Origin of the sequence: Nocardioides humilatus, from assembly GCF_008373755.1 — a bacterium.
GTDB lineage: Bacteria > Actinomycetota > Actinomycetes > Propionibacteriales > Nocardioidaceae > Nocardioides > Nocardioides humilatus.
In genome coordinates this window covers 56,306-171,648 of record NZ_VUJV01000002.1, presented here as the reverse complement: position 1 = coordinate 171,648, position 115,343 = coordinate 56,306, and the positions used below count along the sequence as shown (strand labels likewise).

Below are 115,343 nucleotides of genomic sequence, written 5' to 3'. Positions count from 1 at the left end.
GCCGAGGTGCACCAGGTCGCGCCGGGCGACGTCCGGTGCAAACGTGATCGCGAGCTTGTTGGTCCACTGCCACGGGTGCACCGGCAGGTAGAGGTAGTCGGCCGGGTCCAGCCCGAGTGCGCGCAGCCGCCCCGCGAATCGGTCGCGTGTGAGCGGCGCCAGCTCGCCGGCGTACAGGCTCTGTTCCGTCAGGCCTTCCCCCAGCGTCAACCGCGACAGGTCCCGGCGGGCACCGACCCAGTGCAGCCGCACCGTCGCGCCGGCCTCCGGGGCGAACGCCGTGTAGTCGTCGAGGCCGAAGCCGATCCGGCCGTTGTTGGCGACGAACGCGGGATGTCCCTCGGTCATCGCGGCCTCGATCTCCTGGTAGCTCGCGTCGACGAGGTCCGTGACGGGGACCCGGCGGTGGCGCAGCTTCCACGCGGCGGCGGCCAGGGTCGAGGCGATCTCCTCCAGGTAGACGGGCAGCAGCGAGTCGGGGATCCCCAGCACCGGAGCGAGCTCCGCCACGAAGACCTGCGCATCCGGCATCGGTGCGATCGAGGCGGGGTCGACGACCCAGTGCTCGAGAGCGTGCCGCCGCGCACTGAAGGAGTACGACGACGGGCCGGCCGTCACCGTCCACCACCCCGGCCGCTCGGGGTCGGCCACGGGAGCGAGGAGGCGCTCGTGGCTGTATTCGGCGATCGCCTTCGCGACCAGGTGCCGATGCGCACGCTCCATCAGCGCGGGCGTCAGGTGCGCGACCGCGCCGAGGCCGGCCGCGGCCTCGTAGGCCTCGCGGGTGCAGGCCGACAGCATCGCGGTCTTGCCGGGGAGCGGGACTTCGAGGAGCTCGACGAAGCCCGCATCGACGTTCTTGCGCCGGATCGCGGCGTTGCCGGCGTCGGGCTCGACGACGACGCGCCGCACTGACGGATCGGCGAAGCAGTGCTCCATGACGGCCGCGAACACCTGGGGGGTGAACCCGGCCACCGGAGCCCCGTCGGGAGGTGCCACCAGCACGTGCATCCCGAGGTCGCCGGCGGCGAGCTCCGGGCGCCCGGCCAGGACCGAGTGGGCCGGGTCGTAGGTCTCGACGAGGAAGGCCGGTCGCCCGTCGGCCCGTCCCAGGAAGGCGTCGTGGTGGGGGTTGGCGAGGATGTCGCCGTACTCCTTGCGGACGTCGGCGAGGGACGCGCCCTGCATCATCCAGAAGACCGAGCGCGGGTGCGTCACCCAGCCGTGCAGCAGGTCGAGATCGCGTTGGAGGTCGAGGGGTTCGATCGTCAGTCTCATCGCGCGACCTCCTCGACCAGCGGGGACCGCCGCAGATGGTCGGGCACGCCGAAGGTCTGTACGGCGATCCGCTTCTCCACCGGGTAGGCCTCGCGACCGAGCATCGCGGCGATGATCACCGAGTTGCGGAAGGCGCCCATCCCCAGGTCGGGGGCGAGGAGGGAGTGGGTGTGCTCCTCGGCGTTCTGGACGAACACCTCCCCTCCGGCGACGTCGACCGAGTAGTCGCCGGCGACGTCGTAGCGGCCGCGCTCGTCGAAGCGCAGCCGGTCACGGATCCCGTCGAGGAAGGCGGGCGGGGTCGGGGCGTAGCCCGTGGCGAGCACGAGTCCCCCGGTGGTGAGTCCGAAGGACTCACCTGTCTCCACGTGGAGGAGGTCGAGCTCGTGGCCGGCCTCGGTCGTGCTGGCGCCGCGGACCTCGGTGTTGGTGAGCAGCGTCGTGCGCGGGCCCTCGCCCGTCACCCGCTGTTGGTAGTGGAGGTCGAAGATCGCGTCGACGAGGTCAGCACTGATGCCCTTGAAGAGGTGGCGCTGGTCGCGGGCGAGCCGGTCGCGGGTGTCGAGGGGGAGCGCGCGGTGGTAGGCGCCGTACTCCGGCGAGGTCATCTCCAACGTGAGCTTGGTGTATTCCATCGGGAAGAACCGCGGGCTTCGCGTCAGCCACACCAGGTCGTAGCCGTGGACCGGCGCCTCGGTAAGGAGGTCGTAGTAGATCTCCGCCGCGCTCTGCCCGCTGCCGACGATCGTGATCGTCTCCTGCCGTTGGAGCTCGGGCTTGTGGGCGAGGTAGTCGGCCGAGTGGGTTACCGAGGCGTGGTCGACCAGCGGTTGGAGGGCGGCGGGGATGCAAACCGACGTACCAATCCCCACCACGAGCCGCTTGCTCAGGCGGGACTCGCCGTTCGCCGTGGTGGTTTGGTACGTCCGTCCGTCGTGCTCGACCGCGACGACCTGCTGGCCGAACCGCACGGAGTCGAGCCGCTCGGCGGCCCAGCGGCAGTAGTCGTCGTACTCCCGGCGCAGCGGGTAGAAGCTCTCTCGGATGTAGAACGGGTAGAGGTGGCCGCTCTGCTTGAGGTAGTTGAGGAACGACCAGCGCGAGGTGGGGTCGGCCATCGTCACGAGGTCGGCGAGGAAGGGCACCTGGAGGGTCGCGTCGTCCAGGAGCATCCCGGGGTGCCAGTCGAAGCGGTCGCGCGCCTCGAGGAACACGCCGTCGAGACCGTCGCTCTCGCGCAGCGGGTCGGTCAGGCAGGCGAGCCCGAGGTTGAACGGGCCGAGCCCGATCGCGACGAAGTCGTGGACCCTGCGGTCGGAGGAGCTCATCGCGCGGCCTCGAGCGCCGGGCGGGGGCCCGCGAGCCGTGCGCCGGTCTCGCGGACCAGGTCGACGACGCCCACGATGTCGCGCACCGTCGCGAGCGGGTTGAGCAGGGTGAGCTTGAGGTACTGCCGACCGTCGACCTTCGTGGCCGCGACCATCGCCCGCCCCGACGCGTAGAGGTCGGCGCGGATGCTGCGGTTGAGGTCCGCGAGCGCTGCCTCGTCGAGGTCCGCTCCCGGAGGCACGTAGCGGAAGACCAGCGTGCTGAGCTCGGGTCGCGCGGCGACCTCGACATCGGGCTCGTCGCTGATCGCGAAGAACGTCTCGCGGGCGAGGTCGATCACCGCGTCGACGTAGGCGCCGATCGTGTCGGGACCCATCGTCCGGAGGGTCAGCCACAGCTTGAGGGCGTCGAAGCGGCGCGTGGTCTGGAGGCTCTTGTCGACTTGGTTGGGGCTGCCCGCATCCTTCGGGTTGAGGTAGTCGGCGTGCCAGGTGACCGGCGCGAGGAGGGCGCGGTCGCGGACGACCAGGGCGCTGGAGGAGACCGGCTGGAAGAACGTCTTGTGATAGTCGACCGTCACCGAGTCGGCGCGGTCGATGCCGTCGAGACGGTGCCGGTAGCGCGGGGAGACGAGCAGCCCACCGCCGTAGGCGGCGTCGACGTGGAACCAGGTGTCGTAGGCACGCGCCAGGTCCGCGATCTCGGGCAGCGGGTCGATGGCGCCGAAGTCGGTGGTGCCGGCCGTCGCGACGATCGCCATCGGGCGCAGGCCGAGGTCGGTGCACGCAGCGAGCGACCGAGCAAGGGCGGCCGGGTCGAGCCGGTGCCGCTCGTCGGTCGGCACGCAGACGACGCTGTCCTCGCCGAGACCGAGCATCCGCGCGGACTTCTGCACCGAGAAGTGGCTGTCCGCCGATGCGAAGATCCGCAGCCGGCCGAGCTGTTCGCGCTCGAGGTGGCCGCGCGCCAGCATCAGCGCCTGCAGGTTGGACTGGCTGCCGCCGCTCGTGAAGACACCGTCGGCGGTGTCGCCGAAGCCGATCCGCCCAGCGGTCCAGTCGATGAGGTGCCGCTCGACGAACGTCCCCCCGACGCTCTGGTCGAAGGTGTCCATCGAGCTGTTGACCGCGGCGATGAAGAGCTCCGCGAGGAGCGCCGGTACGACGACCGGGCAGTTCAGGTGCGCGGCATACGCCGGCTCGTGGAACCACACGGCGTCGTCGAGCCAGACCCGCGACAGCTCGGCGAGCGCGGCGGCGGTGTCGCCGAGCGGGGCGTCGAGGTCGACCGCGGTGACCCGGGCTGCCGCGTCCGCGACGCTGCGGCCCGTCGCCGGGCCAGCGACCGCACCCAGGGCTGCAACCAGGTGCTCGAGCCCCTCACCGATCGTCGCTGCGTAGTGTTCGGCGTTCGCGGGATGGAAGACGTGGTGCAGCGGGGGCGGGTACACGGCAGGCTCCTTCGAGAAATTAGGTAAGCCTTACCTTAGCCATGCGCCCGATCTTGTCACGAGGGGACCGGCGTGCGCTCGGTCACACGGTCGCGCCCGGGTCGCAACGCACCCGCAACCCGTGACCACGCAGACTCCCGGTCCTAATGTGGTCCCCGCCCACCCGCGACCCCCAGGAGTAGACCCCGTGACCGACAGCTCGTCGTCCGAAGAGACCCTCGCCAACCTGCTCAAGGAGGAGCGTCGGTTCGAGCCGCCGGCGGATCTCGCGGCCAACGCCAACGTCACGGCGGACGCCTATGCGCGGGCTGCGCAGGACCGGCCGGCGTTCTGGGCCGAGCAGGCCGAGCGGCTCACCTGGGCCGAGCGTTGGGACACGGTGCTGGATGACTCCAACGCCCCGTTCTTCAAGTGGTTCACCGGCGGCAAGCTCAATGCGTCGTACAACTGCGTCGACCGGCACGTCGAGGCCGGCCGTGGCGACAAGGTCGCGATCCACTGGGTCGGTGAGCCCGTGGGCGACACCCGCGACATCACCTACGCCCAGCTCAAGGACGAGGTCTGCCAGGCGGCCAACGCGCTGACCGCGCTCGGCGTCAATGCCGGCGATCGGGTCGCGATCTACATGCCGATGATCCCCGAGGCGATCGTCGCGATGCTGGCCTGCGCGCGCATCGGCGCCCCGCACACAGTCGTCTTCGGTGGCTTCTCCGCCGACGCGCTCGCATCGCGCATCGACGACTGCCAGGCCAAGCTGGTCATCACCTCCGACGGCGGCTACCGCCGCGGCGCCCCGGCGGCGCTCAAGCCGGCGGTCGACGAGGCCAGGACCAAGACCGACCTGGTGGAGAAGGTGCTGGTGGTCCGTCGTACAGGCCAGGACGTCGCCTGGGACGACGCCGTCGACGTCTGGTGGGACGACGTCGTCGGTGGCGCCTCGACCGAGCACGCCCCCGAGGCGTTCGACGCCGAGCACCCGCTCTACGTCATGTACACCTCCGGCTCGACGGGCAAGCCGAAGGGCATCCTGCACACCACGGGCGGCTACCTGACCGGCGCGTCCTACACCCACCACGCGGTCTTCGACCTCAAGCCGGAGACCGACGTCTACTGGTGCACCGCCGACATCGGCTGGGTCACCGGCCACTCCTACATCGTCTACGGGCCGCTCGCCAACGGCGTGACCCAGGTGGTCTACGAGGGCACCCCCGACGCCCCCGAGCGGGGCCGGTGGTGGCAGATCATCGAGCAGTACGGCGTCACGATCTTCTACACCGCCCCCACCGCGATCCGCTCGTTCATGAAGCAGGGCCGCGAGATCCCCGACCGCTCCGACATGTCCTCGATCCGGATCCTCGGATCGGTCGGTGAGCCGATCAACCCGGAGGCCTACATCTGGTACCGCACCGTCATCGGTGGCGACCGTGCTCCCGTGGTCGACACCTGGTGGCAGACCGAGACCGGCGCGATCATGATCAGCCCGCTGCCCGGCGTGACCGCCGGCAAGCCGGGCTCGGCGATGACTGCGATCCCCGGCATCGCCGCCGACGTGGTCGACGACAAGGGCCGGTCCGTGCCCAACGGCTCGGGCGGCTACCTCGTCGTCACCGAGCCGTGGCCCTCGATGCTGCGCACCCTGTGGGGCGATGACGACCGCTACGTCGAGACCTACTGGAAGACCTACGGCGACCTCGGCTACTACTTCGCCGGCGACGGCGCGAAGAAGGACATCGACGGCGACATCTGGGTCCTCGGTCGGGTCGACGACGTGATGAACGTGTCGGGCCACCGGCTCTCCACCACCGAGATCGAGTCCGCACTCGTGTCGCACCCCAAGGTCGCCGAGGCCGCGGTCGTGGGCGCCAAGGACGAGGACACCGGCCAGGCCGTGTGTGCGTTCGTCATCCTCCGCGAGTCCGCCGGCGACGGTGGGTCCGAGATCGTCCAGGAGCTCCGCGCCCACGTCCGCAAGGAGATCGGCCCGATCGCGACCCCCCGTCAGATCATGATCGTCGCCGAGCTCCCCAAGACCCGCTCGGGCAAGATCATGCGCCGCCTGCTGCGCGACGTCGCCGAGCACCGCGAGGTCGGCGACGTGACGACGCTGGCCGACAGCTCGGTGATGAGTCTGATCTCCGACGGGCTCAACAAGGGGGCTGGCGAGGACTGACCCGGGCGAGCAACGCGAGGCCGGCTGCTGCCGCGAGGACGGAGCCGGCCAGCACGCCCACCTTGGCGGCTTCGGTGAGCGCGGGCGCGTCCGGGAAGGACAGGCCCGCGATGAAGAGCGAGACGGTGAAGCCGATGCCGGCGACGGCTCCGATGCCGGTGAGCTGAGCCCAGCCGACGCCGTCGGGCAGGCGGGCCAGCCGCACCCGCACTGCAACGAAGCACGCCAGCAGGATCCCGAGCGGCTTGCCGAGCACCAGGCCGGCGCCGACCCCGAGCGCCACGGCCGCCGACCCATCGCCGTCGAGCACCCCGGATCCGAGCGCGACCCCGGCGTTGGCGAGGGCGAAGACCGGCAGGACGACGTACGCCGACAGCGGGTGCACCCGCTGCTGCAACCCTGCCGCGGTCGCCGCGGGAGTGAGCAGGCCGAGGGCGACCCCGGCGAGGGTTGCGTGCACCCCGGACTGCAGCAGCGCGAGCCACACGAGCACCCCGACGGCCAGGTAGGGCAGCCACCACCGCACGCCCGCGACCCGCAACCCGACGACCACCAGCAGCCCACCGACCGCGGCGGCGAGCCAGCCCAGCGCCAGGTCGTCGGTGTAGAAGACCGCGATCACCACGATCGCGCCGATGTCGTCGACGATCGCGAGCGTCAGCAGGAAGAGCCGGGCCGCGCTCGGGAGGCGCGAGCCCAGCAGGCCGAGCACCCCGACCGCGAAGGCGATGTCGGTCGCCATCGGGATGCCCCAGCCGGCGGCGGCGTCCCGGCCGGCGACCGCCAGGTAGAGCAGGGCCGGCACCACCATGCCGCCGATTGCCGCCACCACGGGCAGCGCGGCCGTGCGCGGATCGCGCAGGTCGCCCTCGACCAGCTCGTACTTGATCTCCAGCCCGACGACGAAGAAGAAGACGACCATCAGGCCGTCGTTGACCCAGTGCTGGAGGTGCGGGTGCCAGAAGTCGCCGTAGGACGCCATCGACACGTTGGCCCACACCAGCGCCGCGGCGGCCGCCGCCAGGAGGACCACCGAGCTCGCGGACTCCACCTGCAGGAAACGGCGGAGGAAGGACGTCACCCGGCAGACTGAACCACAGACCGCGCCGCTCCGTGTCAGTGGTGGGAGGTGCCCATGTCCGACAACCCGGGGAGCCCGGCCGCAGTGATGCGCCAGCTGCACGACGAGCACGCCCCCGCGCTCTGGGCCTTCTGCCTCCACCTGACCGGCAACGACCACGCCCGTGCCGAGGACGTCGCCCAGGAGACGTTGCTCCGCGCGTGGCGCAACGCCACGGTGCTCGAGGACTCGCGCGGATCGGTCCGCTCCTGGCTCTTCACGGTCGCCCGCAACATCGTCATCGACGAGTGGCGCTCGAAACGGTCGCGCCGGGAGTTCCCGACCGACGAGCTGCCCGACACCACGCCCACGCAGGACCGCACCGACGAGCTGCTCCAGTCGTGGGTCGTCGCCGAGGCGCTGACCCGGTTGTCGCAGGAGCACCGCGACGTCCTGCTCGAGTGCTACTACCGCGGGCGCTCGGTCGCCGAGGCGGCCCGCCGTCTCGACATCCCCGAGGGCACCGTGAAATCGCGCACCCACTACGCGCTCCGCGCCCTGCGGCTCGCGCTCGAGGAGCTGGGGGTGACCCAATGACCTGCGACTTCCACGAGTGGGACGCCGCCTACGTGCTGGGCTCGCTCTCCCCGGCCGAGCGCACCGACTACGAGCGGCACCTGGCCGGCTGCGCGGACTGCACGGCCGCCGTACGCGAGCTGGCGGGGTTGCCCGGCCTCCTCGCCCGGGTGCCCGCCGACGTCCTCGAGGCGCCACCCGAGGCGGTCAGCGTGCCCGAGACCCTGCTCCCTGCTCTCGTCGCGCACGCCCGACGCGACCAGCGCCGCCGGCAGACGCGCACCCTGCTCGCCGCTGCTGCCGCAGTCGTGGTCGTGGGCGCCGGGTCGGCAGGACTCGCGGCGAGCCTGGCCGACGACGACCGGCCCGTGCCGCAGGTGGCGCCCACGGCCGAACGGCTGCGGATGATGCCGGTCGGATCGGGTTCCTCAAGCGGCTGGGTCTCGCTGACGGAGGTCGCCTGGGGCACGCGGCTCGAGCTCGACTGCGAGTACGACAGCCCCTACGGCGGCCACGCCGCCTACGCCTACACGCTGGTCGTGACGACCAACGACCTGGTGGAGCAGCAGGTCGCCACCTGGCGGGCGATCCCGGGCAAGGAGCTGCACGTCATCGGGTCGGCGGCAGCGTCCCCCGACGACATCGCGACCATCGAGGTCCGTGACGCGCGCGGCGAAGCGGTGCTCCGACTGACCCGCTGACCGCGGTCAGCCGCGCGGGCCGAAGGTGGTGAGGATCCGGTCGCGCAGGTCCGACATCGGCCAGACGGGGGCGTCCTGCGACGGGGAGAGGCCCGGTTCCCACTGCCACGAGGCGATCCGGCGCGCGACCGCCGGGTCCTGGGTGATCACCGAGATCGGCACGTCGTGGCCGCCGGGGTAGTCCGCATCGCCACTGACGTAGGAGTGCGGCTCGTGGTCGCCGAGGACGATGAGCACCCGGTCGGGGTCGGGATCGACGGTGAGCCAGGAGACCAGGGTCTGCCAGGAGTACTGGATCGAACGGCCGTAGAGCTCCTTCACCAGGTCGGGGTCCTGCGCCTCGTCGACGGCGGAGACGTCCTCGGTGGTGCCGTCGAAGACCGACCCGTCGCCGACCTCGTCCCACGGGACCAGGGGCGGGGGCGGCGTCCAGGGGTGGTGGCTGGAGATCAGGTCGATCTCCGCGAAGACCGGCTTCCGGTCCTGGGCCGCGAGCTCGGTGTTGCGGAAGTGGGCGAGCGTGTACTGGTCCGGCACCGGCGCGTAGCCGAACTCCGGCCCGCGGTAGTCGACGTTGCGGGAGTCGTAGATCTCGTCGTAGCCGTAGAACGCCGCACCCTCGGGCCAGTCGCGGGTGTTGGCCGGTACGTCGAAGACGGTCCGCCAGCCAGCCCGCTCGAACGCGCTCGTGAGGGTCAGCCGGTCGCTGTCCTGGAGCTGCCCGTAGCGGCGTTCGCTGTCGACCCACAGCCCCGACTGGGTCGTGGAGTGGGCGAGCCAGCTGGCCGCGCCGAAGGTGGGCGAGGTGAGGAAGCCGGTCCGCATCCGGTAGCCCGCCGCGTCGAGCTGCCGGGTGCTCTGGCGCAGCACGTCCACAACGCCCGGTGAGTACGACGACCCGTGGGTCGCCGTCCGTCCGTAGCTCTCGATGAAGACGAGCAGCACGTCCTTGCCGCGCAGTCCCGTCAGCAACTCGTCGGCAGGGGTGTCGGCGAATGCGTCCTGCTCGATCTCGTCGGCGAACTCGCCCTTGTCGGCGAAGCCGGCGCGCACCTGGTCGACCGTGTCGACGGCGAGGCCGGCCGCGCTGAGGGACGCGGCGTGGCTGCCGGTCACCGCGAGGACCGCCCAGACCGCGGCGAGCGCGACCACGCCTCGCGCCGACTCGCGCCGGTGCTCGGCCGCCGAACGGGCCACGCGCACGGCCGCGAGGGCGAGGCCGACGACCACGACGACGACCAGCACCACGGCCCCGACGGCCACGAGTCGTGCTGCGAGGTCACCGATCGAGTCGCCGAGGACGCCGACGCCCGAGCCGAAGTAGGACCAGTCCCCCAGCAGGTCGAACGGCCGGTCGAGCACCCGGTCGAATCCGACGTTGGTGATGCGGAGGACCACCAGCACGCCCGCCAGCGCACCGAAGCCGGCCGCGGCCCAGCGCCGGATCGCGGGCGGCAGCACCAGCGCAGCGGCGACCAGCACCAGGCCCTCGACGGGGATCCGGAACGGGTCGCCGACGAGCGCGACCCAGAGCGCCACGGCCGCCGCAGCCGTCACCGCACCGGCGGGCACGAGCGGGCCGCCGAGCGCCCCCTCGGTGACGGGCAGGGGCTCCTCGCGCTGCCGCCACAGCACCCGGACGTCGTGACCGAAGGAGTGGACGAGGAGGGCGAGGGCGACCGCCAGGGTGACCTGCGTCAGAACGGCCGGCAACAGCTCGCTGGCAGCCACCACCAGCACCACGGCCTGGACGACCGCGACCACCTTCGCCGAGTAGCGCGGCGGCAACGGACGGAGTAGCCAGGTGAGCCGCCAGCCGGCGGCGACGTAGAGGTAGCGCATCGCACCGATGGCCAACACCCACCAGCCGGCCGTCGGGGCGACGTAGAGGCTGAGGACCGCGATCAGGAAGGCATCGACCTCCATGTCGAAGCGCGCACCCAGCGCGGTCTCGGTGCCGGTGCGCCGCGCGACGTGGCCGTCCACGCCGTCGAGCACGAGGCCGACGGTCGCGATGCTCACGACCAGCACGGCGTGGTCGCTGCCGAGGTAGGACGCAGCCGTCAGCCCCGCGACGGAGCAGGCGAGCGCCGCTCGCACGGAGGTGATCCGGCCGGCGGGGCCGAGCGCGACCTGGTGCCGGGCCAACGCGCCGGCGAGGAGGGCTGCGGCAGCGGCTCCGCACAGCAGCGCGACGGTCCAACCGACCGCCCCCGCGTGAACCAGGTCCACATCGCCTCCGTGTGTAGGTGCAACGGGGATACGGTGCCCGAACCGTGATGGTTCAGGAAGATGCGGGAGAGGAGTTGAGGCGGTGCAGGCGCGTGCGTACTGGCTGGCCGAGCCCGGCCGCGGCGAGGTCCGCGACGTCCGCGTGCCCGAGCCCGGTCCCGACGAGGTGCTGGTGCGGACGATCCGCTCGGGCATCAGCCGCGGCACCGAGACGCTCGTCTTCCGCGGCGGCGTGCCCGTCGACCAGCACCAGGCGATGCGCGCGCCCTTTCAGGACGGCGACTTCCCGGGCCCGGTGAAGTACGGCTACCTCAACGTCGGCCTGGTCGAACAGGGCCCCGAGGAGCTCGTCGGCCGCCGGGTCTTCTGCCTCTACCCCCACCAGACCGCCTACGTCGTCCCGGCCGCCGCCGTCATGCCGGTGCCCGACGCCGTGCCAACCACGCGGGCTGTCCTGGCAGGCACGGTCGAGACCGCGCTCAACGCCGTCTGGGACGCCGACGGGCTGATCGGCGACCGGGTCGCGGTCGTCGGCGGCGGCATGGTGGGGTGCGCGGTGGCACGCCTCCTGGTGACGGTCGGCGGTGCTCCGGTGGTGCTGGTCGACACCGACCCGGCGCGCGCTTCGGTGGCCGCGGCTCTCGGCGTCGACTACGCCGCTCCGGGCGACGCCATCGGCGACCTCGGGCTGGTCGTCCACGCATCCGCCACGTCAGCCGGCCTCCAACGCTCGCTCGAGCTCTGCGCGACGGAGGGCACCGTCCTCGACGTCAGCTGGTACGGCGACCACCCCGTCACCCTCGACCTCGGCGGAGCCTTCCACTCCCGACGACTGACGATCCGCGCGAGCCAGGTGGGCATGGTCGCGCCGGGGATGCGCGGTCGTCGTACGCATGCCGACCGGCTGCGGCTCGCCCTCGAGCTCCTCGAGGACCCGGCGTTCGACGCCCTGCTGACGGGCTGCTCGCCCTTCGAGCAACTGCCCCAGGTGATGGCCGCACTCGCCGACGGCGCGCCCGCTCTCTGCCACGCCATCGACTACGAGGAGCCTTTGCTGTGACCTACCGCGTCACCGTCCGCGACCACATGATGATCGCCCACAGCCTGCGAGGAGAGGTCTTCGGACCGGCGCAGCAGCTGCACGGAGCGACGTACGTCGTCGATGCGACGTTCCGCGCCACCGACGTCGACGCCGCCGGCATCGTCGTCGACATCGGGTGCGCGATGGACCAGCTCAAGGCCGTGCTCGCCGACCTCACCTACCGCAACCTCGACGACCACGCGGAGCTCACCGGCGTCATCACGACGACCGAGGTCTTGGCCAAGCTGGTCGCCGACCGGCTCGCTGACCGGGCACACGCGGGGCTGCTCGGCCGACCCGCCGCCGAGCTCGACGGGATCGAGGTGACCCTGCGGGAGTCCCACATCGCGTGGGCGAGCTACGAGCGTGGCCTATGAGCCCTGGGGGAACCGTCCACTTCGTGGTGCCGGAGGGCATCGACGACCCGCACCGGCCGAGCGGTGGCAACCGCTATGACCGGCGGGTGATCGATGCGCTCCGTGACCGTGGGTGGACCGTGGCCGAGCATCACGAGCCGGTCCGCGCCGAGCGCGTGATCGTCGATGGCCTGTTGGCTGTGCGCGACCCCGATGCGTGGGGCGGCGCGATCGTGCTGCTCCACATGCCGTTCGCAGAGGCGTATCCGGAGCTGGAGGATGCCGAGCGCCGGCTGCTGCGGGCTGCTCGCACGATCGTCACCACGAGCGAGTGGTCGCGCGGCTGGGTCATCACCCACCACGACCTCGATCCGCCCCGGGTGATCGTCGCCCCGCCCGGTGTCGACCCGGCTCCTCGGGCCACCCCCTCGGTGGGCGGCGGTCGCCTGTTGTCCGTCGGACCGGTGAGCCGACTCAAGGGACACGACGTCCTCGTGGCCGCCCTCGGGCAGCTGGACGACCTCGAGTGGACCTGCACCTGGGTGGGCGCACGTGACGTCGACGACAAGGGCGCCGACCGGATCACCTACACCGGTCCACTTCCCGCGCCGCCATACTCCGACGCCGACCTCCTGGTCTCGGCGTCGCGGCACGAGGCCTACGGGATGGCAGTCACCGAAGCGCTCGCCCAGGGTGTCCCCGCGGTCGTCACCGACGTGGGCGGGCATCCCGAGGCCCTGGGCGGCGGTGGGCTCCTGCTCCCCGCCGACGATCCCGACACGCTCGCCAAGGAGCTGCGGCGCTGGCTGACCGACCCCGACGCCCGCGCCGACCTGCGCGCAGCCGCCGCACGCCGGCGCGCCTCGCTGCGCTCGTGGGACGACACCGCCCGCGATCTCGAGGCGGTGCTGCGGTGAGCGAACGGGCACGGCGATGGCTCCGGCTCGGCGGCGGAGCAGCGATTCTCGCCTTCCTCCTCGTCCAGGTCGGCGGAGATCCGTTCCTCGACGGGCTGCGCGCCACGACGCCGACGACGATCGGCGTCGCCCTCGTCATCACTGCAGGGACGACCGCGTGCTGCGCGTGGCGCTGGAGCCTGCTGTCCGAGCGACTCGGCATCGAGCTGCCGTTCCGGACGGCTTTCCGCAACTACTACCGCTCCCAGCTCATCAACGCGACGCTGCCGGGCGGCGTCGTAGGCGACGTGCACCGCGGCATCGACCACGGGCGGAAGGCGGGCGCTCCGGCCCGCGGCCTCGGGTCGGTGGTGTGGGACCGGGTCTCCGGGCAGGCGGTCCAGGCGACGATGGCGCTCGCGGCGCTGCCCTGGCTGCCGGTCGGCCTGGGCGACGACGCACGCTGGGCCCTCCCCGTCGCGGCCGTCGCGGCCGCTGCGCTGCTGGTCTGGCTCGGCGGACGGGTCGTGCTCGCTTCGACGCTGGCCGCGGCCGGGCACGCCGTGGTGCTGGTGGTCGCTGCCCGGTCCGTCGGCGTCGACCTCGATCTCGCGGCGCTCGTCGCCCTGGCGCTGATGGTGCTGCTGGCCTCCGCCGTCCCCCTGTCCCTCGCCGGGTGGGGACCGCGGGAGGGTGCCGCGGCGTGGCTCTTCGCGGAGGCCGGGCTCGGTGCGGCGACCGGGGTCAGCGTGGCCGTGGTCGTCGGCGTGGTGTCGCTGCTCGCTACCCTCCCCGGGCTGGTCACCTTGGTGGGACCGTGGACCAGGACAGCTGTCGGAGAGGAGGTGGGCGTCAGTGCCTGATCGTCCCTACACGCTGCTGAGCTGCAGCATGTCGCTCGACGGCTACCTCGGCGGCGCCACCGACGAGCGGCTGTTGCTCTCCAACGAGGCCGACTTCGACCGGGTCGACGAAGTCCGCGCCGGCTGCGACGCGATCCTCGTCGGCGCCGAGACGGTCCGGAAGGACGACCCGCGGCTCCTCGTGCGCGCGGCCCAGCGGCGGGCAGCACGGATGGCGGCCGGGCTCCCCGACTCCCCGATGAAGGTCACCGTCACCGCGCGGGGCGACCTCGACCCCCGACAGCGCTTCTTCACCGCGGGCGCCAACGAGAAGCTCGTCTACGCCGACACCGACGTGCTGCCCCAGACCCGCGCCCGGCTCGACGGCCTCGCCACCGTGATCGACGCCGGTCACGCACCTCGGCGGCTCGGTCGGATCGGCGAGGACCTCGCCGACCGCGGCGTCCGCCGACTGATGGTGGAGGGCGGCGGCACGATGCACACGCAGTACCTCACCGCCGGGCTGGCCGACGAGCTGCAGCTGGTCGTCGCGCCCTTCTTCGTGGGCGACTCCCGCGCCCGCCGGTTCGTCGACGACGGCCGCTTCCCCTGGCACCCGGACCACCGCGCACGGCTCGTGGAGACGCGGCAGATCGGCGACGTCGTACTCCTGCGCTACGCGCTGTCGGAGCGGTTCGAGGCCGAAGCAGGCTGAGCCCGTCCGGGGGCGGGCCCGGGTCAGGTCTGAGAGGGAGCGGCGCGGGCGGGCGCTCTTCTGTAAGGTCGGCCAGAGAGGCCGCCTCGCTCCTGGGGCGACCTCGACCCGTGACCGACTCTCCTCCAGAGGAACTCTTCGTCAACATGGCCATCGAGACCGCCCGCAACGACGAGCCCACGATCGGGCGCCTGATCAAGGACGCCCAGACCGACTTCTCCACGCTGATGCGCAAGGAGATCCAGCTCGCGAAGTCCGAGCTCAAGGTCAGCGTGACGGCCGGCGGCATCGGCACGGTGTTCCTGCTCGCAGCCGGCTTCTTCCTGGTGCTCTTCGTGATCATCTTGTCGGTCGCCGCGGGCTACTTCATCAACTGGAACGGCGACGGCCTCGCGCTGCACTGGTCCTTCCTGATCGTTGCGCTCTTCTGGCTCCTGGTCTCGGTGCTCTTGGTCGTCTTCGGCATCAAGAAGCTCAAGCAGGTCAAGGCGCCCGAGCGCGCGATCGAGCAGGGCCGCGAGATCCCGCGCGCCCTCAAGGGCCAGTCGTAGGCAGGTAGTCCAGGGGGATGTGACGTGACGCGGCAACCGGCGGTCGCCGGACGGGCGGAGCAACTGCTCGGCTCGTCGGTGATCTCGACTGCCCCGGTGGCCGGCGGCGACGTCTGCAGTGCGGTCAAGCTGCGGCTCTCCAACGGGCGCACGGCGTTTCTCAAGACACTCACCCAGGCGCCGCCCGCGTTCTTCGAGCGCGAGGCTGCGGGCCTGCGCTGGCTGGCCGAGGTCGACGACGGTGTCGCGACCCCCGAGGTGCTCGCGGTCGACTCCGACTGCCTGATCCTCGGGTGGGTCGAGACCACGCGACCCGGCCAGGAGGCCGCCGCGGCCTTCGGGCGGGCGCTCGCCCGCCTGCACCAGGGCGGGGCGACGGCGTGGGGCGCTGAGGCCGACGGCTACATCGGCCGCCTCCCGCTCCAGAACCAGCCGCTGCCGACGTGGGCCGAGTTCTACGCCGAGCGGCGCATCGCGCCCTACGTCCGGGTCGCCCGCGACAAGGGCCTCATCGAGGCGACCGACGCCGACCTGATCGAGCGGGCTGCCGCTCGGGTCGCGGAGATCGTGCCCGACGAGCCGGCCGCGCGTCTGCACGGCGACCTGTGGAACGGCAACGTCCTCTGGGGCCAGGACGACCGTGTGGTGGTGATCGACCCGGCGGCCTACGGCGGGCACCGCGAGGTCGACCTCGCCATGCTCACCCTCTTCGGCCTCCCCCAGCTCCCCCACGTGCTCGCCGCCTACGACGAGGTCGCCCCGCTGGCCGACGACTGGCAGGACCGCCTCGGCATCCACCAGCTCTTCCCGCTCGTCGTCCACGCCTGCCTCTTCGGCGGCGGCTACGGCGCCCGGGCCGCCAAGATCGCCCAGCGGTTCCTCTGAGCCTCCGCTCGCCTCACCGCGTCTCGATACGCGCGTCACAGCCTCGCAAGCTCGGCCGGGGCGCTACTCGACGTGCACGCCTCATCCCTGACCGTCCTCGTGCCTCGGACGGGCAGGGGCCGCTTCTCAGGCGGCGCTCAGCCGAGTTGGGCATCATGGGGGCGTGTCTCAGCGTCCTCCGCACCCGCCCCGCGTCCTCGTCGTCGACGACGACCGGTCCGTGCGGGAGTCGTTGCGGCGCTCGCTGGAGTTCAACGGCTACGACGTGCACCTCGCGGGCGACGGCGCGGAGGCGCTCGCCGGCATCGGTTCGGTGGTCCCCGACGTCGTCGTGATGGACGTGATGATGCCGCGGCTCGATGGGCTCGAGGCGACCCGTGCGCTGCGCGCGGCGGGCAACGACGTACCGATCCTGGTGCTGACCGCGCGTGACGCGGTGGGCGACCGGGTCGAGGGCCTCGACGCTGGTGCCGACGACTACCTGACCAAGCCCTTCGCACTCCAGGAGCTGCTCGCGCGGCTGCGCGCACTGCTGCGTCGGGTCGCCCCCGCGGCGGAGGGCGACGAGGAGGAGGTGCTCTCCTTCTCGGACCTCACGATGAACATCACCACCCGCGAGGTCACCCGCGCCGATCGTTCGATCGAGCTGACCCGCACCGAGTTCACCCTGCTGGAGATGTTCCTGCGGCGGCCCCGCCGCGTGCTCGAGCGCAGCTTCATCCTCGAGGAGGTGTGGGGCTACGACTTCCCCACGACCGCCAACTCGCTCGAGGTCTACGTCGGCTACCTCCGTCGCAAGACCGAGCTGGCCGAGGAGTCCCGGCTCATCCACACCGTGCGCGGTGTGGGCTATGTCTTGAAGGAATCGTGACGTTCTGGGCCGGCCAGGGGCTCGCGGTCGGACCCGGCCCTGACGGCCGATGGCACTACCGACGATCACTCGCCAGCCGGGTCATTCTGCTGACCACGATGACCGTGGGTCTCGCCGTCGCGCTGGTCGCCGTCGGCGCCTACGTCACCACGCGCATCCAGATGCAGAACAGCCTCGACCACTCGCTGATGAAGCGGGCCAACGCCGCCGCGGAGTCCAACGCCCTCCTGGAGACGGGCATCGGAGGCAACGTCCCGTCGTGGCAGCTGGGTGCGGCCGACGTACGCATCGCCTTCCTGCCGGCCGAGGGGCACGGCCGCGTGCTCGACCAGGGGCCCGACATCCAGCTCGGCACCCCGGAGCGTGACGTCGCCACCGGCGAGACCGAATCCAGCATCCGCACGATCCTCATCGAGGGCGACCGCTACCGCGTCGTGACGGTGCAGACGACCCAGCCCGGCCTCGCCCTAGTGATGGCGCAGTCGCTCGACGACCAGGACCGGATCCTGCGTCGCCTCGGCTGGGTGACGATCGCGTTCGGTGGCTTCGGCGTGTTGATCGCCGGCATGGCCGGCTGGTTGATCGCGAGCAACGGCCTGCGCCCCGTACGGCGCCTCACCGCCTCGGTCGAGCACATCGCGCGCACCGAGGACCTCACTCCCCTGCCCGTCGAGGGCGACGACGAGGTCGCCCGCCTGGCGACCGCCTTCAACCAGATGCTGACAGCGCTGGACGCGTCACGGGTCCGCCAGCGGCAGCTGGTCGCCGACGCGAGCCATGAGCTGCGCACGCCGCTGACCTCTCTCCGCACCAACATCGACCTGCTCACGATGTCCGGCGACCTGTCCTCGATCCCACAGCAGGCCCGCGACGAGCTCATGGAGGACATCCGCGCCCAGATCGAAGAGCTGACGACCCTCATCGGCGACCTCACCGAGCTCGCCCGCGACGAACCCGTGGCCCCGACGGTCGAGGCGGTCGACCTCGCCGACGTCGTCGACCACGCGGTCCAGCGCGTACGACGGCGGGCCCCCACCGTGACCTTCGAGGTGTTCACGCGCCCCTGGTGGGTCGTCGGCGAGGCGCCGGCGTTGGAGCGCGCGGTGACCAACCTCCTCGACAACGCGGCGAAGTGGAGCCCCGACGGCGGCCAGGTGACCGTGCGGCTGTCCGACGGCGTGCTCACCGTCGACGACCAGGGCCCCGGCATCCCCGAGGAGGAGCGGTCCCGCATCTTCGATAGGTTCTGGCGGTCCGCGACGTCGCGGACACTGCCCGGATCCGGCCTCGGTCTCGCGATCGTGCGCAAGGTGGCCGAACGGCACTCGGGATCGATCCAGGCGACGGAGAACGTGGGGGGCGGGGCGCGGCTCGTGCTCAAGCTGCCCGGGACGGAGAAGGTGGATGCGTAGGTCGATCGCGGGGCTCGCGGTGGGTGCGGTCGCCGTACTCCTGCTGGCCGGGTGTGGCGACGACGACAAGGTGGGCGCGAAGCCGGACCTGCCCTCGGAGACGCCGCCGCTGTGGAACCCCTGCGACGTCCTCGACGCTCGGCTCATCGAGCAGACCTTCGGCTCGACGACGGTCGAGGAGCACGGCACGGCGACCGAGCCGGAGTGCCGCTTCAAGCCGAAGGAGAAGTCCGGCGAGGCGGTCGTGACGTCGAGCTACACGCTCTTCGAGGGCACCCTCGCCGAGGCGTGGGACACCATGGGCCAGCCCGACACGGCGTCCGTCACCGAGCCCGACATCAAGGGCGCCGACGCCGCTCGGGTGGTGGCCAGCGTGGTGAAGAAGCAGCTCTACGTCACCGGCTTCGTCGAGAACGGTGACCTGATCCAGAACGTCAACGTCGTCGACCCGGCGCCCTACGACGAGGCACAGGTCCTCGCCGGGGTGAGCACCGTGCTGACGGCGCTGTCGCAGCACGCCGACGACAAGGGCCTCACGAAGTAGCGAGCGCCTGGAGTAGCCGGTCGGCCTTCCACTGGGTCTCGGCGTACTCGTCGGCCACGTCGGAGTCGACCGTGATGCCGCCGCCGGTGCCGACCAGGTAGTCGTCGCCGGCGGTGAGAAGTGTGCGGATGATGACGCCGAGGTCGGCCCGGCCGTCGCCCGACACCCAGCCGAACGCGCCTGCGTAGGCGCCGCGCGGCGTCGCCTCGACCGCGTCGATGATCTCCATCGTCCGCAGCTTCGGCGCACCGGTCATCGAGCCGGCCGGGAAGAGCGCGCGCAGGGCGGCCACGGTCGTGACGTCGTCACGCAGCCGGCCGCGGACCGTCGAGACGAGCTGGTGCACCGAGGCGTAGGACTCGACCTCCATCAGCGTCGGTACGTCGACCGTCCCCACCTCGCACACCTGCGAGAGGTCGTTGCGCAGCAGGTCGACGATCATCAGGTTCTCGGCGCGGTACTTCGGGTCGGTCGCCAACCTCTCCCGCGCCGCCTCGTCCTCCGCGCGGGACTCAGCACGCGCCGTGGTGCCCTTGATCGGCTTGGCCTCGAGCGTCCGGTCGGCGGTGACCAAGGCATAGCGCTCGGGCGACGAGCTCAGCAGCCAGCCGGTCGCGTCCGGGCGGTCGGGCACTGAGTGCTGCAGGAAGCCGGCGTAGGGGGCCGGGTTGAGGCTGCGGAGACGGAGGTACGCCGACGCGGGGTCGATCTCGCTCGCCACCCGGAGCCGGTGGGTGAGGTTGACCTCGTAGGAGTTGCCCGCGTGCAGGTGTTCTTGGACCGCGGCGAAGGCGGCGTCGTAGTCCGCCGGTGGTTTCGAGGCTCGCTGCGCTCGCACCTCAACCAACGGCGGCTCACCCTCGCCGCTGGTTGAGGTGTGAGGCGCGCCAGCGCCGAGCCTCGAAACCAACGGCCCATGGTCGAACATCCGGATGTGGCTCGGCCGCATCCAGATGGCGTCGGGCAGATCCGGGTCGGGCCGTGCGGACAGGTCGGGGCGGGCCGCGTAGCCGAAGTAGCCGAACCACTGGTCGCTCGGGCTCCCCGCAGCCAGCTCGGCCTCGAGCACGACGAACGGGTCGTCGCCGACCACCTCGCTGCGACCGCCCGCGTGGCGGGTCACCTCGCGCGCGGCCGCGTCATAGGTCAGGGAGACGTCGTCGTCGTCGAGCCAGCCGATGATCGACCGCTGGCGCGACCACTCGCGCGCACCGCCGCCGTCAAGCCACACGCACCGGGAGTACGACGCCGCGATCTCGGTGAACGCCGCAGCTGCGTCACCGTGCGTGGTCATGCCCGCTCCAGGAAGTTGGCCACCAGGCGGGCGCCGTGCTCGGTGAGGATCGACTCAGGGTGGAATTGCACACCGCTGATCGACAGGTCCCGGTGCGCGACAGCCATGACGACGTCGCCGGCCGGATCGGCACACGTCGCGGTCACCTCGAGCACGTCGGGCACCTCGTGCGCCCGGAGCGAGTGGTAGCGGACCGCGGCGAAGTCCTGCGGCACCCCCTCGAACAGTCCCGTTCCGCTGTGCCGGACCGACGCCACCACCCCGTGCGCGGGCCGCCCGCGATCGACGCTGCCGCCGAAGTGCGTCACGATCCCCTGCAGCCCGAGGCACACGCCGAGCACGGGTCGACCGAGGTCGAGCAGCGACCAGTCGTGCTCGTCGGGGTGACCGGGACCGGGCGACAGCACGATGGCGTCGTGCGTGGCGAGCTCGGCCGGCGTACAGGCGTCGTGCTGGACCAGCGCCGGCAGCACCCCCGTCACTCCGGCGATGAGGTGCACGAGGTTGTGGGTGTAGGAGTCGTGGTGGTCGACCACGACGACATCAGGCGGCCTCACCACCGGGCCACCTCAGCCCTCAGGGAGCAGCACCGCGGAGACGAGGTCGTGGACGATGTCCCAGCCGCGCTCGGTCAGGATCGACTCGGCATGGAACTGGACGCCTCGGTAGTGCGGGCCGGCCAGCGCGTTGACGTCGCCGCCCACCGGGTCGGTCTCGACCGTGACCCCGACTGGCAGCACGTCGCCCTCGGCCACCCGGCCGACGAAGGTGTTGTAGAAGCCCACCCGCTCACGCCGACCGTGCACGGTGACCTCGGCCTGCGTGCCCTGGAAGACGATGTCCTTGTAGCCGAGCGGGATGCCGAGCTGGTGGCACAGCGCCTGGTGGCCGAGGCACACCGCGAGGAACGGCCGCTCGGCCTCGAGCAGCGACCCGACGGCGCTGCGCAGGTTGACCATCTTCTGGTCGGCGTCGTCGCGCGGGTCGCCCGGACCGGGGCCGACGATGACGAGGTCGTAGCCGTCGAGGCAGCCGGGGGTGTAGTCCTCGTGCCGCACGACCGCCGACGACATGCCCATCACCGCGAGCAGGTGCCGCAGCATGTTCACGAAGTCGTCCTCGCCGTCGAGGATCACGACGCTCTTGCCGGCAAGCCGCGGGTCGGCCGGGGTGCCGGCCTGGTCGGTCAGCCAGAAGCCGGAGAGGCGGCGGTTGCGGGCGTTGAGCGAGATCAACACGTCCTCGTCGGCGGCCAGCGCGGCCAGGTCGACGCCGTGCTCGGGCGCGGGCGGCACCAGGCCGAAGGCCGACAGGATGCCGCCGGCCTTGGCGTGGGTCTCGGCGACCTCGTAGGCCGGGTCGGAGTCGCGCACCAGCGTCGCGCCAGCAGTCACCTTGAGGCGACCGTCGAGGTCGACGTCGGCGGTACGGATCACGATCGGGCTGTCGATGACGGGCAGCCCGTCGAGGTCGCGTCCGATCACGGCGAGAGCAGCGCCGTAGTAGCCGCGGCCCTCCGGTTCGTAGGCCTTGATCAGCCGGCAGGCGTTCTCGACGGGCGAACCGGTGACCGTGGCGGCGTACATCGTGTCGCGCAGGATCTCGCGGACGTCGCGCTTGCTGCGGCCGGCCAAGAGGTATTCGGTGTGGATCAGGTGCGTCATCGGCTTGAGGAACGGGCCGAGGACCTGGCCGCCCTCGTGGCAGATGTCGCACATCATCTTGAGCTCTTCGTCGACGACCATGAAGAGCTCGTAGATCTCCTTCTCGTCCTTCAAGAACTCGAGGAGGCGGGTCTCGATCCGACGGTCGTCGCCCTCGGGCGGCCGGACGCGGAAGGTCCCGGAGATCGGGTTCATCCGGACGTCGCCGCCGTGCACGCTGACGTGGCGCTCGGGGCTCGCGCCGACGAGGTAGCGGTCGCCGGTGAAGAACAGGAAGGTCCAGTAGGCGCCGCGCTCGCGCTCGAGCAGGCGGCGGAAGACGGTCAGCGCCTTGTCGGCGCCCCAGTCGGCGACGACCGCGCGGTAGTGGCGCCCGACGACCAGGTTGGCGCCCTCGCCCTGCCCGATCTCGTCCTTGATGATCGCCTCGACGACCTTGGCGTAGTCGTCGTCATCGACGTCGAAGCCGCCGCGGTCGGAGAAGTCGACGTCGACCGGGTCGATGGCGTCGATGATGTCGGCGACGGAGAACTCGCGCTCCATCTCGACGTCGACCACCACCAGCGGGGTGCCGTCGTCGTGGGCCTCAAAGCCGCGCTCCGCGACCTGGCGGAACGGTACGGCGACCAGCCGGTCGCACTGCCGACCCTCGGCCGGCGGCCCCTCTTCGAGCGGGATGTCCATGATCGAGTCGGCGACCCAGCGGCGGCCACCGAGGACGCCGACGGTGTCGTTGTCGCCCGACCGGGTGGAGCGTCGGATGATCGCCCACGCCTCGTGCCCCTGGATGGCCGTGATGGCTTCCCTGGGCGTGAGAGTCGGCTGAGTCATGGGAGGAGCCTAAGGGTCTAGAGATCAGCGGATCGGGGCACCTGTCGGTCATGGGACCCGGTTCTGACCACACCCGCCCCGATGGGGTCGACGACCTGACCGTGGAAGCACTCGGCAACATCTCCGAGGCGCTGGAGGCCGTGGAGATCGCGCGCGGCCACCTCTACAACTTCCACCGGCTCTCCGGGACCGCCGACCTCACACTGGGGAAGGGCGTCGAGCAGCTCCGGGAAGCGGGCCACACCGAGCTCGCCGACCGGTTCGAGCGGGAGCTCGTCGGGCGCAACGTGCTCGAGGGGCGCTGGACCTTCCAAGTCGTCGAGGAGTACGACGATGGCTACTACGCCCTCTTCCGCACCCTCGAGCGCGACGCCCGGGACGCGCTGGTGGAGGGCAGGCGGCATCTCTTCGAGGCGGAGATGAAGGAGGACCGTCGTACTCATGGCCGGGACGGGCACGAGGCCACTCCTGCCGACTGAGGTCAGACCTCGATGATCGTGAGCGACGGGTCCACGGCCCGGATGTCGTCGGGGTCGGAGGTCATGACGATGTGGCCGTGCTGGCGGGCGTCCAAGGCAACGTGGACATCGATGATGTCGGCATGACCGGAAGCCGCGACCATCTCGCCGAGGATCTTGGCAGTGTCGGAGGTCAGGTCCAGCAGGGTGACGCCTGGGCTGTCCAACAACCGCGCGACGACGGCCTGACGCGCTCCGTCGCGCCACACCTGCGCGACGACCCCCGGCGTGACATGGATCCGTCGACGTGACGACAACGCGTCCTCGATGGCCTGCCGCACGCCGCGGTTCCCGCGCTCGACCGCGATGAGCGCGCCCGCGTCCAGGCTCAGGCCCGGCTTCCTCACTGCCGCCTCGCCGCCTTCGCGGCATCCCGTGCTGCTTCCTTCGCCGCCATCTCCGCGTCAGCGCGGGCGAGCTCGGCCCGCGCCCATGCCTTGTCCTCAACGCTCGGCGGACCGAACTCCTTGTCGAACTCCTCGAAGAAGTCCCCGAGAGGTTCCCGGGCTGCCTTCTCCTGCATCGCCCGGGCCACGAAGTCGGAGACCGACGCGGCCTCGCCTTCCTCCACCGCCCTCTTGGCGTGGGCGACCAGGTGGTCGGCCAGGCTCACGGTGATCCGGGTCGTCATACTTTGATCATACGCCCGTGCAGTCATCCCACGAGGGTGCGCGACGGAGCCCAGATCGCCAAAGGAGACCGGTCGACCTGTGGAGAACCCGTTCAGACGCCCAGCGCGAGGAAGGCGGCGGCGGTGCCGGCGGCGACGGGATCGGCGGCCGCCGCGCGCCGCACCTCGAGGAGGGCGTGCGCCGGGTCCTCGCCCCGCGCCAGTGCGTCGTGGAGCCCGACCATCAGTTCCGCCGTCGCGCGGTCGTTGACCTCGGCGACGCTGCTCACCAGGCCCGCGGTGCCGAGGGAGAAGAGCGCGGCGGCCAAGCCGAGCAGTTCCTCGGCGCCGACCGGAGCAAGCACGCCGGACTCGCACGCGGAGAGCACCACTCGGTAAGGAGCGCTCTTGAGGCGCTCGAGGTCGTGCACGGTGAGCGGCCCGTCGGCGAGATCGAGGGCCGAGAAGAGCGGGCTGTCCGCCCGGAACCGCCCGTGGGTCGCCAGGTGCGCGAGGTCCGCCCCGTCGAGCTGGTCAAGGACAGCAGCCAGGGTGGCGTCGCGCCCGTCGAGGAGTACCGCGTCGGGGTGCCTCTTGGCGAGGACCGGAACCTCCGCCCCACCGGACTCGAGGTCGGGGCCGGCGACGAGAAGCGTGCGCCGTGGCGTCGGTCGCTTCCTCTCGTTGGCGCGGAGCCACTGGCCGGCGGACGGCACGATGCCGAAGGCGCGGTCGTGCAACGTCGGCAGCAACGACCAGGCGAGCCCGTGGAGCCGCGCGGTCGGTGCAAGCGTCACGGGACCGTCCGGGATCAGGCGGACGGCATCGCCGAGGATCGCGTCCTGCAGGCGTCGACCGATGTCGGCCGTGTTGGCCGGGCGGCCGCGAGCGGCCCGGCGCAGCAGCATGCTGGTCGGACCGAGCAGGTCGGCGACCTCCTGGGTGGAGCCGGCCACCTTGCGCCGTACTCGTCCGTTGTGTACGACCAGCACGTGGAGCACCCCGTCGACGTCGACGAGCTCCACCAGGCATCCGTCGCCCACGCCAGTGACGATCTCCTCGACCGACGCCGACCGCTGGGAGTCGCCCGCCGCGGAAATCGTGTGGCTCTCGGCGCGCACCGCCCGCTCGAGCCGGAGCTGCTCCTTCTCGAGGTCCTCGGTCGGCACACCATCTTGCCGAGCCTCGACGAGGCGACGCCCGTTGTCGCGGAGGGCAGCCAAGGACGCAGGGATGGAAGCGGCGTCGGAGGTCGCCGGTGGCTGGGCGAGCGACGTGGCACGAGTGCGCTCGCTCCACCGGAGCAATGTGCGCGGGTGGTGGACGGCGTGCCGGACGGCGATCTCGGTGAGCTGACGACCATGCGTCGAGGCCAGCGCGCGCAGCTCGGAGGAGCCCATCGAGCGACGGTGCTCGTCGATGGCGGCCACACCCGCGGCGCAGGCTCGCAGGACTCCCGTCCGATCGTCGAGCTCGTCGCGTGCCAAGGCGGAGCCGAGGTAGGCGCTCGCGCGGACGAGCGGGTTGGCTCGCTGGTGGTAGGCAGCGGCCCGTTCGTAGAACTCGACGCGCGCGGCACCTCGGCTCAACCTGCCGGCCAGGACCAGCGCGACCGGAGCTTCGTCGGCTCGGTCGCGATCGAGCTCGGCCGCGATCGCGACGGCATCCGTCCGCGGCCGCTTGCCGAGACCGACGCCGGCTTCGACCGCGGCAAGCCGTGCGCGGGTCGCGAACCAATCGCGGCGTTGGCGTCGGAAGAGGTCCGCCGCGAGCCGCGCCGCCGCGTACGCGCCCTCGGCGTCCCCCGCCGCTGAGAGTGCGATGGATCGGCGAAGGTGCATCTCCGCTTCCTCGAGCGCGGAAAGGGCGGGTGTCTGCCGGAGGTACCGGTCGAGCAGCTCGACGGCCTCGTCGGCAAGACCCGCTGCCAGGTAGGCCGTCGCCCAGTGCCCGACCACGTCGGGCTTCGCTGACCTGCCCGACAGCTCGTACGCCGCCCAGGCCCGCGCGTAGAGGTCCAGGCTTCTCGCCAGGTCACCCCGAGCGAGCGCGATCTCTGCCAGGTTCTCCTCAGCCGTGATCCGTTCGAGGCCGGCGCCGACCTCCTCGAACAGCCCGGCAGCTCGTCGGACCTGGTCCTCGGCCCGATCCAGGTTTCCCAGCCGCAGCTCGATGTGAGCGAGCCACACGCGCCCACGCGCCTCCCACTCGCGATCACCCTGGGCGGCGATGCCCTCCAGCGCCGCTCGCATCACCGCGCCTGCTTCGGCATGGCGGCCGAGCATCGCGAGCACCGCGGCGCGACGCACCCGCACGCGGGCGGCGCCTGGTTCCACCGCACCGTTCTCGGCGAGCACGAGCTGGCGCAGTCCGGCGCGGGTCATGCCGGCGACGACGAGAGTGCCGCCGTACGTCGCTCGCACATCGCGCAGGCGGTCGTCCGATCCGCTGGACCGGGCCGAGCGGAGCGCCATCCGCAGGCGGCGGACTGCCTCGTCCACGTCGCCCGACTCACGCAGGACGATGCCCAGGGCCTGGTGCGCGAAGGAGTGCTGCAGGGGATCTGCGGCGGCGGCCAGGAGCCCCTCGGCGACCTCGACGGCCGCAACGGGATCGTCGAAAGCGAGGTCCAGCAGATCCTGCATCGAAGCCTCGCACGAAGTTTCAGGGCTAGCCCTGTTTACGGACGTCTCGGAGCGGCACTACGTTAGCGCCGCTCGGGGGACACTGCCCGCGAGCAGCCCCCCACCACGCTCCCCGAGGTGCGCCATGAGCGAGTCCCCCCGATCGAGCTTCTCCCTCAGCGTCGTGATCGCACGGGTGAGGCGCCTCTTCCCGTGGTGGCACCCGGTCCAGCCCCCGGTGGTGGTGGAAGACCCGGATCGCCACGGTGCGGAGCGCCTGCGCGACCAGGTCGGCGTCATCCGCCGGGCCTTCGCCGAGGCGTGGGGCGACGACGGAGAGGTCGCCGTCGCCGGGCCGAAGGGCTCCCGCGGCCGCGACGAGGAAGCGACCTTCCTCTACCACCCCCGCCGGGTGCTCGTGCGCGACGGAGACGACTTCGCGCTGCTCACCGAGTTCTTCGGCGACCCCGTTCGCCGCGACGACTTCGAGGGCGAGCTCCGGCGCGAGGGTGAGCCCGTCCCCGGATCGATGGTGACGGTCGAGGTCCCGCTGCGTCGCGACGGCGGCGACGCTGTGCTCGTGACGCTCGCCGAGCTCGACCGGGCACACCCCGACCGGGCGGCGCAGCGCAAGCCGGTCGCGCAGCCCGACCACGTCCTCTACGTCACGAGCTATGGCCGGCTGTGCCCCTTCACCGAGCCCGAGGAACCGCCCTGCGCCGAACCCGTCCCTGGCATGACCACCGACGGGAGCGCTGGTGACGGCGTCCGGATCTCGGTCGTCGACACCGGCTTGTGGGCGCAGGCGACCACGAGCTCCGACACCGACTGGCTCGCGGGAGTGACGCCGGCCGACCCGCTGGACGTCGAGACGGTCGACCCCAACGCGATCCACGAGTACGCCGGCCACGGCACCTTCGTCGCGGGCATCGTCCGCTGCCTGGCACCTCGTGCCGCGGTCGAGGTCGAGGGCGCGCTGCCCAACGGCGGCGCGGTCTTCGAGTCGAAGATCTGCGAGCAGCTGCACCAGGCGCTGACCGACCGTTCGGATCCGCAGCTCATCAGCATCTCGGCCGGCACCCACACCCGCGAGAACATGGGCCTGCTCGGCTTCGAGATCCTGGCCGAGAACCACGGCCTGACCGACGGAACGAAGGGCCTGGTCGTCGCCGCTGCGGGCAACGACAACTCGCGCGACGAGTTCTATCCTGCGGCGTTCCCGTGGGTCGTCGCCGTGGGAGCGCTCGACGAGCAGGGCAACGTGGCGTCGTACTCCAACTACGGCCCGTGGGTCGACGTCTGGGCGCGGGGCAGCAACCTGGTCAACGCGTTCCCCGAGGGCACCTACACCTGCTACGAGGCGCCGAACAAGGGCCAGGTGCGCAACTTCAAGTTCCTTGCCCAGTGGAGCGGCACGTCGTTCGCGACTCCGATCGTGACGGGTGCCATCGCCGCGCAGATGAGTGCCTCCGGCAACACGACCGATCCGAGGAAGGCCTTCGACGAGCTCGACAAGGCCGCGTCGGTGGTCAAGGACGGCAAGGCCGGCGGCAAGAAGCACCTCGGCCCGCTCTGACGCTTGAGTTGGGGGGCTGAGAGTGACCTATAGGTCACTCTCAGCCCCCCAACTGCGTCTACAGCGTCGCCCAGGGGGTGGTGAGGCTCCACCCACCCCGCACCACGACGAACCGCACCGGTCCAGGAGCGACGTCGTCGAAGCGGAAGAAGCCAGAGGCGTCGGTCTCGGTGACGCGGTCCTCGGCGCCGGGACGCTGCAGCGACACCGCAGCGGGCTCGTCGGAGGCGTCGTCGTCGATGACCTCGCCGAGCAGGGAGCTGCCGGTCACCTCGATCTCGATCGTGACCGCTCCGCGAATGAAGGAGAGCGACCGCGGCGAATCCCCGGAGGAGCGAACAGCCGCACCAGCGTCGAGCGCGGAGTCGTGGAGCAGCTCGGCGAGCTCCTCGTCCACGGTGCGCCACGTGAACGCGGCACTCGCAGCGAGCCGCCGGCGCTCCGTGACCTCGGGGTCATCGACCGTCTCGGCCACGGCCTCAGCCAGCTCGGCCATCAGCTCGTCGTCGCCGAGCTCATCCCACCTGGACATCAGTTGCCACCTCCCACCGGGTCGGGACCGATGCCGCGCAGGGCAGTGATCTTGCGGAGCTGGTCGAGCGCGCGAGCGCGGGTCGGACCGATGCTGCCGATGGGGATGCCGAGACGAGCACTGATCTCCTCGTAGGGGACGGGCGGGTCGTCGAGGAGCAGGAGCAGGAGGTCGCGGCGTGCGGCCGGCAGCTCGAGGAGCGCGTCGCGGAGCACCTGACGGCGCTCGGCCGCGAGCAGGTCCTCGTGGGCGATGTCGTCGACGACGGCATCCAGGCCGACCTCGGATTGCGGGTCCACCGGGCGCATGCGCCCCCGGGCGTTGATGACGCGGAGGCACTCGTTGCGGGTCGTCGTGCGGATCCAGCCGGGGAGGGCGTCGGGTTCGCGGAGGGCGCCGAGGTGCTCGACGAGGCGCAGCCAGACCGTCTGGCTGACGTCATCGCCATCAGCCTCGGAGAGTCGGTGCTGCCGGATGACTGATCCCACCAGCGGCAGGAATCTGTCGACGATCGCGTCCCAGGCATGTTGGTCCCCCTCCCGCGCCGCGGGGACGAGAGTCGCGAGCGGTTCCGTCGTGTCCATCAGGTGCATCGTCCCGCAAAGAGGAGCCGTGACGCAGCCCACTTGATACATCAAAAGAATCTCGTATCAAGCGGGCCGGCCCGCTCCTCCTTCCTCCGTAAAGCAGCGGTGACTCCCCACCGCTCACCCGGAAGGACAACAGCAATGACTTGGAACGAGACCCACGCACGTACCGCCATCTTCCGCGAGGTCGAGGCGGCGGCGGCCGCCGACATGTCGGGGGCGCTCCCCTGGCGCGAGGAGTGGGCGCAGTACTTCGGCTGCCCCGAGAACCTCGTGAAGGCGCTCCGCGCCCGCTGGAACCACATGGTCGAGGCCCAGCTCGACATCCGCACGGGCGAGGACGCCCTGCAGGACGCCTACCAGCAGCTGCGCCGCAGCCAGGCCGGCATCCTCGCGATCCTGAAGAAGGCCAGCGAGACCCCGATCGAGGCCGGCGCCAAGGTCTACGCGCTGACCGGCGCCTCCCGGGTCATCACCCCGGCCAAGGGCCGCGTCCACCGCTTCTGGGTCGGCCCGGTCCTCCGGTGACGCTCACCCTCGTCGAGCCGGTCCAGTCGTCCACCGGGGGACGACTGGACCGCCTCTCGTGCCGAGAGCTCGAGGTGCTCCGACTGATGGCCGAAGGCCGCTCCAACCTGGCCATCGCCACCGAGCTCTACCTCGCGGGCAAGACCGTCGAGACGGTCTGCTCCAACATCTTCCGCAAGCTCGAGCTCCACCTCTCCGACGACGTCAACCGTCGGGTGCTCGCGGTGCTCACGCTCCTCCGCGAGGACGGCGCGATCAGCTGAGCGCGTCGCCGGACACCACTTGTCCGGGCCGGCTTTTGCTTAAAGGGTGCGCTCAGCATCGCGCGGGCCTACGTTGGCGAGATAGCGACTCGAATCCGTCGGGCCAGCTGCCGCTCCCGTTAGGCACGCCATGTCCCGATCGCTTCGTCTTGTCCTCGCCTCCCCTCTCGCCGCTCTAGCCCTGACCGCGGTGGCCCAGAGCCCCGCGGCCGCGGCGCCACCCTCCAACGACGACTTCGCCAACGCCACGCAGATCACGGTCACGACGTTCATTGCGGGGACCACGGTCGATGCGACGGTCGAGTCGGAACCCGATGCGACGTGTGACGGAGACGGGACGCCCAACCGCACCGTCTGGTATCACCTGCCGTCAGGCGACAGCCAGGTCACCCTGACGACGTCGGGCCCGGCCGGAGGCGACACCGTGATGGCCATCTACACCGGCACCACCCTCGCCGGACTGAGCCAGCGCAAGTGCAACGACGACGGGTTCGGGACCGGCTACGCCGACATGGTCGTGAACATCACGCCGGCGCTCGACTACTACGTCCAGGTCGGGGCATCGAACCGCACGGGAGCCGCCGCCACCACGACGTTCAACCTCGCGGCGTCCATCGGCCCCGTCACGCGCTGTGAAGGACAGCCGGCGACGGTGAACCTGACCTTCGGCGACGACCCGACCCCGGGGGACGACGTCATCGTCGGTACGCCGAACGCCGACGTCGTCGACGGCCTCGGTGGCGACGACATCATCTGCGGCCTCGGCGGCAACGACAGCATGAACGGCGGCCTGGGCACTGACCACGTGTTCGGCGGCGCTGACGACGACTACGTGAGCGGCAACGGCGGCAGCGACCTGGTCAACGGCGGCTCCGGCAACGACACCGTCGTCGGCAACGAGATGGACGACACGCTCACCGGCGGTGTGGGCAACGACGGTCTGTACGGCGGCGACGGCAACGACGTCCTGACCGGAGAGGCCGGCGACGACACTCTCGACGGCCAGGTCGGCGACGACAATCTCAACGGCCGCGACGGCGCCGACACGTTGTACGGCGGTGACGGCAACGACGTCCTCAAGGGCGGCGCGGGTGCCAACTACATCTTCGGAGACGCCGGTGCCGACCGGTTGGTCGGCGGCGGCGAGGGCGACCTGCTGTCCGGCGACGATGGCGCCGACAGCATCTACGCCGGCGACGGCAACGACGTCATCTACGGCGAGGCGGACAACGACCTTCTTGTCGGCCAAGGGGGCGTCGACCTGTTCTTCGCCGGTACCGGCAACGACACCCTGTACGGCGGGACCGGCGACGACATCCTCAAGGGCGAGGACGACGACGACACGATCTACGGCCAGGCCGGCAACGACACCCTCGAGGGCGGCCCCGGCACCGACGTCCTGACCGGCGGCCCGGGGACCGACATCGAGACCCAGTGACCGGCGGGTGAGGCTCAGCCGATCGTCGTCAACAGCTGCGTGGCTCGGGTGAGCACGACGTAGAGCGTCGCGCGTCCGGTCGCCGACTCGGCCTCGATCTCCTGAGGGCGTACGACGACGATCCCGTCGAACTCCAAGCCCTTCGTGTCCAGACCCGTCAGCACCACGACGCGGTCGTCACCCGACGGGGCGACCGACGAGTCGACCGCGGCGCGGGCTCCGGCCGCGTCGGCGGCCAGCTCGGGCCAGGACGCGAGCCAGGCGTTGACCTCGGAGCGCCGGGCGACGGGCACCACGATGCCGACGGTGCCGGCGACCTCACCGGCAGTGCGGATGACCGCCTCGCGGGTGGCCGCCTCCAGGTCGTCGGCGACGATCTCCGTGGGCGGCACGCCCGTGCGGCGTACGGCGTCGGGCAGGTCGGCGTGCAGCCCGACCCGCTCGGCATAGGCCGCGGCGAAGTCGTAGATCTCGGCACTGTTGCGGTAGTTGGTCGACAGGTGGAACTCGTGGGACTGCTTGCCCTCGAGCGCCGCGGCGCGGGCCGCGGCGGCCTCGGCGGGCGCCGGCCACGAGGACTGGGCGAGGTCGCCGACGATGGTCCAGGACGCCGTACGGCCGCGGCGGCCGACCATGCGCCACTGCATCGGGGTGAGGTCCTGCGCCTCGTCGATGAGCACGTGGGCGAAGCCGTCGTCCTCGATGCTGTGGGTGGGCGGTGCCCAGGCCCGCCCGGAGGGGGCGTACTCACGATCGGAGGCCGTCATCAGCTCCTGGATGTTGACGGCGCCGTCGATGAGCGCGACCGGGTCGTCGCGGTCGTCGTCGGCCTTCTGCGGCACGTCGCCCAACGCGTAGCGCAGCTCGTCGAGCAGCGGGATGTCGGCGATCGACAGGTCGCGCTCGGCGCGGCCACTCCACGACTTGAGCAGGAGACGCTGCTCCTCGGTGGAGAGGAGGCCCTCGGCCACGCGGGCCAGGAAGTCGGGGTCGCGCAGCCAGCCGAGGACGGTCGGCGCGTCGAGCGGCGGCCACCAGTTGAGCGCGAACTCGAGGAAGTCGTCGCGCGACAACATGTCGTCGTCGAACCGCTCGCGACCCTGCTCCCGACCCCGCTCGCCGCGCACCTGGCGCCACATGGCGTTGAGCAGCTCGGAGGAGACGCGGGGCAGCTGCTTGTTACGACGGCCCTGCGACATCAGGTTGCGACGCACACGACCCAGGACGCCCCGGTCGAGCAGGATCCGGTCGTCGCGCCAGAAGACGCGGTATTCGCTCGGGCTGCCGGGCGCCTGCTGGCGCGCTGCGCGGCGGAGGACCTCGGCCATCCGGTCGGAGCCCTTCACGTCGGCGACGGCCGGCTCGTCGTGGCGGGACGCCTTGTGGCCGTCGACGACCTCGCCGAGCGACCGCAGCGCGACGGCGGTCTCGCCGAGGGACGGCAGCACCCGCTCGATGTAACGCATGAAGACGCCGGACGGGCCGACGATCAGGACGCCGCCGGACTCATAGCGCCGGCGGTCGTTGTAGAGGAGGAAGGCCGCGCGGTGGAGGGCGACGACGGTCTTGCCGGTGCCCGGGCCTCCGGAGATCGACACGACCCCCTTGCCGGGCGCGCGGATCGCCTTGTCCTGCTCGGCCTGGATCGTCGCGACGATCGAGTGCATGGACCGGTCGCGGGCGCGGGACAGCTGCGCCATCAGCGCGCCCTCGCCGACGATCGGCAGCTCGCGACCCTCGGCCTCGGCAACGGTCATCGCCTCGGCGTCGAGCAGCTCGTCCTCGACCCCGAGGATCCTGGCGCCCGTCGCCCGCAGCACCCGGCGCCGGATGACGTCGTGCGGCTCGGCGGCCGTGGCCTGGTAGAACACCGCGGCGGCGGGTGCACGCCAGTCGATGACCAACGAGTCGTGGTTACTGTCGCGCAGACCGATCCGGCCGACGTAGCGCGGCTGCGCGTCGACCTCCGCCGTCATGTCGAGACGTCCGAAGACCAATCCCTCGTGAGCAGCGTCGAGCTGAGCGATCCGCTTGGCCGCCTGGAAGACCATCGCGTCGCGCTCGACGAGACCACCCTCATGGCCGAGCCGCCCGCGGTCATGACCTTCCTTGGCCAGCTGCTGCGCGGCCTGACCGGCACGCTCCAGCTGCTGGTAGACCCGGTCAACGAATGCCTGCTCCGCCGCAACCTCGCGGTCGACGAGCTGATCTGCCACCGATGCCCCTGCTGAGTTGTGAAATCCGGGTGTTGCTGACTGCTCCTGAGGAGCAGCAAGGTTCCAACTTTACAGACAAACTGGGCTCAGACCCCCAAGGAGGCCCGATGAGGTACCTGCGACTTCTCTCCATCGCCGTGGCGCTGCTCCTGGTGGGCTTCGCTGCGCCGCCGTCCAAGGCTGAGAGCCAGACGGTGAAGGACCCTGCCCAGGACGTCTACAAGGAGGCCGACGGCCCGCCCGCGCTCTCTCCCGGCGACAAGGCGCGCGACATCGTGAAGTCAAGGGCGTCCTACGGCAACCGGAAGCTCGTGCTGTGGGTCGAGGTACGCAGCCTCGCGAGCGACGACTACGCGGCGTGGTTCAGCGTCAAGACCAGCAACGGGCACTGGACAACGGGCTTCGACAAGGAGTCGGGGCCTGCCTACACGTCGCTGTTCGACGGTTCCCAGGAGGTCCTTGACTGCGAGGGGCTGCGCGGCGACGCCAACAGACGCAGGGACCGCATCACGATCACCGTGCCGCGGTCGTGCATGGACGCCCCGACCTGGATCAAGTTCGGCGTCTGGATGCGGCACGACACCAACAACGTCAACGTCATCGACGACGGCCGCATCAACGCCGGATACAGCTCGGTCGAGCCGAAGCTCGGATCGCGCGTCACCTACAACTGACGCGCTACGACCGCAGGGAGTCGTCGATCCGGTCGAGCAGTCGGTTGAGGTCGGCATCGCGCTCGCGGCGCGGGGTGTCCTGCAACGGGCCGGTGCTGTAGAGCATCGCGAAGCCGTGGACGCCGGCCCAGCACGGCAACTCGGCCCCCTCGCGCTTGGCCGGGCTGAGGAAGCCCGCCGCGACGCACTCGTCGAGCGCGTCGCTCAGGTGCTCGTAGGGACCGATCAGGTCGGGGAGGCTGACCCCGCTAAAGGCGACGGCGAAGAGCCCCGGCTCGGCAAGGGAGTATTCGACGTAGGCCTTCCCGACCTCCCGCAGTCGACGCCGGGCCCGCTCGACAGGGTCCTTCACCCGCACCCGGCGCATCCGCGTCAGCATCAGGTCGGCCAGTCCCAGCTGGCCGGCCCGCGCCACCTCGCGCACCAGGTCGTCACGGTCGGCGAAGTGCCGGTAGGCGGCGTTGTGGGAGACGCCCGTACGGCGGGCGACCTCGCGGATGACGATGCCGTCCGGGCCCTTCTCGCGGCCGAGCTCCACCGCGGTCTGCACGAGGGCCTCGCGCAGGTTGCCGTGGTGGTAGCTGCTCACGGCCGCATCGTAACGGTCGTCACTGGTCTTGATGTTGACATTGTCCACATCGGGAACCACCATGGTGGATGTTGACACCGTCCACATCTTTCAAAGGAGCCAGGATGAGCCGGAAGGCAGGGATCCTGACCGCCGTCTACGTCGCGGCGCTCGCCATCAACCTCGACATCACGATCGTCAACGTCGCCCTCCCGAGCATCGCGAGCGAGCTCGGCGCCGGCACGCGCGGCCTGCAATGGGTGGTCGACGGCTACAACCTCGCGTTCACCGCGCTGGTGCTCGCGGCCGGCAGCCTGTCCGACCGCTACGGTCGCCGACCCGCGCTGCTGATCGGCCTGCTCGGGTTTGCGGCGACCAGCGTGATCGGTGCGCTCGTGACCAGCACCGGCGCCCTGATCGCAGCGCGCTTCGGGATGGGCGCCTTCGCCGCCCTGATCTTCCCGACGACGCTCTCGATCATCTCCAACACCTTCACCGACCGCCGCCAGCGCGCTGCCGCCCTCGGCGGCTGGGGCGCCATCGTCGGCGTCGGCGTCGCGTCCGGTCCCGTGACCGGAGGACTGCTGCTCGAGCACTTCTACTGGGGCAGCATCTTCTTGGCCCTCACTCCGCTCGCAATCGTCGCCGCCGGACTGGCCTACGCCCTCGTCCCGGAGTCACGCGACCCGTCGGTGCCCTCGATCGACAAGCGCGGCCTGGTGGTCTCGATCGCGATGCTCGGCGCTCTCACCTACACCGTGATCGAGGCCCCCGAGCACGGCTGGGGCAGCGCCTTCACGGTCCTCGGCTTCACCGCAGCGGCCGCTCTCGTGGTGGTCTTCGTGCTCGTGGAGCGCGCGGCGGAGCACCCGATGCTCGACGTACGCCTCTTCGCCGACCGGCGCTTCAGCGCCGCCAGCGGCGCGGTGACCGTCACCTTCTTCGCGCTGTCGGGCTTCATCTTCCTGATCACGCAGTACTTCCAGGTCGTGCGCGACTTCGGCCCCCTCTCGACCGGCGCCCGGATCCTCCCCGTCGCGATCTCGATCGCAGTGGCCTCCGTCATCGGCGGCATCCTGGCGCCGCGGATCGGCACCCGCGCGGTGGTCGTGACCGGGCTCGTGTCCTTCGGCTCGGCGATGGCGTGGATCGCGTCGTCTGTCGAGATCGACACGTCCTACGCCAACACGATCGTGCCGCAGATGGTGCTGATGGGCCTGGGCATGGGCCTGATCTCCACGCCGGCGACCGAGTCGATCATGCTCGTGCTGCCGCCGTCCCGTGCCGGCGTCGGTTCGGCCGTCAACGACGCGACCCGCGAGCTCGGTGCCACCCTCGGCGTCGCCGTGATCGGGTCGGTCTTCTCCTCGGTGTTCGGCGCGCGGCTCATCGACAGCGCCATGGCCGCCACCGGCCAGGCCGAGGCAGCGGGAGACTCCATCCCCGTCGCCTTCGGGATCGCCGGCGGCGACCCGGCCTTGGTGCAGGCCGTGCAGGACGCGTTCCTGTCCGGGCTGACCACGGGCTGCGCCGTACTGGCTGCGCTCTGCTTCACCGCAGCCGCTGCCGGGCTCGTCGCCCTCCCCGGGCGCCGCTTCCACGCCGCGAAGGCCGCCGAAGCCGAGGAGCTGGAGCTCGTCTCGGCCTGACGGCCGCCGTCGTACCTGACGTAGATGTCGTGAATTCGGGAAATCACGACACGTGCGTCAGGTACGACGCGCTCCCGAGCGCAGCGAGCTACTTGCCGCGGCTGAGGAAGGCGGTCATCGCCTCGCGAGCCTCGTCGGAGCCGAAGAGGCGGGCGCTGAGGGCGACCATCGCGTCGGCGCCGGCGTCGATGTTGGCCAGCAGCGGGGCGTTGAGGACCTGCTTCGTCTCCCGGAGACCCTGGAGGGCGCCGGTCGTCAGCTGGGCGAGCATCTCGGCGACCGCAGCGTCGAGCTGGTCGGCGGGGACGGCCTTCGTGGCGAGTCCGTAGTCGGCGGCCTGAGCGCCGGTGAAGACCTCGCCGCCCAGGGCGGTCAGGGACGCAGCGCGCGGGGTGAGGCGGGGGAAGACCGTTAGGGAGATGACGGCGGGCGCAAGGCCGAGCTTGACCTCCGTGAGCGCGAACGTGGCGTCATCGGCGACGATCACGATGTCGGACGAGGCGACCAGCCCGATCCCGCCGGCGCGGGCGGCGCCGAGGACGACCGTCACGACGGGCTTGCTCAAAGCGGCGACCGACCGTTGCATCCGCACCATCGCCCGCGCACCCTCCTCCATCGGCGTCGTCGACGCCTCGGAGAGGTCGGCACCCGAGCAGAAGACGCGTCCGGACGACTTGAGCAGCACCACGAGCGCGTCGGGGTCCTGGTCGGCCCGCTCGAGGCAGGCGAGGAGCTCGGTGACCAGCTGGCGCGAGAGCGCGTTGCGGTTGTGCGGCGAGTCCAAGGTGATGGTCGCGACCTGGTCGGCGACCTCGTAGTGGACCAGCTCGGCGGGGGTGTCAGCCATGCGCCCCATCTTCGCGGAGCCCTTCCAAAATAACAATCAGGTCTGACTGTTTCTTTGTCACACCCATCCGTCCGGGCGACGGCGACGAAGAACGACCATGAGGACTCGACTGACGTGGGCTGCCTACGGCGTCCTGGCGACCCTTGCGGGACTCGGCGTCGCGCACCTGGTAGCTGCCCTGACCGTCGCCGACACCTCTCCGGTCCTCGCGGTCGGCTCGACGGTCATCGACCTGACGCCGACCCCGATGAAGGACTGGGCGATCGAGAGGTTCGGCACCAAGGACAAGACGGTGCTGGTCGGATCGGTCATGGCGGGGGTACTCGTCCTCGCCGGCGTCGCGGGCCTGCTGGCCCGACGGCGCACTCGGTACGGCGCCGGTCTGCTCGTCGTCCTGGTCGCGATCGCCGCAGGCGCGGTACTGACTCGCCCGAAGGCATCAGTACTGGACCTGGGCCCGAGTGCGGTCGCAGCCGTCGTCGCGGTGCTCGCCCTGGTGTGGCTGGCACGCGAGCAGACCGGCGCTCCGGAGTCTGACGCGGCGGGGGGCGGGCGCCGCGGCGTGCTGCTCGCGATCGGGGCGCTCAGCGCCATCGCCGTCGTCGGCGGCCTCGGCGGTCGACTGGTCAACAAGCTGCGGCTTCGCCCCGAGGACATCGACCTCCCCGACGCCGCCGACCCCGCGCCGGCCCTCCCGAAGGGCCTCGACGACCAGGTCCCCGGCATCACCGAGTTCCGCACCTCCAATGACGACTTCTACCGGGTCGACACCCGACTCGACGTACCGATCATCGACTCGGGCGACTGGACCCTGACCATCGATGGCGACGTCGACCGCAAGGTGACGCTCAGCTTCGACGACCTGCTCGCGATGCCGCTCATCGAGCGCGACATCACCCTGACCTGCGTCTCCAACAGCGTCGGCGGCCCCTACGTCGGGGGCGCCCGCTGGCTGGGCGTCCGGCTCACCGACGTGCTCGCTCTTGCGGGCGTCGGCAGCACCGCCGACCAGATCCTGTCCACCGACGTGGACGGCATGACGATCAGCACCCCGCTCGCCCTGGCGACCGATGGCCGCGACGCCATGCTCGCCGTCGGCATGAACGGCGAGGCGCTCCCCCGCGAGCACGGCTTCCCCGTGCGGATGATCGTTCCTGGCCTCTACGGGTTCATCAGTGCGACGAAGTGGGTCACCCGCCTGACGCTGACGACCTACGACGACAAGAAGGCGTACTGGACCGACCGCGGCTGGGCCACCGACGCTCCCATCAAGATCTCCACCCGCATCGACACGCCCAAGGCCCTGGCCACCGTCGACAAGGGCGACGTCGTCGTCGGCGGAGTCGCGTGGGCGCAGGAGCGCGGCGGCATCCAGGGGGTCCAGGTCAGCATCGACGGTGGGGCCTGGCAGGACGCCAACCTCGGTCCCGACGGCGGCAACGACTACTGGCGGCAGTGGTTCTACCGCTGGGACGCGCCCTCCGGCTCGCACCGGATCTCCGCGCGCGCCGTCGCCGGCAACGGCGAGCCCCAGACCGCCGTACGGGCCGAGCCGTTCCCCAACGGCGCCAGCGGCCTGCACGAGCTCATCGTCGACGTCGCCTGACCAACTTTTCGAGATCCGACCAATCCGGATCCCGCACCGCTCCGAAGAACTCACATCACCACATCCTCACGGAAGGCACCACCATGAAGCGCAACCACTTCGTCCGCAACACCGCCCTCGCAGCCGGCGCGCTGGCCCTCTCGGTCTCCCTCGCCGCCTGTGGCGACGACGGCGACGACAAGGACTCGAGCTCCAAGGGCGACTCCTCGTCCGACGCGGGCGCCCAGACCTTCGGCAAGGGCTGCGCTGCAGTCCCGACCGACGGCGCCGGCTCGTTCGACGGCATGGTCAAGGACCCGGTCGCCACCGCCGCGAGCAACAACCCGCTGCTCACCACGCTCGTCACCGCCGTCGGCGCGATCGACGGTCTCGGCGACACGCTCAACGGCGCCGAGGCGCTCACGGTCTTCGCGCCCTACAACGACGCGTTCGCCGAGATCCCGGCCGATGACCTGAACGCGCTGGTCATGGGCGGCCAGAAGGACGGCCAGGAGAGCACCCTCTACAAGATCCTCGCGCACCACGTGCTGGGCGCCAACGAGGACGAGGACGCCGTCGGCGGCAAGCACGACACGCTCGCCGGCGACAGCCTCACCATCGAGGGCAACCCCGAGGACGGCATGACCGTTTCCGACGGCACCGTCACCGCCAACGTGCTCTGCGGCAACATCCCGACCGCCAACGCGACGGTCTATGTCATCGACAAGGTGCTCACCGGGGTCAAGTGACCCTCGCACGATCGCGCCTGACGCGGAAGGATCAGCTCATGGACCTCGGCGCCGACGCGCAGGCCGGCACTCCCCTTGCGGGGGTGCCGGCCGGCGCCAGCCCCGACCCGGCCGCCCTGCTGCAGCTCTCTGCACGCGGCGACCGGGCCGCCTTCGCGGCGTTGTACGACGCCACGGCGGCTCGGGTGCACGGGCTGGTCCTCCGCGTCGTGCGCGACCGGGCCCAGGCCGAGGAGGTCACCCAAGAGGCCTTCCTCGAGATCTGGCGCACCGCCAGCCGCTACGACCCCGAACGGGGCAGTGCACTGGCTTGGCTCATGACGATCGCCCACCGCAAGGCGGTGGACCGGGTCCGCAGCGCGGAGGCATCGAGCCGCCGCGACGTGACCTATCACCAGCAGAACCAGACGATCGACCACGACACCACGGCCGACACGGCGCACGCGTCGTTGGAGGCCCGGCGTGTCCGGGTCGCGCTCGAGCAGCTGACCGCAGTGCAGCGGGAGGCGATCGAGCTGGCGTACTTCGGTGGCTACACGCACACCGAGGTCGCCGCCCTGCTCGACCTACCGGTCGGCACTGCAAAGACAAGGATTCGCGACGGCCTCATCCGGCTCCGCGACACGATCGGAGTAGGACGATGACCGATCAGGAATGGACCGAGGTCCACGCTCTCTCCGGCGCATACGCCGTGGACGCGCTCGACGATCTCGAGAAGGCTCGCTTCGAGCAGCACCTCCACCGGTGCGCCGAGTGCCGCGCCGAGGTCGACAGCCTGCGCGAGGCCGCCGCGGTGATGTCCGTCGACGACGTCGCGCCGCCCAGCAGCCTCCGCGCCGACGTGCTCGCCGGCATCGAGCAGATCCGCCCACTCCCGCCGCTGACCACGCCCGAGCCGACGCAGGTCGGCACGGGACGCCGCGTCGAGCTCAAGCGCCGCTGGTCCTCCGCCCCGCTGCTGGTCGCCGCCGCCCTCGTGCTGGTCGCGCTCGCAGCAACGGCGTGGATCCGCCCCTGGCAGGGCGGCTCGTCCGACGAGCTCACCGCTGCCGAACGGGTGATCCAGGCCGACGACGTGCAGCGGGCCGCGCAGCGGTTCGCCGACGGTTCGAAGGCCACGGTCTACCTCTCCCGCTCGGAGGGGCGCGCCGTCGTCAAGACCGACGACATGGCGCTCGCGCCCGCCGGCAAGGTCTACGAGCTCTGGCTGCAGACGCCCGAGGGCGTCATGGAACGGGCCGGCCTGATGCCGGACGAGTCCGACACCACCTACCTCCTCGAGGGCGACGCGAGCGACGCGACCGGGGTCGGCATCACCGTCGAGCCCGACGGCGGCTCCGACCAGCCCACGACGACCCCCATCCTGCTCGTCGACCTCTCCGCCTAAGGACACACACCGATGTCTCCACGACGACTCGCGGTCGTCGGTTCCGGCGTTGCCGGAATGACGGCCGCCTACGTCGCCTCGCGCACCGCCGAGGTGACGCTCTACGAGGCCGACGACCGGCTCGGCGGCCACGCCGACACCCACCTGGTCGACGACCCGGCGACGAGCTCGACCCTGGCGATCGACACCGGCTTCATCGTGCACAACCGGCACACCTACCCGGTGCTGCTGCGCCTCTTCGCCGAGCTCGGCGTCGCGACGCAGGAATCGGAGATGTCCATGTCGACCAGCGACGAGGGCAGCGGGCTGGAGTGGGCCGGCGCCCTCGGTGCGAGCGGTCTCTTCCCGACCGGCGCCCACCTCCGCGACCGCGCCTACCTGCGCATGCTGGCCGAGATCCCGCGCTTCCACCGCCGGGCCCGCCGGCTGCTCGACCGCGACCCGGCGTCGCCGATGACCCTCGCCGCATTCCTCGACGAGGGCGGCTTCTCGGCCTACTTCCGGCGCCACTTCGCCGAACCGCTCGTCGCCGCGGTCTGGTCCTGCGACCCCGCTGTCGCCACGGACTACCCGGCCGCCTACCTCTTCACCTTCCTGCGCCACCACGGGATGCTCGGAATCTTCGGCTCGCCGACCTGGCGGACGGTGTCGGGCGGCTCGCGCAGCTACGTCCGCGCCGCCGCCGACGCGATCCGTGCCGAGGGGGGAACGGTCCGCACGGGCGCCGCGGTGCTCGCCATCAGCGAGACCGCGTCCGGCGTGCTCGTGCGGACCGCCTCCGGCGAGGAGCAGTACGACGCCGTGGTGATCGCCGCCCACCCCGACCAGGCGCTCCGGTTGCTCGAAGCACCGTCGGCGGTCCAGCGCGAGGTGCTCGCGGCGCTGCCCTACACGGCCAACACCGCGCTCCTGCACACCGACACCACACTGCTCCCGAGCGCCCGCAAGGCCTGGGCCTCGTGGAACTTCCGGCGCCCTGCCGCCGACACCGGCCAGGTCCAGGTCACCTACGACCTCACCCGGCTGCAGCGGCTCGCCACCCCGACCCACTACCTGGTGACGCTCGGCGGCGAGCACCTCGTCGACCCGACGACGGTCATCGCGCGACGCGACTACGCGCACCCCCTCTACACACCGAGCTCGGTCGCCGCGCGCGACCGCCTCCCAGAGATCGACACCGAGCGGATCGTCTTCGCCGGGGCCTACCACGGCTGGGGGTTCCACGAGGACGGTGCGCGATCGGGTCTGGCGGCGGTCGAGCGGCTGGGCCTGCGGTGGCCACCGGCAGTGGTCCGCGAGACGGCGGTCGACGTGGCGCGGCCACGGGCGGCGACGCCGTACTCCACGACGATCACGCACACCCGCCGGGTGCCGATGCACCGGTCGTTCCGGCACCGTTCGCACACCTGGCTCGTCGACGTCGACCACCTCCCCGAGCGCGGCCGGCTCGGCTGGCTGCGCGGCCGGTTCGAGCCCCGCGACCACTTCGAGGGCGACGCGCCGACGTTGCGCGATGCGGTCGACGGCTACCTCTCCGAGCACGGCATCGACCTGCGTCGCTCGGGGCAGTCCGGCCGAGTGCTGATGGCCGCCCACCCGCGCGCGCTCGGCCACACCTTCAACCCGATCAGCGTCTTCTGGTGCTGGTCCGACGACGACGCGATCGGCGCTCCGACGGCGACCATCGTCGAGGTCCACAACACCTACGGCGACCGGCACGCCTACCTCGTGCGCACCGATGCGCGGGGAGCCGGTGGGGTGGCCAAGGAGCTCTACGTCTCGCCGTTCCACGCCACCGACGGCAGCTACCGGGTCGTCGCGCCGCCGCCCGACCTCGAGACCGGGCGGTTCTCCGTGCTGGTCGAGCTGTTCACCGGCGACGGCGCCCGGTTCACCGCGTCGGTGGTCGGCACGCCAATCGAGCGACCGCCGATCGTGGCGCTGTCCGCCCTGCGCGGCGCTGTGCTCATCCGGCTCCACGGCATCGCGCTCTGGCTGCGCGGCCTGCCCGTGCAACCCCGCCCCGCTTACGTGAAGCCGACCGCCCATCCCATCCCCGCCGACCTGGAGGAGGTCCGATGACCCTCACCGCCCAAGGCCGACCCGTCCACACCTGGCCCGACCTGGCCGAATCACCCCGCGCCGCGATCGGTGCGCGGATCGCGCGCCGCATGTTCCGGTCGGCGGTCAGCCGCCTCGACGTCACGGTGCACCTGGCCGCCACCGCGACCCACCCCGCCGAGACGATCGGCCGCGGCGGTCCGGCGATCCACGTGCACCGTCCCGACGAGCTCTACGCCCGGGTCGCCCGCGACCAGCTGATCGGCTTCGGCGAGTCCTACATGACCGGCGCCTGGGACGAAGGCCTCGAGGCTGACCCGGGTGCGCTCGGCGACTTCCTCACCGTGCTGGCGCGCGACCTGACCAACCTGGTGCCGCGCCCCCTGCAGACGCTGCGCTCGCTGATCGTCACCCGGGTGCCCCGGTCCCACCGCGGCAGCCGCGCCAACACCCGGTCCAACGTGGCCCACCACTACGACCTGTCCAACGACCTCTTCGCCCTCTTCCTCGACCCGACGTTGAGCTACTCCTCGGCACTCTTCACCGACCCCTCTCGGGCGACCGCCGAGGACCACGTCGCTGCCCAGCACCGCAAGATCGACCGGCTGCTCGACCAGGCCGGCGTCTGCGAGGGGACCCGGCTGCTCGAGATCGGCACCGGATGGGGCGAGCTCGCGATCCGTGCTGCGGCTCGGGGCGCGCACGTCCACACCATCACCCTCTCCACCGAGCAGCTCGCCCTGGCCGAGGCGCGGATCGCCGCGGCCGGCTACGCCGACCGGGCCGAGGTCGAGCTCTGCGACTACCGCGCCCTGCTCGACGCACCCGGCGGCGGCTACGACGCGGTGGTGTCCGTGGAGATGATCGAGGCGGTCGGGTGGCAGTACTGGCCGGCGTACTTCGAGACGCTCGACCACGTGCTCGCCCCCGGCGGCCGGGTCGCGATCCAGGCGATCACGATGTCCCACGACCGGATGCTCGCGACCCGGGACACCCACACCTTCATCACCAAGTACATCTTCCCCGGCGGTGCCCTGCCGTCCGTGCGGGCGATCGAGGAGACCGCGGCTCGTCGTACGTCACTGCGGGTCGTCGACACGTTCGCACTCGGGGCGCACTACGCGACCACCCTGCGCTTCTGGGACGCCGCGTTCCAGCAGGCAGCAGCCGAGGTCGACGCGCTCGGGTTCGACGAGACGTTCCGTCGGATGTGGCACTTCTACTTGGAGTACAGCCGGGCCGGCTTCGCGTCCGGCTACATCGACGACCACCACATCACGCTCGCCCGGGAGGAACGATGACCGCCGTCGCCACGCGTCTCGCCGACGCCCTCGAGCCGTTCGTCGGCGGCGACCTCCCGGTGCGCCTGGTCGCCTGGGACGGCTCCACCGCCGGTCCCGACGACGCCCCCACCGTCGAGCTGCGTTCTCCGGATGCCTTGAAGCGGCTCCTCTGGCAGCCCGGTGAGCTGGGTGCGGCGCAGGCCTATGTCACCGGCGAGCTCGAGGTGCCCGGCGACCTCGACGCGGCGCTCACGCACGCGTTCTCGGTCGCCCAGGAGCGCAACCTCTCCGGCAGCCGCGCTCGGGTCGGCGCAGTGCTCGGCGCGGTCCGCACGGCCGTGGGACTGGGGGTCCTCGGCCGGCGGCCTGCGCCGCCGCCCACCCAGGCCAAGGTCCGCGGCCGGCTCCACACCCGCGAGCGCGACCGGAGTGCGATCAGCCACCACTACGACCTGTCGACCGACTTCTACTCGCTGATCCTCGACCCGACGATGGCCTACTCGTGCGGCTACCACGCCGACGCGTCGGTCTCCCTGGAGGAGGCCCAGCAGGCCAAGTTCGCGCTGGTCGGCCGCAAGCTCGGGCTCGCGCCCGGCATGCGCGTGCTCGACGTCGGCTGCGGCTGGGGCTCCCTGTCGATCGCCCTCGCCGAGCAGTTCGGCGTGCACGTCGTGGGCGTGACGATCTCCAAGGAGCAGCGCCGGTTCGCCGAGGCCGCCGCGCGCCGCCACGAGGTGGACCACCTCGTGGAGTTCCGGCTGTGCGACTACCGCGACGCGACGCCGCTCCCCGGAGCCGAATACGACGCCGTCGTCTCCCTCGAGATGGGCGAACACGTCGGTGAGGGCAACTACCCGACCTACGCCGGCGTGCTGCGCGACTCCGTCCGCCCCGGTGGTCGGGTGCTCGTCCAGCAGATGTCGCGGTCGGGCCCATGGCCCGGCGGCGGTCCCTTCATCGAGTCGTTCATCGCGCCCGACATGCACATGCGTCCCGTCGGCGCGACCATCCAGCTGCTCGAGGCGGCCGGCCTGGAGCTGCGGGACGTCCACGCGCTGCGCGAGCACTACGTGCTGACCGTCGCGGGATGGATCGAGCGCTTCGAGGCCAACCGCGACCAGATCGAGGCGCTGGTGGGCGAGGAGATGGTCCGCGTCTGGCAGCTCTACCTGGTGGGCGGTTCGATGGCCTTCCGCGACGGCCGGATGGGCGTCGACCAGCTGCTGCTGGTCCGCCCCGGCGCTGACCACACCCTGCCCGCGGAGCGCGACTGGTGAACGACGTCCTCGCCTCCCTCGCCGCGGTCGCGCTCGTCGCCACCGCGGTCATGACGATCACCGCGTTGGTCGCGCGCCATCAGGGCCGCGTGGTCGTCGTCGATGTCGCCTGGGGCGTCGCACTGACGCTGGCAGGTGTTGCCTCCGCAGTGGTGGGTACCGCTGCGGACAGTGGCCACCTCGGGGTCACCTGGGTGGTCACGGCGGCAGTCGGGGTGTGGGGTCTCCGGCTGTCGCTCCACATTCACCGCCGCTCCCACAGCGGTGAGGATCCGCGCTACGAGGCGATGCTCGGCGGACCGCTCGCCGAGGTCGGCATGGGGGTGGCCGTCCGCAAGGTGTTCCTCGTGCAGGGCGCCGCGGTCTGCCTGGTCGCACTGCCGCTCACCATCGGCGCGGTCACCGACGTCGCGTGGTGGCCGCTGGTCTACGTCGGACTGGCTCTCTGGGCCGTCGGGCTCTTCTTCGAGTCCGTCGGCGACGCCCAGCTCGCGGCCTACCGCGCCAAGCCGCGCGACCAGCGACCACCCGTCATCGACACCGGACTGTGGCGCTACACGCGCCATCCCAACTACTTCGGCGACGCCTGCGTCTGGTGGGGACTCTGGCTGGCGGCCGCGCTGGCCAACGGCTGGGTCGTCGGCCTGGCGACGGTCGTCGCACCGGCGGCGATGACCTACTTCCTGGTCTGGGCGACCGGCGCCAAGCTGCTCGAGCAGACGATGATGCAGCGGCCGGCCTACCGCGACTACGCCGCCCGTACGTCGATGTTCGTCCCCATGCCACCTCGGCATTAGCCGGCATTCGTGGCCGTCCCCGACCGCGCCCTACGCTCGACCGGTGACCTCCTCGAACGACGAGATCCTGCGCCTGGCGTCGGCCGACAACTTCCGCGACGTCGCCGGACCCGGCTACGCCACCCATGACGGTGCCCGGGTCCGCCGCGGCGTCTTCTACCGCTCCAACGAGCTGCAGCTGACCGAGTCCGACCACGGCGCGATCGCCGACCTCGGCCTGCGTGCGATCTGCGACCTGCGCTCGCAGGGGGAGATCGACCACCACCCCGACGCCGCGATCCCCGGCGCCACGTGGATGAACTTCGACGTCTCCGGCATCCCGATGGACGAGGTCGCCGGTCTCCGCGACCGCCGCAGCGCCATCGACCTGATGGACCGCGTCTACCGCAGCTTCGTCGACGACGCCCGCGCCCGCTCCGAGTTCGGCGGGCTCTTCCGCCAGCTCGCCACCGGCGGCCCGCAGCTCTTCCACTGCAGCGCCGGCAAGGACCGCACCGGCTGGGTCGCCGCCCTGCTGCTGCACATCAGCGGCGTCGACGACCCGACCATCGAGAGCGACTACCTGCTGACCAACGCCCTGACCGCCGGCAGTCGGGCCCGGGTCGAGGCGGAGATCGCCAAGGCGCTCGGCGCCGAGCACGTCGAGGCATTCGAGCCGACCCTGATCGTCGACATCGAGTACCTCCGCTCCGGCTACGAAGCCGTCACCACCCGCTACGGCGACCGCGCCACCTACCTGCGCGACGGGCTCGGTCTCGACGACACCACGGTGGCCACGCTGCGCGCACTGCTGCGCGACGAGTCCTGACCGGCCGGACCTACAGGGTCGACGGCAGCTTGCACACGCCGTCGATGCCGAGCACGTGGTTGAGCCGCCCGAAGGCGAGCCACGAGCCGATGCACATGCTGAGCTCGACGATCTCCCGGTCGCTGTAAGCCGCGCGCATCCGGGTCCAGAAGGACTCGTCGATGCCGTGGTGGTCGAGGGCGTAGCGCTCGGCGTACTCGGCCGACAGCCGGGTGCGCTCGTCGAACGAGCGCGCCGTCCGCCACATCTCGACGTCGTCGATGAAGGTCTCCTCGACCTTCTCGCCGTCGCGGTCGGTGCGCCAGTCGAGGCAGAAGACACAGCCGTTGATCTGGGCGATCCGCAGTCGAGCGGCCTCGAACTCGCGGAGCCCGAGGGTCGTGTGTGCGTAGACCGCGAGGGAGAGGTTGGACGCCGCGGGCCCGATGCCCGGCACCATCTCGCCCCACACGTGGGTGATCGGGTCCTTGTCCTCGGGGAGGTCGATGACCAACATGCTCAGGCTCCCAGCCTTCCTGTTGCAGGACGAAGAGGCACGTCCAGTGCGTCGTAGATACCCGGTTCGGCGGCGACCAGCCAGTCGATCGCGTTGACGAGGCGACCGACCGCGGTCGCGTTTCCTCCGGCAGCCGGGTTGCCGCCCTCGTCGGTGGCCTCGAGGGTGACCTCGATCCGCGGCCGGCCCTCCAGCACGACTCGGTGGGCGCCGACGCCGTTGGGCGCCTGCGGCCAGTCCGGCGCTGCCGACGGGTGGATCCGCGTCACGTGCTCGATGACGATCCTCGGCTCGCCGCCGACGATGCCCTGCACCTCGAAGCGGACCCCACCCTGCGTGCCCGCCTCGAAGGTGCCCATCTCCTTGGTCCCGACCGTCGCCTCGAGCGCCTGCCGGTCGACCGTCTCGCGGATCTCGTCGAGCTCGACGCCGAGCGCCCGCGCGATCATCCGCACCTGGCCGCCCCAGACCATCGTCGGCACTGTGGGTGCCGTCATCAGCGGCTCGTAGTCCATCGGCTGACCCATGCCGACGAGGTAGCGGACCGAGTCCTCCGCGTCGTAGGTCGAGTAGTCGAAGATCTCCTGGCAGCGGACCTCGTCGATCGTCGTCGCGACGCCCGAAAGCAGGATCGGCAGGATGTCGTTGCCCCAGCCCGGGTCGACGCCGCTGACGAAGAGCGACCCGCCACCCTCGGCGACCGCCGCCTGCAACGGCTCCATCATCTCGGCCGGCGCGTTGCGCGGGTCGTAGAGCGGGTAGACCGACGGCGTCACGACGACGCAGCCGGCGGTGACCGCACGCACGATGTCCGCGAACGCTTCCGCGTCGCGACCGTCGCCGGTGACGGCGTACACGAGGGCGCGCGGGCGCGCCGCAAGCACGCCGTCGAGGTCGTCGGTGGCGGTGACACCGGTGACGACATCGAGGTCGGCGAGCTCGCCGGCATCACGGCCGACCTTGGCCGGGTCGCGTACGACGACTGCGGTCAGGTCGAGCCCGGGATGGGCGTGGACAGCACGAATGGCGGCGCGGCCGACATTGCCGCTGCCCCAGACGACGGTGGGGATCATGGGGGGTCCGTTCTCGAAAACTAGAACACGTTATACCTGAGCCTTCCAGGCGTGTCACTTGTTTGCGAGCGGACCGCTACCTCAGATCGCGGGGGGAAGGTCCTGCGACACCTGGCGGATCGGCGCTGTGTCCTCAGGCTCCTTGGCCGGCTCCTTCACCGGTTTCGGGTCGACCTCGGGGAACGGCGGGGAGCCGGGGATCAACTGGGTGATGATCTCCTCGGTGCGCGGGTCGAGGACGATCTCGTGACTATCGCCGTCGCGGCCGTCGAAACGCACGGCGACCGTCTGGAACCCCTTGTGCCGCATGCTCTGCGCATACATCGCGTAGGCCTTGCGGTCGGCCGCGGTGAGGTCGACCCGGTCGGTGAACGGCGTGAGGAGCGCCCGCGGCCAGAGCTTCTCAGCGAGCACGACGTTGACCTCGATGCCGAGCACGCCGATCATCGCGGCGAGGTAGAGGAAGAGCATCAGGCCGAGGACCAGGCCGAACGTCGCGTTCATGCTGTTGTTGTCGGTCACGTTGAGGACGTGCGTGACGTAAGAGGTGCCGATGATCTGCAGGATCTGGAAGAGGACCGCGATCGTGAAACCGCCGGGAGCAGCGCTGGCGATGTCGTGACTGATCGCCTTGGCCGCGGCCATCCGGAGCAGGATCGTCATGACCAGGCCGAGGATCCCGACCGTGACCAGCCGCACGATCCAGTGGAACCAGGTGCTCGACGACACGTCGCCGACGAGCTTGGTCTCCGTCGCGACGGCGGAGAGGACCGAGATGCCGAGGATGATCGAGCCGGCCGTCCCGAGGAGGACGACGCTGGTGACCCGGGTCAGCACCGGGTGCGGTCGGCTGTTGCGCGGCACCGCCCAGGCCGTCGCCTGGACGTTTTGAAGACCGAGGCCGAGGCCGAGCGCGCCGTAGAGGGCGCCCAGGCCACCGAAGATGATCGCGCTCACCGATCCCTGAAGACCTTCGGGCCGACCGAGCTGCGTGCCGACGATCGGGAACTGCGCGAGCGCGGAGTCCAGCGCGGCCTTCTCGAGCTGGGGATAGCCCTGGAGCACGAAGCCGAGGATCGACGTCGCGAGCAGCATCAGGGGGAAGATCGCGAGGAACGCGTAGTAGGTCAGCACAGCCGCCAGGTAGTTGCCCTGGTCGTCGAAGTACTTGTAGATGACCGCGAGCGGCACACCCAGCGCGGGGAATTTGCGCTGGGCGGCATCGATGTCAGACGCGACCCCCACGGGGTCAACCTACCTTCGCGGCCACCTGCAGCCCGGCTAGTGGCGCCGTTTCAGACGCCGCGGTCGAACACCATGTCGTCGGGCACGGCCACGCCGAGCCGCACCATCTCGTCGGTGAGGACCAGCGTCACCTGCCGGCTCAACCGGTCGACGACGTCGGCCTGGGTCTCGTCCTGGTGGTCGAGCCACCAGATGATGACGGCGTCGACCATGCCGATCAGACCAGCGAGGACGCCGTCCGGAGCCTGGGGGACGATCTGGGTCGGCCGCAGGTAGTCCGACATCGCGCCCATCAGCGCGTCGAGGAAGAGGCTGCGCCCCATCCGCGCCTGGTGCAGGGTCTTGGTCTGCTTCTGCGCGGCGATGAAGCGGTAGAGGTTGGGGTGCTCACCCGCCCACCCGACGATGGCGGTGGTGATGCCGTGGACGATCTCGTACGACGTCCCCCGGCGGCTCAGGTGCGGTCGCACCTGCGCGAGCAGGTCGGCCGAGGCCGCGCGGGCGACCTCGAGGTCGAGCTGCTTCTTGCTCTCGACGTAGCGGTAGACGTGCGGGCGCGGGATCCCGGCGCGCTCGGCGATCTGGCCGACGCCGACGTCGGGCCCGACCTCGTCGATCGCCGCGGCGGCCGCGTGGATCAGCAGGCTGCGCCGGCTCGGGTCGTCGTCGGCCTTGCGCAACCGACGCGCGACGGTCGAGTCGACCCACTTCGCGACATCCACCATGGGGTTCACGATAACGGGTACACGCTGTACCCTGATTCTCGGTACACGGTGTACCACTGACCTTCCTGCCCCAAAGGAGCTCCACCGATGCCCGCACGCCGTTCGCCCTGGATGGACCAGGACCTCGACGACTTCCGCGACCTCGCGCGCACCTTCTGCGAGAAGGAGATCAAGCCGAACGTCGACACCTTCATCGCCAACAAGCAGGTCGACCGCGACCTGTGGAACAAGGCGGGCGACCAGGGCCTGCTCTGCCTCTCCATCCCCGAGGAGTACGGCGGCGGCGGGGGCACCTTCGCCCACGAGGCGATCCTCATCGAGGAGCAGGCGCGCACCGGCGACAGCTCGTGGGGCGCCTCGCTCCACAACGGCATCGTGGCCCATTACATCCTCGCCTACGGCACCGAGGAGCAGAAGCACGCGTGGCTGCCGAAGATGGCCAGCGGCGAGGTCGTCGGCGCCATCGCGATGACCGAGCCCGGCACTGGCTCGGACCTCCAGAGCGTCAAGACCAAGGCGATCCGCGAGGGCGACGAATACGTCGTCAACGGCTCGAAGACCTTCATCACCAACGGCGCCCAAGCCGATGTCGTGATCGTCGTCGCGAAGACCAACCCGGAGGAGGCCGCGAGCGGCATCTCCCTGATCATCGTGCCCTGCGACGCCCCCGGCTTCTCGCGCGGTCGCGTGCTCGACAAGATCGGCATGAAGGGCCAGGACACCTCGGAGCTGTTCTTCGAGGACGTCCGCGTGCCCGTCACCAACCTGCTCGGCACCGAGGAGGGTCAGGGCTTCATCCAGCTGATGATGCAGCTGCCGCAGGAGCGCCTGATCGTCGCGGTGTCCAACGTCGCCGCGATGGAGCTGATCCTCGACGAGACGATGCGTTACGTGCACGACCGCGAGGCATTCGGCCGCCCGATCTGGGGCTTCCAGAACACCAAGTTCAAGATGGCCGAGGTCGCCACTGAGGCCCGCGTCGCGCGGTCCTTCGTCGACGAGTGCATCGGCCTCCACCTCGAGGGCCAGCTCGACATCCCGACGGTCGCCATGGCCAAGCTCTGGTGCTCCGAGCGCGCTCAGAAGGTCGCCGACATCTGCCTCCAGCTGCACGGCGGCTACGGCTACATGAACGAATACCCGATCGCTCGCGCCTGGGCCGACCTCCGCGTCTCCCAAATCTACGCCGGCACCTCGGAGATCATGAAGGAGATCATCGCCCGGTCGCTGCCCGCGCCGGTCTGAGCTCCGCGATTCCGGATCCTGCCTGCGGGGCTCGCAGGTAGGATCCGGAACGGACTCGGGTTCATTGGTCCCTCCAAGGAGTCTCCATGCCCGGTCCTCGCACTTCGTCGCTGCACCTGATCAGCGGTGGGTTGCTCGCGCTCGTCGCCACGGCGCTCGCGCCGTTCTCCGCCGACGCCACCGAGCCGACGCGCTCGGGCCGGCCGACCCCGGCTACTGCACCCGCCTGCGACCTCGAGACCGAGGGCGAACGGCGCGACGAGTTCCTCAGCTGCACCGCGGTCGTGCTCGACTTCGCCACCACTCCGGCTGCCGGCGAGACCGCCACGGTCACCGCGACGGTGACCTCCGTCGTCGACCTCGACGACGCCACCCTCACCCTGCGCGTGAATGACCGCTTCGAGGTCGTGGCAGCCTCCGGGTTCGCCGACGCCGGCACCCAGCCCTCCGGCGTGGGACCGATGAGCGCCGTCTCGCGCAGTGTCGACGTCACCGCTGGAGAGGCGACCACCTTCACCGTTGACCTGCGCGCCACGGGCAACGGCAACGGCGTGGTGCAGGCGCGGGTCACCACCGGGACGGGCCGCTTCAACGGGGGCGACGAGCTCGCGATCGAGCTCGGCCGGTCACGAGCCGCCGGTGCCCCGCTGCGCACCGTGCGGGCACCGTCCGGAGCAAAGGTAGCGCCCCGGACCACCGGTCTGGCGCCGTACCACCGCGTGCCGATCAGCGGGCCGAAGTCACTGCCTCCGCGGGCGGCCAACGCCTCGTGCGCTACGGGTGGCTGGGTCTTCAACGACGAGCTCGGCCTGCAGACGCCGTCGGTCAACTTCAAGGTCGAGGTCTGGGACCAGGACTCCGGGGCGGTCGACGACTTCCTCGCCGTCGGGGTGACCAACGGGTCCGGCCAGTACAACGTCTGCTTCGAGAGCACCGACTTCGACGGTGGCGGGGGGCAGGAGGTCTACGTCAAGTTCGTGTCGGACGTCGGTGCCTGGCGGGTGCGCGACAACGCCGCCAATAACGCCAACTACATCTTCTCCACCGGCGCCACGAGCATTGCCGACCCCGGCACCGCCAACTTCGGGACGCTTCTGCCAGGCGACGCGACGCTCCACCGGGTACTCCACGCGTTCGACGGCTTGAACAAGCTCTTCCTCTGGCAGGCCGACGTCAACGGCTCCGCCATGGACAACCCCGGTCAGAACCGCCAGATGATCCTCAACTGGACGGCCGCCACCAACGACGACACCGGCACGTTCTACTCGACGTCGAACAAGACCATCCAGCTCGCCGCCGCCGATCCGGACTCCGACACGGTCACGATCCACGAGGGCGCTCACGCCCTCATGGACGCGATCTACAACGACGCCTTCCCGCCCGCGCCGAGCTGCAACCCGCACAACGTCTTCGGCCCCACCTCGACCGGCTGCGCGTGGACCGAGGGCTGGGCTGAGTGGGTGCCCGCGCGGGTGCTCAACGACCCGTTCTTCCGGTGGCCTGACGGCAGCTCGGTGAGCCTCGAGGCCCAGTCCTGGAGCACTTTCACCAGCGCCCAGGGCGACACGACCGAGGGTCGGGTAGCCGGTGCGCTGATCGACCTCTCCGACTCCAACAACGAGGGCTACTGGGACCGGTTCAGCGAGGGCGGCAGCACCGCCGGGTCCGAGGAGATCTACACGACCAGCCTGACCGAGGTGTCCAACACCCTCAACGAGTACTTCAACACCGACCGCCCCGGCGAAGGCGACACCGGCTACTTCGCGCGCGCAGCCGTCTTCCAAAACACGATCAACTACACCCACCGTGATCCGCTCGTCTCCGGGCAGGAGCTGACCCGTCCCTCGCTCGGGGTCATTCCCTTCCCGCACAACTACTCCTACACGCAGAGCGGGGGCTACTGGGGCGGCGTCGCGGCCCGGGCTGCGGGCACGACCGACTACGACATCACCGTCTGGTCCAACGAAGCGCAGTCGGTCTACGCGGGCAGCAGCGAGTACGGCCCGTCGGTGATCGACTACGTCCTGGTCGACGGCAACCACCGCAGCGGAGCGTTCTTCCCCCGGGTCACGGGTTCCAGCGGGTCGGACTACCAGGTCGAGGCCCACTCGGGTGACACGGCCCTGCCCGTCGGCACGTCCTCCCTCAGCACCACCGCCAGCGACGTCATCAAGGTCCTCGACGTCTACCTGACCGGCGGCCAGCAGAACTACGTCCGCGTCGTGCCGTCGGCCGGGCTCGACGTCGAGGTCTTCGCGCACGACTCCGACGGCAGCGTGACCAACGCCGTGCAGTCCCGCGACATGGCGTTCGCGAGCAGCTCGTCAGGGGGCTCCGGGACCGCCGAGTCCCTCGCCTACTCGACCCCCAGCGACGACTGGACCGGGCTCGTCGTCCTCAACAAGTCCGGGGCCACCGGCAGCTACACGATCTACCGCGACACGAGCGGGCCCACCTCGCCGACCGTCCTGATCGACGGCGGAGCCGCCACCTCGACCGACTCGGTCGTCGACCTGACCTTGTCGGCGCTCGGTCCCAACACGCCACTCACCGAGATGCAGATCTCGACCGACGGTTCGATCGACTCCGAGGCCTGGCAGACCTACTCCGGGAGCGCGACCGTGACCCTGCCGGCCGGCAGCGGCACCAAGACCGTGCTGGTGCGCTACCGCAACGCTGCGGGCGCTGTGTCCTCCATCGCGAGCGACACCATCCAGGTCGCACCGGCCGCGACCTGCGCGGGCCAGACCGTCACCCTGAGCGGTTCAGGCACGATCACCGGCACCGCGGCCAAGGACGTCATCCTCGGCTCCGCCGGAGTCGACAAGATCAACGGCAAGGGTGGCAACGACGTCATCTGCGCGGGCGACGGCAACGACACCATCACCGATGGCAACGGCGCCGACACCCTCTACGGCGGCACCGGCAACGACCTCTTCGTCCAGTCGCGCGTCGTCGACGGCAACGACATGTTCGTCGGCGACGAGGGTTCCGACACGGTCAGCTATCAAGCCCGTACGACGGCGGTGAGTGCCGTGATCGACGCATCCGGCACCGACGGCGCCCCGGGCGAGAACGACCTGGTCCATCCGACCGTCGAGAACCTCACCGGCGGCAGCGGAGACGACACCCTCACGGGTGGCGTCGACGGCAACGTGATCAACGGCGGGGCAGGCAACGACAGCCTGCGCGGTGGCGGCGGGATCGACCGGGTCCTCGGTGGTGACGGAAACGACACGATCGGCGAAGGAAGCGCGACCAACGGCGCCGACGTACTCATCGGTGGCGACGGCGTCGACCGCATCAACTACAACGAGCGCACCGCCCAGGTCACCATCCGGATGAATGGCGACCCGACCTCGGGCGGGTCCGGCGAGGGCGACAAGCTCACCGGCTTCGAGACGGCTGTCGGCGGCCAGGCCGGCGACCTGATCGTCGGCCACACCCCGGGCGAGACCTTGTACGGCGGACCAGGCAGCGACACGATCAACGGCAACGCAGGCAACGACACCATCACCGGCGGCAGCGGCAACGACCTCATGTACGGCAACGGAGGCAACGACGGGTTCGACTCGGTCGACACGGTCAACGGCAACGACCGCGTCAACGGCGGGCCGGACACCGACACCGCGACGACCGACCCCGGCGACATCCGGATCAGCATCCCGTAGGCCGCAGAAATCATCCGATGGAACGACGCCGCGAAGAAACGCGGCACTTACGCTGAGGAGTTGCGTGTCTCGGGGGCGCGGTTCGGTTCACGAGTGGCCGGGCCACCTTCCCCACCGCCCCTCGGTAGGAGACGCGATGTCCGCTCCCAGCATCCGGCGCCGATCGAACATGCGCGCAGCCGCGATCCTTTCCGTCGTTGGCGCGATGGTGATCGCTCCGGCGTTCCTGCGGGCCGCGGTCGGCAAGACCGACCCCAACGGGCCGCCGGGCAAGGGAGAACCAGGAGCGATGGCGACGGCGCCCGCAACCGCGCCGGACTGCGACCTCAACGCCGCCGACAGTGTGAAGGACGAGTTCGCGAGCTGCGCCGAGGTCGTCCTCAGCCGCGGCTCGGCTCCGGACGTGGGTGCGACGACAGTCATCGACGTGGCGGTGACGTCGGTCAAGAGTCTCGCCGACGCGACGCTGACCCTCGCCGTCAACGACGCGTTCGACATCGCCGGTGCCGACGGCTTCGCCGACGCGGGCACCCAGCCCTCTGGCGTCGGCACACTGAGGGCCGTCTCCCGCACGATCGACGTGACGGCGGGGCAGACCGCGCACTTCACGATCGCCGTCACGGGCGTGAAGCCCGGCACCGGCGTGGTGCAGGCCAAGCTGGACGCCGACGGCGACAGGTACGACAACAATGCCGAGCTCGCGGTTCAGCTGGGCAACGCAGCGCCGGCGTCCCCGCGCGGCTACGCCACGTCCCCGGTGCCGCCAACCGCAAGCCTCGCCGCCCCCCGCAAGCCGCTCCATCCGCACCTCAAGCCGAGGGTGCGCGGCAAGCTGCCCGCGACTCAGCTCGATCCCGGAGACCCCACCGGTGACTGTGCCACGGGCACCTGGCGCTTCAACGACGAGAACGCGGTCAGCCAGCCGTCCGCCTACATCCGCGTGGAGGTCTGGGACCAGGACAGCATCGGCGGAGACGACCTCCTGGCCACGGGCTACGCGGGAGACGACGGTGCTTACAGCTTCTGCTTCGAGAGCACTGACATCGGCGACGTCGGTGGCGCCGCTGGCCAGGAGGTCTACATCCGGTTCGTGACCAACGGCGTCTACTGGCGCGTCCGCAACACCGCCGCGAGCAACACCGACTATGCGTGGGCGTCCGGCGTGTTCACCTACGGCGACCGCGGCGGCTCTCACAACTTCGGGGCGTTGCAGCCCGCCGACCTCGCCCAGCACCGCGCCCTGCATGCCTATGACGGGATCGCACGACTGTGGACGTGGCACTACGGCTACAACACCTACCTCGACAACCCCGGCGACTCACGTCAGATGATCGTCAACTGGACGCCGACCTCGGTCGACGGCACCTACTACCACACCGGCACGAACGACATCCACCTCGACACCGATGACCCCGACGCCGACCACACCACGATCCATGAGGGCGCGCACGCACTGATGGACGCGCTCTACAACGACGACTGGCCGCCGGTCACCCTCTGCAACCCGCACTACATCTTCGGCAATTCGTCCACGACGTGCGCCTGGACCGAGGGCTGGGCCGAGTGGGTGCCAGCCCGGGTGCTGGACGACCCGTTCTACCGGTGGCCGACCGGCGAGGAGCTCGACCTCGAGAACGAAGGTTGGACGACCCACACAAGCGCCTACGGCGACGACTCGGAGGGCCGGGTGGCCGGCTCCCTGATCGACCTCTCCGACGGCACCAACGACGCGCCGTGGGACCGCTACGCCGAAGGCGGGGCCGACGCCTTGAGCGAGCCGATCATGGCGACGCTCGAAGCCGGCCAGGTGTCCGACACCTTCAGCGAGTACTTCAACACCGATCGGACCGGCGAGGGCCTCCAGGGCTACTTCCCCCGGGCAGCGCTCTTCCAGAACACGATCGACTACACGAGTCGAGACCCGTTGACCTCGACCTACGAGCTGACCCGGCCGGCACTCAACGTCGAGCCGAACCCGCACAACTACTCCTACGCCACCACGTCGGACGACTTCTTCTGGAGCGGCGTCGCGCAGCGCGGGACGAACGACAACGACCTGTACGCCTGGGCGGACGAGGCACACACCTCGATCGCCGCGTCGAGCACCTCCGGCGGCACGACGATCGACTACGTCGTCGTGGACGGCAACCACCGCACCGGCAACCTCTTCCCGTCGGCGAACTACTTCGGAGGCACCGCGGCGCCGTACGCGATCGAGGCCTACACCGGCTATCGCACCGTCGGGATCGGCGGCGTCTCCGACACCTTCGGTGCCGGGGACATCATCAAGACGTACGACGCCAGCGTCCTGGCCAACGTGACGCAGTACGTCGGTGTCGTGCCGACCCCCGGCCTCAACGTCTCCCTGCACGCCCACGTGTCCAACGGAACCCCGGCCGGGTCGGTCCAGAGCCGCCAGGCGGCCGCGGCATCCGGAACCACAGCGGGAACCGGTGAGCCCGAGTTCCTCTCCTACACGATCGGGACCGGCGACTGGACCGGGCTCGTCGTCCTCAACGAGTCGGGAACGGCCGGCGACTACACCCTCTACCGCGACACCGCGGCGCCCACGGGCACGGTCCAGGTCGACGGGGGCAACGCGCAGACGTACGACACCAACGTTGACCTGTCACTGGCCGGCGTCCCGGCCAACGCCCCGGTGCTCCAGATGCAGATCTCGACGGACGGCGCGTTCGACTCCGAGCCGTGGATCGCCTACTCGACCTCGGCCACGGCCACCGTGCCAGCCGGAAACGGGGCGAAGACCGTGTCGGTGCGCTACCGCAGCGCCGCCGGCGCGATCTCCGCCACAGCGACGGACGACATCACCCTGGTGCCCGTCCCGACCTGTGACGGGTTGACGGCGACCGTGTTCGGCAACGGCACCGTGACCGGCACGCCGGGCAACGACGTCATCGTCGGCGGCCCGGCCGCGGACAGCATCTCCGGCCTCGGTGGCGATGACGTCATCTGCGGTCTGGGTGGCAACGACTCCGTCAACGACGGACCCGGCGGCGACCACGTCATCGGCGACAACGGCAACGACGTCTTCAAGCAGCCCGCCACCTCCGATGGAGGTGACATCTTCGACGGAGGTGCCGGCACCGACCAGGTGTCGTACGGCGCCCGCGCCGTCGACGCCGTCAGCGTCACCCTCGACGCCAGCGCCAACGACGGTTCGATCTCGACGGGCGAAGGCGACTTCGTGCAGACCTCCGTCGAGAACATCACGACCGGTGGCGGCGCCGACACCATCGTCGGCAGCTCAGTGGCCAACCGGCTCGTCGGCAACGGTGGTGACGACACCCTCAGCGGTGCCGACGGCAACGACTACCTCGCCGGCGTCGGCGGCGCCGACACCCTCCGGGGCGTCAACGGCAACGACACCCTCCTCGGCGGTGACGGCGACGACACCGTCGACGAGGGCAACGCTCCCAACGGCAGCGACACCATCAAGGGCGGCGCCGGCTTCAACAAGATCACTTACGCCACCCGTACGTCGGCCGTCACGATCAGCCTCACCGGCGCACCCAACTCCGGTGCCGGCGGTGAGAGCGACAAGGTGATCGCGTTCCAGTGGGCGCTCGGTGGCTCGGGCGGCGACACGCTCGTCGGTCACACCACCAACGACGTCCTCACCGGCAACGGTGGCGACGACGCGCTCAACGGCAACGGCGGCAACGACACCGTGGACGGGGGCGCCGGAGCGGACACGCTCAACGGCGGCAACGGCAACGACACTCTCGACTCCATCGACGGCGTCAACGGCAACGACACCGCCAACGGCGCGGCCGGCACCGACACGGCGACGACCGACCCCGGCGACATCCGGATCAGCATCCCGTAGCGGCCGTGAATCATCCTTCCGACGGATGCGCGAGTAAAGGTGGCGACCTAGGGTCGCGAGAGCGTGTCTCGGGGCACTCGACCGGTTGCGCTCGGCAGCCGGGCTACCTTCAACTCGCCCTTCGGGGCAGGAGACGCCATGTCCGCTCCAAGCATCAGGCGCAGCTCCACCAAGCGTGCGGCCGCCACCCTCTCCGTCGTCACGGCGATGTTCGTCGCGCCGGCCTTCCTCCAGGCCGCGTCAGGGCAACCCGACCCTGGAGGACCACCAGGGAAGGGAAAGCCGGGCCACCTGGCGGCGGACGCTCCGGCCGCGCCCGAGTGTGACATCAACATCGGCGACCACGCCGAGGACGAGTTCGCCAACTGCGCCGACGTCGTCCTCAGCTTCGAGTCGACCGCCGGCCTCGGCGTGACGACCACCGTCGACGTCGCCGTCACCTCGGTCAAGGACCTCAGCGATGCGACCCTGACCATCGGTCTCAACGACGGCTTCGCCCTGGCCGGGGCGGACGGCTTCTCAGACGCCGGCACCCAGGCCTCCGGCGCGGGCGACCTCTCCGCCGTCTCCCGGACGATCGACGTCACGGCCGACGCGACCTCGCACTTCAGCATCGACGTGACCGGAGTCAAGGCCGGCACGGGCATCATCAAGGCGACGCTCGATGCCAACAACAACGCCTTCAACGGCGGCGACGAGCTCGGCGTGGCCCTCGGCGCCACCGCCCCTGCGTCTCCCCGCGGCTACGCCACGTCGAAGGTGCCCGCCAGCACCCCGAAGGCGCCGCGGGAGAAGGTGACGCCCTTCAAGGTCTCGGGCAAGAAGCCCCCGGCCCAGGTCGCCAACGGCGACTGCGCCATCGGGTCGTTCCACTACAACGACGAGAACGCCGTCAGCCAGGGGTCGAGCTACATCCGCGTCCAGGTCTGGGACCAGGACCCCGCCGGTGACGGCGACGACATGCTGACGTGGGGCTACGCCAACGTCAACGGTGACTACAACCTGTGCTTCGAGAGCTCGGACTCCAACGGCGCGGGCCAGGAGGTCTACATCCGGTTCGTGACCGACGCCAGCGCGTGGCGGATCCGCGACACCGCGGCGGGCAACAACACCTGGGCGTGGGTCTCGGGCGTGTTCAACTACGCCGACCCGGGCGGCACGCACGACTTCGGCTTCCTCCAGCCCTCCGACAACGCCCAGCACCGAGCGCTGCACGCCTACGACGGCATCTCGATGCTCTACGAGTGGAACAACGGCAACTACCTCGACAACCCGGGCGAGACCCGCGGGATCGTCGTGAACTGGACGCCCACGTCGACGGACGGCACCTACTACAGCACCGTCACGAAGGACATCCACCTCGAAGCGGGCGACCCGGACGCCGACCACACGACGATCCACGAGGGTGCACACGCCTTCATGGACGCGTTGTACGACGACGACTGGCCGCCGGTCACCAACTGCAACCCGCACAACATCTTCACGCCGTCGTCGACGACCTGTGCGTGGACCGAGGGTTGGGCCGAGTGGGTGCCCGCCCGGGTGCTCAACGACCCCTACTACCGCTGGCCCGACGGCGCTTCGCTCAACCTCGAGACGCCGACGTGGGGCGTGTTCACCGGTGCCTACGGCGACACCTCCGAGGGTCGCATCGCCGGAGCGTTGATCGATCTCTCCGACAGCGCCAACGAGGGCTGGTGGGACCGCTACACCGAGGGTGGCGGCACTGCTGCATCCGAGGAGATCATGGCGACCTTCTATGCCAAGCAGGTCTCGGACACGTTGAACGAGTACTTCAACACCGACCGTGCCGGTGAGGGCGACCAGGGCTACCTCGCCCGGGCCGCGCTCTTCCAGAACACGATCGACTACACGCACCGCGACCCGCTGACGTCCACCGTCGAGCTGGATCGGCCGGGGCTCAACCAGACCCCGACCCCGCACAACTACTCCTACTCGGCGGGCTCGGTCTTCTGGGGCGGCGTCGCGATCCGGCCGTCGTCCGCAGGTTCCGATTACGACCTGAGCCTCTACTCCGACGAGGCACAGGCCACGTTGCTCACGACGAGCGCCGGTGCAGCCGGCGTGATCGACTACGTCGTGGTCGACGGCAACCACCGCACCGGCACCTTCTTCCCGAGGGCGTTCTACTTCGGTGGCACCAACGCTGCCTACACGATCGAGGAGTTCACCGGTGGCACCGGGCTCGGCCTGGGCACGACGAACGGATCGTTCGCAGCCGGCGACGTGATCCGGCCGTTCGACGCGTCGGTCGCCGGTGGCCAGACGAACTACTTCCGTGTCGTCCCGGCCGCAGGTCTCGACGTGAACCTCTACGCCCACGACTCGGACGGGACGTTCGCGGGAGCAACCCAGCGGCGTTCTGAGGCGATCGCGTCGAGCTTTGCTGGCGGCACCGGGGTCGCGGAGCAGGTGACCTACAACCTCGCCGACAGCGACTGGACCGGCATCGTTCTCACGAACGCGTCCGGCACCGCAGGCAGCTACACCATCTATCGCGACAACGCCGCACCCAGCGGCGGCTCGGTCTCGGTCGACGGTGGCAACGCCCAGACCTACGACACGACGGTCGACCTGGCCCTCGGCGTGACCGCGGCCAACACCCCGGTCACCGAGATGCAGATCTCGACCGACGGCGTCTTCGACTCCGAGCCGTGGGTGGCCTACAGCACCACCGGTACGGCGACGCTGCCGGCGGGCAACGGCACCAAGACGGTGTCGGTCCGCTACCGCAGCGCGGCGGGGGCCATCTCGACCACGGCGACCGACGACATCAACCTGGTGTCCGTCCCGACCTGTGACGGGCTGACCGCCACCGTGTTCGGCAACGGCACGGTGACCGGCACGCCGGGCAACGACGTCATCGTCGGTGGCCCGGGTCCGGACGCGATCGTCGCCCAGGGTGGCAACGACACCATCTGCGGTCTGGGTGGCAACGACGCCATCAACGACGGCCCGGGTGCCGACCACGTGTTCGGTGACAACGGCAACGACGTCATCACCCAGCCGGCCGCGGCCGACAACGGTGACGTCTTCGACGGTGGCGCCGGCACCGACCAGGTGTCCTACGGCGGTCGGAGCGTGGCGCTCAACATCACCATCGACGCCTCGGCCAACGATGGCGCGACGGGCGAGAACGACTTCGTCCAGACCTCCGTCGAGAACATCACGACCGGCAGTGGCGCCGACACCATCGTCGGCAGCTCGGTGGCCAACCGGCTCATCGGCAACGGTGGTGACGACACGATCAGTGGCGCCGATGGCAACGACTACCTCGCCGGCGTCGGCGGTGCCGACACCCTGCGCGGTGTCAACGGCAACGACACGATCCTCGCCGGAGACGGCAACGACACCGTCGACGAGGGCAACGCCGCCAACGGCACCGACCTGATCAAGGGCGGCACCGGGTTCAACAAGATCACCTACGGCGCACGCACCACGGCCGTGACGATCAAGCTCAACGGCACGGCTGGCTCGGGCGCCGGCGGCGAGAACGACAGGATCCTGGGCTTCCAGTGGGCGATCGGCGGTGACGGTGGCGACACCATCGCCGGACACTCGACCGCTGACACGCTCCAGGGCGGCAATGGCGACGACAACATCACCGGCGGTGGCGGCAACGACATCATCAACGCCGGCGCTGGGACCGATGTCATGAACGGAAACAACGGTCAGGACGACCTCAACTCGGTCGATGGCGTCAACGGCAACGACACCGTCAACGGCGGTGCCGGCACGGACACGGCGACGACCGACCCGGGGGACATCAAGATCAACATTCCCTGATGCCTGACCACCGGCCCGGCTCCCCGTGGGGAGCCGGGCCGGTGCATTTTTCATCCCTCCGGGCGATGCCATCGAGGGCAGAGCAGGAATACGCTCCGAGAAACGCGCGTCTCGGGACATCTCGGCCGTCCATCGGCCGTGCAGATTTTCTTTAATCGCTCCAGGCCTGGAGACGCAATGTCTGCTCCCACCACCGGCCGACGCTCTACGAAGCGCGCCGTCGCCACCCTTCTCACCGTCACCGGCCTGGTCATCGCCCCGGCCTTCGTGCAGTCCGCCATCGGGAAGACCGATCCGGGTCACCACGGCAAGGGAAAACCACAGCAGGTCGCTCCTGCCGCGCCGGCGGGACCCGACTGCGACCTCAACCTCGGTGACAACACCAAGGACGAGTTCGCCCGGTGCAGCTCCGTCGTGATTTCAACATCGTCGACCCCGGCGCTGAAGGGCACCACGACCGTCGACGTGGCCGTGACCTCGGTCGCGGACCTCAAGGGCGCCAAGCTCACACTCCTGACCAACCACGGCTTCAGCGCCTCCGGCGCCACGGGCTTCTCCGCAGCGGGCAGCCGCCCGTCCGGTGTCGGCCAGATGTCGGCCATGACGCGGACGATCAGCGTCACGGCACACCGGACCGCCCACTTCACGTTCCGCGTCACCGGGGCGAAGGCGGGGCTCGGCGTCATCCAGGCTCGCCTCGATGCGTCCAACAACCGCTACGACGGCGGCGACGAGCTGTCCGTCCAGCTCGGGCAACCGACGAACCTCTCCCCGCGTGGCGGGCTGCGCGCCGTACGCCTGCCCAGCAACGTCCGGCTACCCCAGGCGTCCGCACCGGCCGGCCGACGCATCACTCCGCCGCTCAGCGGCCCGGGATCGCTGTCACCGCAGGCGCCCAACGCGTCGTGCGCGACCGGAGGCTTCTTCTTCTACGACGAGACCAACACCCTGCAGCCGGGCTTCAACCTCTACCTCGAGGTGTGGGACGACGACGTCGTTGCCGACGACCTCCTCGCGACGGCGTACAACGGCGGCGACGGCAGGTACAACATCTGCTTCGAGAGCACCGACGGTGAAGGCGGCGGCCAAGAGGTCTACATCAGGGTGATCACGTCCAACGTGGCGTGGCGGGTGCGCGACACCGCCGCGAGCAACACCAACATCATCTTCACCCTGCCCACCCACAACTACGCGGACCCGGGCGGCACCTTCGAGTTCAGCAACTACCACGGCGGCAGCTACAACCGCGGACTGCACGCCTACGACGGTCTCAACCGGCTCTATCAGTGGACCAACGGGAACCTCGACAACGGCGAGGGCCGCCAGATGATCCTCAACTGGACGCCGACCTCGACCGACGGCACCTACTACAGCACTGGATCCAACGACATCCACCTCGCTGCGGCCGACCCGGACGCCGACCACATCACGATCCACGAGGGCGCGCACGCCCTGATGGACGCGTTGTACGACGACGACTGGCCGCCGGTCACCAACTGCAACCCGCACTACATCTTCGGACCGTCGTCGACGACCTGCGCCTGGACCGAGGGGTGGGCTGAGTGGGTGCCTGCCCGGGTGCTCAACGACCCCTTCTTCCGGTGGGCCGACGGTGGCGAGCTCGACCTGGAGAACCAGGGCTGGACGACCTACACCGGCGCCTACAGCGACACCTCCGAGGGTCGGATCGCCGGTGCCCTGATCGACCTGTCCGACAGCAACAACGAAGGCCCGTGGGACCGCTACACCGAAGGCGGCGGCGGCTCGGGGAGCGAAGAGATCTACGCCACGATGTATGGCAAGCAGGTCTCCGACACGTTGAACGAGTACTTCAACACCGACCGTGCTGGCGAGGGCGACCAGGGCTACCTCGCGCGCGCGGCGCTCTTCCAGAACACCGTCGACTACACCCACCGCGACCCGCTGACCTCTACGCAGGAGCTGGTGCGCCCGTCGCTGGCCGTGCAGCCCAGCCCGCACCGCTACTCCTACACGGCATCGTCCATCTACTGGGGTGGCGTGGCGATCCGCCCACCGGGCGGCGCGGACTACGACCTGGCGCTCTACTCCGACGAGGCCATGGCCACCCTCATGGGTAGCAGCGTCATCAGCGGCTCGGCGATCGACTACGTGCTCGTCGATGGCAACCACCGCACGGGGACCTTCTTCCCGCGGGCCTATCTCTACACTGGCAGCGGTGCCTACACGATCGAGGAAGTCACCGGCAACCAGTCGATCGGCATCGGTCAGGCGTCGTTCAGCTTCGCCGCCGCAGACATCATCCAACCGTTCGACGTCAGCGTGGCCGGCGGCCAGACGCAGTACATCGGGATCCAGCCCTCCGGCACGATCGACGTCTCGATCCATGCTCACGTGTCCGACGGCACGGCCGCGACCACGACCCAGGGGCGGTCCCAGTACGCCGCCGCCAGCAACAGCGCCGGGGTCGGCGGCGCCGAGTACCTCACGTACTCGGCAGCGTCGAGCGACTGGACCGGACTCGTGATCCTCAACGAGTCCGCGACGGGCGGCGGCTACACCGTCTACCGCGACACCGCCGTCCCCAGCGGCGCGTCGGTATCGGTCGACGGTGGCAACCCGCAGACCTACGACACCACCGTCGACCTGGCCCTCGCGGCGACCGCGGCCAACACCCCGGTCACCGAGATGCAGATCTCGACCGACGGCGTCTTCGACTCCGAGCCGTGGGTGCCCTACAGCACAACCGGTACGGCGACCCTGCCTGCCGGCCCCGGCACCAAGACCGTTTCCGTCCACTACCGCAGCGCAGCGGGGGCGATCTCCACGACCGCGACCGACGACATCAACCTGGTGTCCGTCCCGACCTGTGACGGGCTGACCGCCACGGTGTTCGGCAACGGCACGGTGACCGGTACGCCGGGCAATGACGTGATCGTCGGTGGCCCGGGTCCGGACTCCATCGTCGGCCAGGGTGGCAACGACACCATCTGTGGTCTGGGTGGCAACGACGCCGTCAACGACGGACCCGGCGCTGACGAGGTGTTCGGTGAGAACGGCAACGACGTCATCACCCAGCCCGCCGCAGTGGACGCCGGTGACGTCTTCGACGGTGGCACCGGCACCGACCAGGTCTCCTACGGCGGTCGTAGCGGTGACGTCAACGTCACGATCGACATCACCGCCAACGACGGTGCCGCTGGCGAGAACGACTACGTCATGACGTCGGTGGAGAACATCACCACCGGCGGCGGCAACGACACCGTCATCGGTAGCCCGGTCGCCAACCGGCTGATCGGCAACGCTGGCAACGACACCCTCAGCGGCGCCGATGGCAACGACTACCTCGCCGGCGTCGGCGGTGCCGACACCCTGCGGGGCGTCAACGGCAACGACACCATCCTCGCCGGTGACGGCGACGACATCGTCGACGACGGCAACGCTGCCAACGGCACCGACGTCATCAAGGGCGGCGCCGGCTTCGACAAGATCACCTACGGCGCCCGTACGACGGCCGTCGCGATCAAGCTCACCGGCGTCGCCAGCTCGGGCGCCGGCGGCGAGAACGACAAGCTGATCGGCTTCGAGTGGGCCGTCGGTGGCTCGGGCGGCGACAACATCGTCGGCCACACCACCGCCGACACGCTCTCCGGCATGGCCGGCGACGACACGATGATGGGCAACGGTGGCGACGACACCATGACCGGTGGCGCCGGAGCCGACAACCTCAACGGTGGCAACGGGCAGGACGACCTCGACACGGTCGACGGGGTCAACGGCAACGACACCGCCAACGGCGGCGCCGGCACCGACACCGCCACCACCGATGCGGGAGACATCAAGATCAGCATCCCGTAGCCCTTGGTTTCGAGGCTCCTCGCTGCGCTCGTCGCACCTCAACCAGCGGACACCGTTTCCGCTGGTTGAGGTGCGAGCGAAGCGAGCCTCGAAACCAAGGCGAAAGCAGGTCGTTCGACCCAGAACTTTCATCCTCTCGGAGGATGGTGGCACGCCGGAGAACGGTCGTAATCTCCGAGAAATTCACGGCTCGGGACGCACGCTCCCTCTCGACCCGCCCTCGGGGGCCAGGAGACGCCATGTCCGCTCCCCGCACCCGGCGCGCCGCCGCCACGCTTCTTGCCGTCACCGGCCTGGTGATCACGCCGGCGTTCGTCCAGGCGGCATCGGGACAGCCAGATCCGGGCGCACCCGGGAAGGGACGACCCGACCGGATCGCCCCACCAGCACCGGCGCCAGCGTGCGACCTCGGCGACGGACAGGGCACGGGCTGCACCTCCGTGGAGCTCACTTCAGAATCCACGCTGGACCTCGGAGGGACCACCACGATCGACGTCGCCGTCACTTCAGTGACCGACCTCTCCGACGCAACGCTGACGATCCGCGCCAACAGCGCCCTCACGCTCAGCGGCACCACGGGCTTCACCGCCGCCGGCACCCAACCCTCGGGAGTCGGCCCCATGGCAGCGGTCTCCCGCACGATCGATGTCACCGCCGACCACACCGCGCACTTCACGATCCAGGTCACCGGCGCGAAGTCCGGCCACGGCGTTCTCCAAGCACGCCTCGACGCGCTCGGCGGCCAGTTCGATGGCGGCGACGAGCTCACCGTGGAGCTGGGGCAGGTCGCGCCGCTGTCGCCGCGCGACCTCCCCGTCAAGTCGGCGCCGGCGGGCACGAAGATCGCAGAGCCGTCGTACACCGGCAGGGTGCGGACCCCGCGCATCAAGGGGCCCCAGAGCCTGGACCCCGGCACACCCGGCGCGTCCTGCGCCACGGGCACGTGGACCTACGTCGACGAGACGGCGACCCTGCAGCCGTCGTGGAACTTCGGCATCGAGGTCTGGGACGACGACCCGACCGGCACGGACGACCTGCTCGCCACCGGACTCACCAATCCTGATGGCACCTTCAACCTCTGCTTCGAGAGCACAGACGAGGAGGGGGGCGGCCAGGAGGTCTTCATCCGGCTACCCGTCTCCAACAGCGCCTGGAAGATCCGGCAGAACCCTGCAGGTCAGGCGTGGACCTTCATCGTCCCGGCGCCCATCGCCATTCCCGACCCGGGGACAGCGAACTACTCCACCCTCACCCCGTCAGGCACGTACAACCGACTGGTGCACGCCTTCGACAGCCTCAACAAGCTCTACCAGTGGCAAGGCGACGTCAACGGCAACGCGATGGACAACCCGGCCGAGTCCAGGCAGATGGTGGCGAACTGGAACGTGGGATCGGTCGACGGGACCTACTACGACCCGGCCACCAATGACATCCACCTGAAAGAAGCCGACCCCGACTCCGACCACACGACGATCCACGAGGCTGCCAAGGCCCTGATGGACGCGCTGTACGACGACGCCTATCCCGCCACTCCCAGCTGCAGCCCACGGCTGATCTTCGGGACGACCTCGCCCGGGTGCGCCTGGGTCGAGGGCTGGGCGGACTGGGTGGCGGCCCGGGTCCTCGACGACCCCTACGTCCGGTTCCCGGACGGCTCGTCCTCCGATCTCGAGCTCCCGAGCTGGGTGGACTACCCCACCGCCTACGGCGATTCCGTCGAGGGCCGCGTCGCCGGCGCCCTCATCGACCTGTCCGACAGCGCCAACGACGCGCCCTGGGACCGGTGGGGCGAGGGCGGCGCGACCGCCGGTTCGGAGGAGATCTACGCGACGCTGGCCGCGAAGCAGACCTCCGCGACGTTCAACGAGTACTTCGCGATGGACCGCACCGGCGAGGGTGACACCGGTTACCTCGCCCGCAGCGCCCTCTTCCAGAACACGATCGACTACACCCACCGCGACCCGCTGACGTCGACGCAGGAGCTGAGCCGCCCGGGGCTCGACGTCCAGCCGTCACCGCACCGGTACTCCTTCGCGACGACCCCGTCGAACTTCTACTGGGCCGGGGTCGCGATCCGGCCGCTGGTCTCGGGTGACTACGACCTGACCCTCTACGGCGACGAAGCCCAGGCCACCTCGATCGCCGCGAGCTATTACGGGGGGTCGACAGTCGACTACGTCGTCGTCGACGGCAACCACCGCACCGGCTCGTTCTTCCCGTTGGCCAACCTCTACACGGGGACCGGGACCTACACGATCGAGGAGTACACGGGCACCCAGGTCTTCGGTCTCGGTGCGTCGACCTACAGCTTCGGAGCCAACGACGTCCTGCGGCTGTGGGACGTCCAGGCGGCCTCCGGCGTCACCCAGTACATAGGTGTCGCCCCGGATTCCGGGCTCGATCTGAACCTCGCTGCGCACGTGTCGGACGGGACCCTCGCCACGACCGCCCAGGGCAGCCACCAAGCGGTGGCGGCGTCGTACAACCCGGGAGTCGGCAGTCGTGAGTTCGTCCAGTACTCGCTGGCGGCCAGCGACTGGACGGGCGTGATCGTCCTCAACCAGTCGGGGACGGCGGGCAACTACACCTTGTACCGCGACACCGCGAGTCCCACCAGCCCGGCCGTGCAGATCGACGGCGGCAACGCCCAGAGCTACGACACCACCGTGGACCTGGCACTCTCGGCCAGCCCGACCAACGGGGCCGGCAACACGCCTGTCGTCCAGATGCAGATCTCGACCGACGGCGTCTTCGACACCGAGCCGTGGGTCGACTACGCCACCACCGGCACCGCGTCGGCCCCGGCCGGCCTCGGCACCAAGACCGTGTCGGTGCGCTACCGCAACGCCGCCGGCGCGACCTCGGCCACGGCGACCGACACGATCGACGTCGTCGCCACGCCGACCTGCGAGGGCCTGACCGCTACGGTCGCGGCCTTCGGCACGGTCACCGGCACCACCGGCGCCGACGTCATCGTCGGCGGACCCGGCGCCGATGCCATTGCGGGGCTGGGTGGCAACGACACCATCTGCGGCCTGGGTGGCAACGACTCGATCAACGACGGCCCCGGCGCCGACACCGTCTACGGCTCGACCGGCAACGACGTCTTCACCCAGCCGGCCGCCACCGACAACGGCGACGTCTTCGACGGCGGCTCCGGCACCGACCAGGTCTCCTACGGCGCCCGCAGCGGCAACGTCACCGTCACCCTCGACGGCAACAACGACGACGGCGTCAGCGGCGAGGGCGACACCGTCCAGACCACGGTCGAGAACGTCACCGCCGGCGGCGGTTCCGACACGATCGCCGGCACCTCGGCAGCCAACCGGCTCATCGGCAACGGAGGCGAGGACACCATCACCGGCGGAGGCGGCAACGACTACCTCACCGGCAACGGCGCTGACGACACCCTCACCGGCGGCGACGGCACCGACACCATCCTCGGCGGCGACGGGGAGGACACCGTCCTGGAGGGTGCGGTCGCCAACGGCGCCGACCTCGTCAAGGGCGGCACCGGCTACGACCTGATCGACTACGGAGCCCGTACGGCCGACCTCGCCATCCGCCTCAACGGTGTCCCGACCTCGGGTGCCGCCGGCGAGAACGACAAGCTGCTCAACGTCGAGAAAGCCATCGGCGGATCCGGCAACGACACGATCGTCGGACACGTCACCGCTGACACCCTCAACGGCGGCGATGGCAACGACTCCATCAACGGCCAGGGCAGCGGCGACACCCTGACCGGTGGGGCCGGCAACGACACCGTCTTCGGCGGCAACGGTCCCGACGACCTCAACACCGTCGACGGTGTCAGCGGCAACGACACCGCCAGCGGCGGGGCGGGCACCGACACCGCCAGCACCGACCCAGGAGACATCCGCATCAGCATCCCGTGACGAACGAGGCGCCCCTCCGGGGGAAGGAGACGCCATGTCGACATCAGTACGGCGACGCGCGGCCGCCACCCTGCTCGCGGTCGCCGGGCTGGTGGTCATTCCTGCCTTCGTGCCCGCTGCAGCGGGACAGTCCGGGCAGGCCGACCAGCCGGCGCCCGACGCAGGACCTGCTGTGCCCGATTGCGACCTCGGCGCCGCGCAATCCCCCCGCGACGAGCTCGTCGGCTGCACCGATGTGGTGCTGACCTTCGACTCGGCCCCCGACGTCGGTGCCACGACGACCGTCGACGTCGCCGTCACGTCCGCGAAGGAGATCCGCGGCGCGGAGCTCACCCTCCGCGCAAACAGCGGCTTCGCGCTAACCGGCACCCCCGGGTTCGCGGACCGCGGTGCCCAGGAATCGGGTGTCGGTCCGATGACCGCAGTGGCGCGCTCGATCGACCTGGCTGCAGACCGCACGGTGCACTTCTCCGTCACGGTCACCGGCGCCAAGGCCGGACTCGGCGTGCTCCAGGCCCGCCTCGACACCACCGGCGGAGCCTTCGACGGCGGCGACGAGCTGTCCGTTCGGCTCGGTCGCCGGACCGACCTGACCACTCCTCGCCGACCCCGACTCATCCCGAGTCGCGAACCCGTCCAGCTCGCGACGCAGCAGACCGGGCTGGCGCCGTACCACCGTGCGCCACTGCGGGGCCGACGTGCCCTGGACCCGGGCACGCCCGGTGCGTCGTGCAGCAGCGGTCGCATCACCTACGCCGACGAGCTCGGCGAAGCCCAGGTCTCAGCCAACCTCACGCTCCAGATCTGGGACGCCGATGACGACAGCGCTGACGACGACCTGCTCGCCGAGACACTGACAGACGCGGACGGAGCCTTCGACCTCTGCTTCGAGAGCACCGACGACGAAGGCGGTGGGCAGGAGATCTACATCGCCATCCGCACCGAGAACGGCGCCTGGCGGATCCGCGACACTCCCTCGAGCAACGCGACCTACGTCCTGACCTCGAGCTCAGTGGGGATCAACGATCCCGCGACCTTCGACTGGGGCGACTTCCTGGTCGACAACGACTACGGGCGGTTGCTTCACGCGTTCGCGAGCCTCAACCTGCTCTACAACTGGCAGTTCGACGTGAGTGGCGGCTACCTCGACAACGCGGGCGACACCCGCCAGATGGTCGCGAACTGGACGCCCACCTCGACGGACGGCACCTACTACGACGTCGCGGCCAACGACATCCACCTCGTCGCCGACGACCCCGACGCCGACTACCTCACCATCTCCGAGGCGGCGAAAGCCCTGATGGACGCCCTGTACGACGACGCCTACCCCGCTACGCCGAACTGCTCTCGCAATTTCCTCACGTCGACCTCGACCGGGTGTGCCTGGACGAGGGGCTGGGCGGACTGGGTGGCGGCGCGCGTGCTCGACGACCCCTACCTCCGCTACAGCAACGGGAACTCATACGGCCTCGAGGCACAAGGTTGGGGCGATTTCTACATCGACTACGGGGTCCAGGGCGACACCTTCGAGTACCGGGTGGCCGGTGCGCTGATCGACCTCTCCGACAGCACCAATGAGAACTACTGGGACCGCCACGGCGAAGGCGGAGCCACCGCGAGCACCGAGGAGATCTACACCTCTGCAGCTCAGCGCGAGGTGTCCGACACGTTGTTCGACTACTTCACGAACGACCGGGTGGGTGAAGGCGACACCGGCTATTACGCACGTGCCTCGCTCTTCCAGAACACGATCGACTACACGCACCGTGATCCGCTCGTGAGCGGAGAACCACTCACCCGACCGGGCGCTCCGCCGGCACCGTCGGGGCTGGCGTACTCCTACGAGGCCCAGGCCAGCTTCTGGGGCGGTGTAGCCGTCCGGCCAGCAGGGCTCTACGACTTCGACCTGTCGCTGTACTCCGACGAAGCGCAGACCGACCTCCTCGCCCTGAGCTCGATCGCGACCACGGGAGTGATCGACTACGTCGTCGTCGACGGACACCACAGCACGGGGGACTTCTACCCCTACGTGCAGGACTTCAGCTTCGCCGGGCCGTACCGGATCGAGGAGATGACGGGAAGCGTGGCGCTCGCCCTGGGCACGACCCAGCTGAGCTTCCTCGGGAAGGAAGTGCTCCAGGTCCTCGACGTCGGCGCCGACGCGGGGGTGGTCCAGTACATCGGCGTGCGCCCCGATCCGTCGCTCGACGTCAGCATCCTCGCGCACGTGTCGGATCCGTCGAACGCCACGACGTGGGCACAACCGCGCAACTCGAGGGTGGCGGGGGCTGACAACCTGTCCGCCGGCCAACGCGGGTTCCTCACCTACTCGGTCCCGACCGCCGACCAGACCGGACTCGTCGTGCTCAACGAGTCGGGCACCGCGGCCAGCTACACGCTCTACCGCGACACCGCGGGTCCGGGGAGCCCGACCGTGCTCGCGGACGGCGGCAACCCGTCGACCTACGACACCTCGGTCGACCTGGCCCTGTCGGCGTCGGCCTCGAACGGCGCCGGGAGCACGCCGCTCTACCAGATGCAGATCTCGACCGACGGGGCCTTCGACTCCGAGCCCTGGGTGGACTACGCCACGACCGGTACGGCGACCCTGCCTGCCGGTCTCGGCTCCAAGACCGTGTCGGTGCGCTACCGCAACGCGGCCGGAGCGATCTCCGCCACGGCGACGGACACCATCAACGTGGTGGCCACGCCGATGTGCAACAGCCTCACGCCCACGGTTGCCGGCTTCGGAACGGTGACCGGTACGGCGGGGAGCGACGTGATCGTCGGTGGACCCGGCGCGGACGTCATCTCCGGTCTCGGCGGCAACGACACCATCTGCGGGCTGGGCGGCAACGACTCCGTCAACGACGGGCCGGGCGCCGACACGGTCTTCGGCGACAACGGCAACGACGTGGTGAAACAGCCGGCGACGGGTGACGCCGGCGACGTCTTCGACGGTGGCGCGGGCATCGACCAGGTCTCCTATGGCGCGCGCAGCGGCAACATCACCGTCACCCTCGACGCCAACGCCGACGACGGTCTCGCCGGCGAGGGTGACCTCGTGCAGACCACCATCGAGAACGTGACGACCGGCGGCGGCAACGACACCCTGCTCGGCACGTCGGCAGCGAACCGGCTGATCGGCAACGGCGGCGCGGACATCATCATCGGCGCAGGCGGCAACGACTACCTCACCGGCAACGGCGGCGTGGACACCTTGCGCGGCGGCGACGGGAACGACACCATCCTCGCCGGCGACGGCGACGACACCATCGAGGAGGGCACGACCGCCAACGGGACCGACCTGATCAAGGGTGGCACGGGTTCGGACCTGGTCACCTACGAGAACCGGTCCCTCGGAGTAGCGATCCGCCTCAACGGCGTCCCGACCTCCGGGGCGTCCGGGGAGAACGACAAGATCCTCAACTGCGAACACGCCCTCGGCGGCGCCGGCAACGACACGCTCGTCGGCCACGTCACCGCCGACACCCTCTCCGGAGCTGGCGGCAACGACACCATCACCGGCAACGGCAACGCCGACGCACTGACCGGCGGCCCCGGAGCCGACGTGCTCAACGGCGGCAACGGAAACGACAACCTCACCACCACCGACGGCGTCAACGGCAACGACACGGCCAACGGTGGCGCCGGCTCCGACACCGCCACCACCGACCCCGGAGACATCCGCATCAGCATCCCCTAGCCCCAGTTAAAGAATCATCCGCTCGGGGTATGGCGGAGCGGCCACGGCGGGCCTACGCTCCGAAGACGGTGGCTCGGGTCGCGCCCCGCTCGAATTACTCGCCCTCGGGGGCCAAGGAGACGTCATGTCTGCCGCACGCCCCCACCGTATTTCTGCGCGCCGCGCCGCCGCCGGCCTCCTCGCGATGTCCGGCCTGGTGATCGCTCCGGCGTTCCTCCAGGCCGCGGCCGGCCAACCCGATCCCGGCAGTCCTGACGAAGGCAGGGGCGCTCCCGACCGCCCGGCTGCGGCTGCCCAGGCCGCTCCGGAGTGCGAACTCGTCCTTGGCGATGCCGCCAAGGACGAGTTCGCCACCTGCTCCGAGGTGGCGCTGACCTTCGCCACGACGCCGGACGTCGGTGCGACCACGCGCGTCGACATCGAGGTCACCTCCGTCAAGGACCTCCACGGGGCCACGTTGACCCTGGGAGTCAACGACCTCTTCGACCTCACCAGCTCCTCCGGGTTCGCCGACGCCGGCACTCAGCTCTCCGGCGTCGGGCCGCTCTCGACGGTCTCCCGCACGGTCGACGTGACCGCCGGCCAGACCACCCACCTCAGCGTCGAAGTCACCGGCAGCAAGGCCGGCATCGGCATCGTCCAGGCCCGCCTCGACACCACTGGTGGCGCATTCGACAGCGGCGACGAGCTCGACGTCCAGCTCGGTCAGGCGGCCCCCACGTCACCGCGAGGCATCCGCGTGGAGAAGGTTCCCGCGGGGATTCACGTGGCGGCGGCCCCACGCGGGTCGACGTACCACCGTCCGCCGTCCCAGCGTGCCGGTGCCCGCGGTCTCGACCCCGGCACGCCTGGCGCGTCGTGCACGTCCGGCAGGTTCCTCTTCCAGGACGAGGCCGCTGTATGGCAGCCGACGGTGAACTTCTCCGTCGAGGTCTACGACGACGATCCCATGGGCACCGACGACCTGCTGGCAACAGGGCTCACCAACCCCGACGGCGCCTTCAACATCTGCTTCGAGAGCACCGACGAGGAGGGCGGCGGTCAGGAGCTCTTCGTCAACTTCGTCGCGGAGAACGGCGCATGGCGGTTCCGGAACACACCGGCGAGCGACTCGACCTGGCGGTTCTTCACGGGCATCACGCCCCTCGCGGACCCGGGCACCCTGGCGTACGGCGACGTCGCCCCGCCCGCCCTCTACCACCGCTTGCTGCACGCCTTCGACGCGATCGACCGGCTCTTCCTCTGGCACGCCGACTACAACGGCTACCTGGACAACGCAGGCGACAGCCGACAGATGCTGCTCAACTGGACGCCGACGTCGGTCGACGGCACCTACTACAGCACTGTCGACAACGACATCCACCTCGCTGCCGCTGACCCGGATGCCGACCACGTCACGATCCACGAGGCCGGCCACGCCTTGATGGACGCGTTGTACGACGACAACTGGCCGCCGGTCACCGGCTGCAACCCGCACTCCGTCTTCGGCACCTCCTCGGCCACCTGCGCGTGGACTGAGGGCTGGGCCGAGTGGTTGCCGGCGCGGGTGCTCGACGACCCCTTCTTCCGCTGGCCCGACGGTTCCTTCCTGAACCTCGAGACGCCCAGCTGGGCTGACTACACCGGCGCCTACGGCGACACCGTGGAGGGCCGCGTGGCGGGCGCCCTGATCGACCTCTCCGACAGCGCCAACGACACGTACTGGGACCGCTACACCGAAGGCGCCGGTTCCACGGCAGCGACCGAAGAGATCTACACGACCATGGCCCAGACGGAGGTCTCGAACACCTTCAACGAGTACTTCAGCGTCGATCGCGCCGGCGAGGGCGACACCGGCTACTTCGCGCGCGCGGCGCTCTTCCAGAACACGATCGACTACACCCACCGCGACCCGCTGGTGAACACCGAGGAGCTGGTCCGGCCCTCCCTCGACGCCAATCCCACCCCGCACCTCTACTCCGCTGCGTTGACCAACGGCTACTGGAACGCCGTCGCGCTACGGCAGTCGGCCAGCGGCTCGGACTTCGACCTACGGTTGTTCGCCGACGAGGCGATGACGAACCAGATCGGCCTGAGCGAGGGAACGGCGGGAGCGACCGACTACATCCTGGTCGACGGCAACCACCGCACTGGGACGTTCTTCCCCCGGGCCGACCTCTTCTGGGGAAGCGGCACCTACTCGATCGAGGAGTACCTCGGCAACTCCGTCGGCAACATGGGCGCCACCCCCGGCAGCTTCACGGCGACCGACATCATCAAGCCGTGGGACGTCCAGGTCGTGGCCGGGCAGACGCAGTACATCGGGGTTCAGCCGGTCGCCGGCCTCGACGTGAGCATCTTCGCTCACGTGTCCGACGGCACCAGCGCGACCACGACCCAGAGCCGCTACTCGGCCGTTGCCAGTGGTCAGAGCAACGGGCCAGGTGAGCTGGAGTACCTCACCTACTCGGCTCCGATCGACGGCGACTGGACCAACGTGGTCGTGCTCAACGAGTCAGGCACAGCGGGCAACTACGTGATCTACCGCGACATCACCGGTCCCAGCGCACCGGCGGTGCAGGCCGACGGCGGCAACGCGCAGACCTACGACACCACGGTCGACCTGACCCTGTCCGCGACCCCCGCCAACACCTTGGTCAACTCGATGCAGATCTCGACCGACGGGGTCTTCGACTTCGAACCGTGGGTGCCCTACTTCGGCACTGGTACGGCGACGCTCCCCGCCGGCCTCGGCACCAAGACCGTGTCGGTGCGCTATCGCGCCATGTCCGGCGCGATCTCGGCGACAGCGACCGACACCATCACGATGGTGGCGACACCGACCTGCGATGGACAGACCGCTACGGTCGCCGGATTCGGCGCCGTCAACGGAACGTCGGGGGCCGATGTGATCGTCGGCGGTCCTGGCCCCAACTCCATCGCCGGCTTCGGCGGCAACGACCTCATCTGCGGTCTCGGCGGCAACGACACCATCAACGACGGGCTCGGCGCCGACACGGTCTACGGCGAGTCCGGCAACGACGTCTTCACCCAGCCCGCCGGGACCGACGTCGGCGACGTCTTCGACGGCGGTTCCGGTACCGACCAGGTCTCCTACGGTGCCCGCAGTGGCAACGTCACCGTGACGCTCGACGGCAACAACGACGACGGCGTCAGCGGTGAGGGCGACACCGTGCAGACCAACGTCGAGAACGTCACCACCGGTGGCGGCAACGACACCCTGCTCGGCACGTCGGCAGCCAACCGCCTGATCGGCAACGGTGGCAATGACACTGTCACCGGCGGCGGAGGCAACGACTATGTCACCGGCAACGGCGGCGTCGACACCCTCCGCGGTGGTGACGGCAACGACACCATCCTGGCCGGCGACGGCGACGACACGATCGACGAAGGCGCCACCGCCAACGGAAGCGACCTCATCAAGGGCGGCACCGGCGCCGACCTGATCGACTACGGCGCCCGCACGGCGGCCGTCGCCATCCGCCTGACCGGCGTCGCCACCTCAGGCGCTGCCGGGGAGAACGACAAGCTCCTCAACTGCGAGAAGGCCTCCGGCGGCACCGGCGACGACACCATCGTCGGCCACGTCACGGCCGACACCCTCGCCGGCGGAGCCGGTAACGACACCCTGACCGGCAACGGCAACGACGACACGATGCACGGGGGCCCCGGGGCCGACGTGCTCAACGGCGGAAACGGCAACGACAACCTCACCACGCTGGACGGCGTCGGCGGCAACGACACCGCCAACGGGGGCGGCGGCACCGACTTCGCCAGCACCGACATCGGAGACATCCGCATCAGCATCCCCTAGCCGGCAGCGCATCCAGGACTTCACGATTCGCCTGCGGAGCGCGTCGTCGTCGTTTTACGCTGCCGCGGAGGCGTGCCTCGGGGCGCACCTCACGGTTGCCCGCAGCCGAAGCTCCCCCCACCGGCCCCCCGGGGGCCAGGAGACGCCATGCTCACTCCCCGCACTCGGCGCCGCTCCGCCCGACGAGCGACAGCCATCCTCCTCGTGATCTCCGCCCTGGTGGTCGCACCTGCTTTCGTGCAGGCCGCGGCCGGCCAGCCCGACCCGACGGGCCCTGCTCCGCGCGTGTCGGACTCCGCCGCTGCTCACGCCTCCGCGACCAAGCGGATCCCGGCCCAGCAGCGGGTCACCCGGCGCGACAGGTCGGCGACGCCGTACCGGGCCGCGCCGGTGGCGGGGAAGCCAGGGCTCGACCCGGGCACGCCGGGCGCCTCCTGCGCGGAGGGATGGTGGTACTTCGGCTTCGACTCCGACATCTTTCCCTCGCAGAATTTCACCGTCCAGCTCTGGGACGACGACACCTCCAGCACCGACGATCTGCTGGCCACCGGCGTGACCGATGCCGAAGGCCACTTCTCCCTGTGCTTCGAGAGCACCGACGGAGAGGGCGGCGGGCAGGAGGTCTATCCCAAGTTCGTCTCGAACAACCTGGCCTGGCGGATCCGCGACACGGCCGCCGGCAACCACGACTACACCTTCCAGGGCCCGACCTTCCCCTACGCGGATCCGGGTTTCCACAGCTTCGGCTCCCAGACACCGCCGAACTCCGACCTCGACCGCATGGTCCACGCCTACGACGAGATCAACAAGCTCTGGCTGTGGCAGAACCACACCTACATGGACAACCTCGGCGACACCCGCCAGATGATCGTCAACTGGACCCCGACCTCGGTCGACGGCAACTTCTACAGCCCCGCCAGCAACGACATCCACCTTGCCGCCGCCGCGCCCGACAACGAGCACACCGTCATCCACCTCGGCGCCAACGCCCTGATGGACGCCCTCTACGACGACGCCTACCCGGCCGTCACCAACTGCAGCCCGCACCCGATGTTCGCCGACACGTCGGCCACCTGCGCCTGGGTCGAGGGCTGGGCCGACTGGGCGACCGTCCGTGCGCTCGGCGGCGACCCGGTCTACGTGCTGCCCGACAACAGCACCGTCGACCTGGAGAACCAGGACTGGACGACCAATACCGGCGCCACCGGCGACGACGTCGAGGGCCGCGTCGCGGGTGCGCTGATCGATCTGACCGACATGGTCAACGAGCAGTACTGGGACCGCACCGGGGGCTACGACCTCTACCTGCCGCTCTACAACGGCCTGGTCTCCGACACCTTCAACGAGTACTTCAACACCGACCTCGCCGACGGCCTCGACCTCAACTACTACCCGCGGGCGTCGGTCTTCCAGAACACCATCGACTACAAGCATCGCGACCCGCTGGAGACAGGTGTCCCGCTGACGCGCCCCTCGCTCCCGCAGTTCCCCAGCCCGCACAACTACTCGTTCACGACGAGCCCGGACTTCCCCACGTGGAGCGGGGTAGCAGTGCGTGCGCAACCGGCCGCCAACTACGACCTCCGCCTGTACGGCGACGAAGCGCTCACCTCGGCGCTCACCACCAGCTCCGAGCCCGCCGGGAAGATCGACTACGTCGTGGTCGACGGCACCCAGCTGACGGGCACCCTCTTCCCCCGGGCCTTCGGCACCGGGGGCGCCGGCGGCTACTCGATCGAGGAGTGGTCGGGCGAGGACCTGATCGATCACGCGGGCGTGCTGTCCTCGTCCTTCGCAGCCGGCGACATCATCCAGGTGGACAGCCTCCTGGTGACCGGCGGATCGACGGAGTACGTCGGCATCCAGCCCTCCGCAGGACTCGACGTCTCGGTGGCCGCCCACCTCTACAGCCCCGACGATCCCGACACGGACGTCGCCCAACCCCGGTCGGGCGCAATCGCGCAGTCGCCCGACGTCGCCGCGGGCGAAGCGTCGTACTTCACCTACTCACCGTTCGAAGATGCGATCAACGGCCTGGTGGTCCTCAACGAGTCGGGCACCGCCGGCACCTACACCCTCTACGTCGACGACGCCCCGCCGACGGGCACGGTCGAGATCGACGATGGCCAACCGCTGACCTACGACACCAGCGTCGACCTGACCCTGTCGGCATCGGCCAACGTGCCGATCACCGAGATGCGGATCACGACCGACGGGGGCTTCGACACCGAGCCCTGGGTGCCCTACTCCCCCACAGCCACTGTCACTGTGCCGGGCGGTCCCGGGACCAAGACCGTCCTGGTGAATTTCCGGAGCGCCGCGGGAGCGACCTCCGCACTCGCGGCGATCGACGACATCCGGCTCTACGACCCTCCGACGTGCCACGGCGTCACCGCAACGGTGGCGGGCAACGGCACCGTCGTCGGCACCTCCGGCGCCGACGTCATCGTCGGCGGTCCGGGTGTCGACGAGATCTCCGGCTTCGGGGGCGACGACCTCATCTGTGGCTTCGGCGGCAACGACACGATCAACGACGGCCTCGGCTCCGACACCGTCTACGCCGCCGAGGGCAACGACCTGGTCAGGTCGGTCGCAGCGGTCGACATCAACGACCAGTTCGACGAGTACTGGGGCGGCCCCGGGACCGACCAGATGTCCTACGGCGCCCGCAGCAGCGACACCCTCGTCAGCCTCGAGAACGGAGGCACCAACGACGGCGCCGCCACCGGCGAGTTCGACTCTGTCTTCGAGTTCGAGAACGTCACCACCGGGAGCGGCAACGACACCATCACCGGCGACACGTCGGCCAACCGCCTGATGGGCAACGGTGGTGCCGACACCATCAGCGGCGCCGACGGCAACGACTACCTCGCTGGTGCCGACGGTGCCGACACCTTGAGGGGCGATGGCGGCAACGACACGATCCTGGCCGGCAACGGGGACGACATCGTCAACGAGGGCAGCACGGCCACCGGGACCGACCTCATCAAGGGCGGCACCGGCTTCGACCGGATCAGCTATGCGTCGCGGACGGCTTCGGTGGCGATCCGCCTCAACGGCGTACCCACCTCGGGCGCGGCCGGAGAGAACGACAAGCTGCTCAACCTCGAGTACGCCGTCGGCGGCTCCGGGGCCGACACCCTCGTCGGCCACACGACCGCCGACCGTCTTCACGGCAATGCGGGCGACGACACCATCTCCGGCAACGGTGGCAACGACATCATCGTCGCCGGTCCCGGGGCGGACACCGCCAACGGCGGCAACGGCAACGACTCCATCGACACCATCGACGGGGTCGGCGGCAACGACACCGCCAACGGTGGCACCGGCACCGACACCGCCACCACCGATCCTGGGGACATCCGGCTCAACATCCCGTAGGCGGCTTGCAGGAATCCCCGGTGCACCGGGGATTCCTGCAGCCCCTGCTCAGTAGCTCTTCGGCAGACCCAGCGTGTGCATGGCGACGAAGTTCAGGATCATCTCGCGACTGACCGGAGCGATCCGGCCCAGCCGCGAGGCGACGAGCATGTTGGCCAGTCCGTACTCGACGGTGAGGCCGTTGCCACCGTGAGTGTGGACCGCGACGTCGGCGGCGTTGCAGGAGACCTCGCCGCCGGCGTACTTGGCCATGTTGGCGTATTCACCGGCCGTGAAGTCGTCACCGGCGTCGTAGAGGGCGGCGGCCTTCTGCCAAAGCAGGCGGGCCTGCTCGAGCTCGATCTTGACCTTGGCGATCGGGTGCTGGATGCCCTGGTGGGCGCCGATCGGAACGTCCTTCCAGACGCTGCGGGTCTTGGCGTATTCAACCGTCTTGTCGATCGCGTAACGGGCCGCGCCGCACGACATCGCGGCACCCATGATGCGCTCCGGGTTGAGGCCGGCGAAGAGCTGCCAGAGCCCGCCGTCCTCGTCACCGACGAGCGCGTCGAGCGGGAGGCGGACCTCGTCGATGAAGAGGGTGAACTGCTTCTCCGGCGCGCGCCAGGCCATCTCGATGGGCTGGCGGTTGAAGCCCGGCGCATCGGTCGGTACGACGAACAGCGCCGGCTTGAGCTTGCCGGTCTTGGCGTCCTCGGTGCGCGCCACGATTAGCACGGCCTGCGCCTCGTCGACGCCCGAGATGAAGGTCTTGTTGCCCTTGAGCACCCACTCGTCGCCGTCACGGGTGGCCGTCGTGGTGATGTTGTGGGCGTTGGATCCGGCATCGGCCTCGGTGATGCCGAAGGCCATCAGCAGGGTGCCGTCGGCGATCCCCGGCAGCCACTTGGCCTTCTGGTCCTCAGTGCCGCAGCGGCTGATGATCGAGCCGCAGATCGCGGGCGAGACCACCATCATCAGCAGCGGGGCACCCGAAGCCGCGGTCTCCTCGAGCACCGCCGCGAGGTCGGCCATGCCGCCGCCACCGCCGCCGTACTCCTCGGGGAGGTTGACGCCGAGGAAGCCGTTCTGGCCCATCTCGAGCCACATCTCAGTCATCTTGCCGCCCTCGCGGGCCTGCTTCTCCATGAACTCACGGCCGTACTTGCTCGCGAGCTTGCTGACCGCCTCGCGCAGCGCGACGCGCTCCTCCGGCTCGGTGAAGTTGATGGTCATCAGTCGGTTCCTTCGGTGTCGGTCGGCTCGTCGGAGTCGGGGGTGACAACGGCGAGCACGGTGCCCGCCTCCACCTGCTGGCCGGTGGTGGCCGCAAGCTCGGTGACCGTGCCGGAGTACGGCGCGGCGATGGTGTGCTGCATCTTCATGGCCTCCATCACGAGGATGGGCTGGCCCTCGGTGACGGCGTCACCGACGTGGGCGTGGACGGCCACGACGCTGCCCGGCATCGGCGCGAGCAGCGACCCGGCAGCGACCTGCTGGGACGGGTCGACGAAGCGGGGCTTGCGCCGCAGCGCGACGTGGCCGAGCGGCGACTCGACGTCGACATGGCTGCCGGCCACGTGCACGGTGAACGTACGACGGACGCCGCCGATCTCGAGCACGACGTGATCGCTCGCCACCTCGACGACGGTGACACCGTCGACGTCGACGGACGCGAAGGTGCGGCCGCCGTACCAACGCACAGGGAGCTCTTCTTCGCCGAGGAGGAACACCGTCTGCTGCGGCTGGGCGAGCACGTTGCGGAAGCCGGCGGGGATCCGGGACTGGACCTTGGCCGAGCGACGAGCCTGTTCGGCGAGCACGATCGCCGCCGCGAAGCCCGAGAGCGGCACGGTGAGGTCGCCGCCGGGCGCTGCGCCGAGGACCGCCAGGTCAGCACCGTCGAGCCAGGTGGTGTCCATCGTGGCGTCGACGACCACCGGGTCGCGCAGCAGGTTGACCAGCAGGTCGCGGTTGGTCCGGAGCCCGTGGATCTCGGCCCGGGCGAGCGCACCGGCGAGCTGGCGCAGGGCCTGGTCGCGCGAGGGCGCCCAGACGATGACCTTGGCGATCATCGCGTCGTAGAAGGTGCCGATCTCGTCGCCCGTGCCCACACCAGAGTCGAGCCGGATGCCGTGACCGGTCGTGACGAACTCGCTCACCACCCCGGGCAGCTCGAAGCGCGTGATCGTGCCCGACTGCGGCTGGTAGCCGGCGGCCGGGTCCTCGGCGTAGAGCCGCACCTCGATCGCGTGTCCTTGCGGCGGGCTGACCTCGAGGTCGGCGAGCGAGCGTCCCTCGGCCACCGCGATCTGCAGCGCGACCAGGTCGACGCCGTAGACCGCCTCGGTGACCGGGTGCTCGACCTGGAGGCGGGTGTTCATCTCCAGGAAGTAGAAGCGGTCCTTGGCGACGTCGTAGAGGAACTCGACCGTGCCTGCCCCGCGGTAGTCGATCGCCTCGGCCGCGGCCTTGGCCGCCTCGTGGAGGGACTTGCGCGTCGCGTCGGGCAGTGCCGGCGCGGGCGCCTCCTCGATGACCTTCTGGTGACGCCGCTGGACTGAGCAGTCCCGCTCGCCGAAGACGATCGTGCCGTCAGGCGTGCCGAGCACCTGGACCTCGATGTGGCGACCCGACTGGACGTAAGGCTCGACGAAGACCGTGCCGTCGCCGAACGCCGACGCCGCCTCCGACTCGGCAGCGGCGATCTCGCCGGCGAGCTTGTCGAGCTCGCGCACGATCCGCATGCCGCGACCACCACCACCGGCGGAGGCCTTCACGAGGAGCGGCAGGTCATCGGCCGTGGCCGTCTCGGCGGTGAACTCACCGAGCACCGGGACGCCGGCGGCCTCCATCAGCTTCTTGGACTCGATCTTCGAGCCCATCCGCTCGATCGAGTCCGGAGCCGGGCCCACCCAGGCGAGACCGGCGTCGGCGACCTGCTGCGCGAACGCGGCGTTCTCCGAGAGGAAGCCGTAGCCCGGGTGGATGGCGTCCGCCCCGGCTGCCAGGGCGGCCGCGATAACGAGGTCACCCCGCAGGTAGGTCTCGGCGGGCGTGTTGCCCGGCAGGCGTACGGCGGCGTCGGCATCGTCCACGAAGGGCATCTGGGCGTCAGCGTCGGAGTGCACGGCGACGGTCTCGATGCCGAGCTCGCGGCAGGTGCGGAAGACGCGTCGGGCGATCTCGCCGCGGTTGGCGACCAGGAGTCTGGTGATGGTCACAGCCGGAACACCCCGAAGTTCATCGCGCCCTCGATGGGCTGGTTGTCGATCACGGACAGGCAGATCCCCAGGACGGTGCGGGTGTCGCGGGGGTCGATGACACCGTCGTCGTAGACCATCCCGGAGAGCACGTAGGGCAGCGACTGCTCCTCGATCTGAGCCTCGACCATCTCCTTGATGCCCTTGAAGCCTTCGGCGTCGAAGACCTCGCCCTTCTTCTCCGCGGACTCCCGAGCGACGATCTCGAGCACGCCGGCGAGCTGGGCAGGGCCCATCACCGACGACTTTGCCGAGGGCCAGGTGAAGAGGAAGCGCGGGTCGTAGGCGCGGCCGTTCATGCCGTAGTTGCCGGCCCCGTAGGACGCCCCCATGATCACCGTCAGATGCGGCACCTGGGAGTTGGAGACCGCGTTGATCATCATCGCGCCGTGCTTGATGATGCCGTTCTGCTCGTACTCCTTGCCGACCATGTAGCCGGTCGTGTTGTGCAGGAAGAGGAGCGGGGTGTCCTTCTGGTTGGCCAGCTGGATGAACTGGGCGGCCTTCTGCGCCTCCTCGCTCATCAGCACGCCACGCGCGTTGGCGAGGATGCCGATCTCGCGGCCGTGCAGGCGCGCCCAGCCGACGCAGAGCGCCGAGCCGTAGAGGGGCTTGAACTCGTCGAACGGCACCTCGTTGCCCCCCGGACCAGGGCTGGTCCCGTCAACGATCCGCAGGATCGCCTCACGCGGGTCGAAGGGCTCCTTGAGGTCGGTCGGGATCAGGTCGAGGAGCTCGTCGGCGTCGAGGTCGGGCTCGGCGTAGGTCGGTGCGGGCGGGTCGCCCTTCTTGCGCCAGTTGAGGCGGGCGACCACGCGGCGGGCCTGGCGGATCGCGTCGTGCTCGTCGGCGGCGAGGTAGTCGGAGAGACCGGAGATCCGGGAGTGCATCTCGGCACCACCGAGCGATTCGTCGTCGGTCTCCTCGCCGGTGGCCATCTTGACCAGGGGCGGGCCGGCCAGGAAGACCTTCGCACCCTCCTTGACCATGATCACGTAGTCGCTCATGCCGGGGACGTAGGCACCGCCCGCGGTCGAGTTGCCGAAGACCACCGAGACGGTCGGCTGCTTGCGCGCCGACGCCCGGGTGATGTTGCGGAAGCCGCGACCGCCCGGGATGAAGATCTCCTTCTGGGTCGGCAGGTCGGCGCCACCGGACTCGGTGAGGTTGATCGTCGGCAGGTGGTTCTGCTCGGCGATGTCGGAGGCCCGCATCGACTTCTTCAGCGACCACGGGTTGAGGGCGCCGCCCTTCACCGTGGGGTCGTTGGCGACGATCATGCACTCGACGCCCGAGACGACGCCGATGCCGGTGATCATGCTGGCACCGACCGCGAAGTCGCTGCCCCAGCCGGCCAGCGGCATCAGCTCGAGGAAGGCCGAGCCCTCGTCGACGAGCAGCTCGATCCGCTCGTGAGCGGTGAGCTTGCCGCGCTGCCGGTGGCGCTCGATGTACTTGCCACCCGCCTCGACGGCCTTCGCCTGCTCCTCGTGGAGCGACTCGAGCTTGGCGAGCATCGCCTCGCGCCGGGTCAGCTCCACCGGCGCTTCCGTGGTCTCCGTGGTCATGCCTCCAGCACCTCCTTCATCCTCTCGAGGGTCGTGCGCATCCCGCGCTCGTTGGTGCGGCCGCGCAGTGCGCCGAGCACCAGCCAGTAGCCGCGCAGGAACCACTTCGGCTCGAGCCGGAAGTACTCCGTCACGCGGGTGGCAGCACCGTCAGGACCCTCGGGCGCGAGCCGGTAGCCCCAGTTGGTCCAGGCGCTCCCGTCGAGCCCGACCGAGAACTCGAACACCCCGGTGCCGTCGGCCCCCGGCGCGACGCACTTCGTCACGGTGCACGGCGACCAGTACGTCGGCCCCACCCCGTTGCGCTTCACGTGACCCTTGAAGGTCGCGCCCACGGCCGGGCCGGTGGCGCCACGCGTCCAGCGGGCCTCGAAGGTCTCGGGCGAGAACTCGCCGATCCTCGTGACGTCGCTGACCAGGTCCCACACCTTCTCGGGCGCGGCCGCGATCGTCATCGTGACCTCGCGATGGAGGCCGCTCACTTCGCGTAGCCCAGCAGTCGCGCGGCGAGGTCGGTGAGCACCTCGGTGGAGCCGCCGCCGATCGGCAGGAGCCGGACGTCGCGGTAGTGCCGCTCCACCTCGGACTCGCGCATGTAGCCCATCCCGCCGTGCAGCTGGACCGCCTGGTCGGCGACCCACACGGCCGTGTCCACCGCGGTCTGCTTCGCGAGGCAGGCCTCGGCGATGACGTCCTCCCCGGCGTCGTACCGCTGCGCGACCTCGAGGGTGTAGCTGCGGGCGACGGCGACCTGGCGGTGCATCTCGGTGAGCTTGGCGCGCACGACCTGGTTGGCCAGGAGCGGCTTGCCGAAGGTCTCGCGGTCGCGGCAGTACTGCGCGGCGAGGTTGAGGCAGCGCAGCGCGTGTCCGTAGCCGAGGAGCGCGAGCCAGATCCGCTCGGAGACGAAGTTCTGCGCGATGTAGTAGAAGCCGTGGTTCTCCTCGCCGACCAGGTTCTCGACCGGGACACGGACGTCGACGTAGGACAGCTCGCCGGTGTCGCTGGCGAGCCAGCCCATCTTGTCGAGCTTGCGGGAGACGGTGAAGCCCGGCGTGCCCTTCGGGACGACGATCATCGAGAGCCCGTGGGCGCCGGTGTCTGCGGTGCGCACCGCCGTCGTGACGAAGTCGCCGCGCACCGAGGAGGTGATGAAGGTCTTGGCGCCGTTGATGACGTAGTGGTCACCGTCGCGCACCGCGCGGGTGGTGATGCCGGCGACGTCGGAGCCGGTGCCGGGCTCGGTGATGCCGAGCGAACCGATCATGTCGCCGCTGAGCACCGGGCGCACGTAGGTGTCGATCAGCTGCTGCGAGCCGTTCTGGATGATGTGCGGGATCGCGATGCCGTGCGTGTAGGCCGAGGCCATCAGGCCGCCGGACCAGCCGGCCTCCATGAAGCCCTCCTGCATCGCGCACGCGTCGATGAGGGTGCCGCCGTCGCCACCGACCTCCTCGGGCACGCCGACGCCGATGAAGCCGCCGTGGGCGAGCTTCTTCTGGAAGTCGCGCGGGATCTCGCCGTCCTTCTCCCACTGGTCGAGGTGGGGCGTCACCTCGCGGCGGGTGAACTCCATCGCCGACTGCTTGAGGGCGACCTGCTCCTCGGTGAAGCCGTAGTTGAAAGAAGTCACAACACGTTCCCTTCGATGTTGACCAGACGCGAGCGGATCCACTCCGCCAGGCCCTTGGCCTGCGGGTCGAAGCGGGGCGTTGCGGCCACGCCCTCGTCGAGCAGGCCGTGGATGAGGATGTTGACGCCGCCGAGGTTGGGCAGCACGTAGACCTCGATGTCGAGGTCGGCGGCCTCGGGGATGAGCTCGCGCACCCGCCGCCGCGACATGAACTTGGTCAGCCAGGTGACCCGCTCGGCGTACTTCGGGTGGCCGTCGTTCTTCACCCAGAGCCCGATGTTGGCGTCGCCGCCCTTGTCGCCGGACCGACCGTGCACGAACGTGCCGAGCGGGATGCGGCGCGTGAGCCGGTCACTCGGCGCCGGGAAGGGCGAGGGCCGCTGCCCCTCGAGCGGGTCGATCGGAGTAGTGGCGGTCTTGGGGTCGGGAATGACCTCGGTCGTCCCGTCGTGGTGGACCACCGTGTGCTGCACGGTCGACCGGTCGATGTAGGCCGGGCTGTAGACGCCGTAGGCCGTCCCGGGCCCGGGCACGCGGGTGACGCTGAAGCCGGGGTAGGACGCCAGGGCGATCTCGATGATGGGCGCGGTCAGTCCCTTGCCCACCTTGTCGGCGCTCGGGTCGAAGGCCGTCACTCGGAGCAGCATCGACGCGCCCTCCTCGGTGTCGGCGTCGGGCTGGACCGTGCGGACGCCGGACCACACGACCTTGGCGGGCCGCGTCGCTTCCCCGGATTCAGGGTCACCGAGCGCTGCCTCGACCTGAGCCTTGATCCAGTCGACCTTGGCGTCGGCGTCGAGGCCGGTGACGACGAACTCTGCGGAGTTGCGGAAGCCGGCGAAGTAGTTGAGGCAGACCTTGAGCTGCTCGGGCGGGGCCGACCCGGTGACACCGGTGACCGCGACGCGGTCGTCGCCGACCTGCTCGAGCTTCATCGAGGCCAGATCGACGGTGACGTCGGGGTTGAGGTACTTCGTCGTCTGGATCTCGTAGACGAGCTGCGCGGTGACCGTGTCGACGGTGACCGCACCGCCGGTGCCGTCGTGCTTGGTGATGACCATGGAGCCGTCGCTGGCGAGCTCGGCGATCGGGAAGCCCAGGGTGAGGCCGCGGCGCGGCAGGTCGAGGAAGCCGCTGAAGTTGCCGCCGGTCGCCTGGGTGCCGCACTCGATGATGTGGCCCGCCACGACCGCGCCCGCGAGCGCGTCGTGGGCCTCCGGCGTCCAGCCGAAGTGGGCGATCGCCGGTCCGACGACGACCGAGGCGTCGGTGACGCGCCCGGTGACGACGAGGTCGGCGCCCTGGTCGAGCGCCGCGGCGATGCCGAAGGCGCCGAGGTAGGCGTTGGCGGTCAGCGGGTTGCCGTAGGTCTCGTGCAGGAGCCCGAGGTCGGCGACCTGACCGCGGATGTCGTCGCCCTCGACGTGCGCGATCTTGGCGTCAAGCCCGAGCCCCGCAGAGACTTCGCGGAGCTTGTCAGCCAGACCGCGCGGGTTGACGCCACCGGCGTTGACGACGACCTTGACGCCCTTCTCCAGCGCGAGGCCGAGCGCGTCCTCGGCCTGCTTCACGAAGGTCCGGGCGTAGCCGAGGTTGGGGTCCTTGAACGTGTCCTTGCCGAGGATGAGCATGGTCAGCTCGGCGAGGTAGTCACCGGTCAGGTAGTCGAGCGGGCCGCCCTCGAGCATGTCGCGGAAGGCGGACAGGCGATCGCCGTAGAAGCCGGAGCAGTTGCCGACGCGGATGACCTCGGTCATGCCTTCACCTCCCGACCGCCGCCCGCGGGGCCGGCGAAGGCCTGGGCGATGGTCAGCCACTTCTCGGCGTCGTCACCGACGGCGACCAGGTCGGTGTCGTCGCGGTGCACGCGCTGGGTGACGAGCTGGCAGAAGTCGTAGGCGGAGCCCTTCACCGACTGCGGTGCGTCCTCGGGACCCCACGCCCACGTCTCACCGCTCGGCGCCGTCAGCTCGATGCGGAACTCGTCGGCCGGCGGCTCGAGCTCGTTCTGGGCGAAGGAGTAGTTGCGGGTGCGGACGCCGAGGTGCGCGACCTGCTTGATGCGATCGGTCGGTGCCGGTCGCTCGCCGCCGAGCGTGTCGTAGACGTCGAGGGCGTGGGCCCAGGTCTCCATGAAGCGGGCGGTCGTCATCGAGGTCGGTGACATCGGCGGCCCGAACCACGGCATCTTCTGCCCGTCCGGCAGGCCGCGGAGGGCGACGCCCAGAGCGGCACGGCCGGCGTCCCAGCGCGCGAGCAGGTCGGCGGGCGCCAAGGTTCCGACCTCCAGGGCGGCCGCATCGACGAACCCGGTCGGGTCGGCGATGGCCTGGAGCACGACCTCGTCCCACGCCTCCTTGCCCTCGGGGGTGTGGGCCGCCGCGGCCAGGACTGCGACCTCGTCGGTCCACAGCAGGTGGGCGATCGTGGTCGCGATCGTCCAGCCCTCCGCCGGAGTGAGCTGCTGCCAGCCCGCGTCGTCGAGTCCGTCGACTGCGGCGCGGAGCTGGTCGCCCTCGGCGGTCAGGTCGGCGTAGACGTCGTCGAAGACACTCACTGCTTCTCCTTGTCGAGCGCGACGTCCAGCGTCAGCGCCCACTGGTCGAGGATCTTGCGGCGCCGACGGGTGTCGTCGCCGAGCGTGCTGGCGAGGCCGAGGCCACGCACGAGGTCGAGGGTGGCCTGGATGAGCTCGCGTACGCCGGGCTGGGACTCGTCGGCCCCGAGCAGCTCGACGGTCATCACGTGGGTCTCGCGACCGAGGACCCGCTCCAGCGGCGCCACTGCCTCAAGGAGGGCCGCATCGGTTCGTGCCGCGACCCAGAGCTCGAGTGCTGCGGTGAAGACGGGCCCCGCGAAGTGGTCACCGAGCATCTGGATCACCGCGCGGGTGCGCTGGCTGCCGGTCGGCAGCTCGGCGGCGCGCTCGGCGAGCTCCTCGCCGCGCCGCTCGGTCAGGTGGGCGACGGCAGCGACGACCAGGTCGTTCTTCGTCGGGAAGTGGTGGAGCTGGGCACCGCGGCTGACGCCGGCCCGCTCGGAGACGAGCGTGGTCGTCGTACCACTGAAGCCCTTCTCGACGAGTAGCTCGACCGTGGCCTCGAGCAGCCGCGCCCGCATGGCGCGGGTGCGCTCCTCCTGCGGGACGCGAGACGTGCTCTGGGTGGTCACCCGGTCAGCATGGCTCGGTACAAACAAACAGTCAAGCCTGACTGTTAGTTGTCTTGCCTAGCAGTCTGCTGCCCGCGGTAGCCGCTCCCCGGCGAAGCGGGCAGCCAGGAAGCGCATCGCCGCGGGTGAGATCAAGGCTCCTCCGCTCAGGTGCTCGGTCAGCGGCACCGCGCGGAAGTGCGCGTTGACTCCCAGCCTGCAGTAGTCGCGGTAGAGCTTCTTCACGACAGCGTGCGGGATCACCTCGTCGTTGGTCCCCCCTCCCACCAGCACGGCCGTCTGCGGCGCGGTGTGGCCGAGCGAGTTCTGCGCCAACCTGCGACGGATCGAGGGGATGCTGAACGGGTCGGCCGTGAAGTAAGCATCGAGATCGTGCGGTTGCGTCGGCCCGAGCGCGATGGCGTCGACGATGCAGGTGTCGCGGACCTTGTCGAGCATGCGGCGGCCCAGCGGCGTCAGGTAGCGGTCGAACCCGATCCCGGGATAGGCCTGCTCGAAGCCGACCGCTGCATAGCCGGCGAGGAAGACCAGCGGGGTGCCGTCGACGTGGTCGAGCACGGCGCGGAAGTCGGACGGCGCGGCCCCGACGAACGCTCCCTTCAGCGGGATGTCCGGCGCATAGGTCGGCTGCAGCTCGATGGCTCCACCTGCCGCGCCACCGCCCTCCGAGAACCCGTAGATCGCGGCGGGTCCATGCGCCGCGATGTCCGCCGCAGGCAGCCGACGCGCGGCGCGCATCGAGTCGAGGACCGCGCGGCCGTTGGCCTGGTGGACGACGTAGGTGTGGTCGCCCGGCGTGCCGAGACCCGGGTAGTCGGTCACCGCGACCGCCCAGCCGCGCTGGATCGCCTGGGCGATGACCGGTGCCTCGTACTCCGTGCCCAACCTGAGCTGACGCGACGCCGCGCACCGGTCGGCGAGCCCCTGGGTGCCGACGGCGAAGCCGAGCAGCGGGCGCGCGCCCTCCCCGTTCCACGGCTCGTCGGGCACGATGACCGAGCCGGTGACGCGGGTGGGATCGCCCGTCGCCGTACGGGACACGTAGGTGATCCGCCACGCCCGCGCCGACATCGGGACGCCCGCGACCAGCCGCGGTGTGTACGCCGTCGCGCTGATCACGTCGCCGGGCCGCTCCGTCGCGCGGCGAGCCACGGTAGCGCCGGAGTTCGGCGCACTCAGGGTGGCGCCGACGGCCACCATCGCGACGCCAACGGCGGTCAGTCGCCGGATCATCCTGCCTCCTCGCCGACCTCGCGCGCGGCGAGCTGCTTGGTCAGCACCTTGCCGGTCGCGTTGCGCGGCAGCTCGTCGATCACGACCAGGTCGCGCGGCTGCTCGTAGCGGGTCAGGTGCGTGCGGAGGTGCTCACGGACGTCGTCCTCGTCGAAGCCGTCCCCGGCGAGCACGATGAAGGCCCTCAGCCGCTGGCCGAACGTCTCGTCGGGCACGCCGACGACGGCCGCGTCGGCGATCGCCGGGTGGGCGAGCAGGACGTCCTCGACCGGCTGCGGGAAGACGTTCTCTCCCCCGGACACGATCATGTCGTCGGCCCGGCCGTCGATGAAGAGTCGGCCCTGGGCATCGAGGTGGCCGAGGTCGCCGCTGGAGACGTGGCCGTGACGCATGTCCTTGGTGCCGCCACCGGTGTAGCCGTCGAAGGTCATCGCGCTGTCGATGAAGATCTCGCCCACCTTCCCGACGGGGAGGGGCTGACCCGTCTCGTCCAGGATCAGGATCCGGGTGCCCATCGTGGGGCGACCCAGGGTGCCCGGCGCGCTGCGCAGGTCGGCCGGTGTCGCCAGGGTGACGATGCCGATCTCGGAGGACCCGTAGCCGTCGAAGAGCACGTCGCCCACGACGTCCATGAAGTCGTTTGCGATGACCGGGCTGAGCTTGGCGCCGCCGGACAGGACGCCGCGGAGGCTGCCGGTGTGGCGAGCGAGGTCGGGGAGGTCGAGCAGCCGCTGGAGCATCGTCGGCACCACGACGAGGCCGTCGACCCGGTGCTCCTCGATCGCCACCGCGACCCGAGCGGCGTCGAAGCGCCGGTGCAGCACGAGCGTGTTGCCGGCGCCGAGCCCGAGCATCAGCGTCAGCAGCCCCAGCCCGTGGAAGGCCGGCGGGCACACCATCATCGTGTCGCCGGCTCGGATCCCGAGCCGGTGCATCGCGCTGGCGGTCAGGCCGAGCATGGCCGTCGGGTGTGGCTGGCGCGGCACCCCCTTCGGTGCACCCGTCGTTCCGGACGTCAGCAGGATCAGGCTGCCGGCCTTGCCGACCCGCCCCAGCCTGACGTCGGCGTCGGGGACGTCGGTCGGATCGTCGCCTGCCCACACCTGCACGGTCGGGACCACCGGCGCCGCTTCTGCGAGCCGCGAGGCGAACTCCTCGTCGTGCACCACGACCGCAGGCCGGTGCCGCTCGAGCGTGGGCGTGAGCTGCTGGACGGGGAGCTCGGTGTTGACGAAGAGGACGTCGGCGCCCAACCGTCCGGCCGCCATGATGCCCTCGACCAGACCCCGGTGGTTGCGGCACATGAGTGCGACGCCGTCACCCGGCTTGATGCCGTGGTGGGCAGCGAGGTGCCGGGCCAGGACGTCGGCCCGTTGCTCCAGCTCGGCGTAGGTGATCGATCCCGCGTCGTCGACCACCGCGACCCGGTCGGGCCAGCGGACGGCCGAGAGACCGACCATCGTGGCGGGCGATGCTCCCCACCTCACGGCGCGCGACGCCGCGCGCGCAGCCTTCGCGGGCGACAGGGGTCGTAGCATCCCGTTGCGCGCGAGCACCGCCCCGGCAGCGACTCCGGTCCACGCGTCGTTGAGCAGCCTCACCGGACCGCCTCGCCGCGAGCGCTGGCCGTGTCGCTCGAGTTGCGGTGCAAGATGCCCATCCCCCACGTGACAGCACCTCGCGCAACCGCGTCGGTCGCCTGGGCCGGGGTGACCCACCACGGCGTGATCTCGCGCTCGCGGCCGATGATCGCGCGGGTCACGAGGCCGGATGCCTCCTTCGCTGACATCCCGGGCAGCTTGCGCATGCTCGGTGTCGGGGCGCTCATCCGCGTGTAGATCAGGGTCATGTAGATCGTCGAGACGTCGATCCCGTCGACCTTGATCTCGGGCGCGATGGAGCGCAGCCAGATGTCGAATGCGCCCTTGGTGGACTGGTAGACGCCCCACCGCGGGCCCGGCGGGATCCGCACGCCGATGGTCGACACGTTGACGATCTGCCCGCTCCCCCGCTCCCGCATGTGCGGGAGTACGGCGAGCAGCAGGCGCACCGGCCCGAGGTAGTTGACGTTGACCATGCGGGTGAAGTCGTGGAAGCGGTCGTACTGCAGGTCGAGCGAGCGCCGCATCGACTTGCCGGCGTTGTTGATGACGATGTCGATGCCGCCGTGCTCGGCGATCATCTTGTCCGCCAGCGGGCCGATGGAGTCGAAGTCGCTGAGGTCGGCGGGATAGGCGTAGGCCTTTCCTCCCTCGGCCTCGATCGCGGCGACCAGCTCGTCGAGACGCTCGGCCGTGCGGGCAACGGCCAGCACGATCGCGCCGTGGCGCGCGAGGGTCCGCGCAGTCGCCTCACCGAGACCGAACGAGGCACCGGTCACGAGCACGGTCTTGCCGGCGACCGCACGGCGCAGGGCTCGCTCGTCGGTGTCGCGCGGGGCGTTGACCATCCGGTCGACGACCCGGTTGCGGGCCTGGGTGAGGCGCGAGGCCATGACAGCTCCTTGGGAAGGGGGCGATGCGACTTCAGATAATCACGTTATCTGGATGACGTCAATAGGTAGACTGCCCGCATGGCGCGCCTCACCCGCACGGAGAGTCAGACCCGCAACCGCGATCAGGTCATGGCAGCGGCCCGTCGGCTGTTCCTGCGCGACGGCTACCAGGCGACGTCGCTGGCCGCGATCGCCGAGGAAGCGGGCTTCTCCACCGGCGTCGTCTACTCCAACTTCGCGGGCAAGTCCGAGCTCGCGGTGCAGGTGCTCCGGGCGATCCAGGCCGAGCAGGCCGCGGTGCTCGCGACCGCGATGACGGGCGAGGATCCCTTGGGCGCCAAGATCGACGCCATCGAGGCCTGGGCCGAGTCGGCCTTCGACTCAGGGTGGGCGCGCCTCGAGCTCGAGTTCGCCCTCGACGCCCGTACGGACCCCGACTTGGTCGCCCAGGAGGCGCAGCGCCACGACGCCGCCATCGACCAGTTCGCGACGACGCTCGCCCAGCTCGTGCCGCCGGCGTTCGCCGCGTTCGTGCCGGCCCGAGCCGTCGCCGGGGCTCTGCTCAACGTGGCCTACGGCGTCGCCGTACGACGGACCATCGACCCGTCGGTGACAGCCGAACGCGAGCTCAAGCCGCTGCGCGACGTGCTGCGGTCACTGGGCCTGCTGGCCTCCTGAGACCTCCAGGGAATTTGACTCGCAATTAGTCCATTGGGAGGTACCGGAGACGGTCGCGAGCCGCCAACCTGAGTGGTGAGCGCCGCCTGCTCCCGGCGGCGCGCGTCCTCATGGGGTGAGTGCCATGTTCGTTCGTCGCATCAACAGGTTCGCCGCACTCGTGGTGGCGACCGTCGTCTGCTCGGTAGCTACCGTCACGGCCAGCATCGCGCCCGCCCATGCCGCGGCGAGCGGAGTCGTTCTCATGAAGGGATCCGGCTCGGCCTACACCGACAACAACGGCGTCAACATGGGGGTGATCCCGGGCAAGGCCAGCAAGCCCTGGTCCTTCAAGATCGTCAACACCGGCTTGGTGAGCCAGCAGTTCGAGGTCACCGTCGCGACGTTCGGCTCAGGCTTCACCGCGACCCTCTTCAACCGCAACAAGCCCGTGTCGACCCCGTTCACCACCCCCCCGGTCGAGGCGGGCGCGAGCATCGTGCTCACCCTCAAGATCACCATCGACGCCGAGGAGCCGCAGGACGAGTACATCGCCAAGTTCGAGCTCAGGGACCCCGCGACGCACGACCTGCTCGACAGTGCCTTCGCCGATGCCAATGCCACTTACCAGACCGGCACGACGCAGCACGACCTCTTCCTCAAGACCGGATCGCAGCCTTACGTCGGCGGCTCGGCCGCCCAGTTCGAGACCGCGGCGGCCATCAGGGAGGGCCAGACCGCGAAGTTCACGATCCGGCTCCAGAACAACGGCATCACCCCCGCGACGCTCACACTCCAGGGCTTTCCGGGCTTCCTGTGCGAGGAGAACTTCGTCGTCACCGTGAAGCAGGGCGCCAAGGACTTCTCGGCTGCGGTCGCGGCCGGTGTCTACTCCACCGGTGCCCTCGACCCGGGCGAGAAGAAGCAGCTCAAGGTCAGCATCAAGCTGGTCACTGACGACGACCCCGGCTGCACGTCGGACTACTTCTTCTTCGAAGCATTCGGTCCCGACGGCAACATCGGCTCGGCCGCCCACGTCGTCATCGCCGCGTAAGGAAAGAGATCACTATGCGCACCACACTCATCCGCCGCTCGATCATCGGTTCGACCATCGCGGCGCTCGCCGCGATCGGCACCCTCGTCGCCGCAGCCCCGGCGCAGGCCGCACCGTCCGCGATCCTCCTGGGCAACATCTCGGGCTCGACCTACACCGGCAACTACTACCTCAACCAGGGCGTCGTCCCTGGACCTTCCACCGGAAGGACTTTCGGGATAAAGGTGGTCAACAACGGCTCAGAGGCCGAGCAATACAAGATCGTCGTCGCGGCCCAAGACCCTCTCACGACAACGGCGACCCTCCTGCAGGGGTCGAGGGTGCTGCGCAACACCTACTACACGCCCCCGATCGATGCCGGCGACTCGGCGGTCTTCAAGGTCAAGATCACCCTCGCCAACGCCCTCCCCCAGGGGACGCACATCACCGAGGTGTCGGTCCGCAATCCCGAGACCAACGCGGTCCTCGCCGCCAACGAGCTCTGGTCCTACGCGACCTACCAGGCCGGCAACACCAGCAAGGACATCTTCCTCAAGACCGGCACCCAGCCCTACGTCGGCGGTTCCTACAACGGCTACCAGTACGAGACGGCAAATCCCCTGAAGGTCGGGAGCACGGCCAAGTTCTCCCTGCGACTGAAGAACAACGGGACGATGCCCGCGTCGATCGGATTGTTCGGTACGGACTTCGGCTCCTGCACCGCCTACTCCTTCGTGGTCAAGGACGGCTCGACGGACATCACCGCGCTGGTGTTCGCCGGGACCTACACCACGGCGGTCCTCGCGCCCGGCGCGAAGAAGGACCTCAAGTTCACCGTGAAGCGGACCACGACAGGCGCCTGCGCCCAGTACTGGAGCTTCGAGGACAGCGGCTTCACGACCGGGCCGGTGGTAGCCCACGTCGTCGCCGCCGCGGCGTGATCTCCAGATCCATCCCGGCGAGGAGGTGACTGAGGCCTCGGTGCTCCGTGGTGAGCGCCGCGGCCGCGACGGTCACCACGGCATAGCCCACGAACGCCCACGTGCTCCATGACGGCGTGAGCGCGCCCAGCCCGAGGAGCGGTCCGACGCCGACGACCAGCTTGAGCAACCGCGAGATGGGAGCGAGCGACCTTCGACGCGCCACCGCCCGCACGTCGACGACCAGCTCGCCCACCGTCCGGCCGGCCAGGAGGACCATCGCGGCCTCGACCACTGCGGGCACACCCCACTGGAGCCACGTGCGGAGGTCGGGTCCGATGTCGGCGTACGACGACGCCAAGCCGTAATGGAAGGCCCCCTTGTAGGCCACCACCACAGCGGCGCCGAGCAGCACCACGAAGAGGACGTCACAGACCATGCCGACCAGTCGGCGCCCGTAGCTGATCGAGGTCGGGAGCACGATCTCCCCGCGGCGGCGCCGTACGACCAGGGCTGCGAGGAGCGAGCCGACGGTGGCGCCCGTCGTGTTGATGATCAGGTCGTCGACGTCGAACCTACGGTAGGCACAGTCGAAGAGGTGCCACACACCGGTCGTCTGGGTGGTCTCGATCAGCAGGGAGAAACCGAGTCCCAGCACGGTCGCGACCACCACGCCCCGCCCGAGGATCTTGCGGACGTAGAAGCCGAGCGGCACGAACAGCAGCACGTTGAGGGCGACCTGCAAGAACGCCGGGTCCCGCACCAGCCCGACCAGACCGTCGCTGTCGCGGAAGCCGATCGCCCGGATCGTCGCCAGTGGCTCGGTCTGCCGCCCGACACACTGGTAGCTGTCGCCGGCCGGCATCGGCAGCAGGGTGTAGGTCCACAGCGCGAGGCCGTAGACCGCACCCGACAGCAGGATCGCGAGGTCACCGGGGCCGAGCTTTCCGTCACGCCGGTATTCGTAGGCCGCGACCGGGATGAGCAGCACCACCGCGACGACGGTCCCGAGACCGGTCGCGATCAGTGCGTTCGTCGCCTGGTCCGACATGGGCCCAGGCTAGGGGCGCTACTTCACGTAGGTCGCGCGCAGCGTGTAGAAGCCGATCGTCGTCTTGGTGTGGCCGACGTTGACGTCGCCCTCGCTGGCGGCGACGAGGAAGATGCTCGTCAACGTGTAGCGACCGGGGGGCACCTTGACGAGGTAGGAGCCCTCGGCGCGCGTCGGGTTCTTGCTGAGGAGCGTGCCGGACGGACCGGTGACGCTGACCACCGCGAGATCACCCGTGTTGCTCGCCCAGGCGATCTTGATCTTGCCGCCGCGGCTGCGGACCTTGAGCTCCACCTCGGTCTCGGACCGGGTGTCCATCTCGAGGGCGCAGCCGACGTCGGACCCGTTGGTCATGCTGATCACAGCCGTCGACTCCACGTCGACACGCTTGAACGCACGGTCCTTCACCGACCCCGACGCCGTCGTCTCGACGTCGCTGTGGCCGGACGCGGCGGCGTTGTCGCCGTTGAAGGCGTGGTAGTCGCTGTCGACCTGCGCGGTGCGCGGGCCGGTCTTGTTGGTGAACACCACGGACTGCGCGTTGGGACCGGTCTCGACGTCACAGCCGCCGGACACCGACGCGGACGTGCTCGCGGCGACGTTGCCCTCGACGGGCACCGCGGACGCGGGAGCAGCCGTCGCGACGACGAGCGCCGTGGCGGCCAGGGCAGAGCCGGCGCGCAGGGCCGACGTACGACGGAAGCGGAGGGGGGTCACGAGTGGCAAGGTACTGCGACCCCCGCCCCACTTTCCGAGACTTGCCGGAGGTGGCGAGTCAAGAGTTCTGCGGGAACCCCAGGTTGATGCCTCCGTGCGACGGGTCGAGCCAGCGGCTGGTGATCGCCTTCTCCCGGGTGAAGAACTCGACGCCCTGGGGGCCGTAGGCCTTCGCGTCGCCGAAGATCGACGCCTTGTAGCCGCCGAAGGAGTGGTAGGCCACCGGCACCGGGATCGGCACGTTGATGCCGACCATCCCGACCTCGACCTCGCGCTGGAAGCGGCGGGCAGCGCCCCCGTCGTTGGTGAAGATCGCGGTCCCGTTGCCGTAGGGACCGGAGTTGATCAGCTCGACGCCTTCGGCATAGGTAGCGACACGCACCACCGACAGCACCGGCCCGAAGATCTCGTCGTTGTAGACGGCCGAGGTCGTGGGCACCCGGTCGATCAGGGTGGGCCCGAGCCAGAAGCCGTTGGCCGCACCGTCGAACTCGCCGTCGCGACCGTCGACCACCACGGTCGCACCGTCGGTGGCAGCGACGTCGAGGTAGCCGGCGACCTTGTCGCGGTGCTCGCGGGTGATCAGCGGCCCCATGTCGCAGGATCCCCGGCCGTCCCCGGTGACGAGCTTGCCCATCCGATCGCGGATCTTCTCGATCAGCTCGTCGGCCACGGGCTCGACGGCGAGCAGCACCGAGATCGCCATGCAGCGCTCGCCGGCGGAGCCGAAGCCGGCGTTGACCGCCGAGTCCGCGACCAGGTCGAGGTCGGCGTCGGGCAGCACCAGCATGTGGTTCTTCGCTCCGCCGAGGGCCTGCACGCGCTTGCCGTGCGCGGTGCCGGTCTCGTAGACGTACTTGGCGATCGGAGTCGACCCGACGAAGGAGATCGAGGCGACGTCGGGGTGGGTCAGGAGGGCGTCGACCGCCTCCTTGTCGCCGTGCACGACGTTGAAGACACCGTCAGGGAGGCCAGCCTCCTTGAGGAGGGCGGCCATCCAGTTGGCGACGCTCGGATCCTTCTCGCTCGGCTTGAGCACGACCGTGTTGCCCATCGCGATCGCGATCGGGAAGAACCACATCGGCACCATCGCCGGGAAGTTGAACGGGCTGATGATCCCGACGACCCCGATCGGCTCCTTGACGGAGTAGACGTCGACATCGGTCGAGACGTTCTGGGAGAACGCGCCCTTCGACAGGTGCGGCATGCCGCACGCGAACTCCACGACCTCGAGGCCGCGAGCCACCTCACCGGCGGCGTCGCTGAGCACCTTGCCGTGCTCGGAGGTGAGGATCGCCGCCAGCTCGTCCTTGCGCTGGTTGAGCAGCTCACGGAACCCGAAGAGCACCTGCGACCGCTTCGCGATCGAGGCCCCGCCCCAGCTGTCGAAGGCGGCCTTGGCCACGCCGACGGCACGGTCGACGTCGGCCGCAGAGCCGTAGCGGACGTGCTTGGAGACCTCGCCGAGCGCGGGGTCGTAGACCGGACCGGTGCGATCGGAGGTGCCCGGGTCGGCCGTGCCGGCGATCCAGTGGTCGAGGACGGGGAGAGTGGACATCAGGAGACTTCCTTGTCGAGCAGGGTGAGGACTTCGTCGTAGGCCGTGAGCGCGGTCGCCACCTCGTCGGCGGTGACCACGCAGGGCGGCACGACATGGATGCGGTTGTCGGCGATGAAGGGCAGCAGGCCGCGCGCGACCAGCTCGGCCTTCGCCTTGCCCATCAGGGCCGCCGGCAGCGGCTCGCGGGTCGCCCGATCGGCGACCAGCTCGAGCGCCCAGAAGACTCCGGTGCCGCGGACCTCGCCGATGACGGGGTGGTCGGCCTCGAGAGCACGGAGACCCGGCTCGATGACGTCGGTGCCGATCTTCTTCGCGTGGGCGATGATGCCCTCGCTCTCCATCGCGTCGATGGACGCCACGATGGACGCTGCGGCGAGAGGGTGCCCGCTGTAGGTCAACCCACCGGGGAAGACCCGGTCGTCGAAGGTGCGGGCGATCTCGTCGCTGATGACGACGCCACCGACCGGCACGTAGCCGGAGTTGACGCCCTTGGCGAAGGTGATCAGGTCTGGTTTCACGTCGAACGCGTCGAACGCGAACCACTCCCCGGTGCGCCCGAAGCCGGCCATCACCTCGTCGAGGATCAGCACGACGCCGTACTGGTCGGCGATCTCGCGCACCCCCGACAGGTAGCCGGGCGGCGGGACCATGATCCCCGCGGTGCCCGGGATCGTCTCGAGCAGGATCGCCGCGACCGACTCGGGGCCTTCGGCCTGGATCACCCGGCGCAAGTGGTGCAGCGCGCGCTCGCACTCCTCCTCCGGCGTGGTCGCCCAGAACTCCGAGCGGTAGAGGTAGGGGCCGAAGATGTGGACGTGACCGCGGGAGTACTCGTTGGGCACCCGCCGCCAGTCACCGGTCGCCACGATCGCGCCACCGGTGTTGCCGTGATAGCTGCGATAGGTCGACACGACCTTGTCGCGTCCGGTGTGGAGCCGAGCCATCCGGATCGCGTTCTCGTTGGCGTCGGCGCCACCGTTGGTGAAGAACACCTTGTTGAAGCCGCCGGGCGCCCGGGCCGCGATCCGCTGCGCCGCCTCGGCCCGGGTGAGGTTGCCGGTCGCCGGTCCGATCGTGGCGAGGACGGCGGCCTGCTCCCGGATCCCCGCGATGACGGCAGGGTGCTGGTGGCCGATGTTGACGTTGACCAGCTGGCTGGAGAAGTCGAGGTACGTCCGCCCGCTGTGGTCCCACACGGTGCAGCCCTGGCCACCCGCGATCGGCAACAAGGAGAGCGCCCCTTGTGCCGACCACGAGTGGAACACGTGGGCCCGATCGAGCTCGCTGGTGCGAGCGTCGAGGTCGTCCATCACTACTTGCCACCCTCCTCGAGCGTGACCTCGATCGGCTGGTAGTCCGCACCGAGGGTGTCGACGCCCTCGTCCTCGAGCTCCGCGAGCGCCTGCTCGACGTATTCGTTGGTGAAGGCCGACTCCGGCGGCGCCTCGGTGATGATCGTCGCGCCGGTCTCGTTCTTGGTGTTGAGCGCGATGTCGACCGTCTGGTCCCACGCGGCCTGGTCGATAATGCCCACGCCGTTGGTCGAGGGCCAGATGAGCTTGTTGATCTCGTTGGTCATCCACAGCTGGTGGCTCTGGCCGAGCTCGGACCCCGAGGCCGCCACGATCTCGGCCGCGTCCTCCGGGTTGTCGCGGACGAACGCCCAGCCCTTGATCGACGCCTTGATGAACGCCACGGTCTGCGCCTCGTAGTCGGGGTCGGACAGCTTGTCGGTCGTGGCCCAGATGGCGTCCTGCAGCATCGCGGTGCCGACGTCGTTCCAGTTGATGACGTTGAGGTCGTCGGGCGTGTAGAGCTCACCGGTGTCGGGGTTGACCGACTCCAGGACCTGGGCGTACTCGTTGTAGGTCATCGCCTGCGCGGCGTCGATGTCGCCGGCGAGGAAGGCGTTCATGTCGAACGCCTGCTGGACCAGGTTGATGTCCTCGAGCTGTACGCCGGCCGACTGCATGCCGGCGAAGAGCTCCCACTCGTTGCCGAAGCCCCAGCTGCCCACGTTGGCGCCCTTGAGGTCGGCGGGCGCACCGATGTCCTTGCCCTTGAAGGAGATCTGCGTCGTCGCACTGCGCTCGAAGATCTGCGCGACGTCGGTGATGCCGGCGCCCTGCTCGATCGAGCCGAGCACCTTCGGCACCCAGGAGATCGCGTAGTCGACGTCACCGGAGGCGAGCACGTCCTGCGGGACGATGTCGACGCCGCCCTCGACGATCTTCACGTCGAGACCCTCGTCGACGTAGTAACACTGCGCGACCCCGGCGTAGTAGCCGGCGAACTGCGCCTGGGAGACCCACTGCAGCTGGAGCTTGACCTCCTTGAGGTCGCCCGCGTCGCGCGCCTCCTCGGTGCGGGTCGCGCAGTCCTCGCTCGTCTTGACGTCGACCTCGGACTTCGACCCGCCGCCGTCGTCGTCGGAGCATCCGGTCGCGACGACGGCGAGGACCGCCGCGACCGCGCCCAGCTTGGTGCCCAGCTTCAGTGTCATGCTCATGTGCTTCTCCTTCTCAGGGGGCTGGTTGGTGGCGCGAGAACCAGAGCTCGGCCAGGAGGGTGACGACGTAGAACAACAGTCCGAGACCGATCGCGCCGGTCACGTAGGCCCAGGCGAGCGGGTAGTTGCTGCTCGCCGCGGACGAGGTGATCGACTTGCCGAGGCCGCCGATCGGTCCGCCGAAGTATTCGGCGATGAGGGCCGCGATCACCGCGAGCGACGAGGCGATGCGCAGCCCCGTGAAGACGTACGGCGTCGCGGTCGGCAGCGTGACCGCCCGGATCCGCTGCAGCGGGCTCGCGGCGTAGGCGGTCATCAGGTCGCGGTGGACCGCGCGCACCTGGCGGATCCCCCGCAGGGTGTTGAGGTAGACGGGGATCGCCACGGAGATGCCCGCGACGATGATGCGGCCGCTGTTCACCGCCGCACCGAACATCGAGTAGAGGACGGGCGCGAGCGCCACGATCGGGATGACCGCCAGCGCAGCCACCACCGGCGCCGCCATCTGGTCGACGAACCGGAAGGTGCCGGCCACAGCCGCACCGACCACGCCCAGCAGCGCGCCTCCGAGCATGCCCCACAGCGCGTTGCCGCCCGTGACTCGCGCACCCGACACGATGCTCTCGCGGTTGGCGGTGACCTGGTCCCAGATCGCGCTCGGCGCCGGGAGGATGAACGGCTTGATGTCGGCCTGGTCGACGAACGTCTCCCAGGCCACCACGACGATCACGCCCAGCAGCACGGGTGCCAGCACGGTGCTCCACCGGACCTCCGCGATCGGGAGCCGGGGTCGGCCACCACGCGGTGCGACGGGATCGATCGTGACCATCTACTTCTCCAGCCCGTCGGCGGCGACGGTCGCGACCGGCGCACCGTGGAGGAGGCCACGCACCTCGGCGACCGCGCGGAAGAAGCCTTCCTCGTCGCGGGCCCGCTCCGTGCGGTCGTGCGCGCCGGCCAGTCCGTCAGCCCGCACGTCGACGACACCGGTGATCCGGCCAGGGCGCGGTGACATCACGACCACACGGTCGGAGAGGAACACCGCCTCGGGGATCGAGTGCGTCACGAACAGGACCGCGGCACCGGTCTCGGCGCAGATCCGCACGAGCTCGTTCTGCATCCGCTCGCGGGTGATCTCGTCGAGTGCGCCGAACGGCTCGTCCATCAGCAGCAGACGCGGGCTCTCGGCCAGCGCGCGCGCGATCGCCACCCGCTGCTGCATGCCACCGGACAGCTGGTCGGGATGGTTCTTGGCGAAGTCGGAGAGACCGACCAGGTCGAGCAGCTCGGCGACCCGGGCCTTGCGCTGGGCCGAGGCGACCCCGTGCAGCTTGAGCGGCAGCTCGACGTTGCCCGCGACCGTGCGCCACGGCAGCAGGCCCGCCTGCTGGAAGGCGATGCCGTAGTCCTGGTCGAGCCGCGCCCGACGGGCGGGCTTGCCGAAGATCTCCAACGTCCCAGCGGTCGCGGTGTCGAGGTCGGCGACGAGCCGCAGCAGGGTGCTCTTGCCACAACCGCTCGGCCCGATGAGAGAGACGAACTCACCCGCGCCGACGACGAGGTCCACGTCCTCGAGGGCGATCACCTGCTTGCGGCCCTTGCCGAAGACGCGCCGGACACCGGCGACGGCGATCGCGTGCTGACTGGCGTGCTGGTTCATCGCGAGACCCCCGTCAGTCGGAAGGGACGCAGCGCCAGCCCGAGGAGGCCGACGGCGCCGGCGGCGACCAGGCCGATCCCGATCGCGCCGAAGATGGGCGCCCAGGGCTTGGCCGGGTCACCAGACGCAGCGACCGCGTAGTCGATGACCATCCGGCCCAGCCCGCCCTTCAGGCCGATCGACACCTCGGCGACGACCGCCCCGATGACGGCGCTGGCGGCGGCCAGACGCAGCGCCGGCAGCAGGTAGGGCACCGACGACGGCAGCCGCAGGGTGACCAGGGTGCGCCACCAGCCGATGCCGTAGGCGCGCATCAGCTCCAGGTGAGTCTTGTCCGGCGACTTCAGGCCGCGCAGGGCTCCGACCGCGACCGGGAAGAAGGCCAGGTAGGCGGCGATCACGGCGACGGAGTCCTCGCTGCTCCACACGTGGCCGCCGATCTGCAGCTCCGAACCCCATCGGCGCACCAGCGGCGCGATCGCGATGAGCGGCACGGTCTGGCTCAGGATCACCCACGGCAGCAGTGCCGACTCGACGATCCGGAAGCCGCTCATCGCCAACGCGAGGAGGAGCCCGATGACCACGCCGATCACCCAGCCGCGCGCGGCCAGACCGAGGGAGAACATGCTCGCGTCCCACACGGCCCGGACCGCGTCGGGCGCATCAGGCAGCGCCGAGACCGGCTCGCCCAGGCGCTGCAGCATGTCCCACGAGTGCGGCATCGCCCGCTCGGTGGTGCGCGGCAGCACCCGGGTGTCGCCGACGAGCACCCCCTCGGCCGGCCCGAACGCCTTGTAGAGGTCCCAGGTCACGACCACCGTGGCCACCCCGAGGAGGCCCAGGATGGCGGCCTGGAACCGGTCCCAGATCTGCGCCAAGGTGCTAGGCCTTCGCGGTCACGTGGTCGCGGAGGCGGGGCATGATCGACTCGCCGTAGACCCGCATCGTCTCCTCCTTGTTGTCGTGCTGGAGGTAGATGCAGAACTGGTCGACGCCGATCGCCTTCAGCTCCTCGAGCTTGGCGACGTGCTGCTCGGGGGTGCCGAGGATGCAGAACCGGTCGACGATCTCGTCGGGGACGAAGTCGACGTGGTCGTTGTCGGCCTTGCCGTGGGTGTTGTAGTCGTAGCCGGTGCGGCCCTTGATGTAGTCGACGAGGACCTTCGGGAAGTCAGCACCCTCGCCGTACTTCGCGACGATGTCGGCGATGTGGTTGCCGACCATGCCGCCGAACCACCGGGTTTGCGACCGCATGTGGTCGATCTGGTCCTCCGACCCGACGTAGGCCGGCGCCGCCACGCAGAACGTCAGCGCGTCCGGGTCGCGCCCGGCCTTCTCGGCCGCGTCGCGCACCTGGGCGATCATCCACTTCGCGACGTCGACGTCGGCGAGCTGCAGGATGAAGCCGTCGCCGGCCTCGCCCGCGGTCTTCAGCGCGAGCGGCCCATAAGCCGCGATCCACACCTCGAGCGCCGAGGTCCGCGCCCAGGGGAACCGGATCGTCGAGCCCATGTGCTCCACCGCACGACAGTTGCCGAGCTCGCGGATCACGTGGGTGGCGTCACGGACCTCCTGGAGGGTGCTCGGCTTGCCGTTGAGCGTCCGCACGGCCGAGTCACCACGGCCGATCCCGACGACGGTGCGGTTGCCGTACATCTCGTTGAGGGTCGCGAAGACCGACGCTGTCACCGTCCAGTCGCGCGTCGCCGGGTTGGTCACCATCGGCCCCACGATGATCCGCCGCGTCTCCGCAAGGATCTGGCTGTAGATGACGTAGGGCTCCTGCCACAGCAGGTGGGAGTCGAAGGTCCACACGTAGTCGAACCCGTGCTCCTCGGCCTCCTTGGCCAGCGCCACCGTCCGCCACGCGGGCGGGTTGGTCTGCAGCACTACTCCGAAGTCCATCTGGCTCCCTTTCAGACGAGGTACTGCGTCAGGCCGCGCTTGAGGTACTGCCCGTGACCGGCGCGCCCGTGGAACGCTCCGTCGGAGACGACCACCGACCCCCGACTGATCACGACGTCGACGTGACCGTCGATCTCGTAGCCCTCCCAGGCGGAGTGGTCCATCGCCATGTGGTGGGTCTTGCCGACCCCGATGGAGGTGTGACCGTTGGGGTCGTAGACGACGATGTCGGCGTCAGCGCCGGGCTGGATGACGCCCTTCTTGCCGTAGAGGCCGAACATCCGCGCCGGCGTGGTGGAGGTGAGCTCGACCCAGCGCTCCAGGGAGATCTGGCCGGTCACGACGCCTTGGTAGAGCAGGTCCATCCGGTGCTCGATCGAGCCGATGCCGTTGGGGATCGCGCGGAAGTCGCCGCGCCCCAGCTCCTTCTGGTCCTTCATGCAGAAGGGGCAGTGGTCGGTCGACACCATCTGCAGGTCGTTGGTGCGCAGCCCTTGCCACATGGCGTCCTGGTGGCCCTCGGCCCGCGAGCGCAACGGCGTCGAGCAGACCCACTTGGCGCCCTCGAAGTCACCCCAGGTCGGATCGCCGGTCGCGCCGAGCTGCTCCTCAAGGGAGAGGTAGAGGTACTGCGGACAGGTCTCGCCGAAGACGTTCTGGCCGCGGTCGCGAGCGGCTGCGAGCTGCTCGACGGCCTGCTTGGCGCTGACGTGAACGACGTAGAGCGGCGCGTCGGTGAGGTGCGCCAGCATGATCGCGCGGTGGGTGGCCTCCTCCTCCATCTGCCAGGCCCGCGCGATGCCGTGGAAGTACGGCGTCGTCTTGCCCTGGTTGTAGAGCTGCTCGGCGAGCACGTCGATGACCGGGCCGTTCTCGGCGTGCATCATCGTCATGAGTCCGAGCTCGCGGGCCTTCTGCATCGCCCGGAGGATCTGGTCGTCGGTCGCGTAGAAGACGCCCGGGTAGGCCATGAACATCTTGTAGGACGTGATGCCCTCGTCGACCAGCGTCTCCATCGCCTTGAGCGACTGCTCGTCGACCCCGCCGATGATCTGGTGGAAGCCGTAGTCGACCGCGCAGTTGCCGCGCGCCTTCTCGTGCCAGGCCGACAGCCCGTCCTCGACGCGCTCGCCCGTCTTCTGCACGGCGAAGTCGATGATCGAGGTGGTGCCGCCCCACGCGGCCGCGATGGTGCCGGTCTCGAACGTGTCGCTGGCCTCCGTGCCGCCGAACGGCAGCTGCATATGGGTGTGGGCGTCGATGCCGCCGGGGATGACGTACTTCCCCGTCGCGTCGATCACCTTGTCCGCAGTGATGCCCGCCGCCAGGTCGCTGCCCGGCGCCACGACGGCGACGATCCGCTCGCCGTCGACGAGCACATCGGCCTCGGTGCGACCGGTGGAGCTGACGACAGTGCCGCCCTTGATGAGGATGGTCATCGCTGCCCCCTTACGGCCGAGCGGTCATCGTGTAGGAGTCGGGCCGGCGGTCGCGGTAGAACTGCCAGTCGTCGCGCATCTGCTGGACCATGTCCATGTCGAGGTCGCGGACCAGCACCTCCTCCTTCTCGCCCGAGCCGCGCTCGCCGACGAAGTTGCCCCGCGGGTCGATGACCTGGCTGGTGCCGTAGAAGTCGACCGCCAGCTCGCCGTACTCGTTGTCCTCGCGACCGACCCGGTTGGGCTGCAGCACGAAGTAGCCGTTGGCGACTGCCGCGCACGGACCCTCGACCTCCCACAGCCGGTTGCTGAGCCCGGGCTTGGTGGCGTTGGGGTTGAAGACGATGTGGGCGCCGTTGAGGCCGAGCTCGCGCCAGCCCTCGGGGAAGTGCCGGTCGTAGCAGATGTAGGTGCCGACCTTGCCGACCGCGGTGTCGAACACCGGGTAGCCGAGGTTGCCGGGACGGAAGTAGAACTTCTCCCAGAACCGGTCGAGGTGCGGGATGTGGTGCTTGCGGTACTTCCCGAGGATCGTGCCGTCGGCGTCGACCGTCACCGTGGTGTTGTAGTAGACGCCGGTCTGCTCCTCCTCGTAGATCGGGAGGATCAGCACGATGCCGAGCTCCTTCGCGAGTGCCGCGAAGCGCTGCACGATCGGGCCGTCGGCCTGCTCGGCATAGCGGTAGTACTTCTGGTCCTGGGTGATGCCGAAGTAGGGCCCGTAGAAGAGCTCCTGGAAGGACATCACCTGCGCGCCCTGCGCGGCCGCGTCTCGCGCGAACTGCTCGTGCTTGTCGAGCATCGATTCCTTGTCGCCGGTCCACGTGGTCTGGCTGATAGCGGCTCGTACAACGGTCAAGGTCCACCTCCGCAGGGGGTCGGAAAGGGTCTTGCAGTTCTGTTATCGTCCGAGATGAACATTTCGCTCTGAAAACGGCGTTGTCAAGGTTTTGCACCATGCAACTGGCAGATCTCTCCGGTCTGGAGGACACGACGCCCCGCGGGATCGCGGGCGCGCTGAGCCGCGCCATCCGGGCCGGAGACCTCGCTCCGGGCGAGCGGTTGCCCACCGTCCGTGACGTCGCCGCCGAGCTCGGGGTCTCCCCCGCGACCGTCTCCGCCGCATGGCAGGCACTGCGCCGTACGGGTCTGGTCGTGGCTCGCGGTCGGGCCGGGACGTTCGTCAGTGACGCGTCCTCGGGGTGGCTCTCGCCCCGACAGCGCGACCTGGTCGGGGGCCTCCCCGACGGCCTGCCGCTCGACCTGTCGCGCGGCACGCCTGACCCTGCGCTGCTGCCCGACCTCGGGCCGGCCCTGCACCGGGTCTCGCAGCGAGCCGGCGTCCTCGCCTACCAGGACGAGCCGGTGCTGCCCGCCCTCCACGACGTGCTGGCCGAGTCGTGGCCCTACCCGGCCGAGTCGATCACCGTCGTCGACGGCGCGACCGACGGCATCATGCGGACCCTCGAGCAAGTGGTGTCGTACGGCGACCGCGTGGTGCTGGAGTCCCCGGGCTTCCCTCCGTTCTTCGACCTCGTCGAGGCGGTCGGGGCCGAGGTCGTGCCCGTCACCCTCGACGCATCGGGCATCACCCCCGAGTCGCTGAGGTCCGCACTCGACACGGCTCCCGTCGCCGTCGTCCTCCAGCCGCGCGCCCACAACCCCACCGGCGTCGTCATGACCTCCGCACGCGCCCAGCAGCTCGTCAGGGTGCTCAAGCGGCACCCGTCGGAGGTCCCGTGGCTGATCGAGGACGACCACTCCTCCGGCATCTCGGGCGCTCCCGACGTCAGCCTCGGCAGCTGGCTGCCCGACCGCGTCGTGCACCTGCGGTCCTACTCCAAGTCGCACGGCCCCGACCTCCGGATCGCAGCGCTGGGCGGGCCCTCCGCACTGGTCGACCGGATCGTGGCGCGCCGGATGCTCGGGCCCGCGTGGACCTCGCGGATGCTCCAGACGATCCTGCTCGACCTCCTCACCGCAGCTCAGTCGCTCGACGAGGTCAGCGATGCCCGGCGGCAGTACCTCGCCCGGCAGCGCACCCTGGTCGACGCCCTCGGCCACCACGGGATCGACCTGGCCGCGCCCGACGGGATCAACCTGTGGCTGCCCGTCGCCGACGAGCGAGCGGCCCAGGTGTCGCTGTCGGCCTCGGGCATCCGGGTCGCGGGGGGCACGCCGTTCGCGGCCTCCGGCGAGGCCGGGTTCGTGCGGGTGACCAGCGGGCTCGTCGCCCCCGACGACGCCGCCGACCTGGCCGTGGCGCTCGCCGCTGCGGCGGCTGCGGAGTAGGCCCCGAGATCGGCAGGGGAACCGATCCGGACCCGCCCCCGTCGTAACGAGCATGAGGCTCGCAACTCGACGTCCGTCTCGGTCCCTGATGGCGCTGGTCGCCGTACTCCTCGCTGCGTCGGGGTGCGCGGCCTCTGGGGGTGATGACGACAAGGCGTCGAGCGACAAGTTCAACGAGACGTCGATGGACCAAGCGGCCGACGCGCCCGAGGCGACGAGTGACCGCGACATGGCGGATCGCAGCGCCAATGAGGCCTACGGCGAGGCCGCGATGGACGGCAGCGCGGACATGCTCAAGAGCGTCGCCCGGCGACCCGAGCTCGAGAGCGACAGTCGCAAGTTGATCGCCAAGGGCAACGTGTCCCTGGAGGCCGACGACGTGCAGGTCGCGGTGAGCGGCGTGCGGGAGGTCGTCGACCACTACTTCGGTGAGGTGACCGAGCAGGAGGCGACCACCAACAAGGACGGCGACATCTCCACGGCCCGCCTGCTGCTCCGGATCCCGGTCGACTCCTTCGACAAGGCCTTCACCGACCTGCAGGCGGTGGCCGACCTCAAGTCGTCCAACACCGGCAAGGAGGACGTGACCACCGAGGTCATCGACACCAAGGTCCGGATCCGGGCGCAGAGGCTCAGCCTCCTCCGGGTGGAGGCGCTCTTCGACCGCGCCCAGTCGATCAGCGACATCATCCGCATCGAGTCGCAGGTCTCGCGCCGGCAGGCCGACCTCGAGTCGCTCGAGCGCCGGCTCAACTACCTGACCAACCAGACCTCGATGTCCACGATCACCGTGAACATCGCGCTCCCGCCGCCGGAGCCGAAGGAGAAGAAGGACAAGAAGAAGGAGCCCGAGGAGGCCGGCTTCTTCGCGGGCCTCGAGGACGGCTGGAACGCCTTCCAGTCCTTCGCCACCGACGTCGCGACCCTGTCGGGTCGGGTGCTCCCCTTCGCCGGCCTGTTCCTGGTCGTCGGCGGCCCGCTCTTCATCCTGATCCGCCGCTTCCGCCGCAGCGACGACATCGACGTCGTCGCCCCCTAGGCGGAGACCGCGGCCACCACACGCGAGCGCCGCTGGGGATCCGCCCAGCGGCGCTCGACCATGACCAACCGCGTGGCCGAGACGGCCACCAGGATCACCGAGAGCGCGACCACGAGGTCCGTCCGACCGAGGCCAGCGAGCGCACCCAGCACCATGGTGGTCGAGGTGGTGGCGAGGGCCAGTCGGACCGAGTAGCCGACCATCGTCAGCGGGGGCGCCGGCGTGGCGCGAGCCGAGCGGTAGTCGACCGCCTGCGGTGCCCGTGCCGACCAGCGCAGCCCGCCGCTGAGTGCCTGCCCGGTCACGACGACCAGAGCCGCCGCGGCGGCCACCAGGTAGGCCGCGGTCGGTCGCTCGGCCCGGATAGATCCGAGCAGGATCGTCAGGACACCAGCCCCGAGCAGCAGCTCGGCGAGCACCCAGCCGCGGGCGAGCAGAGGCACCGACGGCGCGACCGGGAAGGTCTCTCGCCACAGCATCCCGCGCCCGTCGAGCGCCCAGATGTTGACGCCGAAGAGGAGCACGCAGCCGGAGACCACGAGTCCCGGCAGCACGACCAACGTGTCCCAGGGCAGCGGGTGCGCGAGCGCCACCAGTCCAGGAGCGATCGTCAGGAAGCCGACGCCGCGCCGCACCGGGACGCTGCGCCAGACCGACCCACGGTCGAGCCGCACGAACGCCCTGAGGTCGGATCGCGCCGCACGGCGAGCCGGGTAGGAGCGGGACTCGAGATGGGCCTCGTCACGAGGCGGGCGCCGCGCCGCGAGCCGGGCTGCGTGACCGCCGAGGATCACCAGCGCGACGAGAGCCACGAGCAGCACGGCGAGCACGGGCAGCGGGTGCGGGAGGCCGCCCAGCTGTCCGATCGCGTCCCGCGCCAACGTCACTGACCCACCGACGACCAGCGCCGCTGCCGCCATGAACGCTCGCACTACGACGACGCCGCGCGTCCCACGACGCAGCCACTCGACCCACCACCCGACCACCTGGCCGAGCGCCGTCGCGCACCCGACCCAGAGCAACGCGACGGCCTCGGCGAGCACCAGCGCCAGCGGGTGGGGGCCGGCCACCCAGGCGGTCGCACCCAGGAGGCACCAGGTCTGCAGCAACCAGGCCGCGCTCAGCGGGGCGAGGACCAGCGCGCCGAGGTGGTCGGTGAACGGTCCGACCGGGTGGACCGCCGCCGCGTCCCGCGCCAGCACCTCCCGCCCGCCGCCCGACGCCACCGCGGAGCCGATGCAGAGCGCGACGATCGCGAGGAGGTACGCGGGCACGAGCCCTTCGACGCGCGCAACCGCCGCGGCGTCGCGGTCCGGCCACCAGGCAGGAGCGATCACGGCGGCGGCGGTGACCACGCCGATGGTGGCGATCGCGATCCGAGCGGTGCGGCGTCGGGAGGTCCGCGCGCGGAACCACAGCAGGTGCCGCAGGTCGGCGACGGCCGACCGCCACTCAGCCGAGGAGGGCGCGGTAGGCACGTGCTCCCTCCTCGCCCGCCATCGCCGCCGCTTCCACCGTCGCCACCCGGGCGCCGCCGCGCAGCACGCTGACCTCGCTGCACGCCTGGACCGCGAGGTCGCGCAGGTGCGTCGAGATCAGTACGGCGGCACCGCGCGCCCGCGCGTCGTCGACGACGTCCATCGTGGCCTCCACGCCGGTCGGGTCGACGCCGTCGAAGGGTTCGTCGAGGAGCAGCACCGCGGGCTCATGGAGGGCAGCGAGGACGACCGACAGCCGCCGGGACATGCCGTGGCTGAAGCCGGCCGTCACCCGGTGGGCGACGTCGCCGAGCCCGAACCGCTCGAGCAGGTCGCGCGCCTGTGGCTCCCAGTCGGTGAGCCGCCGCAACCGCGCCGACAGCTGGAGGTGCTCCCACGGCGTCGCTCGCGGCACGAGTCCGCCGACGTCGGGGCAGTAGCCGACGAGGCGCTTGACCTCGATCGGCTCGGTGCGGACGTCACGCCCGCACACCTCGACCCGGCCGCTGGTGGGCGGCACGACACCGGCCAGCACCCGCATCGTCGTCGACTTCCCCGCGCCGTTGCGCCCGAGCAGCCCGACGGCCTGACCGGCTCCCACCGTCAGGTCGACACCAGAGACAGCCTCGACCGCCCCGAATTGCACGCGTAGCCCAGCGACCGTGATCGCTGGGGCCTCCCTCCCCGTCACCGGTCCATGGTGCCGCGCGGATGGAGCGCCCGGGGCGAATCACTCGGACTCGAGCCGTTCGGGCATCACATCGGCACCACGTGTCACACGGGGCGGGGAAACCTGTCACTTCTCGGCCGTTGCAAACCCCGATAAGTGCAGGAATCCCCGGTGCACCGGGGATTCCTGCACCTCTAGCCCGACGACGAAGGGCCCGCCGCTCGCGCGACGGGCCCTTCGAAGGTGAAACAGATCAGGCGGGGAAGGACCCACCCGAGGCGGCGAGGTCACGCAGCCAGGCGGTGGCCTGGAAGCGCTCGCCGTACGTGGCAGCCAGCTCGTCGGCCCGCTTGAGGAACGCGGTGAGACCGATCTCACCGGTCGCCTTGTCCTCGTAGCCGGTCATGAACTGCGCGGCACCACCGGTGTTCGGCGGGAAGCCGATGCCCATGATCGAGCCGATGTTCGCGGCGGCCGCCGAGGTGATGACGCCCTCCTCGAAGCACTTCGCGGTCTCGAGGGCCTCGGCGAAGAGCATCCGGTCGCGCACGTCCTGGATGTCGGGCTGCTCGGCGGCCACGGGGAACAGCTCGGCGAGACCGGCCCAGATGGAGCCGCGCTTGCCGTCCGCGTAGTCGTAGAAGCCCGCGCCACGGAGGCGACCGGCTCGGCCGGCCTCGAGCATCTTCTCGACCACCGCGATGCCGGGGTGCTCGACGTAGCCCGCACCCTCGCCCTCGCGGGTCGCCTTGGCGATCTTCGCCATCAGCTCGAGGTTGAGCTCGTCGGACAGCTGCAGCACCGGAGCCGGGTAGCCGGCCGAGGTGGTGGCCCGCTCGATCGAGTACGGCGCCACGCCCTCCGCGAGCATCGCCATGCCCTCGTTGACCATGTAGCCGATGACGCGCGAGGTGTAGAAGCCCCGGCTGTCGTTGACCACGATCGGCGTCTTGCGGATCTGCAGGACGAGGTCGTAGGCCTTGGCGAGCGCCTCGTCGGAGGTCTCCTTGCCG

General features: G+C 70.1%; 88 protein-coding genes (2 of these 88 running past the window's edge). 43 read left to right on the top strand and 45 right to left on the bottom strand.

All coding sequences use genetic code 11. The features are described 5' to 3' along the window. The 3 genes in view from F0U44_RS07660 to F0U44_RS07650 are tightly spaced (each overlapping or abutting the next) and all read right to left on the bottom strand, a layout consistent with a single transcriptional unit that may run on beyond the window. Nucleotides 1-1,278, bottom strand: partial view of a GNAT family N-acetyltransferase gene (locus F0U44_RS07660; protein WP_149727708.1) — the 5' portion only. Its footprint begins 990 nt before the window's first position; only the first 1,278 of its 2,268 coding nucleotides appear in the window; the start codon lies at nucleotides 1,276-1,278; its stop codon lies off the left edge, out of view. Continuing rightward, a complete protein-coding gene (locus tag F0U44_RS07655) occupies nucleotides 1,275-2,606 on the bottom strand; it encodes a lysine N(6)-hydroxylase/L-ornithine N(5)-oxygenase family protein (RefSeq protein WP_149727707.1) in 1,332 nt (443 codons plus the stop codon). The genes F0U44_RS07660 and F0U44_RS07655 overlap by 4 nt, the downstream gene beginning before the upstream one ends. After that, entirely contained in the window at nucleotides 2,603-4,057 is a 1,455-nt protein-coding gene (locus tag F0U44_RS07650; protein WP_149727706.1) for a pyridoxal phosphate-dependent decarboxylase family protein, read from the bottom strand. Before F0U44_RS07650 ends, F0U44_RS07655 begins: the two co-directional genes overlap by 4 nt. A 187-nt stretch (nucleotides 4,058-4,244) precedes the next feature. Here F0U44_RS07650 and acs point away from each other — a divergent pair, with 187 nt between their 5' ends. Then, entirely contained in the window at nucleotides 4,245-6,227 is a 1,983-nt protein-coding gene (acs, locus tag F0U44_RS07645; RefSeq protein ID WP_149727705.1) for an acetate--CoA ligase, read from the top strand. On the opposite strand, the gene nhaA is transcribed toward acs, so the two are convergent. Then, entirely contained in the window at nucleotides 6,202-7,308 is a 1,107-nt protein-coding gene (gene nhaA, locus F0U44_RS07640) for a Na+/H+ antiporter NhaA (protein ID WP_149727704.1), read from the bottom strand. The two genes, acs and nhaA, sit on opposite strands and share 26 nt — an antisense overlap. A gap of 54 nt (nucleotides 7,309-7,362) precedes the next feature. Here nhaA and F0U44_RS07635 point away from each other — a divergent pair, with 54 nt between their 5' ends. Both F0U44_RS07635 and F0U44_RS07630 read left to right on the top strand, forming a co-directional pair. Then, nucleotides 7,363-7,884, top strand: coding sequence for a sigma-70 family RNA polymerase sigma factor (locus F0U44_RS07635; RefSeq protein ID WP_149727703.1), 522 nt, complete (start codon nucleotides 7,363-7,365; stop codon nucleotides 7,882-7,884). Next, on the top strand, nucleotides 7,881-8,564 hold the full coding sequence (locus tag F0U44_RS07630; protein WP_149727702.1) for an anti-sigma factor family protein: 684 nt from the start codon (nucleotides 7,881-7,883) through the stop codon (nucleotides 8,562-8,564). Before F0U44_RS07635 ends, F0U44_RS07630 begins: the two co-directional genes overlap by 4 nt. A gap of 6 nt (nucleotides 8,565-8,570) precedes the next feature. Here F0U44_RS07630 and F0U44_RS07625 read toward each other — a convergent pair whose 3' ends face one another. Continuing rightward, nucleotides 8,571-10,796, bottom strand: coding sequence for a CDP-alcohol phosphatidyltransferase family protein (locus tag F0U44_RS07625; protein WP_188113380.1), 2,226 nt, complete (start codon nucleotides 10,794-10,796; stop codon nucleotides 8,571-8,573). 82 nt (nucleotides 10,797-10,878) lie between these two features. Here F0U44_RS07625 and F0U44_RS07620 point away from each other — a divergent pair, with 82 nt between their 5' ends. From F0U44_RS07620 to F0U44_RS07575, 10 genes are all read left to right on the top strand, one after another. Continuing rightward, nucleotides 10,879-11,856 carry a zinc-dependent alcohol dehydrogenase gene (locus tag F0U44_RS07620; protein ID WP_149727700.1) on the top strand — a complete coding sequence of 326 codons (978 nt, stop codon included), beginning with the start codon at nucleotides 10,879-10,881 and terminating at the stop codon, nucleotides 11,854-11,856. Continuing rightward, nucleotides 11,853-12,254: a 6-pyruvoyl trahydropterin synthase family protein gene (locus F0U44_RS07615; RefSeq protein ID WP_246160365.1), complete on the top strand. Its 402-nt coding sequence runs from the start codon at nucleotides 11,853-11,855 to the stop codon at nucleotides 12,252-12,254. Before F0U44_RS07620 ends, F0U44_RS07615 begins: the two co-directional genes overlap by 4 nt. Further along, nucleotides 12,251-13,150 (top strand): glycosyltransferase family 4 protein, encoded by a 900-nt coding sequence (locus F0U44_RS07610; protein ID WP_149727699.1) that lies wholly within the window; start codon nucleotides 12,251-12,253, stop codon nucleotides 13,148-13,150. Before F0U44_RS07615 ends, F0U44_RS07610 begins: the two co-directional genes overlap by 4 nt. Further along, complete coding sequence (locus F0U44_RS07605) at nucleotides 13,147-13,992, top strand: lysylphosphatidylglycerol synthase transmembrane domain-containing protein (protein WP_149727698.1); 846 nt, start codon at nucleotides 13,147-13,149, stop codon at nucleotides 13,990-13,992. The genes F0U44_RS07610 and F0U44_RS07605 overlap by 4 nt, the downstream gene beginning before the upstream one ends. Continuing rightward, nucleotides 13,985-14,686, top strand: coding sequence for a RibD family protein (locus F0U44_RS07600; protein WP_149727697.1), 702 nt, complete (start codon nucleotides 13,985-13,987; stop codon nucleotides 14,684-14,686). The genes F0U44_RS07605 and F0U44_RS07600 overlap by 8 nt, the downstream gene beginning before the upstream one ends. Nucleotides 14,687-14,832: 146 nt before the next feature. After that, nucleotides 14,833-15,237 (top strand): phage holin family protein, encoded by a 405-nt coding sequence (locus F0U44_RS07595; RefSeq protein ID WP_149727696.1) that lies wholly within the window; start codon nucleotides 14,833-14,835, stop codon nucleotides 15,235-15,237. Between the two features lie 24 nt (nucleotides 15,238-15,261). Beyond that, entirely contained in the window at nucleotides 15,262-16,122 is an 861-nt protein-coding gene (locus F0U44_RS07590) for a fructosamine kinase family protein (protein ID WP_149727695.1), read from the top strand. A 163-nt stretch (nucleotides 16,123-16,285) separates the two neighbouring features. Further along, complete coding sequence (locus tag F0U44_RS07585; protein WP_149727694.1) at nucleotides 16,286-16,993, top strand: response regulator transcription factor; 708 nt, start codon at nucleotides 16,286-16,288, stop codon at nucleotides 16,991-16,993. After that, nucleotides 16,990-18,405, top strand: coding sequence for a sensor histidine kinase (locus F0U44_RS07580; RefSeq protein WP_246160363.1), 1,416 nt, complete (start codon nucleotides 16,990-16,992; stop codon nucleotides 18,403-18,405). Before F0U44_RS07585 ends, F0U44_RS07580 begins: the two co-directional genes overlap by 4 nt. Next, entirely contained in the window at nucleotides 18,398-18,949 is a 552-nt protein-coding gene (locus tag F0U44_RS07575) for a hypothetical protein (protein ID WP_149727693.1), read from the top strand. The genes F0U44_RS07580 and F0U44_RS07575 overlap by 8 nt, the downstream gene beginning before the upstream one ends. Here F0U44_RS07575 and F0U44_RS07570 read toward each other — a convergent pair. The 3 genes from F0U44_RS07570 to F0U44_RS07560 are packed head-to-tail and all read right to left on the bottom strand — an operon-like array spanning nucleotide 18,939 to nucleotide 22,738. Continuing rightward, entirely contained in the window at nucleotides 18,939-20,243 is a 1,305-nt protein-coding gene (locus F0U44_RS07570; protein WP_149727692.1) for an anthranilate synthase component I family protein, read from the bottom strand. The two genes, F0U44_RS07575 and F0U44_RS07570, sit on opposite strands and share 11 nt — an antisense overlap. Beyond that, entirely contained in the window at nucleotides 20,240-20,800 is a 561-nt protein-coding gene (locus F0U44_RS07565) for an anthranilate synthase component II (protein ID WP_149727691.1), read from the bottom strand. Before F0U44_RS07565 ends, F0U44_RS07570 begins: the two co-directional genes overlap by 4 nt. 12 nt (nucleotides 20,801-20,812) lie before the next feature. Then, complete coding sequence (locus F0U44_RS07560) at nucleotides 20,813-22,738, bottom strand: anthranilate synthase family protein (RefSeq protein WP_149727690.1); 1,926 nt, start codon at nucleotides 22,736-22,738, stop codon at nucleotides 20,813-20,815. A gap of 50 nt (nucleotides 22,739-22,788) precedes the next feature. Between F0U44_RS07560 and F0U44_RS07555 the strand changes: the two genes are divergently transcribed. Next, nucleotides 22,789-23,217 carry a hypothetical protein gene (locus F0U44_RS07555; protein ID WP_149727689.1) on the top strand — a complete coding sequence of 143 codons (429 nt, stop codon included), beginning with the start codon at nucleotides 22,789-22,791 and terminating at the stop codon, nucleotides 23,215-23,217. Between the two features lie 2 nt (nucleotides 23,218-23,219). On the opposite strand, the gene F0U44_RS07550 is transcribed toward F0U44_RS07555, so the two are convergent. The 3 genes from F0U44_RS07550 to F0U44_RS07540 all read right to left on the bottom strand — a co-directional run bounded on the left by F0U44_RS07550 (nucleotide 23,220) and on the right by F0U44_RS07540 (nucleotide 26,511). Continuing rightward, the gene (locus F0U44_RS07550) at nucleotides 23,220-23,603 is read right to left on the bottom strand and encodes a type II toxin-antitoxin system VapC family toxin (protein ID WP_149727688.1); all 384 of its coding nucleotides are present in this window, start codon (nucleotides 23,601-23,603) and stop codon (nucleotides 23,220-23,222) included. Then, nucleotides 23,600-23,887, bottom strand: coding sequence for a toxin-antitoxin system antitoxin subunit (locus tag F0U44_RS07545; protein ID WP_149727687.1), 288 nt, complete (start codon nucleotides 23,885-23,887; stop codon nucleotides 23,600-23,602). Before F0U44_RS07545 ends, F0U44_RS07550 begins: the two co-directional genes overlap by 4 nt. 92 nt (nucleotides 23,888-23,979) lie before the next feature. After that, on the bottom strand, nucleotides 23,980-26,511 hold the full coding sequence (locus F0U44_RS07540; protein ID WP_149727686.1) for a CHAT domain-containing protein: 2,532 nt from the start codon (nucleotides 26,509-26,511) through the stop codon (nucleotides 23,980-23,982). Between the two features lie 124 nt (nucleotides 26,512-26,635). Between F0U44_RS07540 and F0U44_RS07535 the strand changes: the two genes are divergently transcribed. Next, on the top strand, nucleotides 26,636-28,066 hold the full coding sequence (locus tag F0U44_RS07535) for a S8 family peptidase (RefSeq protein ID WP_149727685.1): 1,431 nt from the start codon (nucleotides 26,636-26,638) through the stop codon (nucleotides 28,064-28,066). A 58-nt stretch (nucleotides 28,067-28,124) separates the two neighbouring features. On the opposite strand, the gene F0U44_RS07530 is transcribed toward F0U44_RS07535, so the two are convergent. After that, complete coding sequence (locus F0U44_RS07530) at nucleotides 28,125-28,598, bottom strand: carboxypeptidase-like regulatory domain-containing protein (RefSeq protein ID WP_149727684.1); 474 nt, start codon at nucleotides 28,596-28,598, stop codon at nucleotides 28,125-28,127. Then, nucleotides 28,598-29,182, bottom strand: a complete 585-nt coding sequence (locus tag F0U44_RS07525; RefSeq protein WP_149727683.1) for an RNA polymerase sigma factor — start codon at nucleotides 29,180-29,182, stop codon at nucleotides 28,598-28,600. Before F0U44_RS07525 ends, F0U44_RS07530 begins: the two co-directional genes overlap by 1 nt. Nucleotides 29,183-29,326: 144 nt before the next feature. Between F0U44_RS07525 and F0U44_RS07520 the strand changes: the two genes are divergently transcribed. The 3 genes from F0U44_RS07520 (at nucleotide 29,327) to F0U44_RS07510 (ending at nucleotide 31,414) form a co-directional block, all read left to right on the top strand. Next, nucleotides 29,327-29,713 (top strand): hypothetical protein, encoded by a 387-nt coding sequence (locus F0U44_RS07520; RefSeq protein WP_149727682.1) that lies wholly within the window; start codon nucleotides 29,327-29,329, stop codon nucleotides 29,711-29,713. Beyond that, entirely contained in the window at nucleotides 29,710-29,976 is a 267-nt protein-coding gene (locus F0U44_RS07515; protein ID WP_246160362.1) for a response regulator transcription factor, read from the top strand. Before F0U44_RS07520 ends, F0U44_RS07515 begins: the two co-directional genes overlap by 4 nt. Before the next feature lie 190 nt (nucleotides 29,977-30,166). Next, a complete protein-coding gene (locus F0U44_RS07510; protein WP_188113379.1) occupies nucleotides 30,167-31,414 on the top strand; it encodes a calcium-binding protein in 1,248 nt (415 codons plus the stop codon). Nucleotides 31,415-31,428: 14 nt separating this feature from the next. Here the strand turns inward: F0U44_RS07510 and F0U44_RS07505 are convergent, their stop codons facing one another. Beyond that, nucleotides 31,429-33,630 (bottom strand): HelD family protein, encoded by a 2,202-nt coding sequence (locus F0U44_RS07505; RefSeq protein WP_149727680.1) that lies wholly within the window; start codon nucleotides 33,628-33,630, stop codon nucleotides 31,429-31,431. 107 nt (nucleotides 33,631-33,737) lie between these two features. On the opposite strand from F0U44_RS07505, the gene F0U44_RS07500 reads away from it, so the two are divergent. Then, nucleotides 33,738-34,304 (top strand): hypothetical protein, encoded by a 567-nt coding sequence (locus tag F0U44_RS07500; protein ID WP_149727679.1) that lies wholly within the window; start codon nucleotides 33,738-33,740, stop codon nucleotides 34,302-34,304. 4 nt (nucleotides 34,305-34,308) lie between these two features. On the opposite strand, the gene F0U44_RS07495 is transcribed toward F0U44_RS07500, so the two are convergent. Continuing rightward, entirely contained in the window at nucleotides 34,309-34,893 is a 585-nt protein-coding gene (locus F0U44_RS07495; RefSeq protein WP_223163611.1) for a TetR/AcrR family transcriptional regulator, read from the bottom strand. A 104-nt stretch (nucleotides 34,894-34,997) separates the two neighbouring features. On the opposite strand from F0U44_RS07495, the gene F0U44_RS07490 reads away from it, so the two are divergent. After that, a complete protein-coding gene (locus F0U44_RS07490) occupies nucleotides 34,998-36,521 on the top strand; it encodes an MFS transporter (RefSeq protein ID WP_149727677.1) in 1,524 nt (507 codons plus the stop codon). Nucleotides 36,522-36,609: 88 nt separating this feature from the next. Here the strand turns inward: F0U44_RS07490 and F0U44_RS07485 are convergent, their stop codons facing one another. Next, nucleotides 36,610-37,368: an enoyl-CoA hydratase-related protein gene (locus F0U44_RS07485; protein WP_149727676.1), complete on the bottom strand. Its 759-nt coding sequence runs from the start codon at nucleotides 37,366-37,368 to the stop codon at nucleotides 36,610-36,612. A gap of 97 nt (nucleotides 37,369-37,465) precedes the next feature. Between F0U44_RS07485 and F0U44_RS07480 the strand changes: the two genes are divergently transcribed. From F0U44_RS07480 to F0U44_RS07440, 9 genes are all read left to right on the top strand, one after another. Next, nucleotides 37,466-38,974 carry a molybdopterin-dependent oxidoreductase gene (locus tag F0U44_RS07480; RefSeq protein WP_149727675.1) on the top strand — a complete coding sequence of 503 codons (1,509 nt, stop codon included), beginning with the start codon at nucleotides 37,466-37,468 and terminating at the stop codon, nucleotides 38,972-38,974. Nucleotides 38,975-39,057: 83 nt separating this feature from the next. Continuing rightward, entirely contained in the window at nucleotides 39,058-39,702 is a 645-nt protein-coding gene (locus F0U44_RS07475) for a fasciclin domain-containing protein (protein ID WP_149727674.1), read from the top strand. Nucleotides 39,703-39,740: 38 nt separating this feature from the next. Continuing rightward, on the top strand, nucleotides 39,741-40,346 hold the full coding sequence (sigK, locus tag F0U44_RS07470; protein ID WP_149727673.1) for an ECF RNA polymerase sigma factor SigK: 606 nt from the start codon (nucleotides 39,741-39,743) through the stop codon (nucleotides 40,344-40,346). Beyond that, entirely contained in the window at nucleotides 40,343-41,089 is a 747-nt protein-coding gene (locus F0U44_RS07465) for an anti-sigma factor (RefSeq protein WP_149727672.1), read from the top strand. The genes sigK and F0U44_RS07465 overlap by 4 nt, the downstream gene beginning before the upstream one ends. Before the next feature lie 12 nt (nucleotides 41,090-41,101). Then, nucleotides 41,102-43,171, top strand: coding sequence for an FAD-dependent oxidoreductase (locus tag F0U44_RS07460; protein WP_149727671.1), 2,070 nt, complete (start codon nucleotides 41,102-41,104; stop codon nucleotides 43,169-43,171). Then, a complete protein-coding gene (locus F0U44_RS07455; RefSeq protein ID WP_149727670.1) occupies nucleotides 43,168-44,451 on the top strand; it encodes a class I SAM-dependent methyltransferase in 1,284 nt (427 codons plus the stop codon). The genes F0U44_RS07460 and F0U44_RS07455 overlap by 4 nt, the downstream gene beginning before the upstream one ends. Continuing rightward, the gene (locus F0U44_RS07450) at nucleotides 44,448-45,710 is read left to right on the top strand and encodes an SAM-dependent methyltransferase (RefSeq protein WP_149727669.1); all 1,263 of its coding nucleotides are present in this window, start codon (nucleotides 44,448-44,450) and stop codon (nucleotides 45,708-45,710) included. Before F0U44_RS07455 ends, F0U44_RS07450 begins: the two co-directional genes overlap by 4 nt. Further along, on the top strand, nucleotides 45,707-46,507 hold the full coding sequence (locus F0U44_RS07445) for a DUF1295 domain-containing protein (protein WP_246160360.1): 801 nt from the start codon (nucleotides 45,707-45,709) through the stop codon (nucleotides 46,505-46,507). Before F0U44_RS07450 ends, F0U44_RS07445 begins: the two co-directional genes overlap by 4 nt. A gap of 43 nt (nucleotides 46,508-46,550) precedes the next feature. Beyond that, nucleotides 46,551-47,315, top strand: coding sequence for a tyrosine-protein phosphatase (locus F0U44_RS07440; protein WP_188113378.1), 765 nt, complete (start codon nucleotides 46,551-46,553; stop codon nucleotides 47,313-47,315). A 10-nt stretch (nucleotides 47,316-47,325) separates the two neighbouring features. On the opposite strand, the gene F0U44_RS07435 is transcribed toward F0U44_RS07440, so the two are convergent. The 4 genes from F0U44_RS07435 to F0U44_RS07420 form a co-directional block, all read right to left on the bottom strand. Further along, entirely contained in the window at nucleotides 47,326-47,811 is a 486-nt protein-coding gene (locus F0U44_RS07435) for a carboxymuconolactone decarboxylase family protein (RefSeq protein WP_246160358.1), read from the bottom strand. A 2-nt stretch (nucleotides 47,812-47,813) separates the two neighbouring features. Next, entirely contained in the window at nucleotides 47,814-48,884 is a 1,071-nt protein-coding gene (locus F0U44_RS07430; protein WP_149727667.1) for an NAD(P)H-dependent amine dehydrogenase family protein, read from the bottom strand. A gap of 81 nt (nucleotides 48,885-48,965) precedes the next feature. After that, a complete protein-coding gene (locus F0U44_RS07425) occupies nucleotides 48,966-50,129 on the bottom strand; it encodes a YihY/virulence factor BrkB family protein (RefSeq protein WP_149727666.1) in 1,164 nt (387 codons plus the stop codon). 50 nt (nucleotides 50,130-50,179) lie between these two features. Then, nucleotides 50,180-50,854, bottom strand: a complete 675-nt coding sequence (locus tag F0U44_RS07420; protein WP_149727665.1) for a TetR/AcrR family transcriptional regulator — start codon at nucleotides 50,852-50,854, stop codon at nucleotides 50,180-50,182. An 87-nt stretch (nucleotides 50,855-50,941) separates the two neighbouring features. Between F0U44_RS07420 and F0U44_RS07415 the strand changes: the two genes are divergently transcribed. From F0U44_RS07415 to F0U44_RS07375, 9 genes are all read left to right on the top strand, one after another. Beyond that, entirely contained in the window at nucleotides 50,942-52,099 is a 1,158-nt protein-coding gene (locus F0U44_RS07415) for an acyl-CoA dehydrogenase family protein (protein ID WP_149727664.1), read from the top strand. Nucleotides 52,100-52,185: 86 nt separating this feature from the next. Beyond that, complete coding sequence (locus tag F0U44_RS07410) at nucleotides 52,186-55,770, top strand: calcium-binding protein (protein ID WP_149727663.1); 3,585 nt, start codon at nucleotides 52,186-52,188, stop codon at nucleotides 55,768-55,770. 136 nt (nucleotides 55,771-55,906) lie between these two features. Further along, entirely contained in the window at nucleotides 55,907-59,617 is a 3,711-nt protein-coding gene (locus F0U44_RS22955; RefSeq protein WP_188113377.1) for a hypothetical protein, read from the top strand. Nucleotides 59,618-59,755: 138 nt separating this feature from the next. Further along, the gene (locus tag F0U44_RS07400; protein ID WP_149727661.1) at nucleotides 59,756-63,424 is read left to right on the top strand and encodes a calcium-binding protein; all 3,669 of its coding nucleotides are present in this window, start codon (nucleotides 59,756-59,758) and stop codon (nucleotides 63,422-63,424) included. Nucleotides 63,425-63,601: 177 nt separating this feature from the next. Further along, a complete protein-coding gene (locus F0U44_RS07395; protein ID WP_149727660.1) occupies nucleotides 63,602-67,261 on the top strand; it encodes a calcium-binding protein in 3,660 nt (1,219 codons plus the stop codon). A gap of 239 nt (nucleotides 67,262-67,500) precedes the next feature. Further along, entirely contained in the window at nucleotides 67,501-71,157 is a 3,657-nt protein-coding gene (locus F0U44_RS07390) for a hypothetical protein (RefSeq protein WP_149727659.1), read from the top strand. Nucleotides 71,158-71,191: 34 nt separating this feature from the next. After that, nucleotides 71,192-74,863, top strand: coding sequence for a calcium-binding protein (locus F0U44_RS07385; protein WP_149727658.1), 3,672 nt, complete (start codon nucleotides 71,192-71,194; stop codon nucleotides 74,861-74,863). A 124-nt stretch (nucleotides 74,864-74,987) separates the two neighbouring features. Continuing rightward, nucleotides 74,988-78,677, top strand: a complete 3,690-nt coding sequence (locus tag F0U44_RS07380) for a hypothetical protein (RefSeq protein ID WP_149727657.1) — start codon at nucleotides 74,988-74,990, stop codon at nucleotides 78,675-78,677. Nucleotides 78,678-78,824: 147 nt separating this feature from the next. Next, nucleotides 78,825-82,058 carry a calcium-binding protein gene (locus F0U44_RS07375; protein ID WP_149727656.1) on the top strand — a complete coding sequence of 1,078 codons (3,234 nt, stop codon included), beginning with the start codon at nucleotides 78,825-78,827 and terminating at the stop codon, nucleotides 82,056-82,058. 48 nt (nucleotides 82,059-82,106) lie between these two features. Here the strand turns inward: F0U44_RS07375 and F0U44_RS07370 are convergent, their stop codons facing one another. Genes F0U44_RS07370 through F0U44_RS07320 form a run of 11 tightly spaced genes read right to left on the bottom strand, consistent with a single transcriptional unit; the run spans nucleotide 82,107 to nucleotide 95,399 of the window. Beyond that, the gene (locus F0U44_RS07370; protein WP_149727655.1) at nucleotides 82,107-83,273 is read right to left on the bottom strand and encodes an acyl-CoA dehydrogenase family protein; all 1,167 of its coding nucleotides are present in this window, start codon (nucleotides 83,271-83,273) and stop codon (nucleotides 82,107-82,109) included. Continuing rightward, nucleotides 83,273-85,261, bottom strand: coding sequence for an ATP-binding protein (locus tag F0U44_RS07365; protein ID WP_223163610.1), 1,989 nt, complete (start codon nucleotides 85,259-85,261; stop codon nucleotides 83,273-83,275). Before F0U44_RS07365 ends, F0U44_RS07370 begins: the two co-directional genes overlap by 1 nt. Beyond that, nucleotides 85,258-86,868, bottom strand: a complete 1,611-nt coding sequence (locus F0U44_RS07360; RefSeq protein WP_149727654.1) for an acyl-CoA carboxylase subunit beta — start codon at nucleotides 86,866-86,868, stop codon at nucleotides 85,258-85,260. The genes F0U44_RS07365 and F0U44_RS07360 overlap by 4 nt, the downstream gene beginning before the upstream one ends. Continuing rightward, nucleotides 86,865-87,350: an SRPBCC family protein gene (locus F0U44_RS07355; protein ID WP_246160356.1), complete on the bottom strand. Its 486-nt coding sequence runs from the start codon at nucleotides 87,348-87,350 to the stop codon at nucleotides 86,865-86,867. Before F0U44_RS07355 ends, F0U44_RS07360 begins: the two co-directional genes overlap by 4 nt. Then, nucleotides 87,347-88,501 carry an acyl-CoA dehydrogenase family protein gene (locus F0U44_RS07350; RefSeq protein WP_246160355.1) on the bottom strand — a complete coding sequence of 385 codons (1,155 nt, stop codon included), beginning with the start codon at nucleotides 88,499-88,501 and terminating at the stop codon, nucleotides 87,347-87,349. The genes F0U44_RS07355 and F0U44_RS07350 overlap by 4 nt, the downstream gene beginning before the upstream one ends. Beyond that, nucleotides 88,498-90,258: an acyclic terpene utilization AtuA family protein gene (locus tag F0U44_RS07345; RefSeq protein ID WP_149727653.1), complete on the bottom strand. Its 1,761-nt coding sequence runs from the start codon at nucleotides 90,256-90,258 to the stop codon at nucleotides 88,498-88,500. Before F0U44_RS07345 ends, F0U44_RS07350 begins: the two co-directional genes overlap by 4 nt. After that, nucleotides 90,255-91,058, bottom strand: a complete 804-nt coding sequence (locus F0U44_RS07340; RefSeq protein WP_149727652.1) for a TIGR03084 family metal-binding protein — start codon at nucleotides 91,056-91,058, stop codon at nucleotides 90,255-90,257. The genes F0U44_RS07345 and F0U44_RS07340 overlap by 4 nt, the downstream gene beginning before the upstream one ends. Continuing rightward, nucleotides 91,055-91,672 carry a TetR/AcrR family transcriptional regulator gene (locus tag F0U44_RS07335; RefSeq protein WP_306461706.1) on the bottom strand — a complete coding sequence of 206 codons (618 nt, stop codon included), beginning with the start codon at nucleotides 91,670-91,672 and terminating at the stop codon, nucleotides 91,055-91,057. The genes F0U44_RS07340 and F0U44_RS07335 overlap by 4 nt, the downstream gene beginning before the upstream one ends. A 57-nt stretch (nucleotides 91,673-91,729) precedes the next feature. Next, nucleotides 91,730-92,905, bottom strand: a complete 1,176-nt coding sequence (locus tag F0U44_RS07330) for a lipase family protein (protein ID WP_223163609.1) — start codon at nucleotides 92,903-92,905, stop codon at nucleotides 91,730-91,732. Beyond that, a complete protein-coding gene (locus F0U44_RS07325; protein ID WP_246160354.1) occupies nucleotides 92,902-94,506 on the bottom strand; it encodes an AMP-binding protein in 1,605 nt (534 codons plus the stop codon). Before F0U44_RS07325 ends, F0U44_RS07330 begins: the two co-directional genes overlap by 4 nt. Next, nucleotides 94,503-95,399, bottom strand: coding sequence for an SDR family NAD(P)-dependent oxidoreductase (locus tag F0U44_RS07320; RefSeq protein ID WP_149727651.1), 897 nt, complete (start codon nucleotides 95,397-95,399; stop codon nucleotides 94,503-94,505). Before F0U44_RS07320 ends, F0U44_RS07325 begins: the two co-directional genes overlap by 4 nt. A gap of 78 nt (nucleotides 95,400-95,477) precedes the next feature. On the opposite strand from F0U44_RS07320, the gene F0U44_RS07315 reads away from it, so the two are divergent. The 3 genes from F0U44_RS07315 to F0U44_RS07305 all read left to right on the top strand — a co-directional run bounded on the left by F0U44_RS07315 (nucleotide 95,478) and on the right by F0U44_RS07305 (nucleotide 98,030). Then, a complete protein-coding gene (locus tag F0U44_RS07315) occupies nucleotides 95,478-96,077 on the top strand; it encodes a TetR/AcrR family transcriptional regulator (protein WP_149727650.1) in 600 nt (199 codons plus the stop codon). Between the two features lie 124 nt (nucleotides 96,078-96,201). Next, on the top strand, nucleotides 96,202-97,110 hold the full coding sequence (locus F0U44_RS07310; RefSeq protein WP_149727649.1) for a hypothetical protein: 909 nt from the start codon (nucleotides 96,202-96,204) through the stop codon (nucleotides 97,108-97,110). Between the two features lie 14 nt (nucleotides 97,111-97,124). Continuing rightward, nucleotides 97,125-98,030, top strand: coding sequence for a hypothetical protein (locus F0U44_RS07305; protein WP_149727648.1), 906 nt, complete (start codon nucleotides 97,125-97,127; stop codon nucleotides 98,028-98,030). Here the strand turns inward: F0U44_RS07305 and F0U44_RS07300 are convergent. The 11 genes from F0U44_RS07300 to F0U44_RS07250 are packed head-to-tail and all read right to left on the bottom strand — an operon-like array spanning nucleotide 97,984 to nucleotide 109,710. Further along, nucleotides 97,984-99,060, bottom strand: a complete 1,077-nt coding sequence (locus F0U44_RS07300) for a VanZ family protein (protein WP_149727647.1) — start codon at nucleotides 99,058-99,060, stop codon at nucleotides 97,984-97,986. The two genes, F0U44_RS07305 and F0U44_RS07300, sit on opposite strands and share 47 nt — an antisense overlap. Before the next feature lie 18 nt (nucleotides 99,061-99,078). Then, the gene (locus tag F0U44_RS07295) at nucleotides 99,079-99,777 is read right to left on the bottom strand and encodes a hypothetical protein (RefSeq protein WP_149727646.1); all 699 of its coding nucleotides are present in this window, start codon (nucleotides 99,775-99,777) and stop codon (nucleotides 99,079-99,081) included. A 58-nt stretch (nucleotides 99,778-99,835) separates the two neighbouring features. Then, complete coding sequence (locus F0U44_RS07290) at nucleotides 99,836-101,335, bottom strand: CoA-acylating methylmalonate-semialdehyde dehydrogenase (protein WP_188113376.1); 1,500 nt, start codon at nucleotides 101,333-101,335, stop codon at nucleotides 99,836-99,838. Beyond that, complete coding sequence (locus F0U44_RS07285; protein WP_149727645.1) at nucleotides 101,335-102,648, bottom strand: aspartate aminotransferase family protein; 1,314 nt, start codon at nucleotides 102,646-102,648, stop codon at nucleotides 101,335-101,337. The genes F0U44_RS07290 and F0U44_RS07285 overlap by 1 nt, the downstream gene beginning before the upstream one ends. Before the next feature lie 2 nt (nucleotides 102,649-102,650). Next, nucleotides 102,651-103,847, bottom strand: a complete 1,197-nt coding sequence (locus F0U44_RS07280) for an ABC transporter substrate-binding protein (protein WP_149727644.1) — start codon at nucleotides 103,845-103,847, stop codon at nucleotides 102,651-102,653. Nucleotides 103,848-103,860: 13 nt separating this feature from the next. Continuing rightward, nucleotides 103,861-104,676: an ABC transporter permease gene (locus tag F0U44_RS07275; RefSeq protein ID WP_149727643.1), complete on the bottom strand. Its 816-nt coding sequence runs from the start codon at nucleotides 104,674-104,676 to the stop codon at nucleotides 103,861-103,863. After that, the gene (locus tag F0U44_RS07270; protein ID WP_149727642.1) at nucleotides 104,677-105,507 is read right to left on the bottom strand and encodes an ABC transporter ATP-binding protein; all 831 of its coding nucleotides are present in this window, start codon (nucleotides 105,505-105,507) and stop codon (nucleotides 104,677-104,679) included. Beyond that, nucleotides 105,504-106,385 carry an ABC transporter permease gene (locus F0U44_RS07265; RefSeq protein ID WP_149727641.1) on the bottom strand — a complete coding sequence of 294 codons (882 nt, stop codon included), beginning with the start codon at nucleotides 106,383-106,385 and terminating at the stop codon, nucleotides 105,504-105,506. The genes F0U44_RS07270 and F0U44_RS07265 overlap by 4 nt, the downstream gene beginning before the upstream one ends. A 4-nt stretch (nucleotides 106,386-106,389) precedes the next feature. After that, the gene (locus tag F0U44_RS07260; RefSeq protein ID WP_149727640.1) at nucleotides 106,390-107,412 is read right to left on the bottom strand and encodes a TIGR03842 family LLM class F420-dependent oxidoreductase; all 1,023 of its coding nucleotides are present in this window, start codon (nucleotides 107,410-107,412) and stop codon (nucleotides 106,390-106,392) included. A gap of 11 nt (nucleotides 107,413-107,423) precedes the next feature. Further along, entirely contained in the window at nucleotides 107,424-108,851 is a 1,428-nt protein-coding gene (gene hydA / locus F0U44_RS07255; protein ID WP_149727639.1) for a dihydropyrimidinase, read from the bottom strand. Nucleotides 108,852-108,861: 10 nt separating this feature from the next. Further along, complete coding sequence (locus F0U44_RS07250; protein WP_149727638.1) at nucleotides 108,862-109,710, bottom strand: nitrilase-related carbon-nitrogen hydrolase; 849 nt, start codon at nucleotides 109,708-109,710, stop codon at nucleotides 108,862-108,864. A gap of 98 nt (nucleotides 109,711-109,808) precedes the next feature. Between F0U44_RS07250 and F0U44_RS07245 the strand changes: the two genes are divergently transcribed. Together F0U44_RS07245 and F0U44_RS07240 are read left to right on the top strand one after the other, a co-directional pair. Further along, nucleotides 109,809-111,143, top strand: coding sequence for an aminotransferase class I/II-fold pyridoxal phosphate-dependent enzyme (locus F0U44_RS07245; RefSeq protein ID WP_149727637.1), 1,335 nt, complete (start codon nucleotides 109,809-109,811; stop codon nucleotides 111,141-111,143). Nucleotides 111,144-111,195: 52 nt separating this feature from the next. Next, complete coding sequence (locus F0U44_RS07240; protein ID WP_149727636.1) at nucleotides 111,196-112,182, top strand: DUF4349 domain-containing protein; 987 nt, start codon at nucleotides 111,196-111,198, stop codon at nucleotides 112,180-112,182. Here the strand turns inward: F0U44_RS07240 and F0U44_RS07235 are convergent. The 3 genes from F0U44_RS07235 to F0U44_RS07225 form a co-directional block, all read right to left on the bottom strand. Beyond that, a complete protein-coding gene (locus F0U44_RS07235; protein ID WP_149727635.1) occupies nucleotides 112,179-113,660 on the bottom strand; it encodes an amino acid adenylation domain-containing protein in 1,482 nt (493 codons plus the stop codon). The genes F0U44_RS07240 and F0U44_RS07235 overlap by 4 nt on opposite strands. Beyond that, nucleotides 113,635-114,351 (bottom strand): ABC transporter ATP-binding protein, encoded by a 717-nt coding sequence (locus F0U44_RS07230; RefSeq protein ID WP_149727634.1) that lies wholly within the window; start codon nucleotides 114,349-114,351, stop codon nucleotides 113,635-113,637. The genes F0U44_RS07235 and F0U44_RS07230 overlap by 26 nt, the downstream gene beginning before the upstream one ends. 232 nt (nucleotides 114,352-114,583) lie before the next feature. Then, a protein-coding gene (locus F0U44_RS07225; RefSeq protein WP_149727633.1) for a 3-hydroxyacyl-CoA dehydrogenase NAD-binding domain-containing protein crosses the window boundary here: on the bottom strand, nucleotides 114,584-115,343 show its 3' portion. It continues 1,433 nt past the right edge of the window; the window shows 760 of its 2,193 coding nt (coding positions 1,434-2,193); its start codon lies off the right edge, out of view; it ends in the stop codon at nucleotides 114,584-114,586.

Bases quoted from the DNA above. Each gene is read 5' to 3' on its own strand.
- F0U44_RS07450 (WP_149727669.1), top strand. From the start codon at position 44,448: ATGACCGCCGTCGCCACGCGTCTCGCCGACGCCCTCGAGCCGTTCGTC.
- F0U44_RS07300 (WP_149727647.1), bottom strand. From the start codon at position 99,060: ATGTCGGACCAGGCGACGAACGCACTGATCGCGACCGGTCTCGGGACC.
- F0U44_RS07530 (WP_149727684.1), bottom strand. From the start codon at position 28,598: ATGTCCAGGTGGGATGAGCTCGGCGACGACGAGCTGATGGCCGAGCTG.
- F0U44_RS07390 (WP_149727659.1), top strand. From the start codon at position 67,501: ATGTCCGCTCCCCGCACCCGGCGCGCCGCCGCCACGCTTCTTGCCGTC.
- F0U44_RS07280 (WP_149727644.1), bottom strand. From the start codon at position 103,847: ATGAGCATGACACTGAAGCTGGGCACCAAGCTGGGCGCGGTCGCGGCG.
- F0U44_RS07240 (WP_149727636.1), top strand. From the start codon at position 111,196: ATGAGGCTCGCAACTCGACGTCCGTCTCGGTCCCTGATGGCGCTGGTC.
- F0U44_RS07270 (WP_149727642.1), bottom strand. From the start codon at position 105,507: ATGAACCAGCACGCCAGTCAGCACGCGATCGCCGTCGCCGGTGTCCGG.
- F0U44_RS07385 (WP_149727658.1), top strand. From the start codon at position 71,192: ATGTCGACATCAGTACGGCGACGCGCGGCCGCCACCCTGCTCGCGGTC.
- F0U44_RS07455 (WP_149727670.1), top strand. From the start codon at position 43,168: ATGACCCTCACCGCCCAAGGCCGACCCGTCCACACCTGGCCCGACCTG.
- F0U44_RS07290 (WP_188113376.1), bottom strand. From the start codon at position 101,335: ATGTCCACTCTCCCCGTCCTCGACCACTGGATCGCCGGCACGGCCGAC.
- F0U44_RS07560 (WP_149727690.1), bottom strand. From the start codon at position 22,738: ATGACTCAGCCGACTCTCACGCCCAGGGAAGCCATCACGGCCATCCAG.
- F0U44_RS07485 (WP_149727676.1), bottom strand. From the start codon at position 37,368: ATGGCTGACACCCCCGCCGAGCTGGTCCACTACGAGGTCGCCGACCAG.
- F0U44_RS07330 (WP_223163609.1), bottom strand. From the start codon at position 92,905: ATGATCCGGCGACTGACCGCCGTTGGCGTCGCGATGGTGGCCGTCGGC.
- F0U44_RS07575 (WP_149727693.1), top strand. From the start codon at position 18,398: ATGCGTAGGTCGATCGCGGGGCTCGCGGTGGGTGCGGTCGCCGTACTC.
- F0U44_RS07490 (WP_149727677.1), top strand. From the start codon at position 34,998: ATGAGCCGGAAGGCAGGGATCCTGACCGCCGTCTACGTCGCGGCGCTC.
- F0U44_RS07305 (WP_149727648.1), top strand. From the start codon at position 97,125: ATGCGCACCACACTCATCCGCCGCTCGATCATCGGTTCGACCATCGCG.
- F0U44_RS07375 (WP_149727656.1), top strand. From the start codon at position 78,825: ATGCTCACTCCCCGCACTCGGCGCCGCTCCGCCCGACGAGCGACAGCC.
- F0U44_RS07630 (WP_149727702.1), top strand. From the start codon at position 7,881: ATGACCTGCGACTTCCACGAGTGGGACGCCGCCTACGTGCTGGGCTCG.
- hydA (WP_149727639.1), bottom strand. From the start codon at position 108,851: ATGACCATCCTCATCAAGGGCGGCACTGTCGTCAGCTCCACCGGTCGC.
- F0U44_RS07310 (WP_149727649.1), top strand. From the start codon at position 96,202: ATGTTCGTTCGTCGCATCAACAGGTTCGCCGCACTCGTGGTGGCGACC.
- F0U44_RS07500 (WP_149727679.1), top strand. From the start codon at position 33,738: ATGAGGTACCTGCGACTTCTCTCCATCGCCGTGGCGCTGCTCCTGGTG.
- F0U44_RS07370 (WP_149727655.1), bottom strand. From the start codon at position 83,273: ATGACCATCAACTTCACCGAGCCGGAGGAGCGCGTCGCGCTGCGCGAG.
- F0U44_RS07435 (WP_246160358.1), bottom strand. From the start codon at position 47,811: ATGTTGGTCATCGACCTCCCCGAGGACAAGGACCCGATCACCCACGTG.
- F0U44_RS22955 (WP_188113377.1), top strand. From the start codon at position 55,907: ATGTCCGCTCCCAGCATCCGGCGCCGATCGAACATGCGCGCAGCCGCG.
- F0U44_RS07460 (WP_149727671.1), top strand. From the start codon at position 41,102: ATGTCTCCACGACGACTCGCGGTCGTCGGTTCCGGCGTTGCCGGAATG.
- F0U44_RS07480 (WP_149727675.1), top strand. From the start codon at position 37,466: ATGAGGACTCGACTGACGTGGGCTGCCTACGGCGTCCTGGCGACCCTT.
- F0U44_RS07315 (WP_149727650.1), top strand. From the start codon at position 95,478: ATGGCGCGCCTCACCCGCACGGAGAGTCAGACCCGCAACCGCGATCAG.
- F0U44_RS07635 (WP_149727703.1), top strand. From the start codon at position 7,363: ATGTCCGACAACCCGGGGAGCCCGGCCGCAGTGATGCGCCAGCTGCAC.
- F0U44_RS07465 (WP_149727672.1), top strand. From the start codon at position 40,343: ATGACCGATCAGGAATGGACCGAGGTCCACGCTCTCTCCGGCGCATAC.
- F0U44_RS07360 (WP_149727654.1), bottom strand. From the start codon at position 86,868: ATGACCACGGAGACCACGGAAGCGCCGGTGGAGCTGACCCGGCGCGAG.
- F0U44_RS07555 (WP_149727689.1), top strand. From the start codon at position 22,789: ATGGGACCCGGTTCTGACCACACCCGCCCCGATGGGGTCGACGACCTG.
- F0U44_RS07410 (WP_149727663.1), top strand. From the start codon at position 52,186: ATGCCCGGTCCTCGCACTTCGTCGCTGCACCTGATCAGCGGTGGGTTG.
- F0U44_RS07420 (WP_149727665.1), bottom strand. From the start codon at position 50,854: ATGGTGGATGTCGCGAAGTGGGTCGACTCGACCGTCGCGCGTCGGTTG.
- F0U44_RS07475 (WP_149727674.1), top strand. From the start codon at position 39,058: ATGAAGCGCAACCACTTCGTCCGCAACACCGCCCTCGCAGCCGGCGCG.
- F0U44_RS07260 (WP_149727640.1), bottom strand. From the start codon at position 107,412: ATGGACTTCGGAGTAGTGCTGCAGACCAACCCGCCCGCGTGGCGGACG.
- F0U44_RS07400 (WP_149727661.1), top strand. From the start codon at position 59,756: ATGTCCGCTCCAAGCATCAGGCGCAGCTCCACCAAGCGTGCGGCCGCC.
- F0U44_RS07570 (WP_149727692.1), bottom strand. From the start codon at position 20,243: ATGACCACGCACGGTGACGCAGCTGCGGCGTTCACCGAGATCGCGGCG.
- F0U44_RS07535 (WP_149727685.1), top strand. From the start codon at position 26,636: ATGAGCGAGTCCCCCCGATCGAGCTTCTCCCTCAGCGTCGTGATCGCA.
- F0U44_RS07430 (WP_149727667.1), bottom strand. From the start codon at position 48,884: ATGATCCCCACCGTCGTCTGGGGCAGCGGCAATGTCGGCCGCGCCGCC.
- F0U44_RS07285 (WP_149727645.1), bottom strand. From the start codon at position 102,648: ATGGACGACCTCGACGCTCGCACCAGCGAGCTCGATCGGGCCCACGTG.
- F0U44_RS07540 (WP_149727686.1), bottom strand. From the start codon at position 26,511: ATGCAGGATCTGCTGGACCTCGCTTTCGACGATCCCGTTGCGGCCGTC.
- F0U44_RS07275 (WP_149727643.1), bottom strand. From the start codon at position 104,676: ATGGTCACGATCGATCCCGTCGCACCGCGTGGTGGCCGACCCCGGCTC.
- F0U44_RS07545 (WP_149727687.1), bottom strand. From the start codon at position 23,887: ATGACGACCCGGATCACCGTGAGCCTGGCCGACCACCTGGTCGCCCAC.
- F0U44_RS07520 (WP_149727682.1), top strand. From the start codon at position 29,327: ATGACTTGGAACGAGACCCACGCACGTACCGCCATCTTCCGCGAGGTC.
- F0U44_RS07245 (WP_149727637.1), top strand. From the start codon at position 109,809: ATGCAACTGGCAGATCTCTCCGGTCTGGAGGACACGACGCCCCGCGGG.
- F0U44_RS07525 (WP_149727683.1), bottom strand. From the start codon at position 29,182: ATGGACACGACGGAACCGCTCGCGACTCTCGTCCCCGCGGCGCGGGAG.
- F0U44_RS07415 (WP_149727664.1), top strand. From the start codon at position 50,942: ATGCCCGCACGCCGTTCGCCCTGGATGGACCAGGACCTCGACGACTTC.
- F0U44_RS07655 (WP_149727707.1), bottom strand. From the start codon at position 2,606: ATGAGCTCCTCCGACCGCAGGGTCCACGACTTCGTCGCGATCGGGCTC.
- F0U44_RS07345 (WP_149727653.1), bottom strand. From the start codon at position 90,258: ATGACCGAGGTCATCCGCGTCGGCAACTGCTCCGGCTTCTACGGCGAT.
- F0U44_RS07380 (WP_149727657.1), top strand. From the start codon at position 74,988: ATGTCTGCCGCACGCCCCCACCGTATTTCTGCGCGCCGCGCCGCCGCC.
- sigK (WP_149727673.1), top strand. From the start codon at position 39,741: ATGGACCTCGGCGCCGACGCGCAGGCCGGCACTCCCCTTGCGGGGGTG.
- F0U44_RS07595 (WP_149727696.1), top strand. From the start codon at position 14,833: ATGGCCATCGAGACCGCCCGCAACGACGAGCCCACGATCGGGCGCCTG.
- F0U44_RS07320 (WP_149727651.1), bottom strand. From the start codon at position 95,399: ATGGCCTCGCGCCTCACCCAGGCCCGCAACCGGGTCGTCGACCGGATG.
- F0U44_RS07610 (WP_149727699.1), top strand. From the start codon at position 12,251: ATGAGCCCTGGGGGAACCGTCCACTTCGTGGTGCCGGAGGGCATCGAC.
- F0U44_RS07395 (WP_149727660.1), top strand. From the start codon at position 63,602: ATGTCTGCTCCCACCACCGGCCGACGCTCTACGAAGCGCGCCGTCGCC.